General features: G+C 70.9%; 95 protein-coding genes, 1 pseudogene and 2 riboswitches (2 of these 98 only partly in view). Of the genes and pseudogenes, 52 read left to right on the top strand and 44 right to left on the bottom strand.

Features of this window, described 5'->3' with window-relative positions; translation table 11 throughout:
* The 4 genes from IW249_RS22710 to IW249_RS22695 all read left to right on the top strand — a co-directional run.
* Nucleotides 1–894: the 3' portion of an ion transporter gene (locus IW249_RS22710; RefSeq protein WP_196922604.1), read on the top strand. 54 nt of this gene lie to the left of the window's left edge; the window shows 894 of its 948 coding nt (coding positions 55–948); its start codon lies beyond the left edge, outside the window; it ends in the stop codon at nt 892–894.
* A 77-nt stretch (nt 895–971) separates the two neighbouring features.
* On the top strand, nt 972–2,141 hold the full coding sequence (locus IW249_RS22705; protein ID WP_196922603.1) for an acyl-CoA dehydrogenase family protein: 1,170 nt from the start codon (nt 972–974) through the stop codon (nt 2,139–2,141).
* Nucleotides 2,141–2,986 (top strand): phosphate/phosphite/phosphonate ABC transporter substrate-binding protein, encoded by an 846-nt coding sequence (locus tag IW249_RS22700; protein ID WP_196922602.1) that lies wholly within the window; start codon nt 2,141–2,143, stop codon nt 2,984–2,986. The genes IW249_RS22705 and IW249_RS22700 overlap by 1 nt, the downstream gene beginning before the upstream one ends.
* Nucleotides 2,983–4,194, top strand: a complete 1,212-nt coding sequence (locus tag IW249_RS22695; protein WP_196922601.1) for a ferritin-like domain-containing protein — start codon at nt 2,983–2,985, stop codon at nt 4,192–4,194. The genes IW249_RS22700 and IW249_RS22695 overlap by 4 nt, the downstream gene beginning before the upstream one ends.
* 63 nt (nt 4,195–4,257) lie before the next feature.
* On the opposite strand, the gene IW249_RS22690 is transcribed toward IW249_RS22695, so the two are convergent.
* Nucleotides 4,258–4,608 carry a DUF1330 domain-containing protein gene (locus tag IW249_RS22690; protein ID WP_196922600.1) on the bottom strand — a complete coding sequence of 117 codons (351 nt, stop codon included), beginning with the start codon at nt 4,606–4,608 and terminating at the stop codon, nt 4,258–4,260.
* Between the two features lie 123 nt (nt 4,609–4,731).
* Nucleotides 4,732–5,322 carry a TetR/AcrR family transcriptional regulator gene (locus tag IW249_RS34805; RefSeq protein WP_196922599.1) on the bottom strand — a complete coding sequence of 197 codons (591 nt, stop codon included), beginning with the start codon at nt 5,320–5,322 and terminating at the stop codon, nt 4,732–4,734.
* Nucleotides 5,323–5,439: 117 nt separating this feature from the next.
* Here IW249_RS34805 and IW249_RS22680 point away from each other — a divergent pair, with 117 nt between their 5' ends.
* Nucleotides 5,440–5,793: a TraR/DksA family transcriptional regulator gene (locus tag IW249_RS22680; protein WP_196922598.1), complete on the top strand. Its 354-nt coding sequence runs from the start codon at nt 5,440–5,442 to the stop codon at nt 5,791–5,793.
* 34 nt (nt 5,794–5,827) lie between these two features.
* Here IW249_RS22680 and eno read toward each other — a convergent pair whose 3' ends face one another.
* Complete coding sequence (gene eno, locus IW249_RS22675; protein WP_196922597.1) at nt 5,828–7,093, bottom strand: phosphopyruvate hydratase; 1,266 nt, start codon at nt 7,091–7,093, stop codon at nt 5,828–5,830.
* 118 nt (nt 7,094–7,211) lie between these two features.
* Here eno and IW249_RS22670 point away from each other — a divergent pair, with 118 nt between their 5' ends.
* Both IW249_RS22670 and IW249_RS22665 read left to right on the top strand, forming a co-directional pair.
* Nucleotides 7,212–8,102 carry a MerR family transcriptional regulator gene (locus IW249_RS22670; protein ID WP_196922596.1) on the top strand — a complete coding sequence of 297 codons (891 nt, stop codon included), beginning with the start codon at nt 7,212–7,214 and terminating at the stop codon, nt 8,100–8,102.
* 508 nt (nt 8,103–8,610) lie between these two features.
* A complete protein-coding gene (locus IW249_RS22665; protein ID WP_196922595.1) occupies nt 8,611–8,838 on the top strand; it encodes a GntR family transcriptional regulator in 228 nt (75 codons plus the stop codon).
* Between the two features lie 304 nt (nt 8,839–9,142).
* On the opposite strand, the gene IW249_RS22660 is transcribed toward IW249_RS22665, so the two are convergent.
* Together IW249_RS22660 and IW249_RS22655 are read right to left on the bottom strand one after the other, a co-directional pair.
* Nucleotides 9,143–10,138 carry a ribonucleotide-diphosphate reductase subunit beta gene (locus tag IW249_RS22660; RefSeq protein WP_112602787.1) on the bottom strand — a complete coding sequence of 332 codons (996 nt, stop codon included), beginning with the start codon at nt 10,136–10,138 and terminating at the stop codon, nt 9,143–9,145.
* Nucleotides 10,139–10,191: 53 nt separating this feature from the next.
* Nucleotides 10,192–12,510: a ribonucleoside-diphosphate reductase subunit alpha gene (locus tag IW249_RS22655; protein ID WP_231393914.1), complete on the bottom strand. Its 2,319-nt coding sequence runs from the start codon at nt 12,508–12,510 to the stop codon at nt 10,192–10,194.
* Between the two features lie 191 nt (nt 12,511–12,701).
* A riboswitch (cobalamin riboswitch) is annotated at nt 12,702–12,918 on the bottom strand.
* A gap of 433 nt (nt 12,919–13,351) precedes the next feature.
* Between IW249_RS22655 and IW249_RS22650 the strand changes: the two genes are divergently transcribed.
* From IW249_RS22650 to IW249_RS22635, 4 genes and pseudogenes are all read left to right on the top strand, one after another.
* On the top strand, nt 13,352–14,749 hold the full coding sequence (locus IW249_RS22650; protein WP_196922594.1) for an enolase C-terminal domain-like protein: 1,398 nt from the start codon (nt 13,352–13,354) through the stop codon (nt 14,747–14,749).
* A 62-nt stretch (nt 14,750–14,811) separates the two neighbouring features.
* Nucleotides 14,812–15,387 (top strand): annotated as a pseudogene (locus IW249_RS22645) (IS607 family transposase).
* Nucleotides 15,384–16,754, top strand: a complete 1,371-nt coding sequence (gene tnpB, locus IW249_RS22640; RefSeq protein ID WP_196922593.1) for an IS607 family element RNA-guided endonuclease TnpB — start codon at nt 15,384–15,386, stop codon at nt 16,752–16,754. The pseudogene IW249_RS22645 and the gene tnpB overlap by 4 nt, the downstream one beginning before the upstream one ends.
* Nucleotides 16,755–16,777: 23 nt before the next feature.
* The gene (locus IW249_RS22635) at nt 16,778–17,500 is read left to right on the top strand and encodes a FadR/GntR family transcriptional regulator (protein WP_196922592.1); all 723 of its coding nucleotides are present in this window, start codon (nt 16,778–16,780) and stop codon (nt 17,498–17,500) included.
* Nucleotides 17,501–17,509: 9 nt separating this feature from the next.
* Here the strand turns inward: IW249_RS22635 and IW249_RS22630 are convergent, their stop codons facing one another.
* From IW249_RS22630 to IW249_RS22610, 5 genes are all read right to left on the bottom strand, one after another.
* Nucleotides 17,510–18,529 carry an aldo/keto reductase gene (locus tag IW249_RS22630; RefSeq protein WP_307788671.1) on the bottom strand — a complete coding sequence of 340 codons (1,020 nt, stop codon included), beginning with the start codon at nt 18,527–18,529 and terminating at the stop codon, nt 17,510–17,512.
* Nucleotides 18,526–19,344 (bottom strand): ATP-binding cassette domain-containing protein, encoded by an 819-nt coding sequence (locus IW249_RS22625; RefSeq protein ID WP_231392619.1) that lies wholly within the window; start codon nt 19,342–19,344, stop codon nt 18,526–18,528. The genes IW249_RS22630 and IW249_RS22625 overlap by 4 nt, the downstream gene beginning before the upstream one ends.
* The gene (locus IW249_RS22620; RefSeq protein WP_196922591.1) at nt 19,344–20,396 is read right to left on the bottom strand and encodes an ABC transporter substrate-binding protein; all 1,053 of its coding nucleotides are present in this window, start codon (nt 20,394–20,396) and stop codon (nt 19,344–19,346) included. The genes IW249_RS22625 and IW249_RS22620 overlap by 1 nt, the downstream gene beginning before the upstream one ends.
* A gap of 40 nt (nt 20,397–20,436) precedes the next feature.
* Nucleotides 20,437–21,444 (bottom strand): ABC transporter permease, encoded by a 1,008-nt coding sequence (locus IW249_RS22615; RefSeq protein WP_112641328.1) that lies wholly within the window; start codon nt 21,442–21,444, stop codon nt 20,437–20,439.
* Nucleotides 21,445–21,763: 319 nt separating this feature from the next.
* Nucleotides 21,764–22,642 (bottom strand): amidohydrolase family protein, encoded by an 879-nt coding sequence (locus tag IW249_RS22610; protein ID WP_196922590.1) that lies wholly within the window; start codon nt 22,640–22,642, stop codon nt 21,764–21,766.
* A 273-nt stretch (nt 22,643–22,915) separates the two neighbouring features.
* Nucleotides 22,916–23,062, top strand: a riboswitch (cobalamin riboswitch).
* A 35-nt stretch (nt 23,063–23,097) separates the two neighbouring features.
* Between IW249_RS22610 and IW249_RS22605 the strand changes: the two genes are divergently transcribed.
* Genes IW249_RS22605 through IW249_RS22595 form a run of 3 tightly spaced genes read left to right on the top strand, consistent with a single transcriptional unit; the run spans nt 23,098 to nt 24,655 of the window.
* Nucleotides 23,098–23,301, top strand: coding sequence for a CbtB domain-containing protein (locus IW249_RS22605; RefSeq protein WP_124822026.1), 204 nt, complete (start codon nt 23,098–23,100; stop codon nt 23,299–23,301).
* On the top strand, nt 23,292–24,062 hold the full coding sequence (locus IW249_RS22600; RefSeq protein ID WP_196922589.1) for a CbtA family protein: 771 nt from the start codon (nt 23,292–23,294) through the stop codon (nt 24,060–24,062). Before IW249_RS22605 ends, IW249_RS22600 begins: the two co-directional genes overlap by 10 nt.
* Nucleotides 24,059–24,655: a histidine phosphatase family protein gene (locus IW249_RS22595; protein ID WP_196922588.1), complete on the top strand. Its 597-nt coding sequence runs from the start codon at nt 24,059–24,061 to the stop codon at nt 24,653–24,655. Before IW249_RS22600 ends, IW249_RS22595 begins: the two co-directional genes overlap by 4 nt.
* A gap of 77 nt (nt 24,656–24,732) precedes the next feature.
* Here the strand turns inward: IW249_RS22595 and IW249_RS22590 are convergent, their stop codons facing one another.
* Nucleotides 24,733–26,235 (bottom strand): MFS transporter, encoded by a 1,503-nt coding sequence (locus IW249_RS22590; RefSeq protein ID WP_196922587.1) that lies wholly within the window; start codon nt 26,233–26,235, stop codon nt 24,733–24,735.
* Nucleotides 26,236–26,413: 178 nt separating this feature from the next.
* Here IW249_RS22590 and IW249_RS22585 point away from each other — a divergent pair, with 178 nt between their 5' ends.
* Nucleotides 26,414–27,046: a TetR family transcriptional regulator gene (locus IW249_RS22585; RefSeq protein WP_307788670.1), complete on the top strand. Its 633-nt coding sequence runs from the start codon at nt 26,414–26,416 to the stop codon at nt 27,044–27,046.
* A gap of 69 nt (nt 27,047–27,115) precedes the next feature.
* On the opposite strand, the gene IW249_RS22580 is transcribed toward IW249_RS22585, so the two are convergent.
* Complete coding sequence (locus tag IW249_RS22580) at nt 27,116–32,731, bottom strand: GH92 family glycosyl hydrolase (RefSeq protein ID WP_196922586.1); 5,616 nt, start codon at nt 32,729–32,731, stop codon at nt 27,116–27,118.
* A 275-nt stretch (nt 32,732–33,006) separates the two neighbouring features.
* On the bottom strand, nt 33,007–34,086 hold the full coding sequence (locus tag IW249_RS22575) for a glycoside hydrolase family 19 protein (RefSeq protein ID WP_196922585.1): 1,080 nt from the start codon (nt 34,084–34,086) through the stop codon (nt 33,007–33,009).
* Nucleotides 34,087–34,515: 429 nt separating this feature from the next.
* Between IW249_RS22575 and IW249_RS22570 the strand changes: the two genes are divergently transcribed.
* The 7 genes from IW249_RS22570 to IW249_RS22540 all read left to right on the top strand — a co-directional run bounded on the left by IW249_RS22570 (nt 34,516) and on the right by IW249_RS22540 (nt 43,542).
* Nucleotides 34,516–35,538, top strand: coding sequence for a polysaccharide deacetylase family protein (locus tag IW249_RS22570; RefSeq protein ID WP_196922584.1), 1,023 nt, complete (start codon nt 34,516–34,518; stop codon nt 35,536–35,538).
* 97 nt (nt 35,539–35,635) lie between these two features.
* Entirely contained in the window at nt 35,636–36,595 is a 960-nt protein-coding gene (locus IW249_RS22565; protein ID WP_196922583.1) for an acetamidase/formamidase family protein, read from the top strand.
* A gap of 62 nt (nt 36,596–36,657) precedes the next feature.
* Nucleotides 36,658–38,076, top strand: a complete 1,419-nt coding sequence (locus IW249_RS22560) for a WGR domain-containing protein (protein WP_196922582.1) — start codon at nt 36,658–36,660, stop codon at nt 38,074–38,076.
* Between the two features lie 71 nt (nt 38,077–38,147).
* A complete protein-coding gene (locus IW249_RS22555; RefSeq protein WP_196922581.1) occupies nt 38,148–39,251 on the top strand; it encodes an endonuclease domain-containing protein in 1,104 nt (367 codons plus the stop codon).
* Nucleotides 39,248–39,961, top strand: coding sequence for a hypothetical protein (locus IW249_RS22550; RefSeq protein WP_196922580.1), 714 nt, complete (start codon nt 39,248–39,250; stop codon nt 39,959–39,961). The genes IW249_RS22555 and IW249_RS22550 overlap by 4 nt, the downstream gene beginning before the upstream one ends.
* Entirely contained in the window at nt 39,958–43,200 is a 3,243-nt protein-coding gene (locus IW249_RS22545; protein WP_196922579.1) for an ATP-binding protein, read from the top strand. The genes IW249_RS22550 and IW249_RS22545 overlap by 4 nt, the downstream gene beginning before the upstream one ends.
* Before the next feature lie 9 nt (nt 43,201–43,209).
* Nucleotides 43,210–43,542, top strand: coding sequence for a putative quinol monooxygenase (locus IW249_RS22540; RefSeq protein ID WP_196922578.1), 333 nt, complete (start codon nt 43,210–43,212; stop codon nt 43,540–43,542).
* 57 nt (nt 43,543–43,599) lie between these two features.
* Here the strand turns inward: IW249_RS22540 and pdxY are convergent, their stop codons facing one another.
* The 3 genes from pdxY to IW249_RS22525 all read right to left on the bottom strand — a co-directional run bounded on the left by pdxY (nt 43,600) and on the right by IW249_RS22525 (nt 46,566).
* On the bottom strand, nt 43,600–44,451 hold the full coding sequence (gene pdxY, locus IW249_RS22535; RefSeq protein WP_196922577.1) for a pyridoxal kinase PdxY: 852 nt from the start codon (nt 44,449–44,451) through the stop codon (nt 43,600–43,602).
* Between the two features lie 152 nt (nt 44,452–44,603).
* Complete coding sequence (locus tag IW249_RS22530) at nt 44,604–45,398, bottom strand: S1 family peptidase (protein WP_196922576.1); 795 nt, start codon at nt 45,396–45,398, stop codon at nt 44,604–44,606.
* A gap of 151 nt (nt 45,399–45,549) precedes the next feature.
* On the bottom strand, nt 45,550–46,566 hold the full coding sequence (locus IW249_RS22525; RefSeq protein WP_196922575.1) for a LacI family DNA-binding transcriptional regulator: 1,017 nt from the start codon (nt 46,564–46,566) through the stop codon (nt 45,550–45,552).
* A 257-nt stretch (nt 46,567–46,823) separates the two neighbouring features.
* On the opposite strand from IW249_RS22525, the gene IW249_RS22520 reads away from it, so the two are divergent.
* The 12 genes from IW249_RS22520 to IW249_RS22465 all read left to right on the top strand — a co-directional run bounded on the left by IW249_RS22520 (nt 46,824) and on the right by IW249_RS22465 (nt 61,118).
* The gene (locus tag IW249_RS22520) at nt 46,824–49,172 is read left to right on the top strand and encodes an AbfB domain-containing protein (protein ID WP_196922574.1); all 2,349 of its coding nucleotides are present in this window, start codon (nt 46,824–46,826) and stop codon (nt 49,170–49,172) included.
* Between the two features lie 509 nt (nt 49,173–49,681).
* Entirely contained in the window at nt 49,682–50,974 is a 1,293-nt protein-coding gene (locus IW249_RS22515) for a cytochrome P450 (RefSeq protein WP_196922573.1), read from the top strand.
* Between the two features lie 252 nt (nt 50,975–51,226).
* Nucleotides 51,227–51,709 (top strand): helix-turn-helix transcriptional regulator, encoded by a 483-nt coding sequence (locus IW249_RS22510; protein ID WP_196922572.1) that lies wholly within the window; start codon nt 51,227–51,229, stop codon nt 51,707–51,709.
* Nucleotides 51,710–51,962: 253 nt separating this feature from the next.
* Nucleotides 51,963–54,380 carry a sensor histidine kinase gene (locus IW249_RS22505; protein ID WP_196922571.1) on the top strand — a complete coding sequence of 806 codons (2,418 nt, stop codon included), beginning with the start codon at nt 51,963–51,965 and terminating at the stop codon, nt 54,378–54,380.
* Between the two features lie 16 nt (nt 54,381–54,396).
* Nucleotides 54,397–54,801 (top strand): roadblock/LC7 domain-containing protein, encoded by a 405-nt coding sequence (locus IW249_RS22500; RefSeq protein ID WP_030490280.1) that lies wholly within the window; start codon nt 54,397–54,399, stop codon nt 54,799–54,801.
* 53 nt (nt 54,802–54,854) lie between these two features.
* A complete protein-coding gene (locus IW249_RS22495; RefSeq protein ID WP_196922570.1) occupies nt 54,855–56,048 on the top strand; it encodes an ABC transporter substrate-binding protein in 1,194 nt (397 codons plus the stop codon).
* Nucleotides 56,045–56,941 carry a branched-chain amino acid ABC transporter permease gene (locus IW249_RS22490; protein WP_196922569.1) on the top strand — a complete coding sequence of 299 codons (897 nt, stop codon included), beginning with the start codon at nt 56,045–56,047 and terminating at the stop codon, nt 56,939–56,941. The genes IW249_RS22495 and IW249_RS22490 overlap by 4 nt, the downstream gene beginning before the upstream one ends.
* Nucleotides 56,938–57,957, top strand: a complete 1,020-nt coding sequence (locus tag IW249_RS22485; RefSeq protein WP_196922568.1) for a branched-chain amino acid ABC transporter permease — start codon at nt 56,938–56,940, stop codon at nt 57,955–57,957. Before IW249_RS22490 ends, IW249_RS22485 begins: the two co-directional genes overlap by 4 nt.
* The gene (locus IW249_RS22480) at nt 57,954–58,697 is read left to right on the top strand and encodes an ABC transporter ATP-binding protein (protein ID WP_196922567.1); all 744 of its coding nucleotides are present in this window, start codon (nt 57,954–57,956) and stop codon (nt 58,695–58,697) included. The genes IW249_RS22485 and IW249_RS22480 overlap by 4 nt, the downstream gene beginning before the upstream one ends.
* The gene (locus IW249_RS22475) at nt 58,697–59,467 is read left to right on the top strand and encodes an ABC transporter ATP-binding protein (protein ID WP_196922566.1); all 771 of its coding nucleotides are present in this window, start codon (nt 58,697–58,699) and stop codon (nt 59,465–59,467) included. The genes IW249_RS22480 and IW249_RS22475 overlap by 1 nt, the downstream gene beginning before the upstream one ends.
* A 32-nt stretch (nt 59,468–59,499) precedes the next feature.
* Nucleotides 59,500–60,303 carry a class I SAM-dependent methyltransferase gene (locus tag IW249_RS22470; RefSeq protein WP_196922565.1) on the top strand — a complete coding sequence of 268 codons (804 nt, stop codon included), beginning with the start codon at nt 59,500–59,502 and terminating at the stop codon, nt 60,301–60,303.
* Nucleotides 60,304–60,653: 350 nt separating this feature from the next.
* The gene (locus IW249_RS22465) at nt 60,654–61,118 is read left to right on the top strand and encodes a GNAT family N-acetyltransferase (protein ID WP_196922564.1); all 465 of its coding nucleotides are present in this window, start codon (nt 60,654–60,656) and stop codon (nt 61,116–61,118) included.
* Nucleotides 61,119–61,213: 95 nt separating this feature from the next.
* On the opposite strand, the gene IW249_RS22460 is transcribed toward IW249_RS22465, so the two are convergent.
* The 3 genes from IW249_RS22460 to IW249_RS22450 all read right to left on the bottom strand — a co-directional run bounded on the left by IW249_RS22460 (nt 61,214) and on the right by IW249_RS22450 (nt 64,158).
* The gene (locus IW249_RS22460; RefSeq protein ID WP_196922563.1) at nt 61,214–62,155 is read right to left on the bottom strand and encodes a hypothetical protein; all 942 of its coding nucleotides are present in this window, start codon (nt 62,153–62,155) and stop codon (nt 61,214–61,216) included.
* Nucleotides 62,156–62,690: 535 nt separating this feature from the next.
* Nucleotides 62,691–63,296 carry a dihydrofolate reductase family protein gene (locus tag IW249_RS22455; RefSeq protein ID WP_196922562.1) on the bottom strand — a complete coding sequence of 202 codons (606 nt, stop codon included), beginning with the start codon at nt 63,294–63,296 and terminating at the stop codon, nt 62,691–62,693.
* A gap of 85 nt (nt 63,297–63,381) precedes the next feature.
* The gene (locus IW249_RS22450; RefSeq protein WP_196922561.1) at nt 63,382–64,158 is read right to left on the bottom strand and encodes a class I SAM-dependent methyltransferase; all 777 of its coding nucleotides are present in this window, start codon (nt 64,156–64,158) and stop codon (nt 63,382–63,384) included.
* A gap of 206 nt (nt 64,159–64,364) precedes the next feature.
* On the opposite strand from IW249_RS22450, the gene IW249_RS35060 reads away from it, so the two are divergent.
* The 3 genes from IW249_RS35060 to IW249_RS22435 all read left to right on the top strand — a co-directional run bounded on the left by IW249_RS35060 (nt 64,365) and on the right by IW249_RS22435 (nt 67,168).
* On the top strand, nt 64,365–65,246 hold the full coding sequence (locus tag IW249_RS35060) for a helix-turn-helix domain-containing protein (RefSeq protein WP_196922560.1): 882 nt from the start codon (nt 64,365–64,367) through the stop codon (nt 65,244–65,246).
* 117 nt (nt 65,247–65,363) lie between these two features.
* Nucleotides 65,364–66,344, top strand: a complete 981-nt coding sequence (locus tag IW249_RS22440) for an ATP-binding cassette domain-containing protein (RefSeq protein WP_196922559.1) — start codon at nt 65,364–65,366, stop codon at nt 66,342–66,344.
* Nucleotides 66,341–67,168, top strand: coding sequence for an ABC transporter permease (locus IW249_RS22435; protein WP_196922558.1), 828 nt, complete (start codon nt 66,341–66,343; stop codon nt 67,166–67,168). Before IW249_RS22440 ends, IW249_RS22435 begins: the two co-directional genes overlap by 4 nt.
* On the opposite strand, the gene IW249_RS22430 is transcribed toward IW249_RS22435, so the two are convergent.
* Nucleotides 67,169–70,348: an ATP-binding protein gene (locus tag IW249_RS22430; protein WP_196922557.1), complete on the bottom strand. Its 3,180-nt coding sequence runs from the start codon at nt 70,346–70,348 to the stop codon at nt 67,169–67,171.
* A gap of 113 nt (nt 70,349–70,461) precedes the next feature.
* Here IW249_RS22430 and IW249_RS22425 point away from each other — a divergent pair, with 113 nt between their 5' ends.
* The 6 genes from IW249_RS22425 (at nt 70,462) to IW249_RS22400 (ending at nt 77,491) form a co-directional block, all read left to right on the top strand.
* Nucleotides 70,462–71,295 carry an ABC transporter ATP-binding protein gene (locus tag IW249_RS22425; protein WP_196922556.1) on the top strand — a complete coding sequence of 278 codons (834 nt, stop codon included), beginning with the start codon at nt 70,462–70,464 and terminating at the stop codon, nt 71,293–71,295.
* Between the two features lie 32 nt (nt 71,296–71,327).
* On the top strand, nt 71,328–72,311 hold the full coding sequence (locus tag IW249_RS22420; protein ID WP_196922555.1) for an ABC transporter substrate-binding protein: 984 nt from the start codon (nt 71,328–71,330) through the stop codon (nt 72,309–72,311).
* Nucleotides 72,312–72,316: 5 nt separating this feature from the next.
* Nucleotides 72,317–74,416, top strand: a complete 2,100-nt coding sequence (locus IW249_RS22415) for an iron ABC transporter permease (protein WP_196924909.1) — start codon at nt 72,317–72,319, stop codon at nt 74,414–74,416.
* 27 nt (nt 74,417–74,443) lie between these two features.
* Nucleotides 74,444–75,349 carry a siderophore-interacting protein gene (locus tag IW249_RS22410; protein WP_196922554.1) on the top strand — a complete coding sequence of 302 codons (906 nt, stop codon included), beginning with the start codon at nt 74,444–74,446 and terminating at the stop codon, nt 75,347–75,349.
* Between the two features lie 132 nt (nt 75,350–75,481).
* On the top strand, nt 75,482–76,942 hold the full coding sequence (locus tag IW249_RS22405; RefSeq protein WP_196922553.1) for an SDR family NAD(P)-dependent oxidoreductase: 1,461 nt from the start codon (nt 75,482–75,484) through the stop codon (nt 76,940–76,942).
* Between the two features lie 72 nt (nt 76,943–77,014).
* Nucleotides 77,015–77,491 (top strand): heme-degrading domain-containing protein, encoded by a 477-nt coding sequence (locus tag IW249_RS22400; RefSeq protein WP_196922552.1) that lies wholly within the window; start codon nt 77,015–77,017, stop codon nt 77,489–77,491.
* Nucleotides 77,492–77,536: 45 nt separating this feature from the next.
* Here IW249_RS22400 and IW249_RS22395 read toward each other — a convergent pair whose 3' ends face one another.
* On the bottom strand, nt 77,537–78,913 hold the full coding sequence (locus IW249_RS22395) for an FAD-dependent oxidoreductase (protein ID WP_196922551.1): 1,377 nt from the start codon (nt 78,911–78,913) through the stop codon (nt 77,537–77,539).
* 237 nt (nt 78,914–79,150) lie between these two features.
* Here IW249_RS22395 and IW249_RS22390 point away from each other — a divergent pair, with 237 nt between their 5' ends.
* Nucleotides 79,151–80,536, top strand: a complete 1,386-nt coding sequence (locus tag IW249_RS22390; RefSeq protein ID WP_196922550.1) for a serine hydrolase domain-containing protein — start codon at nt 79,151–79,153, stop codon at nt 80,534–80,536.
* Between the two features lie 85 nt (nt 80,537–80,621).
* Nucleotides 80,622–81,950: an alpha/beta hydrolase gene (locus tag IW249_RS22385; protein WP_196922549.1), complete on the top strand. Its 1,329-nt coding sequence runs from the start codon at nt 80,622–80,624 to the stop codon at nt 81,948–81,950.
* A gap of 94 nt (nt 81,951–82,044) precedes the next feature.
* Here IW249_RS22385 and IW249_RS22380 read toward each other — a convergent pair whose 3' ends face one another.
* A complete protein-coding gene (locus tag IW249_RS22380; protein WP_196922548.1) occupies nt 82,045–83,265 on the bottom strand; it encodes an MFS transporter in 1,221 nt (406 codons plus the stop codon).
* A 41-nt stretch (nt 83,266–83,306) separates the two neighbouring features.
* Between IW249_RS22380 and IW249_RS22375 the strand changes: the two genes are divergently transcribed.
* Nucleotides 83,307–84,401: an ROK family transcriptional regulator gene (locus IW249_RS22375; RefSeq protein WP_196922547.1), complete on the top strand. Its 1,095-nt coding sequence runs from the start codon at nt 83,307–83,309 to the stop codon at nt 84,399–84,401.
* An 18-nt stretch (nt 84,402–84,419) separates the two neighbouring features.
* On the opposite strand, the gene IW249_RS22370 is transcribed toward IW249_RS22375, so the two are convergent.
* The 3 genes from IW249_RS22370 to IW249_RS22360 form a co-directional block, all read right to left on the bottom strand.
* The gene (locus IW249_RS22370; protein WP_196922546.1) at nt 84,420–84,803 is read right to left on the bottom strand and encodes a MerR family transcriptional regulator; all 384 of its coding nucleotides are present in this window, start codon (nt 84,801–84,803) and stop codon (nt 84,420–84,422) included.
* Nucleotides 84,804–84,914: 111 nt separating this feature from the next.
* Entirely contained in the window at nt 84,915–85,367 is a 453-nt protein-coding gene (locus IW249_RS22365) for an Rv0361 family membrane protein (protein WP_196922545.1), read from the bottom strand.
* Nucleotides 85,368–85,424: 57 nt separating this feature from the next.
* The gene (locus tag IW249_RS22360) at nt 85,425–86,675 is read right to left on the bottom strand and encodes a L,D-transpeptidase (RefSeq protein ID WP_196922544.1); all 1,251 of its coding nucleotides are present in this window, start codon (nt 86,673–86,675) and stop codon (nt 85,425–85,427) included.
* 176 nt (nt 86,676–86,851) lie between these two features.
* Here IW249_RS22360 and IW249_RS22355 point away from each other — a divergent pair, with 176 nt between their 5' ends.
* Both IW249_RS22355 and IW249_RS22350 read left to right on the top strand, forming a co-directional pair.
* A complete protein-coding gene (locus IW249_RS22355; RefSeq protein WP_196922543.1) occupies nt 86,852–87,412 on the top strand; it encodes a hypothetical protein in 561 nt (186 codons plus the stop codon).
* A gap of 231 nt (nt 87,413–87,643) precedes the next feature.
* On the top strand, nt 87,644–88,780 hold the full coding sequence (locus tag IW249_RS22350) for a DUF1996 domain-containing protein (RefSeq protein ID WP_196922542.1): 1,137 nt from the start codon (nt 87,644–87,646) through the stop codon (nt 88,778–88,780).
* 116 nt (nt 88,781–88,896) lie between these two features.
* Here IW249_RS22350 and IW249_RS34800 read toward each other — a convergent pair whose 3' ends face one another.
* The 11 genes from IW249_RS34800 to IW249_RS22300 all read right to left on the bottom strand — a co-directional run bounded on the left by IW249_RS34800 (nt 88,897) and on the right by IW249_RS22300 (nt 102,588).
* Nucleotides 88,897–89,028, bottom strand: coding sequence for a hypothetical protein (locus tag IW249_RS34800; protein ID WP_269215329.1), 132 nt, complete (start codon nt 89,026–89,028; stop codon nt 88,897–88,899).
* A 43-nt stretch (nt 89,029–89,071) separates the two neighbouring features.
* Nucleotides 89,072–89,824: a hypothetical protein gene (locus IW249_RS22345; protein ID WP_231392617.1), complete on the bottom strand. Its 753-nt coding sequence runs from the start codon at nt 89,822–89,824 to the stop codon at nt 89,072–89,074.
* Between the two features lie 614 nt (nt 89,825–90,438).
* The gene (locus tag IW249_RS22340; protein ID WP_196922541.1) at nt 90,439–91,416 is read right to left on the bottom strand and encodes a hypothetical protein; all 978 of its coding nucleotides are present in this window, start codon (nt 91,414–91,416) and stop codon (nt 90,439–90,441) included.
* 32 nt (nt 91,417–91,448) lie between these two features.
* Nucleotides 91,449–92,978, bottom strand: coding sequence for an OmpL47-type beta-barrel domain-containing protein (locus IW249_RS22335; protein ID WP_196922540.1), 1,530 nt, complete (start codon nt 92,976–92,978; stop codon nt 91,449–91,451).
* An 8-nt stretch (nt 92,979–92,986) separates the two neighbouring features.
* Entirely contained in the window at nt 92,987–96,931 is a 3,945-nt protein-coding gene (locus IW249_RS22330) for a ThuA domain-containing protein (RefSeq protein ID WP_196922539.1), read from the bottom strand.
* Nucleotides 96,932–96,954: 23 nt separating this feature from the next.
* The gene (locus IW249_RS22325) at nt 96,955–97,959 is read right to left on the bottom strand and encodes a multicopper oxidase domain-containing protein (protein WP_196922538.1); all 1,005 of its coding nucleotides are present in this window, start codon (nt 97,957–97,959) and stop codon (nt 96,955–96,957) included.
* Nucleotides 97,960–98,256: 297 nt separating this feature from the next.
* Nucleotides 98,257–99,096 (bottom strand): amino acid ABC transporter ATP-binding protein, encoded by an 840-nt coding sequence (locus IW249_RS22320; protein ID WP_196922537.1) that lies wholly within the window; start codon nt 99,094–99,096, stop codon nt 98,257–98,259.
* A 5-nt stretch (nt 99,097–99,101) separates the two neighbouring features.
* Entirely contained in the window at nt 99,102–99,896 is a 795-nt protein-coding gene (locus IW249_RS22315) for an amino acid ABC transporter permease (RefSeq protein ID WP_091406922.1), read from the bottom strand.
* Nucleotides 99,897–100,020: 124 nt separating this feature from the next.
* Nucleotides 100,021–100,839 (bottom strand): basic amino acid ABC transporter substrate-binding protein, encoded by an 819-nt coding sequence (locus IW249_RS22310; protein WP_196922536.1) that lies wholly within the window; start codon nt 100,837–100,839, stop codon nt 100,021–100,023.
* A 177-nt stretch (nt 100,840–101,016) separates the two neighbouring features.
* Nucleotides 101,017–101,694, bottom strand: coding sequence for a hypothetical protein (locus IW249_RS22305; RefSeq protein WP_196922535.1), 678 nt, complete (start codon nt 101,692–101,694; stop codon nt 101,017–101,019).
* A gap of 126 nt (nt 101,695–101,820) precedes the next feature.
* A complete protein-coding gene (locus IW249_RS22300) occupies nt 101,821–102,588 on the bottom strand; it encodes an SDR family NAD(P)-dependent oxidoreductase (RefSeq protein ID WP_231392616.1) in 768 nt (255 codons plus the stop codon).
* Between the two features lie 108 nt (nt 102,589–102,696).
* On the opposite strand from IW249_RS22300, the gene IW249_RS22295 reads away from it, so the two are divergent.
* On the top strand, nt 102,697–103,296 hold the full coding sequence (locus IW249_RS22295) for a TetR/AcrR family transcriptional regulator (protein WP_196922534.1): 600 nt from the start codon (nt 102,697–102,699) through the stop codon (nt 103,294–103,296).
* A gap of 28 nt (nt 103,297–103,324) precedes the next feature.
* On the opposite strand, the gene IW249_RS22290 is transcribed toward IW249_RS22295, so the two are convergent.
* From IW249_RS22290 to IW249_RS22280, 3 genes are read right to left on the bottom strand one after another with little or no spacing between them, the layout of a single operon-like run.
* The gene (locus IW249_RS22290) at nt 103,325–104,236 is read right to left on the bottom strand and encodes a sulfotransferase family protein (RefSeq protein ID WP_196922533.1); all 912 of its coding nucleotides are present in this window, start codon (nt 104,234–104,236) and stop codon (nt 103,325–103,327) included.
* A gap of 3 nt (nt 104,237–104,239) precedes the next feature.
* The gene (locus tag IW249_RS22285) at nt 104,240–105,259 is read right to left on the bottom strand and encodes a sulfotransferase (protein WP_196922532.1); all 1,020 of its coding nucleotides are present in this window, start codon (nt 105,257–105,259) and stop codon (nt 104,240–104,242) included.
* The gene (locus IW249_RS22280) at nt 105,256–106,539 is read right to left on the bottom strand and encodes a glycosyltransferase family 4 protein (protein WP_196922531.1); all 1,284 of its coding nucleotides are present in this window, start codon (nt 106,537–106,539) and stop codon (nt 105,256–105,258) included. The genes IW249_RS22285 and IW249_RS22280 overlap by 4 nt, the downstream gene beginning before the upstream one ends.
* Before the next feature lie 259 nt (nt 106,540–106,798).
* On the opposite strand from IW249_RS22280, the gene IW249_RS22275 reads away from it, so the two are divergent.
* From IW249_RS22275 to IW249_RS22265, 3 genes are read left to right on the top strand one after another with little or no spacing between them, the layout of a single operon-like run.
* Complete coding sequence (locus tag IW249_RS22275; protein WP_196922530.1) at nt 106,799–107,761, top strand: sulfotransferase family protein; 963 nt, start codon at nt 106,799–106,801, stop codon at nt 107,759–107,761.
* Entirely contained in the window at nt 107,754–108,533 is a 780-nt protein-coding gene (locus tag IW249_RS22270) for a sulfotransferase family protein (protein ID WP_196922529.1), read from the top strand. Before IW249_RS22275 ends, IW249_RS22270 begins: the two co-directional genes overlap by 8 nt.
* Nucleotides 108,530–110,002 (top strand): hypothetical protein, encoded by a 1,473-nt coding sequence (locus IW249_RS22265; RefSeq protein WP_196922528.1) that lies wholly within the window; start codon nt 108,530–108,532, stop codon nt 110,000–110,002. Before IW249_RS22270 ends, IW249_RS22265 begins: the two co-directional genes overlap by 4 nt.
* A 32-nt stretch (nt 110,003–110,034) precedes the next feature.
* Here IW249_RS22265 and IW249_RS22260 read toward each other — a convergent pair whose 3' ends face one another.
* The 5 genes from IW249_RS22260 to IW249_RS22240 all read right to left on the bottom strand — a co-directional run.
* The gene (locus IW249_RS22260) at nt 110,035–110,886 is read right to left on the bottom strand and encodes a sulfotransferase family protein (RefSeq protein WP_196922527.1); all 852 of its coding nucleotides are present in this window, start codon (nt 110,884–110,886) and stop codon (nt 110,035–110,037) included.
* Nucleotides 110,883–112,448: an oligosaccharide flippase family protein gene (locus tag IW249_RS22255; RefSeq protein ID WP_196922526.1), complete on the bottom strand. Its 1,566-nt coding sequence runs from the start codon at nt 112,446–112,448 to the stop codon at nt 110,883–110,885. The genes IW249_RS22260 and IW249_RS22255 overlap by 4 nt, the downstream gene beginning before the upstream one ends.
* Before the next feature lie 22 nt (nt 112,449–112,470).
* The gene (locus IW249_RS22250) at nt 112,471–113,478 is read right to left on the bottom strand and encodes a Wzz/FepE/Etk N-terminal domain-containing protein (RefSeq protein ID WP_196922525.1); all 1,008 of its coding nucleotides are present in this window, start codon (nt 113,476–113,478) and stop codon (nt 112,471–112,473) included.
* 24 nt (nt 113,479–113,502) lie between these two features.
* Nucleotides 113,503–114,960: an O-antigen ligase family protein gene (locus IW249_RS35055; RefSeq protein WP_196922524.1), complete on the bottom strand. Its 1,458-nt coding sequence runs from the start codon at nt 114,958–114,960 to the stop codon at nt 113,503–113,505.
* Nucleotides 114,961–115,140: 180 nt separating this feature from the next.
* Nucleotides 115,141–115,343 carry the 3' portion of a glycosyltransferase family 4 protein gene (locus IW249_RS22240; protein WP_196922523.1) on the bottom strand. It continues 1,090 nt past the right edge of the window, so 203 of the gene's 1,293 nt are visible here — the last part of the coding sequence; the start codon falls outside the window, past its right edge; the stop codon is at nt 115,141–115,143.

The raw sequence follows: 115,343 nt of genomic DNA, 5'->3' as shown, positions 1-115,343 counted from the left end.
CACCGCTCAGGATGGACCGACCGATGCGACAGGCTCGCCCGGTCCCGCCCCTTCGAGATCGCCATCGTCGTGGTCATCCTCGCCAACGGCATCGTTCTCGGCCTGGAGACGTACGACGACCTGAGCCCGGCGGGCACCGCGCTGCACGGGCTGGAACTGTTCTTCCGGGCCGTCTTCGTCGTCGAGATCGCCATCCGGCTGGCCGCCTACGGCAGACGCCCACAGGACTTCTTCCGGCACGGCTGGAACGTCTTCGACTTCGTGGTGATCGCGGCGATCTTCATCCCGGGCCTGCACGGCGACCCGGCACTGCTGCGGGTCGTGCGGGTCGCCCGCATGGTCCGCCTGGTGCGGTTCTCGCCGGGTCTGCGGACCATCGTCTCCGCGCTGTGGCGCAGCCTGCCCGGTGTCACCGGGTTCCTCGCCCTGGCCGTGGTGACGCTCTACGTGTACGGCATGGCCGGCTGGCTGATCTTCGGCAACAGGTACCCGGAGGAGTACGGCGACATCGGCCGGTCGCTGCTGACGTTGTTCGTCCTGCTGTCGCTGGAGACGCTGCCGGACCTCATCGAGCAGGGCATGGCGATCTCACCGTGGACGCTGCTCTACTACGTCAGCTACGTGGTCATCACCGTCAACCTGCTGCTCAACATCCTCATCGCGGTCATCGTGAACTCCATGGAGGAGGCCCGCCGGTTGGAGATGACCGAGCGCCTGGCCCCCGGGTACGACGAGGACGGCGACGGCGTGCCGGACGAGGTGGACCGGATCGCGCTCACCCAACGGTTGGACGACCTGCGGGCGGTCATCACCGAGTTGGAACGGGAACTGCGCATCGACCGGGACGACGGGCACGGCCGACCCCACCGGGACCACGCCCGCGTCAGACGGTAATCCGACGCTCGCGCTGCGTCTTCGGGTTCGGATAGTGTCGACGGCGGTCCCATCGGCCTCCCTGAAGGGGTAACGGCATGACGACCAGTGTCGACAATGCCCAGACCGCCACCGATCCCGCGGACACACTGGGCACGGTTATCGACGACGTGATCCGCCCGCAGGCGCCGATCGTCGACCGGGACGGGGCCTTCCCCCGTCCGGGCGTCGACGCTCTCGCCGCGGCCGGCCTGCTCGGCCTGGCCTCCTCGACCGAGGTCGGTGGCGGCGGCCACGGCATACGAGCGGTCGCCGAGGTCATCGAGCGGCTGGCCGCCGAGTGCGGGTCCACCGCGATGGTGGTGCTCATGCACTACGCGGCGACCGCCGTCATCGAGGCGCACGGCCCGCGCGACGTCCGCGCGGCCATCGCCGCCGGAGATCACCTCACCACGTTGGCGTTCTCCGAGTACGGCTCGCGCAGCCACTTCTGGTCACCGACCGGCACCGCGGCGGCCGCCGACGCCGACACCGTCCGCCTCGATGCCCGTAAGAGCTGGGTCACCTCGGCCGGCGAGGCCAACAGCTACGTCTGGTCGAGCCTTCCGCTGACCCGCGACGCCGGCGCGATGACGCTGTGGCTGGTGCCGGCCGACAGCGCCGGCCTGAGCGTTACCGGCGACTTCGACGGGCTGGGCCTGCGCGGCAACGGCTCCCGCCCGATGACCGCCGACGGGCTCCACGTTCCGGCGGCGGCGAGGATGGCTGCCGACGGGGCGGGGCTGGACACCGCGCTCGGCGCGGTCCTGCCCTGGTTCCTGGTGCTCAACGCCGCTTTCTGCCTCGGTCTCGCCGACAGCGCGGTGGCCGAGGCCGGCCGACATCTCACCAGGACCACGCTCGCGCACACCGGTGCCGCCCTGCGCGACGCGCCCGTCACCCGACGCGACCTCGCCCGGCTGATGATCCGCACCGACGCGCTGCGCGCCTTCCTGGGCGACACGCTCACCGCACTGGAGACCGGCCGCGACGACGCCATGTTGCGGGTGCTCCAGGTCAAGGCGCTCGCCGGCGAGACCGTCGCCGACGTGACCGATGGCGCGATGCAGCTCTGCGGCGGCAGCGCCTTCCGCAAGGAGTTGGGCCTTGAGCGCCGTTTCCGGGACGCCCGCGCGGCCCGGGTGATGGCACCGACAACCGACGCGTTGCACGACTTCGTCGGTCGGGTCGCCACCGGGCTGCCGCTGCTCGACGAGGCCAACCGCTGATGCCCGCGCCAACCGTTCTGCTGGGCGCGGTCGCGTACGACCCCAAGGTGGTGACCATCTGGGAGGGGTTCCGTGCCTGGCTGCGCGGGCGGGGCCTGGACTTCGACTTCGTCCTCTACTCGCACTACGAGCGACAGGTCGAGGATCTCGTCGCCGGGCGGATCGACGCGGCCTGGAACTCTCCCCTGGCCTGGCTGCGGGCCGAGCGGCTGGCGGCCGCCAACGGCACGACAGTGCGTGCGCTCGCCATGCGCGACACCGACCAGGACCTCACCTCGGTCGTGGTGGTTCGCGCGGACTCGCCGGTGCGCCAGGTCGCGGACCTCGCCGGACGGGTGGTCGCCGTCGGGGCGATCGACAGTCCACAGGCGACGTTGATTCCGTTGGGTCACCTCGCGGCGGCCGGGGTCACTGTCGACGTACGCCGGTTCGACGTGGGTGTCGGCCTGCACGGCGACCACATCGGCGGCGAGCGCGACGCGGCCCGCGCCCTGGTGGCCGGGGAGGTCGACGCCGCCTGCATGATCGACGCCAACCATCTGGCGTTCGTCCAGGAGGGCACGTTACCGCCCGAGGGCACCCGCATCGTGGCGCAGACCGCACGCTACGACCACTGCAACATGACGGTCCGCGCACCGGAGTCCGACGGGGTCCGGCTTTTCGGCAAACTGCTGCTCGGCATGTCGTACGCCGATCCGCAGGTGCGCCCGCTGCTCGACCTGGAGGGGCTGACGGCCTGGCGGGAGGGCCGCACCACCGGCTATGACGCCCTCGCCGACGCGGTCGACGCCAACGGCTTCTACTCCCCCGACGGGCGGGTGACGGCCCCGGACTACCGGCCGTGAGCACGGCACCGGTCCCCGAGGTCGACCTCGGCGATCTGGGTTTCGGCCGGGGCGCGCACCTGCTCGTGCAACGCGCCCTGGCCGGGCTGCCGCCCGGCGGCCGGTTGGCGGTCACCGGCCGCGACCCGGCGCTGCGCGTACACCTTCCTGCCTGGTGTCGTGGTCGGGGCCATCGGGTCGAATGGCCGGATCGGGGCGACGGGAGCGACCTCGTCGCGGTCGTGGTGCGGGGTTCGGCGGACGACGACCGCTGGTTCGGCGCCGAGCGGGCCGGACCGGCCCTGCCGTCGGCGCTCAGCAGCCGCCCACCGGCGCGGTGGGGGCTCGGCGCCCGGGGCGCGCTCCTCGAAGCCGGTGGTCCCGAGGCCCGCTTCGACCTGGACGACCGCGACCTGGTCTGGGCCGACATCGCCCCCCACCTGTACGCGCAGGCCGCCGCCCGACAGTGGGACCCGCAGACCGCGGTGCCGTGGGACGACCCGTTCGCGCTGCCGGCCGACGTCGAGGCCGCGGTGGTGCAGGTGATGACCTACCTGGTCGAGAACGAGCAGGCCGCCCTCGTCGTACCGGCCCGGTTAGTGGGGCGCATCCATCCGCACTTTCGGGAGGTGGTGCAGCTCCTCGCCGTGCAGATGGCCGACGAGGCCCGGCACATGGAGGTCTTCAGCCGGCGGGCGCTGCTGCGGGGCGCCGAGATGGGCACGTCATCCGCCGGCGGCCGGCAGTCGCTGTTCACGCTCGTCGCGGAGTCGGACTTCGCGTTGGCGTCGTTCCTGCTCTCCGTGCTCGGCGAGGGCAGTTTCGTCGACCTGCTCTCGTTCCTGCACGAGAACGCCCCGGACCCGGTGACCCGCCGGATCTGTTGGCTCGCCATGCAGGACGAGCGCCGGCACGTGGTGTTCGGCATGGCACACCTGGAGCATCAGGCGCAGCTGGATCCGCTGCTGCGGGACCGGCTGCGGGCGGCCATCCACCGCCGCCACGACGCGCTGGCCGACACGGCAGGGCTCAACGCTGACGTCTTCGACGCACTGGTGGTGCTCGCTGCGGGTGGTTGGCATCCGGACGACGTGTCCGCCGGCTTCGGCCGGGTGCAGGCCCTGCAACACGCGATGGATCAGGGCCGTCAACGCCGACTCGTGCGCCTGGGTTTCCGGGCCGACGAGGCGGCGGCGCTCTCCGCCCTGCACACCCGCAACTTCATGTAGCCGATCCCCGCGCACGGCTCGGCGTGCGCGGGGATCGCGGTACGGCAGGTCAGCGATCGCTGGTCACTGGCCGAGGAGGGTCCGGATCTGACGCGCGTAGCCGGCCACCGTGAAGTCCGGGCCGACCGAGTCCACCAGGACCAGGTCGTTGATGGTGTGATCGACGCGCAGCGACAGGATGGCCTGGTACTCGGGCGAGTTGTACCAGGTCTTGGCGGTTTCCGCGTCCGGGAACTCGATCAGCACGACCGAACCGGGCCAGCTGCCCTCGAGGACCTGCACCTCGGCATCCAGGACGAGCCACTTGGCGCCGTACGCCTCGGTGGTGGCCTGCACCTGCTCCAGGTAACGCAGGGACTCCTCGGTCGGCACACCGCCGGGGATACGCAGGTGGTTGATCAGGTAGGTGCTCATGTCTCACTCCTCAGTGCGGGGTGCTGCTTCCCGGTCGAAGGCGTACGACCGGTCGTCTTGGATTGGGTAAACGTCGCGCCGAATGGGACGACGCGGACAGTCACCGCTGGGATCGGACGCGGATCAGGTGAGGATCCGGCCCGTGGTGATCGTGAAGAACTCCTGGAGAGCAGCCGGGTCACCGGATGCCTTCGCCCGTGCTGCCGCGCCCTCGTAACTGGAGACGATGAAGCCGGCGAGATCGATGGCCGGTTCGTCGCCGTGCAGTTCACCGGCGGCCCGCGCCTGCTCGATCGCCGTGGCGAGCGCGGCTACCCAGCGGCCGAAGCCGGCGTCGACGGCGTTTCGCAGAACGTCGCTGTGTGCCGGGATCTCGGTGGCGAAGTTGCCGAGCAGGCATCCCCGGTCACCCATGGTGTCGCCGAGGCCGGTGATGTATCTCAGATGACCCGTGATCCGCTCCAGCGGCGTGCCGCCCTGCTTCTCGTCGAGCATCTCCAGCCCCATCGCCGCGGAGTATCTCGCCACCGAGTCGAGGGCGAGGTCTTCCTTGCTGGCGAAGTGGTTGTAGAAGGTGCCCTTGGGCGCCCCGGCGGCGGCGACGATGTCCTGGACGCTCGTGCCGTTGTAGCCGCGCAGGTGGAACAGGTCCAGCGCCGCGTCGGACAACCGTTGCCGGGTCCCGGCGGAGGCTGGCGACTTCGGTCGTGGCATTTCGTGGCACTCCTCTCGCCCGGGTTCCGGCTGACTGACAGACACCACGATATGACCGGTCGTCTCGGAATGCCAGTGATGTGACCGCTGTCATCCCCCAGGTACTGTGGAACGGCCATGAACAGGGATTCCAGCGCGGTCCGCGAGGAGTTGCTGCGGCTGCGCGAACAGACCGAGGCTCAGGCCACCGCCCTGGACGGCGACCTGCGGAGCCTCTTCGAGGCGTCCCGGTCGTCAAACGCCGATGACGAACACGACCCCGAGGGCAGCACCATCGCCTTCGAACGCGCGCAGCTCACCGCCGTCCTGGACGCCACCCGCCGACGCCTGGCCGAGCTGGACGTCGCGCTGCGACGGGTCGACGACGGCAGCTACGGCGTGTGCGAACGGTGCTCCCGTCCGATTCCCGCCGAGCGGCTCGTCGCCCGCCCGTCCGCGCGTACCTGCGTGGCCTGCGCCAGCCGACGGTGACGGTGCCGACCGGCCGAGGCGGTGGTCCGGCGCCTCAGCGGCTCGGAGCGTAGATGGCACGCTCGCCGAGCTCCTCCTCGATGCGGATGAGCTGGTTGTACTTCGCCGTGCGGTCGGAGCGCGACAGCGAGCCGGTCTTGATCTGCCCGCAGCCGACGCCCACCGCCAGGTCGGCGATGGTGGTGTCCTCGGTCTCCCCGGATCGGTGCGACATCACCACCCGGTACCCGGCCTTGTGGGCGGCGTCCACCGTCGCCAGGGTCTCGGTGAGCGTGCCGATCTGGTTGACCTTGACCAGGATCGCGTTGGCGTAACCACCGTCGATCCCATCGCGCAGCCGGTCGACGTCGGTGCAGAAGACGTCGTCGCCGACCAGCTGCACGCGCTCCCCGGCCACCTCCGTCAGCCGCTTCCAGCCGGCGATGTCGTCCTCGGCCATCGGGTCCTCGATCGAGCTGATCGGGTACCGGGAGACCAGGTCGAGCAGGTAGTCGACGTGCTCCTCGACGGTGCGCCGGCGTCCCTCGCCGACGTAGTCGTAGACGCCGTCACGGAAGAACTCCGAGCTGGCCGGGTCGAGGCAGATCCGCACGTCGACGCCGGGCTGGTAACCGGTGTCCTCGATGGCGCGCAGCACGAACCGCAGTGCCTCGTCGGCGTCCGTGACGTTCGGCGCGAAGCCGCCCTCGTCACCGACGTTGGTGCTGTGCCCGGCCGCGGCCAGGGAGGCCTTCAGGGTGTGGAAGACCTCCGAGCCCATCCGGACCGCCTCGGCGAAGGTCTGCGCGCCGACCGGGGCGATCATGAACTCCTGGAAGTCGAGCGGGTTGTCGGCGTGCGCGCCACCGTTGATGATGTTCATCATCGGCACCGGGAGCAGGCGGGCGCCGACGCCACCGACGTAGCGGTACAGAGGCTGCCGGTGGGCCAGCGCCGCCGCTTTCGCGGTCGCCAGGGACACCGCCAGGATCGCGTTGGCACCCAGTCGACCCTTGTCCTTGGAAGCGTCGAGGTCGATCATCGTCTCGTCGATGAGGGCCTGGTCCTCCGCGTCGAGCCCGAGCACCGCGTCGGCGATCTCGCCGTTGACCGCGCCGACGGCCCTGCCGACCCCCTTGCCGTGGAAACGCGTCCGGTCCCCGTCGCGCAGCTCGACCGCCTCGTTCGCCCCCGTCGACGCTCCGGACGGCACGGCCGCCCGACCGGTCGACCCGTCGGCGAGGACCACGTCGGCCTCCACTGTCGGGTTGCCCCTGCTGTCGAGGATCTGCCGAGCCCGTACCCGACTGATTGCCGTCATCACACACTCCCTGCTCAAGCTGCCTGTTCGCAGCCAGACTGGCAGGAAACGGCGGCTCTGACACCGCGACGATGGACACGTTGACCCGTACCCCGGGGTGCGGGTTTAGGGTCGCGGGATGCGGGTGGGTGAGTTGGCACGACGGACCGGCACCACGGTCCGGGCCTTGCGGTACTACGAGTCGGCCGGCCTGGTCGTGCCCCGGCGGCTGAGCAACGGCTACCGCGAGTACGACGCGATCGCGGTGCGGCTGGTGGCGCAGATCCGCGAGCTGATGGCGCTCGGCCTCACCGTCGAGGAGACCCGCCCGTTCGTCGAGTCGATCGCCGATGGTTCCGACGACACCGACGTGTGCGCGGCAGCGGTGGCCACCTACCGCAGCACCATCACCAACCTCCAGGAACGGATCGGCAAGTTGACCGCCCAGCGGGACGCGCTGGACGCGCGCCTGGACGCCGCCGCGACCCAGGTCGTACCCGGCAGTCCCGCCGAAGGCGCCGACCCCACCGCGCTGGTCGGCGTCAGACTGCCATCGCTGTCCTTCTACGGCACCGACGGCCGCCCGGTCGATCTCGGTGCGCTCGGCCCCGGGCGCAGCGTCATCTTCGTCTACCCGCTGACCGGACGGCCGGGCGTCGACCTGCCCAACGGGCTGCTGGAGGTCCATGGCGCCCGGGGCAGCACCGAGCAGGCCGCCTGGTTCCGCGACCACCACGCGGAACTCCGCGCGGCCGGCGCCGCCCGGGTGTACGGCCTGTCCGCGCAGTCGACCGGGTACCAGCGTGAACTCGCCCACCGGCTGCGGCTGCCCTACCCGCTGATTCCCGATCCGAGGCTGACCCTGGCCGACGCGCTGCGGCTGCCGACCCGCACCGCGGGCGACATGACGCTCTACGAGCGGCTGACCCTGGTCGTCGCCGACGGGGCTGTCGAACACGTCTTCCACCCGATCCCGGACCCGGCGTCGCACCCCCTGCACGTGATGCGGTGGCTCACCAAGCGACGTTAGGCCCCCGGATCGGTCGCCGCCTAGAAGTCGTCGTCGAACTCGCCGCACTGCTCAGCGTCCATCGTTACTTCTGCAACATGATCGATGCGGCGTCCGCCACGACACCCAACGACCAATCGAGCTGACGGCATTCGCTCTGACTCGTGCACTCAAGGCAGCCGCCTGAACGCCACGGCTGGTCAAGTGCCCGAGTCCAATGAGCATCAAGCGTCCGCATCGCGGCGAACAGTTCGTCTGCCCGACTTACCGGTTCATCGATCGGCACGGCGGCACCCTCCCGCGTTCACGACGTTGGCCCCACCTGGGGGCAGCGACCATCTGCCGTGCTCCCCCAGGTGGGTGTGCGGCCGAGAACCCAGGAGTTTGCCGAAACCAGGGAACCCGACCAAGCTGCAACCTATTCCAACTTGTAGGAGCAGGTCAAGGTGCTTCGTGGAACTTGTTGGATCAGGTCTCCTCGTGATCAGATTGGGCTGCCGAAACCAGGGAACCCTACGGAGATCGACCCATGCCGACCGAGCGAGTGGACTACCGGCGGATCGCCAACGAGATCGCGGGAAAAATCAAGTCGGGTGAGCTTGCTCCGGGCGAGAAACTCTCGTCCACCCGTGAGCTGGCCGAGCAGTACGGCGTGCACATCTCCACCATCAACCGGGTCATGACGATTCTCAAAGACCGCGAGTTGGTCGAGGGCCAGCCAGGCAAAGGTGTCTACGTCGCAGAAGCCCAGAGCTGATCGCCCCGCTTCCTTCGATCAATTGATGGGAAGCAGCAAGGCACCGTCGCTTTTAGACGGAGTGGCTGTTCGCCAACCCCGCACCGCCTCGTCGATCATGGAGTTGTGGTGGGCGACAAAGTGCCTGCGCAATACCAAATCAGGCACCACAATTCCATGATCGACGAGACCGGACCGTCCCTTCTCCGCGATCTTGCACTTCCTGTCGCGACATAAATAGCATTGCGCACATATCGGCAACGGAAAGTGCAAGATCGGCGGAGGCGGGTCGTTCCTCATGGCAACCCGTGGCCGAGGTCGCCGCCTAGAAGTCGTCGTCGAAGGCGACGGTGCCGGTCACCCCGACCTGGTACGCCGACACCCGCCTCTCGAAGAAGTTGGACAGCTCCTGCACGTCCTGCAACTCCATGAAGCCGAACGGGTTGCTCGACCCGTAGTGCGGCGCGATGCCGAGCTGGGCGAGGCGGCGGTCGGCGACGTGCTGGAGGTACTCCCGCATGTCGGCCAACGTCAGACCGGGCACGCCGTGACCCAACAGGTCCTCGGCGAACTGCACCTCACACTCGACCGCCTCGGTGAGCATTCGGCGGACCTGGTCGGCCAGGTCGTCGTCGAACAGGTCCGGCTCCTCGGCGCGGACGGTGTCGACGACGTCGAACGCGAACGCCATGTGCATGGACTCGTCGCGGAACACCCAGTTGGTGCCGGAGGCGAGGCCGTGCAGCAGGCCGCGGGAGCGCAGGAAGTAGACGTACGCGAACGCGCCGTAGAAGAACAACCCCTCGATGCAGGCGGCGAAGCAGATCAGGTTGAGCAGGAACGTCCGCCGGTCCTCGCGGGACCGCAGCTCGCGCAGGTCGTTCAGCGAGTCGATCCACCGGAAGCAGAACTCGGCCTTACGACGGATCGAGGGGATGTTCTCGATGGCGGCGAAGGCCTCGAAGCGCTCGGTCTCGTCGGGCACGTACGTGTCGAGCAGGTTGAGATAGAACTGGACGTGCACGGCCTCCTCGAACAGCTGCCGGGACAGGTAGAGGCGACCCTCGGGGCTGTTGACGTGCTGGTAGAGGTTGAGCACCAGGTTGTTGGCGACGATCGTGTCGCCGGTGGCGAAGAACGCCACCAGGCGGCTGACCAGGTGCCGTTCGGCCGGTGACAGCTTGTCCAGGTCGGCGAGGTCGGCGTGCAGGTCGACCTCCTCGACCGTCCAGGTGTTGCGGATGGCGTCGCGGAACCGGTCGAAGAAGTGCGGGTAGCGCATCGGGCGGAGAGTGAGGTCCATCCCGGGGTCGAGCAGCATGTGCGTGGTCCTCGTGTCGGTGGTGCCGGGGTCGGTGGTGGCGTCGGCGGCGGTCACTGGCAGGCCTCGCACGACTCGGGGTTCTCCAGCGAGCAGGCCAGCGCCTCCGCGTCGACGGCGACGGGTGCGACAGCGCTGACGGTGGCCTGCTGGATGCGCGTGGCGGGACGCGACCGCAGGTAGTAGGTGGTCTTCAGCCCGGCCTTCCAGGCGTACAGGTACATCGAGGAGAGCTTGCCGATGGTCGGTGCGGCCAGGAACAGGTTCAGCGACTGGGACTGGTCGATGAACGGGGCGCGGGCGGCGGCCAGGTCGATCAGCGCCCGCTGCGGCAGCTCCCACGCGGTGCGGAACAGCTCCCGTACGCCGGCCGGCAGCTCGGCGATGTCCTGCACCGACCCCTCCGCCCGCTTGATCGCCGACCGGATCCGCTCGGTCCACAGACCGCGGGCCTTGAGTTCGCGTACCAGCGCGGTGTTGACCTGGAGGAACTCCCCCGACAGGGTCTCGCGCTTGAACAGGTTCGACACCTGCGGCTCGATGCACTCGTAGCACCCGGCGATCGAGGCGATGGTCGCTGTCGGCGCGACCGCCACCAGCAACGAGTTGCGCAGCCCGTACGCCTCGACCCGCTCGCGCAGCGCGTCCCACCGCGCGGTCTGCGTACCCTCGACGCCCCACAGGTCGGGCTGGAGCTGGCCCCGCGCGGCCCGGGTCTGCGGGTACGCCGGATGCGCGCCGAAGTCGCGGGCAAGGTCGGCGGAGGTCTCCAGCGCGGTCAGGTACAGCTCCTCGCTGATCAGGGTGGACAGCTCCCGCGCGGCCGGCGAGTCGAACGGCAGCCGCAGCGCGAAGAAGACGTCCTGGAGGCCCATCAGCCCGAGCCCGACCGGCCGCCAGCGCGGGTTGCTCGCCGCCGCCTGCGCGGTCGGGTAGTAGTTGATGTCGATGACCCGGTCGAGGAAGGTCACCGCGGTCCGCACCGTGGCGCGCAGCCGCTCCCAGTCGATGCCGCCGTCGGTGAGGTGGGCGGCGAGATTCACCGAACCGAGGTTGCACACGGCCGTCTCGGCGTCGCTGGACACCTCGACGATCTCGGTGCAGAGGTTGGACAGGTGCACGACGTTGCCCGGCTCGGCGGTCTGGTTGCAGAGGCGGTTGGCGGCGTCCTTGAAGGTCATCCACCCGTTGCCGGTCTGGGCGAGGGTCCGCATCATCTTCCCGTACAGCTCCCGTGCCGGGACCTGCCGCACGTAGCGGCCCTGCGCCTCGGCCTGCCGGTACGCGGCGTCGAACCGCTCCCCCCACAGGTCGGGCAGCTCGGGCACCTCGTGCGGGTCGAACAGCGACCACAGCTCGTCGGCCTCGACCCGGCGCATGAACTCGTCCGGAATCCAGTTGGCCAGGTTGAGGTTGTGGGTGCGCCGGGCGTCCTCGCCGGTGTTGTCGCGGAGTTGCAGGAACTCCTCGATGTCCGGGTGCCACGGCTCCAGGTAGACGCAGGCCGCGCCCTTGCGCCGGCCACCCTGGTTGACCGCGGCGACGCTCGCGTCCAGCGTGCGCAGCCACGGCACGATCCCGTTGGACTGCCCGTTCGTGCCCCGGATCAGCGCGCCCCGGGAGCGGACCCGGGAGTACGCGATGCCGATGCCACCGGCGAACTTGGACAGGTTGGCGACCTGGGCGTACCGCTGGTAGATCGAGTCCAGCTCGTCGAGCGGGGAGTCGACGAGGTAGCAGGAGGACATCTGGGTGTGCCGGGTGCCGGAGTTGAACAAGGTCGGTGAGCTGGGCAGGTAGGCCAGGCTGGACATCAGCCGGTAGAAGCCGACCGCCTCGTCCGCCGTCCGGGACAGCCCGCAGGCCACCCGCAGCAGCCAGTACTGCGGGGTCTCCAGCACCAGTCGGCTGGTGGGGTGGCGCAGCAGGTAGCGGTCGTACACAGTGCGCAGGCCGAAGTACTCGAACCGGCGGTCGCCGTCCGGGTCGATGGCGTGGTCGAGGGTCGCGGCGTGTGCGGCGACGAACGCTGCGGTGTCGTCACCGATCAGGCCCTCGACGTGGCCGACCCGGATCGCCGCGCTGAACGAGGTGATGCCCTGCCGACGCACCTCCTTGTCGACGTAGCCGGCCAGCAGCCGCGCGGCGAGGCGCGAGTACTGCGGCTCCTCACCGATCATCTCGGCGGCGGTCTGGATGGACAGCCGGTCCAGTTCGGCAGTGGTCGCGCCGTCGTAGAGGCCACTGATGGTGCGGGTGGCCACCCGCATCGGGTCGACGTCGGTCAGGTCGTCGGCCCACCGCTCGACCGCTCGGACGATCCTGTTCACGTCCACGGGTTCGGTGCCGCCGTCGCGCTTGCGGACCTGCATCGGCGTGCGCCGCGCTGTCGCGTCGCCGCTGGCCGAGACTACCTCGGTGACTGTCACCACTCGCTCCTCGGAGTTCGAGACCTGGTGGCCCGGACGCGAGGGGACAGACACCGGCGGACGCCACGCCAGCCCGGCGTGGGTCAGGTGGCGTCAGCCGTCCCACGCGGCCTCGGACCGCCGCCCACCCGGTGCGGGTACGCGGCGCGCTGGCAGGTCTTCGGACTCGCGGGCACGACCGGTGTCGCCGGTCTCCTACTGGCCGTCGCTTCCCAGGCCGATTGGTGGCCCAGTGCTGTTGACGGCGGTCGTTCCCACTCACCGCTGCGGGACAGTCCCGGATTTCCACCGGGTTCCCTGTTGCCTCGACCGCACCGGATGAGCGGCCGAACCAGCTGCGCTCGACACCATATATAGGGACGCTGCGGTTGTCACACCCCACATGTCGGTCTCGGGCGTGTCGGCGGCTGCTCGGTGACCACTGTCACCGGCCCGGTCGACCGCGTCACGCCGACCGTCGCCAGGCGCCGGAGACGGGGCCCGCCGTGCTGCTGCCGACAATCGACAAAGATTTGACGTATCGAGGCATCGGTGCCGCACGGCACGCTCATTTGTCGCCGTCGATGCGCCCGAAGTGGGGGTGAACATCCAATCTCCCTGAACCGCCGCCCTCGCCGAAGTGAGCCGTCAACCGGCACGATGGACGGTAAGGCGGGTTGCCGCGATCGGGCCAAACATCATATGTCTGGGGGCCTGCGGTGATCGACATCGTTGACGGGCCGGAGCAGCCGTCCGTATACTCCCAGTGATCATCTGATCTTTAGCCTAGCCGGGCGAGGAGCGCATGCCGCAGATCACTGCCGTCACCGTCGAAGACGTCCGCTTCCCCACCTCCCTGACCGCTGACGGGTCAGACGCCATGAACAAGGACGGCGACTACTCGGCGGCCTACGTCGTCCTGCACACCGACGGCGTCGACGGGGTGGGCGCGCCGCTCGCGGGGCACGGCCTGACCTTCACCATCGGCCGAGGCAACGACATCGTCGCGGCGGCGGCTGTCCACCAGGCGCAGCTCCTCGTGGGCCTGGACGTGGCGACGATGGCAGCGGACATGGGCGCGGTCTACCGCCTCCTCACCTCCGACTCGCAGCTGCGGTGGCTCGGTCCGGAGAAGGGCGTCGTCCACCTGTCCCTGGCGGCCGTGCTGAACGCCTCGTGGGACCTGGTCGCCCGGCTCGCCGACAAGCCGCTGTGGCGGCTGCTCGTCGACATGTCCCCCGAGCAACTCGTCGACATCGCGGACCTGCGCTACCTGTCCGACGCGCTGACCCGCGACGAGGCCCTGGCCATCCTGCGGGCCAAGGAGGGCACGAAGGCCGCCCGCCTCGCCGAGCTCGACAGGACCGGCTACCCCGCCTACACCACATCGGCGGGCTGGCTCGGCTACGGCGACGACAAACTGCGCCGACTGTGCCAGGAGGCGGTGGACACCGGCTACGGCTACGTCAAGCTCAAGGTGGGCGCCAACCTCGACGACGACATCCGCCGGTGCTCGATCGCGCGGGAGATCCTCGGGCCGGATCGCCACCTCATGATCGACGCCAACCAGGTGTGGGACGTCGGCCAGGCCATCGACTGGGTCACCGCCCTCGCCCAGTTCACACCACTGTGGATCGAGGAGCCGACCAGCCCCGACGACATCCTGGGCCACGCGGCCGTCCGCCGCGCCGTCGCTCCGATCGGCGTCGCCACCGGCGAGCACTGCCACAACCGGGTGATGTTCAAGCAGCTGTTCCAAGCCGAGGCCATCGACTTCTGCCAACTGGACACCGGCCGGTTGGCCAGCATCAACGAGATCGTCGCCGTGCTGCTGCTCGCCGCGAAGTTCGACGTGCCGGTGTGCCCACACGCCGGCGGCGTGGGGCTGTGCGAGATGGTCCAACACGTGTCGGTGCTCGACTACGTCGCGATCTCGGGGGACCTCACCGACCGGGTCACCGAGTTCGTCGACCACCTGCACGAGCACTTCACCGATCCGTGCATCATCCGGGACACCGGCTCCGGCAGCGGATACGTCCTGCCCAGCCAGCCCGGCTACTCCACCCGGATGCGTCAGGAGTCGGTCGCGCTCTACCGCTTTCCCGACGGCCACTACTGGGCGGCGACAGACCCGACTACCGTGTCATCTCCGGAGGCGGCGTACGTGATCGCGGGTGGGAAGGCCACCCCCGCCGGCCGCTAGGAGGAAGCAACTGCTAGCGCGCTGACGATTAGGAGTGTTCAGGATTTGTCTAAAGTGGCGGTGTGAACTTGAAGGAGTGGGCGGCGGCTACCGGTATCTCGTACGCGACCGCGCGGCGGGTACGGGTCGGGAACGTTGCCCGTTCCTTCCGACCGGCTCGGCCGGCTCATCATGGTCGGTGAGCCATTGACCGGTGCGGCGCCGGACGCTGGGCAGGTTGCGGTGTACGCCCGAGTGTCCTCGGCCGATCAGGAGCCGGACCTGGACCGGCAAGTCGCCCGGGTGACTTTGTGGGCTACCGGTCAGCGCTTTGCCGTCGATCGTTTGGTCACCGAGGTCGGTTCAGCGCTCAACGGGCACTGCGAAAGTTCGTCCTCTTGTTGCGCGACCCGGCTGTGTCGACCATTGTGGTCGAGCACCGGGATCGGTTCGCCGGGTTCGGAGCCGAGTACGTTGAGGCTTTGCTGTCCGCGCAGGGCCGCCAGCTGTTGGTCGTGGGCCCGGCCGAGGTCAACGACGACCTGGGGTGTGACGTGTCTGAGGTCCTGACGTCGCTGTGTGCCCCCTTGTACGGCCGTCGCGCCGGCGCGGGCCGTGTCCGCCGCAGGGTTGGGGCGGTTACCAGGGACCTGACGTGAAGACGATCCAGGCGTACCGGTTTGCCCTCGACCTGACTCCGGGTCAGGAACGCGCCGTGAATGCGCACGTCGGGGCTGCGCGGGTGGCGCACAACTGGGCGCTCGCCCGGGTCAGGGCGGTCATGGACCAGCGCGCGGCGGAGCGCTCGTATGGGGTGCCGGATGAGTTGCTGACGCCGTCGTTGCCGTGGTCGCTCGCCGGGCTGCGCAAGGCGTGGAACGCTGCGAAGGCTGATGCGGCGCCATGGTGGGGTGAGGTGTCGAAAGAGGCGTTCAACACCGGCCTGGACGCTCTCGCCCGCGGCCTGAAGAGCTGGGCTGACTCCCGCAGCGGCGGGCGGGCCGGCAGGCGGGTTGGTTTCCCCCGCTTCAAGTCCCGCCGCCATGGCACACCGTCGGTGCGGTTCACCACCGGCGCGATCCGGGTCGAGCCCGACCGTAGGCACGTGGTGCTGCCGAGGCTGGGTCGGTTGAAGCTGCACGAATCCGCCCGTAAGCTCGCCCGCCGTGTCGAGGGCGGAACCGCGCGGATCATGTCCGCGACCGTGCGCCGCGACGGCGGACGGTGGCATGTCTCGTTCACCGTCGCGGTGCAGCGGACTGAACGGCAACCAGCCCAGCCCGCTTCGGTGGTGGGTGTGGATCTCGGGATCACCCATCTTGCGGTGCTTTCCACCGGTGAGCGGGTCGACAACCCGCGCCACCTCGTCGCCTCGCAGGCCCGGCTGCGGGCGTTGGGTCGGGTGTTGTCGCGGAAGTCCGGCCCCGACCGGAGCACCGGCTGTCGCCCGTCGAACCGTTGGCGACGCGCTTCGGACCGGCTTGGTCGTGCGCATGCGCGAGTCGCGAACCTGCGCCGCGACGGGCTGCACAAGCTCACCACGAGGCTGGCACGCGAACACGGCAGCATCGTTGTCGAAGATCTGAACGTCGTGGGCATGCTGCGCAACCGGCGGCTGGCCCGGCACATTGCTGATGCCGGGTTCGCCGAGATCCGCCGTCAGTTGGCATACAAGACCAGGTGGAACGGCGGCCGGTTGCTCGTGGCCGACCGCTGGTATCCGTCCTCGAAAACCTGCTCGGGTTGCGGCGCGGTGAAAGCCAAGCTCGCCCTGCACGAGCGTGAGTACGACTGTGAGGCGTGCGGATTGGTCATCGACCGTGACCGCAACGCCGCACTCAACCTGGCCGCCCTGGCGGCTGAGTTCACCACCGCCGGGAGTGGCTCGGTGGCAGCACGTGGAGCCAACCAGAAGACCCTCGCACGAGGGCAGGTGGCTGTGAAGCGTGAACCCGGCACGGCATCCGCCGGCAAGACCGGGACCGTCCCCACCGCAAGGCGGAGCGACCAATCATGCGCTCACTAAAGCGCACCGAAAGGTAACGGATCATGTCTCGCACTGACGAAGTGGTCAACGGCATCAAGCGGATGATCCTCGAAGGGCAGTTCAGGCCCGGTGACCGGTTGCCCATCGAGAAGGACCTCGCCGAGCAGCTCGGTGTCTCGCGGGGCTCGCTGCGCGAGGGGATGTCGGCGCTGTCGATCCTCGGCATCGTCAACATCCGCCAGGGCGACGGCACCTACGTCACCAACCTCGACGCGCCACAACTGCTGGCCCCGATGGGTTTCGTGGTCGACTTCCAGGGTCAGGGCGACCCCCGGCACATCCACACCGTTCGCCGGCTGCTGGAGTGCGAGGCCGCCTGCCTGGCGGCGACCAGGATCACCGACGAGGCGCTGGCCCAGGCGGGTGACCTGCTCGACGAGGCGGCCCGGCTGATCGGCCAGTCGCCGCCGGACCACGAGCGGATCATGGAGATCGACATCGCCTTTCACCGGATCATCGCGGTGCACGCCGAGAATCCGGTGCTCGTCGGCCTGATCGAAGCGTTCGCCGGGCGCACCATCCGCGGGCGGCTCTGGCGGAGTCTGCACGAGGAGGGGGCGGACCTGCGGACCCATGACGAACACGTGGCGATCCTGAAGGCGCTGGTGGCACGCGACCCGGAGCGGGCGCGTACCCGGATGGCCAACCACCTGATCGGCGTGGAGGAGTCGTTGCAGGGGTTGCCCGACGACGCCGACGCGAGCATCGAGACGACCCGGTCCTGACGGCCGGCCTCACGACTGCACGTCGAGCAGCCCTTCGTCGTACAACGCCGCCCAGAGCTGATCCGGGACGTCGACGTCGGATCGGCGCAGGGTCTCGGTCGCCTGGGCCTCGTCCCGTATGCCGACCACCGTCGAGACCACGGCCGGGTGACGACGGACGAACGCCAACGCCGCCTGGGGCAGCGTGACGCCGTACGTCTGACAGACCCGCGCTATCCGGCGGGCCTGGTCGATCACCTCGGCCGGCGCCTGCCGGTAGTCGTAGACGGCGTCGGTCGTCGGCACGTCCCGGGCCAGCAGCCCGGAGTTGTAGACCCCGGCGATCACCACGCCGACGCGGCGGGCCTGCGCGACGGGCAGCAGGTCGGTCAACGCGCCCTGCTCCAGCAGGGTGTACCGGCCGGCGCACATCACCACGTCCACGTCGGTCTCCGCCACGAAGCGGGCCAGCATCGCCGACTGGTTCATCCCCGCGCCGACGGCGCCGATCACGCCCTGCTCCCGCAGCTCCACCAACGCCGGGATCGCCTCGTACGCGGCCTGCTCCCAGTGCTCGTCCGGGTCGTGCAGATACACCACGTCGATCCGGTCCAGGCCGGTGCGCCGAAGGCTCGCCTCCAGCGAACGGCGTACGCCGTCGCGGCTGAAGTCCCAGACCCGGCGATGGTCGGCGGGAACGTCGAACCCCTCCGGGTCACGCTGGTGCGCCGTCTCCGGCGACGGCACGAGCAGCCGGCCGACCTTCGTCGAGACCACGTACTCGCCGCGTGGGCGGGAGCGTAGGGCCGCGCCCAGCCGTCGTTCGGACAGGCCCAGCCCGTAGTGCGGTGCCGTGTCGAAGTATCGGATGCCACCTGCCCACGCGGTGTCCACAGCGGCGGCGAACTGCTCGTCGGACGTCGCCCGGTAGAGATTGCCGCCCTGCGAGGCACCGAAGCCCAGTGGGCTCAGCCGCAGCGGCGACCGGTCGGCGTTCGCGGTCGCCCGACGGGCGGGATCGCGGGCGCCCCGCTGGACGACCGACGTCACCGCTCGTCCCGATCCGCGCTGGTGCTGCCGGTCATCGCCGCGACCAGGTCGTCGGTGGTGACCTCGTCGGCACGGAGTTGGGCTGCTCGTCGACCGAGGCGCAGCACCTCGACCCGGTCGGCGATCTCGAGCACCTGCGGCATGTTGTGGCTCACCAGTACCACCGACATGCCGGCGTCACGGGCACGCCGCACGACGTCGAGCACCCGCCCGGTCTGGACGACGCCCAGCGCCGCGGTGGGCTCGTCGAGGATGACCACGTTTGTCGCCCAGATGATGGCGCGGGCCACCGCGACGCACTGTCGTTGCCCGCCGGAGAGCATCGCGATCGGCGTGGTGACCCGGGGGATCCGTACGCCCAGTTCGTCGAGGGCGGCGGCGGCGCCGTGGCGCATGGCGCGCTTGTCCAACAGTCCGAGCCGGCCGAGTGGTCCGGAGCGCAGGATCTCCCGGCCGAGATAGAGGTTGGCGGCCACGCTGAGGTCGTCGGCGACGGCGAGGTCCTGGTAGACGGTCTCCACCCCGGCCTGTCGGGCATCGACCGGGGTGGAGAACTGGACCGGACGGCCGCCGACCCGGATCTCGCCCTCGTCCGGCGGATGCACACCGGACAGAGTCTTGATCAGGGTGCTCTTGCCGGCGCCGTTGTCGCCGATCAGCGCGACGACCTCGCCGCGGCGGACCGTGAAGTCGGCACCACGCAACGCCTCGACGTGCCCGAACCGCTTGACGATGCCGCGGGCTTCGAGGACCGGCGGTTCCGTCTCGGTGGGTTGCTGATCGCTGTCGGCGGTGGCCGTGGGAATGCCGCCCATCACTGCACCGGTGGGTTGGCGCAGCTGGGCTCGAGCACCGCCTTGATCTCCGCCGAGTCGATGTTCTCCTTGGTGACGAACGTGACGCCGGTGTCGGCCGATGCCAGCGGAGCCTTGTCCCGGAGGTGCTTGACCATCTTGTCGACGCCGAAGTAGCCCATCTTGAACGGGTTCTGCACGACCAGCGCGGAGATCTGGCCGTTGCGCACCCCGGCGATCTCGTCCGGGGCGGCGTCCCAGCCGATGATGACCACCTTGCCGGACTTGCCGGCCGCCTGGATGGCCTGCGCCGCGCCGAGCACGCTCGGCTCGTTGGCCGCGAAGACGCCGGCGAGCTTGGGGTTGGCGGTGAGGATGTTCTCGGTGACGCGGCGGGCCTCGTTGACGTCACTGCGGCTCGGCTGCTGGCCGACCAGCTTCAGGTTGGGGTACTGGGCGAGGCCGGCCTTGAAGCCGTCGACCCGCTCGGTGTTGGTCTGCGATCCGGGCTGGAACTCGACGAGTGCCACCTCGTGGTTGCCGGGGCCGAGTTCGGTGGCGAGCAGCTTCGCCGCCTCGGTTGCCGACGCACGGTTGTCGGTGGCGAAGAGGGGCACCGCAGACGGCTGCGGGTCGGTGCCAGAGTCGATCATGGCGACCGGGATGTTGGCGCTGAGCGCCTTGTCGGTGGCGGGTGCCAGCGCGCTGGAGTCGGTCGCCGCGTAGACGATGCCGTCGACCTTCTTGGTGACGAAGTTTTGGATCAGGTTGACCTGGCCCTCGACGTCGGTCTCGGTGGTCACCCCGTCCCACTGGACGGTGACGTCCCCCGCGCGCTGCGCGGCGCACTCCGCGCCCGCCTTGACGGTGTTCCAGTAGTCGGCCCCGACCGCCTTGGGTACGACGGCGAGCTTCAGCGGGCCGCTCGCGTCCTTGGTCGCGCCGTCGCCGCCGTCTCGGACCTCGACCCCGCCGCAGGCGCTGAGCAGAGCGGTCGCCGCGGCCGCGGCCAGGATCGCCTGCGCGCGCAGGAGTCGTCCTCGCGTCCGCCGGCTGGTGGTGGTGTGTGCCATGGTGTGTGTCCTTCCTCGTTCGGACTCTCGGAATGGCATGTCAACCCCGTGATTCCAGCCGCCGGCGGCGGTACTGGTCGAAGTAGACGGCGGCCCAGATGATCACGCCGACGATCACCTGCTGGTAGTGGATGCTGATGTCGAGCAGGACGGCGCCGTTGCGGACCAGGGCGATGAGGAACGCGCCGATGATGGTCCCGACGATCCGGCCCTGCCCGCCGAACAGGCTGGCACCGCCGATGACCGCGGCGGCGATGACGTCGAGCTCCAGCGAGATGCCGTAGTTGGGCTGGCCGGAGTTGACCCGGGACGCGGCGATCATGCCGCCGAGCCCGACCAGCACGCCGGCCAGCACGTACACCCCGGTCAGGTGCCGTCCCACCCGGATGCCGGAGCGGCGGGCGGCCTCCAGATTGGAGCCCATCGCGTAGGTGTACTGCCCGAATCGTGTCTGGGAGAGCAGGAACGCGACCCCGACGGCGACCAGGACGGTGATCACCACGGCGAACGGGATGCCGAGGATCTGCCCGTTGCCGAGTAGTTGGAAGGATCGGGGCAGGCCGTAGACGCCGACCGCTCCGGTGATGATGAAGACGAGGCCGCGGCCCACCGACATCGTTCCCAGCGTCGCGATGAACGGTGGAATCCGGGCCACTGTCACCAGCAACCCGTTCAACAGCCCGGCCAGCGCGCCGACGCCGATCGCGACCGCCGTCGCCGCCCAGATCGAGAAGCCGAGGTCGCGCACGACCATCGCGCCCAGCACGCCGGCGAGCGCGGCGACCGACCCGACGGACAGGTCGATGCCCTTCGTGATGATGACCATCGTCTGGGCCGTGGCGATGATCGCGATCACCGCCGTCTGGGCGCCGATGTTGAAGAGGTTGTCCGCTGTCAGGAAGTAGGGACTCGCGAAGGTCAGGGCGATGAACAGGACGACCAGGGCGGTCGCGGCGGTGAACTCGGAGACGGCGTGGGAGATCCGTTCCCGGAACCAGTCGCTGAGTTCGCCGCGCTGCGTGCCGGCGGTTGCCTCGGCGCTACTCATCGTCGGACCTGACCTCCCCAAGCGCGGCGCCGGCGTCCGACGGGGACCCGCCGACGAGCCGTACGCCTGTGAGCGACCGACCCCGCTCGGATGGCAGTGCGGCCAGGTGCCCACACAACCGTGGAGATAGGTCGGATGTTTCCCACGATCAGGCGTTACCTTGCCACGCATTCACGTATGTTGCCAAGGTCTTGCGGGCATGTTTTGCCATCGTTACCTGCACCGTCGAACGCATTCGTCCGACCAAACAACATCGACCGCCGCCCCTAGCATGTTATCGATAACATGCTATGTCCCCAGCTCGGAAGCCGCTGCCGCGTCAGGACGGGGCCAACTGGTACACCCGACCGGCGGTCTGGCTCCAGATCGCCGCCCGCTCGTCCTCGGACAGCGGATCCAGCAGGTCACCGAGGACCGAGACCCAGCGGGCGTACGAGGTGGCCAGCAGGCAGACCGGCCAGTCCGAGCCGAACATCAGCCGATCCGGCCCGAACACGTCGAGGGCGTGCTCGACAGCGGGCCGCAGGTCGGCCGTCGTCCAGGACGCGGCGTCCACCTCGGTCACCAGGCCGGAGAGCTTCGCCGTCGTGTTGGGCTCGGCCGCGAGCGCCCGCAGATCGCGGTGCCAGTCACCGAGATCGGCGTGCCCGAGCGGGGGCTTGCCGAGGTGGTCGAGGACGAACCGCACCTGGGGCAGGTCGCGGACGAGCCGGGTGGCGGCGGGCAGCTGACGATGACGCACCAGGAGGTCGAAGGCGAGGCCGGCGGCACCGACCGCGGCGATGCTCCGCCGCACGTCCGGACGGTCCAGATAGGTCGGATCAGGCTCGGACTGGACCAGGTGGCGGATCCCGACCAGCCGTTCGCCGCCGCGCACCTTCCGTAGCCGGTCGAGGCGGCGGCCGACGTCGGTGGCGGTGAGGTCGACCCAGCCGACGACCCCGGCGACGAGTGGGTCGTCGGCAGCGATGCCGAGCAGCTCGGGCGTCTCGGACCGGACGGCGACGGACTGCACGACCACGGTCCGGGTGACCCCGGCGGCCCGGGTCGCCGGGGCGAGCTCGACCGGCGTGAAGTCGTCGTCGATCGCTGCCATGGTGTGCGGATCGATCCAGGGCTGTGGGTGCCGCGCCCGAACCCAGAGGTGATGGTGCGCGTCGACGATGCCCGGTCGTCGCGCGACCTCGCCGGTCGTCACCGGACCCGTCCTGCTGTTTGTTCGTCCACCCCGCACCCCGCCCCGCCGCTGATCGAACCCCCCGGGTCGACCCGGAGCCACAGAGCCGATCTGGCAGGTTGACCATGTTAGCGGTAACAGAGTGTTCACGAGTCGCGGAACGCGCGCCACTGCCGGCTTCCGGCATTGTCGCCTTTTGGTCTGACGAATCCGCCGGCACCCTGCGGCCCGGTCGGCTCGTGGACCGATCGGTGGGGCCGCGTTCGGTGCGCGGGGTCCGGGTTGACCGCCTGAGGCGGCACCGATACCGTCGACCCACTATCTGCGGCGACGCGAGGGAAGCCGGTGTGAATCCGGCGCGGTCGCGCCACTGTGAGCGGTTCCCCAACCACAACCGGGGTGCCGCGAGCCAGGACGCTCGGTCGTCCGCAGCCTTGCGATGGGGACGCGTCATCCCTGGGGAGGTTCGTGTATTCATGTCTAGCTCCGCTTCCAGCCAGCCGGTGGTGCACCCCGCTGGCAGTGCCCGTCTCCTGTGGACGGCTCTCGCGACCGTTGCCGTGCTCACCCTGCTGGCGTACCTCGTCGCCTTCGACCAGGGGGCGGTGTCGCGCAGTGGGATGTACCTTCACGAACTGATGCACGACGGCCGGCACCTGCTGGGCGTCCCGTGCCACTGAACACCACCACCGCTCCCCCGTTCCTCGCCGTCCTCGTCCGCGGGCTGCTCGCCGGCCTGATCGCCGGCCTGCTGGCCGGGGCGTTCGCGTACGTCGCCGGCGAACCGCACGTCGAGGCGGCCATCGCCATCGAGGAGGCGGCGACGCACGCCGAGCCCGCCGCTGGTGCGCACGATCACGAGGACGCCCTGGTCGGCCGGACGGGTCAGCGCGGCGGCCTGTTCCTGGCCACCGGCCTGTTCGGGGCCGCGATGGGTGGCCTGCTGGCCACGGCGTACGTCCTGCTGTCCCGGCGGCGGCGCGGCGACGACGACGGGCGGTCGGGCCTGCTGCTGGCCGGCGCGGCGCTGCTCGGCGCGGTGATCGTGCCGTTCCTCAAGTACCCGGCGAACCCGCCGGCGGTCGGCGACCCGGCCACCATCGACCAGCGGACCGTCACCTACCTGTTGATGGTGGTGCTCGGGCTGGTGGCCGTGTGGGCCGGCTCGCTGGGCTACCGGTCGGTCGGCGCCCAGGCGCCGCCGTGGCTGCGCGCCGCCGCGGCCGTGGGCGGGTTCCTCCTGGTCACGGCAGTGTCGTACGTGGTGATGCCGTCCTTCCAGGAGGTTCCGGCGGACTTCCCCGCCACGCTGCTGTGGGACTTCCGGCTGGCCTCGCTCGGCACCCAGGTGGTGCTCTGGACCGGCATCGGCCTGCTGTTCGCGGCCCTGATGCACCACGAGCGGCGTCGCCGGGCCGCCACCGCACTACCGGGCACGTGACCGGCACCAGCCTCCGGCTGGTCGCCCACGGTCACACCGCGGCTCTGCGCCGGGCACGCTTCGGCGGGACCGACGACGGCCTGGACGAGGGTGGCCTGCGTGCCGCCCTCGCCCAGGCCCACACCGATCCGGACCGACGTGGGCACCTCGGCGTGCACGACACCTGCCTGTCCAGTCCAGCGGCGGCGGCCCGGCAGACCGCCGACACCTTCGGCCTGCTGCCGACGATCGAGACGGCGTTGGCCGACTGTGACTACGGCGGCTGGTCCGGACTGTCGCTTGAGGAGGTCGCCGGCGCGCAACCGCAGGCGCTACACGACTGGCTGTCCGCACCGGACTCCGCGCCACACGGCGGCGAGTCCGTCACGGCCGTGCGGGATCGGGTCGGTGGCTGGCTGGACGAGCAGCTCGGCGCCGGTCGACGCATCATCGCGGTCACCCACCCACTGGTGATCCGGGTCGCGGTCGTGCACGCCCTGGGGCTGCCGACGGCGACGTACCGGCAGTTGGATGTGGAGCCCCTGGCCGTCGTCCGGCTCACCAGTCAGGGCACGCGCTGGCAGCTTCGACTGGGCGCGCCGCGAGCAGGATGAGGTCACGCCAACGGCGCGGGCCGCGCCCACCAGGAGTGGCCACGGCCCGCGCGGTCAGGCGACCGTCAGTCGGCTGCTCAGTGGTGCCGGTGGGGCAGGTGCAGTTCGACCGGCTCGGGCGGGAGGTCGTCGACGCCGACGGCGACCGCCTGCTCGTGGCGGCGACGCGCCGAGGGCAGGGCGAGTGCCGCGAAGACGGCCAGGACCGCGACGCCCGCGCACACCCAGAAGCCGGCGGTGAACGCCGCGTCGGTGGGCAGCCCCTGCGGGGTGCTGTTCGACGTGATGACGGCCGCCACGACCGCCGCGCCGATGCTGCTGCCGATGGTCCGCGCGATGGTGTTGACGCCGCTCGCCTCGCCGGTCTGTCCGGCCGGGACGCTCTCGATGATGGCGTTGGACATCGCCGCGAATGCCAGGCCGATGCCGGCACCGGTGAGCACCCCGGAGAGCAGCACCTGCCAGGTCGCGCCGTGTGCGAGTGCCGGCAGCGCGAATGCGACGACGACCGCGACAGTGCCGAGGAACATCGGAACCTTGGGACCGAAGCGCCGGTCCAGCAGACCCGCGAGGGGACCGAAGACCACCATCATCAGGACGGTGGGCAGCAGGAACAGGCCCGCCTGGGACACCGTCTTGCCGAACCCGTACCCGGTGGCGGCGGGAAGTTGAAGCAGGGTCGGTACGAGCACGAACGTCCCGAACATCGCGAAACCGAGGATCAGGGCGACGAGGTCGGTGGCCCAGACACCGCGAATCCGCATCAGCCGCATGTCGATGAGCGGCTCGCGCACCCGAAGCTCGACCCGGACGAACACGATCATCGCGACCACACCGAGCAGGAACAGGCCGAGTGTCTTCGGCTCGGTCCAGCCCCAGCCCTGCCCCTTGCTCACGGCCAGCAGCAACGAGACCAGCGAGACCGACAGGATGGCCGCGCCGAGCATGTCGAGCCGCCCGGGCGTGCGGACCCGCGACTCGGGCATCCCGAAGATGGCTCCGAGCAGCGCGACGACGACGAGGACCAGCGGCAGCCAGAACAGCCAGTGCCACGACAGGTGCTCCACGATCGGGCCGGCGGCCACGATGCCGACGCCAGCGCCGACACCGAAGATCGCCGACAGCAGGCCGACGGTGACGCCGACCTTCTCCCGGGGCAGTTGGTCGCGGACGATGCCGATCGACAGCGGCAGGATCGCTCCGGCGGCGCCCTGTAGTGCCCGCGCGACGATCAGCACGGTCAGGTTGGGAGCCAGGGCAGCGAGCAGGGTGCCCGCGGCGAGGGCCGCGAGGACACCGATGAGGACCCGACGCTTGCCGACCATGTCACCGAGACGTCCGAGAATGGGCGTCAGCACCGAGGCGGCCAACAGGTACGCCGTGAGCACCCAGCTGATGTCTCCGGTCGAGACGCCCAGGTCCCTTCCGATGGTCGAGAGCGCCGGCGCCACCAGCGACTGGAGCACCGCGAACGCCAGGCCGCCCAGCGACAGGTACAGCACCAGGAGGGTGCTGTTGGCGCGCGGGGCCACGCTGGGCGCGGAGCCGAGGTGTGTCGACTCCTCGATGGTGTGGGTCATGAGATCCCCGAACTCGATGTAAACGTTTGCTGACTTAGCCAGTATGCGCAGCCCGGGCCTCAAGTCAACAGTCGTTTACGTCACCCTCGGGTGGCACCGGACCTTGCGATCGCCGGAAAGTCAACATATGTTTACTTGCTGGGCCCGCACTGAGCCAGAGCGATAGGAAGGACGCGTCGTGACAGCAGAACCGCCGGTCCCCGCGACCAGTAACACCGTCGGCGAACCGGCCCAGCGGCGCCGTCGGGACGCGGCCGAGACCCGGCAGTTGCTGCTCGACGCCGCTCGCCAACGCTTCGCCCGGGACGGCTACGCGGCCACCACCGTCCGGGACATCGCCGACGACGCGGGCGTCAACGTGGCGCTCATCAGCCGTTACTTCACGTCCAAGGAGGGCCTGTTCGAGGCGTGCCTGCGGGCGGCCGGCGACGAACTGCGCCGAACCACCGGACAGACGCCGGCCGACCGGGTGCCCGAGGCGATCGCCCGGCACATCGCCGACCTCGGCGCGGCGGGCCTGTCGAGCCAACTGTCACTGCTGTTGCGATCATCCGGGGACGCGGGGGCCGACGAGATCCGGCGCGGCGTGCTGGTCCGTTCCAGCGAACAACTGGCGGCGGCTCGCGGGTGGCGTCCCGGCGAACCGGGCAGCGAACAGCTCCTGCTCCGGGCCCAGATGGCCCTCGCCGCCGGCATCGGAGTCGCGGTGCTGCGGTCGTCGATCCGGCTGGAACCGCTGAGTTCCGCCACCGAACAGGACCTGGTCGGGCCCCTGCGCGACCTGGTCGACGCGCTGCTGCCACCTCGCTGATCCCATGCGGCGTGGGGCGGGCCGTGATCACGGCCCGCCCCACGCGGCTGCATTCTCTCCGGCTGGGTGCTAGCCGGTGACGGTGAACGGTCGGGACACCTTCGTCGCCGACGTGGCGCCGTTCAGCGTGACGCTCGTCGCGCCCGCCTTCGCCGCACCCGGAACGCTGACCGTCGCGCCGGAGATGACGCCGTCGGCGTTCGCGCGCACGGTGCTGACCGCGAGGCCGGTCCCGAACGTGATCGTGACCGCCTCGTTCGCGGCGAACCCGGAACCGTCGAGCATGATCGACGTGCCGCGCGGCCCCGAGCTGGTCAGCAGCGCCACCCGCGGCTGGTAGGTCCGTGCCTCCGGCTCCCCGGTCACCTGGACGGTGGCCGTGGCCGGCGTACGCGAGGACGCGCCCGTCGCGGTGACGGCGTACCGGCCGGGTTGCGCGTCACCGGAGGTCGGCACCGAGGTGCGGACCGTTCCCGTCGCGGAGGCCGCGACCTTCATGGTCCGGCCCGGGTCGGTGCCGACGCTGACCGTCACCTGCTCGCCGGCGGCGAAGCCGCTGCCGCTGACGGTGATCGCGCCACCGGTGGTGACGGTGCCGGACGCGGACAGCGCGATCGCCGGCTGCGATCCGCCCCGGGCCACCGTCACGGTGAAGGACCCGGTGCTGCTCGACAGGCTGTCCCACGCGGTGACGCGCACCGTGTACGTGCCCTCCCGCGAGTAGGTGTGCTGGCCGCTCATCGCGCCGGACGCGCCGATCGTGACGTCGGCCGGAACCGTGCCGTCGCCCCACTGGACCCGGGCGCGGTAGCCCGTCGTACCGGGAACGCCGCCGGTCACCGTGCCGAGGTTCGCCGCGAGGGCCTGCCCGGCGGTGGCCGTCTGGTCCTTCGGGGCGACGGTCGCCAGCGCCGGGGCGGGCGTGCCGTCGTTGGCCACGGCGAACACGTGGATCCGACCCGCCGAGCGAGGGTCACCGGTCTGCGTCGGTAGGGTCACCGACACCAGCGTCTTGCCCGCCGGGATCTGGTACGGCGCGGTGGCGAAGAGGAACGGCTGGGCGCCGTCGCGGCTCGTGCCCTGCAGCCGGTACGCCGTCCGGGTGACGACGATGTTGCCGTAGGACGGGGTGCCGTTGGCGTTGCCGCCCAGCGTCCAGTCGCTCAACTGGATCGGAATGCTGGCCGTGCTGCCGTCGCTGAACGTCGCCGTGCCGGTGGTGCTCTGGTTGCCCTGCGTTCCGGCGCCGATGAACGAGATGCTCTTCGCGTCCTGCGGAAGGTCGAGGACGACTGTCGCCCCGTTGCCGGTGGCGTTGTCCGGCTGCCCGGCCGGGATCACCGGCAGGGTGAACCGCAGCGCCGTTCCGGGAACCTGCTGCGGCTGGCCCTGGGTGGCACCGCCCGCCGCCAGGGCGGCCCGCGAGTACGCCCACGACTTGGCGTCGCAGTCTGCCGCGAGGACCCCTTCGTCGCCGACGCAGACGCTGTCGAACGCGGCGGTGAGACCGGAGGCCGGGGCGTACGCCACCTCGACGCCGACCGTCGCGGAGCTCTGGCTCTCGCCGTCGGTCACCGTGACGTTCGCCTGGTGGTAGCCGGGCGTGGTGTAGGTGTGCGACCCACCGATGCGGTAGACGGCCCGTGAGCTCAACGTCACGGTGCCCGCGGTGACCGGCGTGCCGTCACCCCAGTCGATGGTGACCTGATAGCCGCTGGCGTCGCCGCCGGTGACGGTGCCCAGCGGCACCGAGACGGGCACACCGGTGGTGGCGTGCACGCCGTCCGCCGCGGTGACGGTGATGTCGCCGCCGCCGAGGTCGAGGTCGCCCCCGGCGAGCAGCTCGACCTCGGCGAGGTTGGTCTGCGCGGCGCCGACGGTCTTGGTGACGGCGAGGCGGAACTGCTGGAACCGTCCCGGCTTGTCGATCGAGTACGGGCGGGTCTGGTTGCGCCACGGGAACACCTGGCCGGTGCGGGAGTCCACAGTGGTCCAGGTGAGGCCGTCGTTGGAGCCCTGCAGGCGCCAGTCCGCCGGATCGCCGGCGCCCGCCCCGGACGTGACGGTGTAGTACTTCGGCTTCTGCTTGCCACCACGGAAGGCCCAGGTGATCTGCGGGGTCGCCGAGGTGAAGGTCAGCTGCGTGGTCGACGAGTCGTCGAACAGCTTCGACGCGTCCTGACCGCCGGTCGCGGTCGCGGTACCGAGACCGGGGCCGGTGACGTCCTGCAACGGCTTCGGCGCCTCGTCACCCTTGGTCAGCGACGGCGGCGCGTCGTTCTTGCCGGTGCCCCACGACGACGGCCGGGAGCCCATCTGGAAGTCGATGGTGCCGCCCTTGGCGAGCGTCGCCACGTCCACTGACAGGCCGCGCTGCTTCTTGCCGTTGACCTTGACGTCCTGTACGTAGATGTTCGCCGCGCTGTTGTTCGGCGCGTTGACGACGATGTCGCCGCTGCTGCGGCGCACTGTCATCCGGGTGAACTGCGGCGAGCCGATCGCCCACTCGGACGACCCGGCCTGCAACGGGTAGATGCCCAGCGAGCTGAGGATGTACCAGGACGACATCTCGCCGTTGTCCTCGTCGCCCAGGTAGCCCTGGCCGATCTCACTGCCGACGTAGAGACGGCGCAGGATCTCCCGTACCGTCTCCTGGGTCCTGGCCGGTGCGCCGGCGACGTTGTACATGTACGGGATGTGGTGCGACGGCTGGTTGCTCATGCCGAGCTGACCCATCCGCACCGCGCGCGCTTCGAGCATCTCGTGGATGACCCCGCCGTACCCACCGGGGCGGTCGGCGTTCTCCGGGGTGGCGAAGAACGCGTCGAGCTTGTCCCGCAGCGCCTTCTGCCCGCCGTACAGGTTGGTCAGGCCCTGGCCGTCCTGCTGGGCGGTGAACGCGAAGTTCCACCCGTTGGTCTCGGTGTAGACGCCACCCCAGTCCAGCGGGTCACCGGCGAGGAAGTTGCCGGCGGCGTCGCGGCCCTGGAAGAGCTTCGTCTTCGGGTCGAAGAGGTGGACGTAGTTGCGGGCCCGCTCCAGGAAGTACCGGGACTCCTCCTTGAGCCGGGCGCGCTCCGACTTGGGCGTGGCCGGGTCCTTGGCGAGCGCCGCACCCATGTTGCCGATGCCGAAGTCGTTGATGTAGCCCTCCAGCGCCCAGGACACCGACTCCCCCGTGGACGTCGGCGTGTAGCCGAGGAACAGGGAGCTCTCGATGCCCTTGCGCCCGACCGCGCTGCGCCCGGACGCGACGGTGGCGTCCTTGACGGCCGCGTCGTATGCCGCGAGCGGGTCGGGCAGCTTGACCCCGGTGAGGTACGCCTGGGCGAGCGCCACGTTCGCGCTGGTGCCGGTCATCAGGTCGGCGTATCCCGGTGACGACCAGCGGGCGATCCAGCCGCCGTCGCGGTAGTGCTGGACGAACCCGTCGGAGATCTTGGCGGCGATGTCCGGGTACAGCAGCGCGTAGGCGGGCCACACGGTGCGGTAGGTGTCCCAGAAGCCGTTGTTGACGTAGATCTGCCCGTCGACGACCTTCGCGCCGGTCCGGGTGGGGGTCGACGCGCCGGTCGGCGCGGACACCGGGCTCGCGTACTGCCAGCGCGGCGCGGCGGCGGTGCCGGTGTTCTCCGACTGCGAGTTCGGGTAGAGGTTCAGCCGGTACAGGTTCGAGTACATGGTGACCAGCTGCGACTCGCTGGCGCCCCGCACCTCGACCCGGCCGAGCCGGTCCTTCCACGCGGCCGTCGCGGCGGCGTGGATCTGGTCGAAGCTCTTGCCGGTGACCTCCAGGTCGAGGTTGCGGCGCGCCTGGTCGACGGAGAGGAACGACGTCGCGAGACGCATCGTCACCTCCCGCGACGCGGAGATGTCGAAGGTGGCCGAGGTCGCGGCGGACGCCGTCGGCGGGCGGTCGAAGGCGCCGGAGACGAACATCCGGCTACGACCGGCCGACAGGCCGCTTCCGTTGTCGACCCAACCGGTGAACGTGCCGTCCGTGCCGATGGTGAACGTGCCGTTGTGGAAGACCAGGCTTCCGGTCGCCTGCCCGGTGGGGAAGGTGAACCGCATGATCCCGGCGTGGTCGGTGGGCGACATCTCCGCGACCAGGCCGTTCTGGAGCGTGACCCGGTAGAGGTCCGGCTGTGCCGTCTCGTCGTCGTGGCTGAAGGCGAGCGCACGGCCGGCGGGCTGACCGGTGAGCGGTCCGCCGCCGACGACCGGCATGACGGACATCTGGTTGCGGTCACCCATCCAGGGGCTCGGCTCGTGGGAGATCGCGAGGCCCTGGAGCATGGGCAGGTTGGCCTCGTTGTTGATCCGGTGGTACTCGTACTCCCACGAGTCGGAGGTCGCGTCGGTCACCGGGGTGAAGAAGTTGAACCCGTTGGGCAGTGCGGTGATCGGCAGGTTGTTGCCGCGCGAGAAGCCGCCCGTCGAGTTGGTGCCCCGTCGGGTGTCGACGTAGTTGGTCAGCTTCGAGCCGTCGATCGACGCCGGCGCGGCCGTCAGCTCGATGTCGTCGAGCCAACCCTGGAACCGGGTCTCCCCGGTGGCCTGCGGATTGTCGTACGCGAGCAGGATGCGGTCGATCGTCTTGCCGCGCGCGACGGTGCCGAGGTCGGCCTGCACCAGGTTCCACTGGTCGGCGAAGAGCACCTTCGAGGCGCCCTGACCGGTGCCGGTGAGCGGGTAGCCGTGCTGGTCGGCGGGCGAGCGACCACTCAGGTAACTGCCGTCGGTGAAGTGCAGGTCGACGGCGGCGTAGGTGGACGGGTACCGGCCGTCCCCGTTGGTGAACTCGGGGAAGATCTTGTACGACAGGCGGGTCTTCGGCCCGACCGGGATGGTGACGTCGAAGAGCTTGTTTGTCGCGTACGCCCGGCCGTTGCCCTCGGCGCCGCCGGAGTAGCGCAGCGCGGCCAGTCCGGTGAACCCGACGTCCGGCTTCGTGGTGTAGCCGCCGTTCGGGCCGGCGGTCGTCACGCTGACCATGGGGGTGGCCGGCGGGCGGACGTCCGAGCCATCGCTGATGTTCCAGTCGGCGAGCTGCAGGAGCGAGTCACCGGAGTTCGCCGTGACGTTGAGCCGGTAGAAGCCGTAGGCGTTCGGGTTGGTGAAGCTGTACGTCCTGGTGGCGAAGCGCCCGCTGAACTTCTCGCCGGCGCGCTTGTCCAGGTCGGTCCAGGTGTTGCCGTCGTTCGACCCCTGGATGACGAAGTCCTTGGGGTCCCGGGTCGGTGCGTCGTTGGCCGCGGTCAGCGAGTAGCGCACCACAGTCGCCGGCTTGGCGAGCTGGTAGGTCACCCAGCCGGTGGACGCGAACACGAGCCACTTGGTCGACGGGTCGTCGTCAGTGAGGTTCGCGGCGACCTCGCGCGGTTGGTTCTCGTCGCTCGCGGTCACGGCGCTGACCTGGCCGAGCAGGCTGCCGGGCAGCGTGGTGACAGTGCCGCTCAGGTTGGCCTGGACCGGCTTTCCGTTCGCGCCGACCTCCACGGTGCTAGTGGTGGCCTGCGGGTCGGCGGGTTCGAACGAGGAGCTGAAGTTGCCGGGCGTCGCGGGGGTGGGGGCGGCGTTCGCCAGGGGCGCGGCGACGAGCAGGCCCAGCGGTAGCAGGACGGCTGTTGTCGCCGCGATCAGGCGGGGAGAGAGGGGACGCGCAAGGGGGGTGTGCGACATGGGGGACGGAGCCTTTCGACTCGAACCGGGTCGAGTAGGTCGAACGTCTGGGCAGTGTGGAGCGGGTGGTGGGTCGGGCCCTGACATCGTTGTCATGAGAGTTCGTGAGCAACGGGAGCCGGGGCGGGTGGACTGCCGCTGATAGTTCCGGGCGCAGCGCGGCCGTGTCAACGGGTTGACCGCGCCGAAACGGCCGCGGCCCCCACCGGGGCCCGGCCGCCGATCAGCCGGGCCTCGACTCCGTCCGGCGACGAACGCCGAGGCCCGGCCACGGATCAGCAGTAGAGGTTGGCTCCGGCGGACACGCCGAGGATGCCGACGAACTGCTGGTACCTGGTGACGCGGCTCTGCACCTGGGCGGGGTTTCCGCCGTTGCACTCGATCGAGCCGTTGATGCTGCGGATCGTCTGACCGAACCCGGCGCCGTTGACCATCGCATTGTGGGCGGTCATGGTGCCCGGCCCGTTCTGGGTCATCCAGTACCAGATACCGGTCTTCCAGGCCACCGAGGCGTCGGTCTGCACCAGCCACGGGTTGGTCAACAGCGGCAGGTTGAGGGCGTTGCCCGCGGCGTTGTAGTTGAAGTTCCAACTGAGCTGGATCGGCCCTCGCCCGTAGTAGGCGGCCTGCCCGGCGGGGCAGCCGTACGGCTGGCCGTAGTCGCAGTAGTGCGGGTAGTTCGCGGTGTTCTGCTCGACCACGTGCACGAGCCCGCCGGTCTCGTGGTAGACGTTCGCCAGGAAGGCCGCGGCCTCCTGCCGCTGGACCGTGGCACTGCCGGTGCGCGCGAACGCCGGGTAGGCGCTGAGGGCGGCGACGAGGCCGGAGTACGTGTAGAAGGAGTTCCGACCCGGGAACATCTGGTTGAACTGGGCCTCGGTGACCACGAAGCCGCCCGGGTTGGTGGGCGGCGGGCTGGTCGGTGGCTGACCGCCACAGGTGTAGGGCTCCCAGTACCAGGTGCTCACGACGGGGTCGTACCCCGGATTGTCGTGCTCGGCGATGTAGTAGGAACCGTTCGTGTACCTGACGATCGCCCCGGCGGCGTACCAGGTCCCGGCGGCCCAGTTCGGGTACGTGCAGGTCCCCCCGGTGGGCGGTGTGGTGCCCCCACCGCACGCGCCGAGGTCCTCCCAGACGCCGGTCGTGCCCGGCGGCGCCTCGTTCTGGGTCCACCACTTCGCCCGGTAGTTGCGGCCGTTGTGGGAGACCTGGGCGTCTCCCCAGTAGACGGCCGAGGCCTGCCACGATGCTGAGCAGGCCGCCGCCGACGCGGCGGTGGCCGGGATGACCGCCACCAGCCCACCGGCGACGATCAGTGCCGCCAGCGCGACCAGCGCGCGCAGTCTCGTCATGTGATCACTTCCCTCCTGGGACCTCACTGGCCGAACCCGAGTCGGATATCGACCGCAGTGACTGTAACATCTTCTGTTCACAATCTTTACTATTCCGTGCGGCCGCGCGACGATCGGCCCGGCGGCGGGCGGTCGATAATTCCGGCAGCTTTCCGGATCATGTCGAGTGCATACGCATCGATGTTCATGATCGAGACCCGCAGGTAGGCAGGAGTACCTGGCCAGACCCCGATCGGTTCTCTGCGTTGTTCCGAAGACGTTCCGGAACTTGTTGACGTGTTGGAATTCTCGCTGTAATACTCCGATCCACGGAGGTCAATGCAATCGGCTTCGTTGCGGTTTCGGCTCCACCTACCCACTCATCCACACCTGTCCGGACTGTGCTGCCCACACCGAGGGCGCGTCCGGGCCTGCGCGAAGGGGCACCAGATGAGCAGGCTCTTTCCCCGCACCGCCCTGTGGTCGAGGCGGTTGCGCGCGGCGCTCGCCGTCCTGGCCACCGCCGTCGCCATGTGCGGCGTCGTCCTCGCGGCCACCTCCACCCCGTCGAGCGCCGCCACCTGCAACGGCTATGTCGGCCTCACCTTCGACGACGGTCCGACCGGCAGTACCAGCGCGCTGCTGAACGTGCTGCGCACCAACGGCGTACGCGCCACCATGTTCAACGTCGGGCAGAACGTCCAGAACAACCGGTCGGCCGCGCAGGCCCAGGTGGCGGCCGGCATGTGGGTCGCCAACCACAGCTGGAACCACGCCCACATGACCTCCATGAGCCAGGCCCAGATGCAGTCGGACCTCTCCCAGACCAGCTCGGCGATCCAGTCGGCGACCGGCAGCCGGCCGGTGCTGTTCCGGCCGCCCTACGGCGAGACCAACTCCACGTTGCAGTCCGTCGCCTCGTCGCTGGGCATGCGCCAGGTGATCTGGGACGTGGACTCCCAGGACTGGAACGGCGCCAGCGTCAGCCAGATCGTGGCCAACGCGAGCCGACTCCAGGCCGGTCAGGTCATCCTGATGCACGACGGGATCCAGAACACCCGTGACGCGATCCCCCAGATCATGGCCAACCTGACCAGCCGCAACCTGTGCCCCGGCATGATCTCGCCGTCCACCGGCCGCGCCGTCGCGCCCGACGGCACGACCCCGCCGCCCACCACCACCCCGCCGCCCGCCGGCGGCACCTGCACCGCCACCGCGACGACCCCCAACGTCTGGGGCGACCGGTACAACACGTCGGTGACGGTCAGCGGCGCCAGCACGTGGACCGTGGTCGTGGCCATCACCTCGCCGCAGCGGGTCACCACCATCTGGAACGGCACCGCCACCTGGGACAGCAGCGGCACCGTCATGACCATGCGGTCCAACGGCAGCGGCAACACCTTCGGCTTCACCACGATGACCAACGGCAACAGCAGCGCCCGCCCACAGATCCGTTCCTGCACCTCGGGTTGACATCGCCCGGGTCGAGTCGTGCGCGGTGGGTGCGCCCGGCACCCACCGCGCACCGGGGCGACCCGCCGCGCGGACCAGCTGCCACTAGCCTGCACGGATGCGACACACCCTCATCCCGGGGGATGACAGCCTGCACGGTCACTTCTCCCCCGATTTCCCGCCGGTGCTCACCATCGACCCCGGCGACACCGTCACCTATCGCACCCTGGACTGCTGGTGGTCCTCCGGCCCGTACCCGGGCGGACCGAACCGGGACCGGCCCCGGGTCGCGCAGCACCGGCCCGACCACGGGCACGCGCTGATCGGTCCGGTCGCGGTCCGCGGTGCGCGCGCCGGCCAGACCCTCGCGGTACGCATCGACGCGGTCGTCCCGGCCAAATGGGGAACCACAGTGGCCGGCGGCTGGCCGAGCGGGTTCAACAAGCGCTACGGCGTGCAGGACCAACCGGTGGTGCACGCCTGGACGCTGGACCCGGTGACGATGACCGGCCGCAACCAGCATGGTCACGCGGTCGCGCTGCGGCCCTTCATGGGAGTGCTCGGCATGCCACCCGCGGAGCCGGGGCTTCACTCGACGATCCCACCGCGCCCCTGGGGCGGCAATCTGGACTGCCGGGACCTCACCGCCGGCAGCACCCTCCTGCTGCCGATCCCGGTCGACGAGGCGCTGTTCTCCGTCGGGGACGGGCACGCCGCGCAGGGTGACGGCGAGGTCGGCGGCACCGCGATCGAGTGTCCGATGGACGAGGTGACGTTGACCTTCGACGTGCGCGACGACTTCCCGGTCACCGGCCCGGTGGCCCGTACCCCCGACGCCTGGCTGACGCTGGGTGTCGGTGCGTCCCTCGACGACGCCACGTTCGCCGCCCTGGACTCGATGCTGACGCTGATGCAGCGGCTGCACTCCGTCAGCCGCGCGGACGCGGTGGCGCTGGCCAGCATCGCTGTCGACGTGCGGGTGACACAGATCGTCAACCAGACCGTCGGCGCGCACGCGGTGCTCCGCGACGACGCGCTGCGCTGGCCGGACGCCGGTTCTGTCGGGGGGCGCCGTTAGCGTGTGGTCACTGTCGCCGCGCCGGCCGGATCGCGCCGCTCGCTGACCCTCGGAGGCCCCCCATGTCCCAGGAGACGACCTACCTCGAACTGTCCGAAGTGGACGGTGCGCACAAGTTCTACGAGGTCATCGTCGACAACGCCACGCTGACGGTGCGCTACGGCCGGATCGGCGACCAGGGTCAGGTCAAGGCGAGTGCCTATCCGGACAACGCCCGGGCCCGGGCCGCCGCGGCGAAGAAGATCGGAGAGAAGGTCCGCAAGGGCTACGCGCCGGCGGTCCCCGGCGTCCGCCAGAAGCGCACAGTGTCGCGGCGGCAGATCGTGAGCACCCGCTCCACCGCCCACACCGCCCCGGTGCTCTGGCGCTACGACTCCGGCGCTCCCGCCTTCGGCATCTTCGTCGACGGGCGGCACTGCATGGTCGGCAACGAGCACGGAGTCATCACCACGCTCGACCACGACGCCCAGGTGCGCAGCCAGGTCCGCCTTCCCGACGGGGTCAAGTGCATCGTCGCGGACGACGCCTGGATCTACGCCGGCTGCGACGACGGCAACGTCTACGACCTGTCCGGCAAGGTGCCCCGCGTGGCGTACGCGATCGCCCCGGAGATCGACATCTACTGGCTGGACATTCACGACGGCGTCCTCGGCGTCTCCGACGCCGACGGCGGGATCACCGCCGTCGACCACGAGGACGAGTTCCTGTGGCGTCGCCCCGGGCGGGGGCGTTCGGCCTGGATGGTGCGGTGCGACGACGACGCCATCTACCACGGCCACTCGCAGGGCGTGACCGGCTACGAGTGGCGGACCGGCAGCGAGCTGTGGCACACCACTACCGGTTCGGTGCTCTTCGGCTGGCAGGAGCACGGCAGTGTGTTCGCCGGGACGAGCACCCGCGAGGTGGTGCGGCTGTCCAAGGCGGGTCGGCTCGAAGGCACCTACCGCTGCGACGCCCCGGTCTTCTCCTGCGCCACCGCCGAGGGCGGCCGGTACGTCTTCGCCGGTGACAGCCAGTCCTCGATCTACTGCTTCGACGCGGCGGGCACCCGCCTGTGGAAGCTCGGCACCGGCTGCGGCTCGGCGTACTCCATGCAGTACCACGACGACCGGCTCTACGTCGTCACCACCGGCGGCCACCTGGCCTGCATCGACGCCAGCGAGCCGGCGATCCGCGCGGCGCAGGCCGGCGACGTTCCCCAGGTACGCGACATCAAGGCTCCCCGCCAGGCGCCCCAGCCGGTGCAACCGACGATCGTCGAGGTGACCAGCGAATCGGGCGCGGGCATTGTCGTGCAGTGCCTGGACGATCGGGGGCGGTTGCGGGTTCAGGTGCTCTCCGACGGTTACCGGCGCGACTGGTCGGTGCAGTTCCCCAAGGGCATTCGCGAGCCGGGCGCCCGTTACCTGGTGGCCGAGGTGCGCGAGTCCAGCCGCGGTGGTTACTACCGCGCGTACGGCGACATCCGCCGGCTGCGCTGAGCGGCGGCGACCGCACCACCTCATAACGGAGGGGTCCCCGGTCGCGCCCGCCCGTGTCGTAGGGTGCCGCCATGGCGCACCCCGTCCGGGCCAACGGCGACGCCAACGGGGCCTGGTGGGCCGCCCCGCCGACGCGACGGGTGAGTCACCTGCCGGGTGTCGACCCGGAGTTGCTGCGGGTGGCCCTCGACCCGTTGCCACCGGCAGCGCCCGCGATCGTGCACTACCGGCCCACTGTGACAGGTCCTCTCGGCGACCTCGTGGACACACTGCTCGACCAACTGGACACCGCGGCCCTCGCGATGTTCCCCCGCTGGCTGACCGGGGCCGACCGTTTCGACAGCGAGGGCACGCTCGGCATGGCGGCGGTGCGGGCCCTCGCAGCCCGTACCGCCGCCCGCTCCCGGCACTTCGGCCCGTTCCTGGCCGACCTGGCCGAGCGTGGGCTGCGCGGCCCGCTCCGCCCCGCCGGCCGGTCCCGCTTCGCCCCGGGGGTACGCGCCGCCGGGCTCGCCCGGGTGATCGCCGAGGCGTACGACCGGGAGAGTTGCGTACTCGTCGTGGCAGTGCCCGACCTGGACGCCGACGCCGAACGGACGCTGGTGGCCGCCGCCGAGTGGCTCGTGCGGCACGGCGGCTTCACTGTGTGGTTGGCCGGCGGGCCGCTGCGCCACGCCGACCGGGTGCGCTCGGTGCCGGTGCCGCTGCCGGCCCGATTCGCCGGGCTGGCCAGCACGATCGAACGGATTCCGACCACCGCCGCCGAGCCGGGCTCGACGGTGCTGGCCTGGCCGCCGATCGCGGGCGTGCCCCGCGGTGACAGCGCCGCCGAGCAGGCGTTGGAACGCGCGCTCGCGCCGCACGACTGGGCGCGCGGCCGGCGGTGGAACCAGACCTACGAGTGGCACGTCCTGGGCGCCGCGTACCGACTGGATCTGTTTTGGCCCACGGAGGGTCTTGCGGTCGAGGTGGACGGCCCGGAGCATCGTGGGCGAATCGCTTTCGCCAACGATCGGCGGAGAGACGTGCAGCTGCAACTCCTCGGGCTGGACGTGCTCCGCTTCACCAACGAGCAGGTGCTCACCGACGTGCCGGCGGTGGTCGACGGGATCCGTCGGCTGCTGGCCCGGCGACGCGCGGGCGGCACGTACCCCCACGGAGATGAGACATCATGACGAGCCCGGCGGACGTCCCGCACCTGACGCCGAACCAGATCAACGCCCTCGTGGTGCTGATGGTCGAGGCGCGCCGACTCACCAACGTCGAGCTGAAGGAGCTGGCCGGCTTCACGCTGACCGGCAAGGACAACACGAAGCTCGTCGACCTGGGCCTGGTCGACACCGATCGGACGCACCGGCCGTTCGCCCACGAGCTGACCGACGAGGGCTGGCGGGTGGCACGTCGGCTGCACACTGCCGCACCGCCGAGGCCGGGCGGCTCGACGACCCGGTCGCTGTTCGTCGTGTTGTCCAACCTGCACCGTTCGCTGGACCGGCTCCGGGTCAGCCACGGCGACTTCTTCAAGCAGACCGAGGCGACGGCCCCGACGGACGGCGAGCCTCGGCGCGAGGCACCGGCACCCACGGCGGCAGCACCCGCAGCGGCGGCACCCGTGTCCGCGGCGGAGGTGGAGGCGCTGGTTCGTTCGGCGTACCGGGAGCTGGCCATCGCGCCGGGGGCCTGGGTCGGCCTCGCCGACGTCCGGGACCGGCTCGCCGACACCGACCGGGCCGCACTCGACGCGGCGTTGCGGGCGATGGTCGGCCGGGAGGACGTCCGCATCATCCCGGTGGCCAACACCAAGTCGCTGACCGCACGGGACCGGGCCGCGGCCGTCCGCATCGGGAACGAGGACAACCACGCCCTGGCGATCGGCCCGGCATGATCTCGGACGACCAGCGGACCGCGCTGGAAGCGGTCAGTCTCAACCCGGCGGTCACCCCGGACGACGTCTGGCGACCCAGCCCACACAACGTGCCGGAGCTGCACGAGAAGGTGGCCGCGGAGATCCTGCGCGGGGTGGCGCGGGCCCGCACCGACGACACGAGCATGCCGCTCGGCGTGGCCATGCAGGGCCGCGCGGGCGCCGGCAAGACGCACCTGCTCGGGGCGGTCCGCGAACAGATCCAGCGCGACGGCGGCTACTTCTTCCTGGTCGACATGGTCAGTGGCAAGACGTTCTGGGAGAGCGTCGCCCTGGCCCTGGTGGAGGGAATGGGCCGCCCGCACGTCGGCTGGGGCACCCAGCTGAAGACCTTTTTGCGTCGACTCACCACCCAGCTCGGCCTGCCGCTGGAGGTCCGCGACGCGGTCGCCGGCGCCCGACCGGTGACCCGCGCGCAGCTCGACACCTTCATCTGGGCGCTGCGCGAGCGCGATCGGGAGGTCGGACGGGACGCCCAGGACACCGCTCGGGCGCTCGTCCTGCACGGCGCCGTCGACTTCGAGGCACAGGACGTCGGCTACGCCCACCTGATCTCCGAACCGGGTGACCCGGCCGCGCGGGCGGCGTGGGGGTTGAGCGCCGCGATCCGCACCCCGCAGCAGGTCGTGCAGGACACCTCCCGGTTGATGGCGCTGGCCCTGGACCCCACCGTCATCGCCGTGGACCAGCTCGACACGCTGTTCGCCCAGACCAGCACCTCACTGCTCAACCAACATCAGGGGCTGGAGGACGCCCAGGCAAAGGTGCTCGGCCCGATCGCCGACGGCCTGCTCAAGCTCCGCGACATCACCCGCCGCACGCTTGTCGTCGTCTCGTGCCTGCCGGACACCTGGGTGCTGATGACCCGCGCGGCACCCACCCCGGTCGCCGACCGCTTCCGTACGTCGACCCTGCCGGACCGGATCCCCACCCCGGAGATCGGGCAGGCGATCGTGGCGAAGCGCCTCTCCGCCGCGTTCGCGGGAATGTTCTTCGGGCCACCGCACCCCACCTGGCCGATCGCCCCCGCCGCCTTCACCGACGCGCCCACCCTGACGCCACGCGCCCTGCTCCGCCGGGTGGACCGCCACATCGCCTGGTGCCGTGATCGCGATGAGGTGGTCGAACTCGACCGGCTCATCGACGGCGCCGAGTCGACGCCGACGGTGGGCACCGTCCGTGGCGCTTCCGCCGACCCGGCGACGGACGAGCGCCGCCTGCACGAGTTGGACGCGCGCTTCGCCGACCTGGTCGAGGCCGCGGACGTGTCGGCCGCCGTCGACCCGGCGGGCGAGGACGAGCACATGCCGCGGCTGCTCGCCGCCGGCCTGGCCGCGTGGATCGCCGAGCAGGCGCCGACCGGGGCCACCTACAAGTACGATCCGCCGCCCGGGCGCAAGCCCGCGCTGCACGGGCGGCTGATCGAGGTGCTCGACGAGGCCACCGAGAACGAGGCGCACTGGTGTTTCCGGGCGATCGCGCACTCGAATGCCGTCGCCGTCACCGCCCGGGTCAAGGCCGCGTGCACCCTCGCCGGGTTGGACCGGGACCTGCCGCAACGGCGGCTGATCCTGCTGCGCAACGGGCCGTGGCCGACCGGGAAGCGTACGACCGAGGTGTTGACCGGATTCGACGCTGCCGGCGGCCTGCGGTGCGCCGTGTCGGAGGCGGACCTGCGGGTCTTCGCGGCGCTGGGGGTGATGGCGGCCGAGCCGTCCACGGCGTTGCAGGAGTGGCTGGTGGCCCGCCGCCCGGCCAGCGGAACCGACCTGTTCCGCGCGGTCCTGCCCGGGCCCGACGGCACGCGCGGGGATGCCCCGCCACCGACGCCCGACGACGACGAGCCACCGTCGGGCGCCCCCGAGTCCGACCCGGCAACCGCGCCGGCCGTCTACGTCCCAGCTGGCGCGTCGACCGGTGCGGCCGCCATACCCGCCGACCCCACCGACCTCGTGGTCGCCGAGGGCGGTCGGGTCGTCGGGCTGGGGCGGACCGTCGACGGCAATCACCCGTTCACGGTTCCCCTGGAGTCGCTGCGCCGCCACGCCGTGGTGTTCGCCGGGTCCGGCTCGGGCAAGACAGTACTCATCCGCCGGCTGGTCGAGGAGTGCGCCCGCGAGGGGGTCTCGGCGATCGTGCTCGATCCCAACAACGACCTCGCCCGGCTCGGCGACGCGTGGCCCGAGCCGCCGAGCGGCTGGGGTCCCGGCGACGCCGAACGCGCCGCCGACTACCTCGACCACACCGAGGTGGTGGTGTGGACGCCCCGGGTCACCGCCGGTCGGCCGCTGAGCTTCCAGCCGCTACCCGACTTCACCTCCCTGCGGGACTGGCCCGACGAGTTCGACCAGGCCGTCCGCTCCGCCGTGGAGGCGCTCGCGCCCCGGGCCGGTGTCGACCGGTCGAGCAGGCTCGCCCAGCAGGGCAAGGCCGTCCTCACCGAGGCCCTCCAGGCGTACGCGCGAAGCGGGATGGTGGGCCTGCCCGGCTTCACCGAGTTCCTCACCGACCTGCCCGAGGGGGTCAGTCGGCTGGCCCGCGCCGGGAAGCTCGCCGAGGAGTTGGCCGAGGCGCTCAAGGCGGCGATGGTGACCGACCCGCTCTTCGGCGGGGTCGGCGCGCCGGCCGACCCGGGGCTGCTGCTGACGCCGTCGGCGGGGCGGCGGGCCCGGGTGTCGGTGATCAGCTTCGTCGGCCTCACCTCCGACCAGGAGCGGCAGAGCTTCGTCAACCAGTTGCAGATGGCGCTCTTCGCGTGGATCAAGCGGCACCCCGCCGGTGACCGACCGCTGGGCGGGCTGTTCGTGATGGACGAGGCGCAGACGCTCGCGCCCTCGACCGGCACCACGGCCTGCACCGCCAGTTCGATCGCGCTGGCCTCGCAGGCCCGCAAGTACGGGCTCGGCCTGGTCTTCGCCACCCAGGCGCCCAAGGGGTTGCACAACCAGATCTCCGGCAACGCGACGACGCAGTTCTTCGGGCTGCTCAACGCGCCGGCGCAGATCGACGCGGCCCGGCAACTCGCCGAGGCCAAGGGCGGCCGGCTACCGGACATCGGCCTGCTCAACAGCGGTGAGTTCTACGCCGCCGGGGAGGGGTTCTCGTTCGTGAAGGTCCGCACCCCGCTGTGCCTGACGCACCACCCGAAGGCGCCATTGACGCCCGAGGAGGTCGTCACCCGCGCCCGCCCGGCTGGGTAGCCTGGTGCCATGATCTTCATTACCGCGAAGTTCCGGGTCCGGGCCGAGCACGCCGACCGGTGGCCGCAGATCGCCGCCGAGTTCACCGAGGCGACCCGGGCGGAGCCGGGCTGCCTGTGGTTCGACTGGTCCCGCAGCCTTGACGATCCGACCGAGTACGTGCTGGTCGAGGCGTTCCGCGACGACCAGGCGGGCGCGGCCCACGTCCAGTCCGACCACTTCCGCAGGGCCCAGGAGACCCTGCCGCCACACCTGGCCGAGACGCCGCGGATCGTGAACGCCACAGTGCCGCAGGAGGACTGGTCGCTGCTCGGCGAGATGGCCGTTCCCGAGGGCCGCTGACCACCGCCGCTCCGCGACCGCCGTCAGCGCAGCCGTTCCGCGGTCCGCGGCCCGCCGTCAGCGCAGGCGGCGGGCGGTGAAACGAGTCGGCGGGTCGGCGATGACGTCCTGCGCCGCGATCAGCTGGATCTCCCGGGTGCCCGCCGCGAGAGTGGCCTCGAGCACGGCGTAGACCGAGGCGATGGTGCGTTCCAGCGCGGTCGCGGGTGAGCCGGTCGTCCACAGGTGCGCCAGGTACAGCGCGGCGGTGACGTCGCCCCCACCGTTCGGGTTGATCGGCAGCAGCGGCGTGGTCACCGCCCAGGCGCCCTCGTCGGAGACCGCCACCACCTCCAGCGAGTCCGGCGGCAGGTCGCCGTGGAGCACGCTGGTCACCAGGACGTGCCGTGGCCCTGTCGCGCGCACCACGTCGACCGCGTCGAGCACCTCGGCCAGCGAGTTCGTCGTACGGCCGGCGAGGAAGTCCAGCTCGAAGTGGTTCGGCGTGATGATGTCCGCGCGGGGCACCACGGTGTCCCGCAGGTACTCCGGAATTCCCGGCCGGACGAACATGCCCCGACCGGCGTCGCCCATCACCGGGTCGCAGCAGTACACCGCGGCCGGGTTGGTCGCCTTCACCGTTGCCACCGCGTCCAGGATCACCGCGCCCATGGCCGGGTCGCCCTGGTAGCCGGAGAGCACGGCGTCGGCGGTGCCGAGGACACCGCGGTCCTGGATGCCCGCGATCACCTCCGCCACGTCCGCCGCCGGGAGCAGCGGGCCCCGCCACGCGCCGTACCCGGTGTGGTTGGAGAAGTGCACAGTCAGGACCGGCCAGACCTCGTGCCCGAGGCGTTGCAGCGGAAAGGCCGCCGCCGAGTTGCCGACGTGACCGTAGGCGACCGACGACTGGATGGACAGGATCTTCACCGGCCCATCATCGCCGCTGCGGCCGGCGCCGCCGGGACGGCCCGCCGTTTCTGTCGGGTGGCCCACTCGCCGCCCACCCGCCGCCCACCCGGCGGACGGCACGGACGGGCGGCCCGGACCGTGTCGTCCGGGCCGCCCGAGCTGTCGTACGGTCAGCCGCCGAGGCTCGCCGCGGCCGAGGCGATCGACGAGGCGAAGTAGCTCACCTGGGTGTAGACACCCGGGTAGTTGGGCCGGGCGCAGCCGTTGCCCCAGCTGACGATGCCGACCTGGATCCAGGCGTTGCTGGCGTCGCGGCGGAACATCGGGCCACCCGAGTCACCCTGGCAGGTGTCGGTGCCGCCGCTGGCGTAGCCGGCGCAGATCTCCTGGGCGGGGATGAGGTCCCCGCCGTAGTTGGCGTTGCAGGTGGAGTCGCTGACGAACGGCACGTTCGCCTTGAGCAGGTACCGCTGCTGGCCGCCGCCCTCGCGCGCGGCGCCCCAACCGGCCACGGTGAAGGTGCCGCTGTCGTACGCGGTCGTGCTGGCGATCGGCAGCGTGCTCAGCCCGGTGACGGGGCTGGCCAGCCGGATCAGCGCCCAGTCCCGGCCGGCGCCGTTGTAGCCGGGAGCACGGTAGACGTAGTTGGACCGGACGGTGATCCGGCTGGACGACTGGAGGTCGACCGTCCCGAGCGTCGCGGTGATGCTGGTGTTGGTGCCGGTCGAGCCCACGCAGTGCGCGGCGGTGAGCACCAGCCGGGGGCTGTACAGCGCCCCGCCGCAGCCCATCGAGAGACGCACCATGAACGGGAACTCGCCCTGAGCGGCGCGGGTGCCGCCGACGACGTTCGGCGTCACGGGGCTGTCGGCCGCGGCGGCCGGCGTGGTGAGGGTGAGGCTGGCCGCGGTCACCGCGGTCAACGCGGTGGCCAGCAGGCCAGTGAGGGTACGCCAGCGAACCATGCATTCCTCCGCATCAGGGTGGCACGCCTCGTGAGCGCACCGCAGTCGAGATAGCGGTCATCATATTGAGGTTCGTGGATCTAGCGGGTCATCCTCTCTGGGTCGTACCACCGGCGTTATGGATCTCGCCCGGTGTGCGGGCGACCGGTGGTCAGGCCGCTGGCGTGCCGGTGCTCTGCCGGCGCAGAAGCCGGAACGGTGTCTGCACGGTGAGCGGCCCGGCGACCTCCGTGCCCTCGATGCGAGCGACGAGGCGGCGCACCGCGAGACGGCCGATCTCCCGCTTGTCCGGGGCGATCGTGGTGAGGGTCGGGGCGGTGAACCGCCCTTCCTCGATGTCGTCGATCCCCACCACAGCGACGTCCTCGGGCACCCGGTGACCGGCCTCGGCCAGCGCCCGCAGCGCGCCGATGGCGACCAGGTCGTTGTATCCGAAGACCGCGTCCGGCGGGTCACCGAGGGCGAGCAGGTCACGCATGGCCCGCATGCCGTCGAGCCGACCGAACGCGTCGGTGCGGGCGACCAACCGTGGTCGGTACGGCAGGCCGGCGGCCGCCAGGGCCTCCCGGTAACCCCGGACCCGCAGGTGGGCCGACTGCCGGTCACCGCCCGGCGTGGCGCCGATGAACGCTATCCGGCGACGACCGATCGCCACGAGGTGCCGGATAGCGGCGTGGCTGGCGGCCACGTTGTCGATGGCGATGTGGTCATGCGGCACGTCGTAGACCCCCTCGCCGATCAACACGAGCGGGCTGCCGGCCGTCCGGGCCAGCACCTCCTCCCGACCGATGCGCACCGGGCTGAGGATCAGGCCGTCGATGATCCGCTGCCGGGAGCCGTCGAGGAGCGCCAGCTCCGCCTCCCGGTCCGCTGCGGTGTTCTCCATGACGAGCGTGTAGCCGAGCGCGGCGGCCTCGGAGATGGCGATCTCGGCGAGTTCGGCGAAGTAGGGGTTGGTCAGTTCCGGGATGGCCAGGGCGATCAGGCCGGTACGGCCCCGGCGGAGGTGCCGGGCGCCGAGATTCGGGCTGTAGCCGAGTTCGTCGATCGCCTGCTGCACCCGCTGTCGGGTCCGCTCCCCCACCGGCCGGTACCCGTTCACCACGTTCGAGACCGTGGCCAGCGAGACGCCGGCGCGCTGGGCGATGTCCTTCAGGTTGACGCCCATCCCCAACCTTTCGCGAGTTCGAGCGGGCCGGCCGACCGGGCATTGACGAAGAGGCATTGACGGGACACCCGGCGCGGCTCTATAACGTTAAACAGGTGACGATGGATGTCAATATATCGGCCACCGTTGCCCTGTGGAGATCCCACCGACATCCGTCGCTGACGCCCGTCCCCCGTCAATGACCACCCGATGCCCACCACCCACGCGCTTCGGGCCTGGCTGCACCGCCCGCGGCGACTCGTCCCCCCGGAGACGGCATGACACGTCACGTCCCCATCCGCCCCGCCCTGCCACTGCTGCTCGCCATCGCCCTGGTCGCCGGCGTGCTCGCCGCGCCCGCCGCGTACGCCGCGCCGGCCAAGACACCGCCACTGACCACTCCCTGGACCAGCCAGGCCCTGACCGGCACACCACTGCCCGAGTACCCGCGGCCCCAGATGACGCGGTCGGACTGGCTCAACCTCAACGGCGAGTGGCAGCTACGCCAGTCGACGACCGACGACGCCCCACAGTTCGGCACCAACCTGCCCGAGCGGGTCAACGTGCCCTTCCCGGTGGAGAGCGCCCTGTCCGGCATCCAACGGGCCGCCAACGACAACCGCAACTACCTCTTCTACCGACGCACCGTCACCATCCCGGCGAACTGGTCGGGTCGGCGGACCCTGCTGCACTTCGGCGCCGTCGACTGGCAGAGCACCGTCTGGGTCAACGGTGCGCGGGTCGGCGCGCACACCGGCGGCTACGACGCCTTCACCTTCGACGTGACCCCCCAGCTCACCACCGGGACGAACGAGATCGTCGTCAAGGTCTGGGATCCCACGGACACCCGGCAGAACGGCAGCCTGCCCGCCATCGGCAAACAGACCAAGACGCCCAGCGGGATCTTCTACACCCCCAGCTCCGGCATCTGGCAGACGGTGTGGTTGGAGCCGGTGCCCGCCGCCTCGATCAGCAGCGTGGACCTCTACCCGAACCTGAGCAACAACACAGTGCGGGTCCGGGTCTTCACCCGAGGCGACGTGAGCGGGCACAGCGTGCTCGCCGAGGCGCTGAACGGCGCCACAGTGGTCGGCTCGGCCACCGGCGGCTTCACCGACTTCAGCGTGCCGGTGCCCAACGCCCGCCGCTGGTCACCCGACGACCCGTTCCTCTACAACCTCCGGGTCTCGCTGCGCGGCGCCACCGGTGCCACAGTGGACCGGACCACGCACTACTTCGGCATGCGGGAGATCACCACCGGCCTGGTCAACGGGGTGCTGCGCCCCAAGCTCAACGGCCAGTTCGTGTTCCAGGTCGGCACCCTCGACCAGGGTTTCTGGCCGGACGGGCTCTACACCGCGCCGACCGACGCCGCCCTCGCCTTCGACCTGCAGAAGCACAAGGACCTGGGCTTCAACATGGTGCGCAAGCACATCAAGGTCGAGCCGCAGCGCTGGTTCTACCACGCCGACCGGCTCGGCCTGCTGGTCTGGCAGGACATCCCGTCGCTGACCGCGCAGGACGTCGACCCCACCGACGCCCAGCAGGCGCAGTTCGAGGCGGAGGCGCGCGAGATCGTCAACGAGCACCGCAGCTCACCCGCCGTGATCGCGTACACGCCCTACAACGAGGGCTGGGGCGAGCGGTCCCTGGCCGACACCCGGCGGGTCGCGCAGAACATCAAGAACCAGGACCCGACCCGTCTGGTCAACCCGCACAGCGGTCACAACTGCTGCCAGTCCCTCGGCAACCCCGGCAACGGCGACATCGACGACTGGCACGTCTACCTCGGACCCGACTCCCCCGTGCCGTCGAGCAGCCGGATCGCTGTGCTCGGTGAGTTCGGCGGCCTGGGCCTGCACACGCCGGGCCACGAGTACAGCCCGAACGGCAGCTTCTTCGCGTACGAGTGGCAGACCAGTTCGAACGCCCTCACCGACCGGTACGTGGGGCTGGTGCAGGGCACCCAGAACCTGATGCTCGGCAAGGGGCTCAGTGCCTCGATCTACACCGAGATCACCGACCTGGAGGGAGAGCTGAACGGGTTCCTCACCTACGACCGGCAGGTGATCAAGATGGACCAGGCACGGGTGCGCGCCGCCAACACCGCCCTGATCAACGCCTCGAAGACCATCGGCAGTTCGACGCCCGTCGCCCTACCGGTCAACACCCGCCGGTCGTTGCAGGTGACCACGCCCGGCTTCACCAACCGCTACCTACGCCACCAGGACAGCCTGGCCTACACGGAGGTGGTCGACGCCGCGAGCTCCAGCCTGCTCAAGGCCGACGCCACGTACACCATCCGGCCCGGCCTGGCCGGCACCGGTTGCCACTCGTTCGAGTCGGTCAACTTTCCCGGGCAGTACCTGCGCCACCAGAACTCCCGGGTCCGCAACTCGCCCGACGACGGCTCCGCACTGCTGCGCGCCGATGCCACCTGGTGCGCCCGTACCGGGCTGACCGGCACCGGCGTGTCGCTGGAGTCGTACAACTTCCGGGGTAAGTACCTGCGGCACTACAACGCGGAGGTCTGGCTCAGCAACGGCACCGGCGGCGACGCGTACAACACTCCGACGTCGTGGACCGCCGACAGCACCTGGGGCATCGCCACACCGTGGGCGCCCTGACCGCTGCGCGCTGACCCGGTTCAGCACGCACGACGCCGCGCGGGGGTTCCGGCCTCGGCCTGAACCCCCGCGTGTTGGGTGGACGTGGTCGCGGGGCCGGCCCCTCCCGTCGGGGCCGGCCTTTCGTCTGCGCCGACGCCTTGCGCAACAGGTCCAGCAGCCACGCCGTGAGCCGCGCCGCGGTCGGTGGCCGGACTCCGGCGTCACCCGTCGTCTCGGAGGTCGTTTCCCCGGTCATGAGGGAAATCGGCGAGCTGATTGCACGCTCCGGTTGGGTCGACTGCACGGCAAGGACCGCGCCGCAACTTGCATCTGGCCAGGTTCACTCAGCTGTTGCAACACGCAATTAAGCCGACCAATAAATAGACGAGCACCAATCTTGACTTGTGCGGCCGGCCAGCGCACCGTAAAGAGCCAGAGGCAGATGCGCGCCATTATCGGCCCGGCTGGAGTGGATCGCCAAATGGGGGCGCTGCCGGTTTCGCGCCGCGTGCATCAGGAGGCTTTCCATGCGGTTCAATCCGTTCGCCGGTGTCTATCTCACCGATCCGGCAAGCATGTGGCGGCGCATTCTCGACGATCCCGACGGGGTGCACTACGCCGAGGATCTGGGCCTGTGGTTGGTCAGCCGGCACGCACTCGTCCGGCGGGCCCTCGCCGACGCCACGACATTCGCCAACGCCCTCACCCTCGCCCCGGTCTACGAGGTGTGTCCAGCGGCGCTGAACGTGATCATGCAGATCGACGCGCCGCCCACGACGGCCGCCGCGGACCCGCCGACGCACCCGCGGACCCGCCGGGCCCTACGGGCGACCTTCGCGAACACCGCCGAGCGGGTCGAGGCTGAGTACGGGGCGATCATCCGGCGCCGGGTCGACCAGCTGGTGTCCCGCCTCGCCGCCAGCCAGGGCGACCAGGTCGACCTGATCCCGGAGTTCGCCACCGAACTTCCCCTGCTCGTGGTCCTGGACATCCTCGGGGTGCCGGACGCCGACATCGGCCGGATCCGGAGCTGGGCGGACGGCCAGATCGCCCTCATCTGGGGGCAGCCGGACCCGGCCGAGCAGGTACGCCTGGCGCAGGGCCTGCTGGAGTTCTGGCACTACTGCGAAGACCTGGTCCGCCAGCGGGTGGACAGTGGACATCGGGGCGACGACTTCATCAGCCGCGCCCTGACCTACCGGGACGACGACGACACAGTGCTGACGGTGCCCGAGGTGGCGAGCCTCGCCTTCAATCTCCTGGTCGCGGGCCACGAGACCACCGCCGGGTTGCTCGCGCACGCCCTCGACCAGGCCCTGTCCGCTCCCCAGCGCTGGTCGGCGATCACCGCGGACCCGGGGCTCGTCCCCGCCTTCGTGAGCGAGACGCTCCGGTTCGCGCCCGCCATCGACGGCTGGCTCCGGGTGACCACCCGAGATGTCACAGTGGGGGCGGTGACGATCCCCGCCGGGGCCCGTTGCCTGCTGTTGATCGGAGCGGCGAACCGGGACCCCGCGGCGTTCCACGACCCGGACCGGTTCGACCCCCACCGGGCCGATGTGGGCAACCATGTGTCGTTCGGCCACGGTCCACATTTCTGTATCGGTGCGGGATTGGCGCGACTTGAGGCCGGAATCGCTCTCCGCCGGCTCGCCGAAGCCATTCCCGGGCTACGGCTGTCACCCGAGCAGCACCGTTCGTACAAACCCAATCTCGCGTTTCGTGCCCACCGCACACTGCTCGCGATAGTCGACGTCCCGACGCCCGCAGACATGCCCGCGGCACGGGACGGGGCGACGGCCGAAGTGCACGCCGCCTGAGAGGGCGCGAGCGCCAGCGGTGCTGACCTGCTGACGGGGTGGGGCGGCATGGCCTCCTCCAACCGGCGCACCGGGGCGCCGGCACCGGGGCTGGGGCAGTACCTTTCCCGCTTTTCCCGACGATCCATACCGGTGAACGTCTTCACACCCATCGCGTCCTGGGTTAAGAATTGCCCTCTGTGAATGTTCAGCTCATCGGCCAATCTCGATCTGGTGTCCGCCGCTGAATGTCCGTTCCACGAAGGTGAGCGCATGGAGCACAAGTCCCCGTCGAGCTCGGCTCACTCTGCGGCCAGTCAGCGGTTCCGATGGGAGTTGCGCAACTGCCGCGTCCAACGGGGCCTCACCCAACGAGCCCTGGCGGATCTGGTGCGGTTCAGCCGGGAGACGGTCGCGGCGGTCGAATCGGGTCGCCGGTTCGGCAGTCACGAGTTCGCGCTGCGCTGCGACGACGTACTCGGCACCGGCGGTCGGCTGGCCGCGCTGTGGCCGCAGGTCGCGGCCGAGCAGTTGGCGGCCGACGGTCGCCGCGGCCCCCGCGCGCCGGAACCGGCTCGACCAGATCGGCGGGTGCCGCGTCAGCGAGGTCAGCGTGACGCGCGCGACCCGGGTGCCGTGGTGGACGCGATCGACGAGCTGCGGGAACTGATCGGCCAGGTGCTCAACGGCCAGCCCGAACCGGATGACGCGGAGCGGCGGCACCCACCGGCCGGGCCCGTCGACCACCAGCGCTGACGCGACGAATCCGGTACGACCTCGGGGCGTCACCGGTCGCTGACGTTGGGTACAGATGCTGGTACGGGCAGTTTGTACCACGGCCAGGTCTGGTCTAGGAGCGCCGCTTCCGGCCGAATGGGACTTGCATTCGGCAACGTGCGTATAGACCGTCATCGACGAGTCGTGGGAGTCAATCTTGGCGTCGAGCACCCGGTCCCACGCGGCCAGACCCTACCCGACCCGCCGACGCGGTTGGAAGATCGCCGGCCGGATGCGCCTCATCGTCGCGGCCCCGCTCGTCGCCGTGATCGGCTTCGCCGGTCTCGCGCTGACCGAGAGCGCACGCCAGGCAGCCCGTGCCAGCGACCTGCGGACCCTGGCGCAGGTCGGTGCCGAGGCCGGCGACCTGGCCTACCGGCTGCAACGCGAACGCATCGCCGCCGCCGACCTGCTCACCTATGCCCGCCCGGAGCAGCAGGACGCCTTCAGCGCGGAGATGGCCGCCACCGATGACGCCGTCGCCCGCTACCGCGGGCAGCGTGACCGGCTGCCCACCGACAACGGCACCAACGCGGCTCTGCTGCGGCGCATCGACGCGGCGCTGGACGGCCTCGCCCCGCTGCGCACCCAGGTGCGCACCGCCACGCACGCATCGGTGTCGGCGATGACCTTCAGTTACCGCATCGCGATAGCCGACCTCATCAACGTCCGGGAGACCGTTTCACACGGCGTGGTGGACGCCCAGCTCGCCGACGGGATCCGGGCCTCGGCGGCGCTGTCGAAGACGGCCGAGGCCATCGGTCAGCAGCAGGTGGCCGTGCTGCGCGCCGTCGCGGGCGGAGAGCTGACCCCGGCCATGCAGCAGGACATCACCGCGGCCCGCACCAGCTACACCGAGTCGAGCCTGTCGTTCCTGGCCCTGGCCCCACCGGAGTGGAGCGTCTGGTGGGAGCAGGCCGGCACCGGCAAGGAGGCGCTCACCCTGCAACGGATGCAGGACGAGGTGTCCCGGGCCCAGCCGGGGTCGCAGCTGCAACTGGAGACCGGCGCCTGGGTGTCCACCACCCAGACGCGCGCCGCCCGCCTGGCCGACCTGCGCGCCCGGGTCGACGGCGCGGTCCGCGACGACGTTCGGGCCGCGCACGCCGACCAGCGCCGCCGGGCCGTGGCCGAGGCCGCCGCCGTCCTCCTGGCCCTGATCCTGACCGCGTTGGTGACCTGGGCCGTCGCGCGGCAGATCACCCGGCGGCTGCGCCGGCTACGGGACGCGGCCAACGCCGTGGCCTTCGAGCAACTCCCCGCCGTGGTGGCCCAGCTGCAACAGCCCGGCAGCGCCACCGTCGACCCCCAGAAGCTGGCCCGGCAGCAGTCCAGTGCCGCCCTCGAACCGTCCAGCGACGACGAGATCGGCGAACTGGGCCAGGCGTTCAGCGCCGTGCACCAGGCCGCCGTGCGGACCGCCGCCGAACAGGCCGTCATGCGCGCCAACACCGCCGACATCTTCATCCACCTGAGCCGCCGCGAACAGCGACTGGTCGACGCCGTCCTGGCCCAGGTCGACCTGGTCGAGCGGGACGAGACCGACCCCGACCGGCTCGACCAGCTGTACACGCTGGACAACCTGGCGACCCGGATGGGCCGGATCAACGCCAGCCTGCTGGTGCTCGGCGGCGTCGGCGTGGGTCGCGTACGCCAGCGCGACGTTCCGCTGCAACAGGTGCTCCAGGCGGCGCTGTCGCAGATCGAGCACTACGCGCGAGTCCGGCTCGGCATGATCGACGGGGATGTCGCAGTGGCCGCCAAGACCGTCGACGAGGTCGTGCACCTGCTCGCCGAACTCATGGACAACGCCACCACGTACTCACCGCCGGGCAGCGAGACCTGGGTGAGCGGCCGCAGCCTGGGTGACCGCGTCATCGTCCAGATCAGCGACGAGGGTGTGGGGCTGTCCGGGCAGCGGATGCAGCAACTCAACGAGCTGCTGGCCCACCCGCCGGCGATCGACGTGGCCGCCGTACGGGCGATGGGGCTGGTCGTCGTGGGCCAGCTCGCGGCCCGGCTGGGCGCCACCGTCCAACTGCGACGCGGCCCCCGACGCGGCATCCTCGCCGAGGCGACACTGCCCGCGGCGATCATCCGGTCCCTGCCACCGGAGGAGTACCTGCTCGCACCCGGCCGGCTGTCGCGGCGGGCAGCGCGCACGGGCAGCCCTCCGCCGCCGTACCAGCCGCGCCCCGAACCCACCGCCGGACGCCTCGCGGCCGAACGGACCCTGCCGGCGGCACCGGTCTTCCGACCGGCTCCCCCACCCCCGGACCGGGGTGACGCGCCCACCGAGGAGCTCCTCATCTTCGAACAGGTCAACCACTGGTTCCAGAGCGACGTCGTCGACAGCCACAACGGCCAGAACGGCCACAACGGCCACAACGGCCAGGAGTGGTCCAGCCCCGCCGACGACGCCTGGCGTACGGCCGCCCAGGCGCACACCCCCGAGGTCACCACGACCACCAACTCCGGCCTGCCCAAACGGCAGCCGCAACGGCACCTCGTGCCCGGCGGTGTGACAGTGCCCCAGCAGCAGCAACGGTCCGAGTACCGCGACCCGGCGCAGGTGGCGACGGCGATGGCCGCGTACGCGCGGGGTGTGGCGAACCGACGGCGCACCCCGATCAACCTCGGCAACAAATGACGCGACAGGAGAGCACGTGACCGACCAACAGGATCTCGGCTGGCTGCTGGACAACTTCGCCGCGCGCGCAACCGAGGTCAGCCACGCCATCGCCATTTCCAGCGACGGCCTGATGGTGGCCGCCACCCGCGACCTGCCACCGGACCGGGCCGACCAGTTGGCCGCCACGGGTAGCGGGCTGGTCAGCCTGCTGCGGGGTGCGGCGGCCTTCTTCGACGCCGGCGCAGTGATCTCCAACGTCACGCAGCTCGAGGGCGGTTTCATGTTCTCGATGGCCTTCAACGACGGCGCCTCGCTGCTGGTACTCGCCGCGCCCGAGTGCGACGTGGGCAAGGTCTCCTACGAGATGACCGAGCTGGCCAACCGGATCGGGGACGCGCTGACCCCCGCTGCCCGAGCGGCGCTCGCCCGCAGCCGCTGACCACCCCGGCGCCCCCACGCCGGACACCCCTTCCCCTTCCTCTGGAGTCAGACATGCCCCTCACCACGCCTTGGCGAAGCCGTGCCCTCACCGCCGCGCTGCTCGCGGCCGTGCTGACCACCAGCACGGCCTGCGGCGACGACGCTCCGGGCACCAGCGCCGGCGGCTCGATAAAGATCGGCCTGCTGGCGTCGCTGTCCGGGACGTACCAGGCGGTCGGTACGGAGATCCGCGACGGCTTCCAGCTCTACCTGGACACCCACGACGGCAAGTTGGGCGGCCGGCAGGTCGACCTGATCGTCGCCGACGAGGGCAACGGCGCCCAGACCGCGGTCCCGGCGGCGACCAAGCTGCTCAAGCAGGACCGGGTGTCCGCGCTCACCGGCATCGTCGGTGGTGGCTCGGTCGCCGGCGTCACCCCGGTGCTCAACGAGACCAAGGTGCCACTGGTCGGCTCCAACGGCCGGCCGGAGCTCAAGGACGTCTCCCGGGTCTGGCACACCTCGTACCTCTCCGACGAGCCCGGGGCGGCGATCGCCCAGCACGTCCGCGACAACGTGAAGGGCTCCGTGTACGCGATCGGCCCGGACTACCAGGGCGGATGGGACGAGCTGCGCGGTTTCACCGACGCGTTCGGGAAGATCGGCGGGAAGCTCGCGAACGCCGACGGCAAGACGACCTTCACGCCGTTCCCGGCCACCACGAACTTCCTCCCGTACTTCGCCCGCATCAAGGCCTCCGGCGCGGCGGCCGTCTACACCTTCTACGCCGGCAGCGCCGCCGTCGACTTCGTCAAGCAGTACGCGCAGTCCGAGATCAAGGACATCCCGCTGTACGCGGCCGGCTTCCTCACCGAGGGCGGCGTGCTCAACGCGCAGGGCGAGGCGGCCCGGGACATCTACTCGGTGCTCAACTACTCGTCCGACCTCGACAACGCGGAGAACCGCGCCTTCGTGGCCGCGTGGAAGGCGAAGCACGACGGTTCGCCGACGACCTACGCGCTCGCCTCGTACGACGCGGCTGCGGTGCTGGACCGGGCGATCGGCGCCGCCGGAAGCAACCCGACCCCCGAGGCGATCAACACGGCCATCGGCCAACTCGGCCAGATCGCCAGCCCGCGCGGCACCTGGCAGTTCTCCACCGCCACGCACTCCCCGGTGCAGAAGTGGTACCTGCGGCAGGTCCGCCAGGACGGCCGGGCGCTGTCCAACACCGTCGTGGGCGACCTCGCGACCGTCGGCCGGTGACAGCGGTGGCGGCCGGCATGAACCGGATCGACCCGTACCTGATCCCGGCGTTGGACGGAGTCGCCTACGGGCTGCTGGTGTTCGTCGCCGCGTCGGGCCTGGTCTTCTGTTTCGGCGTCGCCAACATCCTCAACCTGGCGCACGGCCTGCTCTACGCGATCGGCGGGTACACCGCGGCGGCGCTGCTCGACGGCGGCTGGGCGAGCCTGGCGTTGGCCCTCGCCGTCGGTGTGCTGGCCGCCGCAGCGGTCGGGGTGCTCCTGGCCGGCCTGCTCACACCGGTCGCCGCCGGCAACCACCTGAGTCAGGCGCTGCTGACGTTCGGGGTGGCACTGGCCGGCGGCAGCCTGCTCGTCGCCGGCTTCGGGCCAGACAACCCGCAGGTCCAGGTGCCAGCAGCCCTGGAGGGGTCGGTGATGGTCGCCGGTCACCGCTACGCCGCGTACCGGTTGGTGTTCATCGTCGTCGCGGCGGTGCTCGCCGCCGCCCTCTATCTGGTGGTGCGACGCACCAGGGCCGGGATGCTGGTCCGGGCGGCCGTCGACGACCCGGAGATGGTCGCCTGTCTGGGCGTGAGTCCGGCATGGATCCGGGCCGGTGTGCTCGCCGCCGCCGGCGCGCTGGCCGGTGCGGCCGGTGTCCTGGGGGCGCCCATCATCGGCCCCGGCACGGGCACCGCCGACACGGTGCTGCTGCTCTCCCTGGTGGTGGTCGTTCTCGGTGGTCTCGGGTCGATGGCGGGCACCCTGCTGGCCGCGCTCGCGATCGGCGAGATCCAGACGTTGGGAGTGGCGCTGCTGCCGTCCGCCGCGCCGTTTCTGCTGTTCGCCGCCATGGCGGCCGTGCTGGCCGTGCGGGCGCGTGGCCTGACCGGCAGGTGGAGGGCGGCATGAGGGGCGAGGTGATCCGGCGGGCGCGGGGTGGCATCGCGGCGCTCGTCCTGGTCGGCCTGGTCGTGGCGCCCTGGGTTGTCGACGACTACACCACGGCGATCCTCGCCCGGACGCTGGCGCTGGCCCTGGTCGGGGTGAGCGTGGCGCTGCTCACCGGCGTCGCCGGCATGCCCACCCTCGGGCAGACCGCACCGTACGCGGCGGGCGCCTACGCCTGCGCCGTAATCGGCAGCCGGGTCTCCGACGTCGGCGTGGTGCAGCTCGCCGTCGCGGCGGCCGCCGGGGCACTGCTGGCCGCGCTCACCGTGCCGCTCGTCGTGCACGCCCGAGGGGTGATCGTCCTGATGATCACCCTGGCCATCGGCGAACTCGTCGTCGTCGTCCTCGGACGGTGGCGATCGGTGACCGGTGGCACGGACGGGCTGGCCGGCATCCCCGCGGTCCGCCCGTTCTGGGGGCTCCCGGCGCTGGCCAGCGACCAGGCCCGGTACCTGTACGCCCTGGTCGTGGTGGCCACGCTTGTCGGCGCGGTGCTGGTGCTGCTGCGTACCCGGGCCGGGCTGGTGCTGCGGGCCGGCCGCGACGACGAGACGCGGCTGCGGGCCAGTGGCCACCGGGTGGCGGTGCACCTGTCCGGCGCGCACATCGCCGCCGGGGCGATAGCCGGTGCCGCCGGCTCGCTCCTGGTCGTCGCCCAGCAGTACATCTCCCCCGCCGATTTCGGCTTCGACACGTCCGCGCTGCTGCTGCTCGGCGTCGTCATCGGTGGCACCGCTTCGATCGGCGGTGCCCTGGTGGGCGCGGCGCTGGTCATCGCCGTCCGCGACTGGCTGTTCGGGGTGCTGCCCGGCCACGCGCCACTGGTGCTGGGCGCGCTGTTCGTGGCGACGGTCTACCTGCTGCCCACCGGAGTCAACCGGGCCCGGGGCAGGGTGCGCCCGTCGGGCGCCCCGGACCACCAGCCGGACCCGCCCGCCATTCAGGAGCAGGCCACGGTCGGGGAGCTGCGCCGATGACCGGTCTGCTCGACGCCCAGGAGGTCAGCGTGCGGTACGGCTCGCTCGCCGCGCTCGACGGCGTGAACCTGTGCATCCACGACGGTCAGCGGCACGCGCTGATCGGCCCGAACGGGGCCGGCAAGACGACACTGCTCAACGTGCTCGGCGGGTCCACGAAACCGCAGCGCGGCACCGTGCGGTTCGACGGACGGGACATCGGTCGGCTCGCCCCGGCGGCCCGGGCGCGGCGGGGCATCAACCGCATCCACCAACGACCTGCGGTCTTTCCGACCCTCACCGCGACGGAGAACGTCGTGGTGGCCGCGCTGCCACGGGTCATCCCACGCCGCCCGTGGTGGCCGGGCGGACGCCGGCGCGCCGCGCAGCACCTGGCCGGTCCACTGCTGGACCAGATGGGGCTCACCGCCGTCGCGGCGGTGCCCGCCGGGCACCTCGCGCACGGGCAACGACGCCAGTTGGAGATCGCGATGGCCCTGGCGGGTCGCCCCCGCCTGCTGCTCCTCGACGAACCGGCGGCCGGGTTGTCCGCCATCGAGGTCGGCCGGCTGGTCGAGCTGCTCCAGGCGCTGCCCCGGGCCGTCGCCGTGTTGCTTGTCGAACATCGACTGGACCTGGTGTACGCCCTCTCCGACACGGTCACGGTGCTGCGCGACGGTCAGACACTGGCCGCTGGCACACCGGACGAGATCCGAACCTCGCCGCTGGTGCGGCAGGCCTACGCCGACGGGGTGGCCTGATGCTCACAGTGGATCGTCTCTGCGCCGGCTACGCCGGGGGAATCGTCCTGCACGAGGTCAACCTTCGGGTACGTCCCGGCAGCATCCAGGCAGTGGTGGGCCGAAACGGTGCGGGCAAGAGCACGCTCGTGCACACCATCGCCGGGCTGGTCCGGGCGTCCAGCGGTCGCATCGAGATCGGCGGCGTGCACGTCGCCGGCCGGCAACCGCATCGCATCGCCCAGTCCGGCGTCGGTCTCGTCCCGCAGGGCCGACGGGTCTTCTCCCGGCTGACAGTGGCCGAGCACCTGCACCTGGCCGCCGCGCCGTGGCGGGCCCGCACCTCCGGCGGTGAGGGCTGGACCGTCGCCCGCACCCTGGAACTGCTGCCGAGGCTGGCGGTGCGACTGCGACACCGCGGCTGCGAACTCTCCGGCGGGGAGCAGCAGATGCTGGCGATAGCCCGTGCCCTGCTCGGCCAACCCCGGGTGCTGCTGCTCGACGAACCGTGTGAGGGCCTCTCGCCCGACCTGGCGGCGCGGGTCCGCGAACTCGTCAACGGTCTCGCCGCCGACGGCCTGACCGTGCTGCTCGTGGAGCAGCAACTCCAGCACGCCATCGAGGTCGCCGACCGGGTGGCGGTGCTGGAGTACGGCCGGGTGGTCTACGACCGACCGACCGCGGAGGCCCGCCGTGATCCGGCCCCACTGGCGGCGATGCTGAGCGTCGCCGCCGCCGTGCCGCCCCCGCCCAACCGACCGACCCCTCGGCTCTGGGCCGACACCCCGTAGTCACCCGACCCTTCTCGGAGAGGTAGACACCGATGGCAACCGCGACGAGCGATGACACGTACACGTTCGACAACGGCGCACCGGACGCCGTTCCCCAGATGCACGCGCTGGAGTCCTTCCTGGATCCGATCACCACGCGTCGGCTGGCCGGCCCGGTGCTGCGACCGGGCACGAGCTGCTGGGAGGTCGGGGCCGGTGGCGGCTCGATGGCCCGGCGGATGGCCCGCGCGGTCGGCGACGACGGTCAGGTGCTAGCCACCGACATCGACCCCACACACCTGGTGGCCGAGGGCAACCTGCACGTACGCCAGCACGACGTGCGCACCGAACCGCCACCCGGGGACGCGTTCGACCTGATCCACGCCCGGCTGGTCCTGCTGCACCTCCCCGATCGACGACGGGTCCTGCGTACCCTCACCGGCGCGCTGGCACCAGGCGGGTGGCTGGTCGTCGAGGAGTTCGACTGCACCGCGCCACAGCGGGTGTTGACCGCGCCGACCGACGACGCCGCGAAGCTCTTCGCGCAGGTCATGGACGCCATGATGGGTGTCCTGGAGGACCACGGCGCCGACCTGGGCTGGGCGCAGGACGTGCACACCGAGATGGCCCTCGCCGGTCTGACCGACCTGGACACCATCACCCACTCGCAGAGCTGGGCCGGCGGGACGACCGGAACATCGCTCTACGAGACCAACTCCCGCCAGTTGGAACCGGACCTGCTGGCCGCCGGGCTGTCGCCCCAGCAACTGAACGCCTTCCGGCTGCTGCTCCGCGACCCCGGGTTCGCCGTCATGTCGTACCACTTCGTCTCCACGCGGGGCCGCCTACCGAGCTGAGCAGGTGGACCACCGCGCGGAGCGCGGTCACGCCGTCCGTACCTCTCCCGCCGCAGCACCTCCCCCCGCTGCGCTCCGGACAGCTCTACGACGGCGTCGACCGCACCGGCCGGGCTCCCCGCAAGGGAGCCCGGCCGGCCCGCGCCCGCGCCCGCGCCCGCGCCCGCCGATCTTGCAGTTTCGGTTGCCGATACGAGTGGAATGGTCCCTATGTCGGGGCAGAAAGTGCAAGATCGCGGCACGCAGGCGGGCTTTTATCGCCCACCACAACTCCATGATCGACGAGGTGACGTGGGGTTGATGGACAACTACTCCACCTGACGCGATGGTGTTGCTGTCAGACTGCCCGGGTGATCGTCAGACTTGCCGAAGAGCGGGACTTCAACGGCTTCCTTGGTCTGGCGGCCGAGGTCGAGTGCTGGTTCGGCCCAATGGTCGAGGATCGTGGCTTCCATGACGCGGTGCGCAAGCACATTCGTCGGTCCACAGCGATCGTTGCTGTCTCCTCCGGGTCCGATCTCCTGGGTGGGTTGTTGTTCACGGCGAAGGTTCCGACCCACCACGTCCACTGGCTTGTCGTTGCTGAGCAGTCACGGGGAAAGGGTGTTGGTCGTGCACTGATGACAGCGGCGATGCGCAGGTTTGTACCCGGCTTAGGTTCCGTCGAAGTGGTCACCTTCGGTGCCGATCACCCGGGCGCCTGCGTCAGCGGTGCGCGTGCCTTCTACGAACGCCTTGGTTTCACCCCTGCCGAGGCCGTCGATCCCGGTCCGGAGGGCGGTTCCCGGCAGGTCTTTCGCCTGGCCGTCGCCTGATCCATCCGACGGCGGTCTAGACAACGAAGCTGTTCAGGAGGATCTGACCGGGGCCTGGAAGAGACGATGCGGGCACCACCGAGGCAGGCCCTGGCTCAGCGCGGAGTGGTCTCCTGGTGGGCCAGGACAATCAGGTCGTCGGGGTGGGCCGACAGCGGCGCCGTCGCCCCGTCGAGCCACACGAGATAGCCCACCGGCGGACCTGACCGACCCCACCGGGCACCGATGATCGTGGCCGACCCCGCGTGGTGCGGCTGCCTGAGCAGGCGTACCCGGGTGCCCGGCGCGTGTCCGTCGTCGGCGACGATGAGCAACGCGTCGAGGATCTGCCGGGCACCGGCAACGGGCAGCCCCGGAACGTACGGCTCGCCCGCGGACCCGAGACGCGGCGTCATCATCGTGCTCAACAGCGCGGTCTGCCGGATCGCCTCCTGGCGGACCTGCCCGTCCACGCTACGTTCGACAGTGGTCAGCGCCTGCTGGATGCGCGACCAGAGGGCCAGTGGCTCCTGGTCGAGCAGGCGGCGGGCCTCGCGGTCGATGTCGGCGCAGGCCGTGTCGAGCGCGGTGTCCTCGCCGAGTTCCGCGATCCAGGCGAGGTCCCCCACCTCGGGCAGCAACCCTGGCGACTCGGCCACGATCACGATGTACAGCATCGCGAGCAGTTCCTCGCGGCCCTCGCCGTGATAGAGCGAGCCCACCCCGCTGCCGGTACGCCCACGGCTGGGCGGGAACCGCTCGACGAGGTGCCGCGCGCGGCCATGCGGCAGGACCGCGGCCCGCCTGGTGTCCGCCACCCGCTCCTCGAACGACCGTCGCTCACGGCGTTCGACGAGCAGTTGGCGGTGCGGGTCGAACCCGATCGGATAGATCGTCCGCCCGTACCTGGAGAGGGTTTCGCCGGGCCGAAGGCCGACCGACTCGAGCTGCCGGGCGGCCTCCGAGTAGGCGACGCCAGCCCGGGCTGCATGTTCACGGATGGCGCGCTTGCGGGCGCGTCCCGGAGCCGGGGTCCGCCGGGGGATGGGATCAGACATGACGCCTCCGGTGCAGCCCCACGCACTCCACCGAACGGGCGGCGTGACCGGCACGCCAGGAGTCGACGGATCGGCGCGGAGTCGGAGACTCTTGGCCCCAGGCATGTGGTCGGGCGTGGGCCACCACATCGGGCACTGGCAGGCGCTCTGCCGTGGCCAGCATATCGTGACGCCGACCGTCGGAACCCGTGCCCTATACAGCTCGTCAGTCAAGGTACTCTTCGGACTAATTGATGATCACTCACGCCTTCCATCCGTTGAAAGGTCAGCGCTTGACCGTGCTGTTTTCGCAGCGCAAGCGCACTGGGCTGTTCTTCGTGTGCGAGGTCGAGGGGGGTGACGGGTCACCGTGGCTCAGGAGTGGACCGACCGCGGCGTGCCCGCCTCAGCTGGTCGCCTAGCGGTGGATGGCTTGACGGCGGCGCGGTCACTCGTCGACGCCATCGACCCCAGCGGAGCGCGGCCCAGCGGTCGATGCAGCAGCCGGGCCCACGAATAGTCAGCTCTGACGGACTGCGGCACCCCTTGTCGTGTTTCAGGTGGTGGCGTACTGCGGGCGCCCGGCGGGTCGGTAGACCTGGAGCGTTATGCCCTTCGGGAAGACTTGCGAGTCGACCAGGTCCAGTGCGATGTCTGGGCCGGTGTCGGGGAACATGCGCATGCCTTGGCCGACGACCACCGGGACGATGAGCAGGTTCATCTCATCGACGAGGTCGTTTTCGAGCAGCCACCGGGTCAGGATGGCGCTGCCGTGCACCTGCAGCTCACCCGCCGGCTTGGCTTTCAGCTCGCGGATGGCCGCCGCGGGGTCACCGGAGAGGGCGGTCGTGTTCGCCCATTGCGGGTCGGTGAGCGTGGTCGATGCGACGTATTTGGGCTTGGTGTTCAAGGCACCGACGATGGGGTTTTCCAGGTCTTCCCTCACGCCCCAGTAGCCGGCGAACAGTTCGTAGGTCCGCCGACCGAACAGGAACGCGTCAGCGCGCTGGTAGGTCTGGTCGACGAACGTCATGGCCTCGTTGTCGAAAAGCGGCCGGGCCCATCCGCCGCGCTCCATTCCAGGGTCGAGGATCGGATGCCGCCCGCCGTTTGCCTGCATCACGCCGTCGACAGACACCTGCGTGGTGGTCGTCAGTTTCATGATCGTGGTTCCCTTCTCGTTGGTTGGTCGTCCTTCGTGGGGTCGTCATTCGGCAGGGCCGGACCGCCCACGCCGAACCCGCGGGTCATCGCGCCCGCTGCGCGAGATAGCAGCGGAAGACGAGGCCCAGGCGGATGGTCCCGTCGGCCCGTGATCGCGGCGCGAAGAAGGACCCCAGCGCCGCTTCCACGGCCGCGCGGCCGGAGTGGCGGACCGCCGCGGTGACTGGGCCGGCCGGCATCTGGGCGGCGATCGCCTCGTTCTGGTCGTTGAATTCGATGTCGAACGCAATGTCGGTCGACGTGACGGATGCGAACCCGGCGTCGAGCAGGGCGCTGCGAGCCGCGTCCGCGTCGGCGAGGTCGAGGGTGCTGCGGTCGGGCACTTCGTCGTGCGGAGCCAGTGGATTGATCAGCGCTGCGCTTTCGGCCTGTTCGGGACCGACGCCTACGGTTACGACGGCACAGCCTGCGGGGGCGGTCACGCGCGTGATCTCGGCGAGCGCGTGGCGGGGGTCGGCGGCGTAGAGCACCGAGTTGAACGCGGTGACGATATCGAAGCCGCTGTCGCTGAACGGTATGTGCTCCATGTCGTCGACGACGTAGCGGGCCGCCGGGCGCCGGCGGCGTGCGTACTCGACGAGTCCCGGGGCCGCGTCCAGCCCGACGACGTCAGCGCCGCGCTGGGCGGCAAGCTCCGCGAACAGGCCCGAGCCGCAGCCAACGTCGAGGAGCCGCGTGCCGGGGCGAAGGTGAAGGCGTTCGAGCACACGCACGTACAGCGGCCGGATGCGGCCCTCCGCGGTCTGCGCCCAGCCCTGCGGATCGCTGCTCCAGAGCCGGCCTTGGCTGGTCGCGTTCACCGTGCGCTCGCACGGGCCGGGCCCTGGCGTCGATCTTGGGGTGGTTGAGCGGGGCCCGGTCGGCGGTCGGGTGTCGGCGGCCCCGTCAAACAGAAGGTCGTGAAGTCGAACATGGCCAAACCGTACGGCCGGATTCGCTCCGCGCTCTTGAACAAACCGGGCGTCCTTCTCGCGGCCGACCAACCCGCGCGCGACATACTGGTCACGTGACCAGCGACCCGTTCTCCGCCCCCGCCGCGGGCGGGCAGAGCTACGTCGAGCGCTCGCCCGCTCCGGCGTTGCGCGAGCTCGTCTCGTCGGTCTGGGTGCAGCAGGTCGGGCGCGACGCCGCGCCGTACGTCCACCGGCGCATCCCCAGCGGCGCTGTCGAACTCGTATGCAGGGTTGGCGCGGCCCCGCAGGTGATCGGCCCGCTTACCGAGCCGCTGGTCGAGGTACTTCAGCCGGGCACCACGATTCTCGGCGTGCGCTTCGTGCCAGGCGCCTTCCCGATGGTCGCGGGACAGCCCACGTCCGAGGTCGTCGGACTCACACTGGACGCCGAACAGCTGTGGGGCCGCTCTGCCGCCGCACTCGGCGACGTGGTCGGCACGGCGGCCTCGCTCCAGGAAGCGCTCGCCGCCGTGCAGCTCTACGTGCAGGAGCGCGCCAGCGCCGGCCAGCCCGCAGACTCGCTCGTGTCCGAGGCGGTGCGCGGTCTCATGCCGTGGCGCACGGTCGACGTGACGTCGCTGAGGGCGTCTCTGCACATCTCCGAGACGCAGCTGCGGCGCCGCTGCCGGACGGCGATCGGGCTCGCGCCGAAGTCGCTGCACCGGATACTGCGCTTTCAGGGCTTCCTCGCGCTCGTCCAGCAGGCGATCGCCCAGGGCCTCGCGGCGACGGACGACGGGCTCGGGCTGCTCGCCCTCCGCGCCGGCTACGCGGACCAGCCTCACCTCACACGCGAGTGCGTCCGGCTCACCGGCGTCTCGCCGCACGTGTTCATCGCCGAGACACAACAGACCTGCGCCTCCGGGCACGATCACTCGGCGTCGTTCGCGCCCGTGCTGCGCGCCGAGACCGAAACACGACCCACCCGGGCATAGCACAGCGCCCGTCGGTGTGGATGTGCGTGCCTCCTCGGCGGCTCCGATGTCAGCCCGTGTCGGTCGGTGTCGGTGCCGTGTCGGGGCGGTGTCAGCCGGCCCGCGCAGACTCGGCGCATGACAGCTGACCTGGTGATCGAGGCCGAGGGCCTCGTGAAGACATTCGGGAAGACGAGGGCGCTGCAGGGCGTGGACCTCGCCGTACCCCGCGGGACGGTGCTCGGGGTGCTCGGCCCCAACGGCGCCGGTAAGACCACCGCCGTCCGCATCCTCTCCACCCTGCTCACCCCGGACGGCGGAACCGCCCGAATCAGCGGTTTCGACGTGGTACGGGACGCCGAGCGCGTTCGGCAGAGCATCGGCCTCACCGGCCAGTACGCCTCGGTCGACGAGGACCTGACCGGGCGGCAGAACCTGGAGCTGTTCGGCACCCTGCTGGAGCTGGGACGCACCGGGGCCCGGCGGCGGGCCGCCGAACTGCTCGACTGGTTCGACCTGACCGATGCCGCGAACCGGCCGGCGAAGACCTACTCCGGCGGCATGCGGCGGCGGCTGGACCTGGCCGCCAGCCTGGTCGGCTCCCCCGACGTGATCTTCCTGGACGAGCCGACGACCGGGCTCGACCCGGCCAAGCGCGAGGACATGTGGGACGTGGTCCGGTCGCTGGTCAACAACGGCTCGACGGTGCTGCTCACCACCCAGTACCTGGAGGAGGCCGACGCGCTCGCCGACGCGATCACGGTGATCGACCACGGTCGGGTCATCGCCCACGACACCCCCGAGGGGCTCAAGCGGGTGGTCGGCGGGCAGACCCTGGAGGTCCGCCCGTCCGACCCGGCGCAGCTGCCCCGCACCGCGGAGATCCTGACCCAGGTCGGCTCCGGCGCGCAGGCCGACGAGATCCGCAAGGGAGTGCTCGCGGTGCCGGTCACCGACGACGCGGCCCTGACCGAGAGCGTCGCGCGGTTCGCCGCTGCCGGCATCGCGGTCACCGAACTCTCCCTGCACCTGCCGAGCCTCGACGAGGTGTTCTTCACTCTCACCGGGCGTACGGCGTCCGAAGACGACACCACCCGCCCCATGGAGGTCGCGGTATGAGCACTCTGACCGACACAGCGCCCCCGAGAAGCCGCGCGCTGTCGAACTCCGCGCCGAACCCTCGGCCGTTCCGGCTGGTCCGGCACTCGTTGGCGCTCGCGAAGCGCAGCCTCATCAAGACCTGGCGTACGCCCGAGGCGCTCATCGACGTCACCCTGCAACCGGTGCTGTTCCTCATCATCTTCGTGTACGTCTTCGGCGGCGCCGTCGCCGGCTCGACCCACGACTACCTGCAGTTCCTGCTGCCCGGCATCCTGGCGCAGACGATCGCGACGGGCGCCATCGCGATCGGTGTCAACCTCAACACCGACATCGCCAAGGGCATCTTCGACCGGTTCCGGTCGTTGCCGATCCCCCGCTCCGCACCACTGGTCGGCGCGGTCCTCGGCGACGTCGTCCGGTACGTGATCGTCACGGTGTCGACCCTGGCGATCGGCTACGTGATGGGTTTCCGGATCGACACCGACCCGTTCCGGGCGATCGCCGGGTGTCTGCTCGCGGTGCTGTTCGCGCTCTGCCTGAGCTGGCTGCCGGTGCTCGTGTCGATGAAGGTGCGCACCGCCGGCGCCGTGCAGGGTGTGATGTTCGCGCTGATCATGCCGCTGAGCTTCGCGTCCAACGTGTTCGTCGGTGCCGACACCCTGCCGGGCTGGATGCAGGCGTTCGTGGACGTCAACCCGATGACCCACCTGGTGGCATCGGTGCGCGGGCTGTTCCTCGGCACCCCGCTGGGCAACCACGTCTGGTGGACGCTCGCCTGGTGCGCCGGCTTCGTGGTGCTGTTCATGCCGCTGGCGCTGCGCGCGTACCGCAAGAAGGTCTAGTCAGGCGAGCAGGTCGTCCATCAGCTCGCGGATCCGGCTGATGGCTGCGGCGGGCGGCCGCTCGCGCCACACGGTCAGCAACGGCTCACGCTCTTCCTCGTCCCCGAGGATGGCGTTGAGCCGTTCGCTGCTCCCGGTGGGGAAGAACATCTCGATGTGGGTGCCGATCCGCTTCGCGAGTACGGACAGTTCGCGGGCGGTGTCGGCGTCACCCCGGTACGCCGCGAGTTCCGCTCCGCCCGACGCCCACGCCCCGATCACCGGCAGGTCCCGTGAGGTCAGCGCGTCGTCGCGGGTGAGCGACAGCATCGCGGCGGCCTGGACGGCGACGTCGTTTCCCGGCACCGGCCGAGCCTGGGCCACCCGCAGGCAGAGGACCGCCGCCGCGGCGCGGAGCATCACGCGCGGCTGTGGCTGCGGCCCGGCCCAGCCGGCGAGGATTCGGGTCATCTCGTCGATGTGGGCGAGCGCCTCGTCGTAGCGCCCGCGCTGCCAGGCGAGGTGCGCCAGGCCGAGCAGTGCCTGCGCGGCGTCCATCTGCTCGGCCTGACCCGGTCTGGCCGTCTCGCCCAGTCGCCGCTCCGCGTCCGCGTCGCCGGTGAGTGCGAGCTGCACGTCCAGCCGGAGTCGGATCGACCGCGCGTCCTGCACGGCGCCGACCAGTTCCATGTGTTTCACGCTGCGCGTCAGCCACTCGGCCGACCGGGCATCTGCGCCCGGGACCAGGAACTGCCCGACGGCACCTGCCGCCATCGCCATGCCCCAGTGGTCGCCGACAACCTCGAAGCGGTGGTACGCCTGCTCGGCGTCACTGATCGACGTCTCCGGCTGGCCGCCGTTCTCCCGTACCGCCGCGCGGGCGAACAGCCCGAGCCCTTGCACGTACGGGTCGGGGTGTGCGACCAACTCGGTGGCGCTCTTCAAGCTCTGCTCCAGATCGGACGCGTCGAAGCCGGGCAACGCCGACGCGAGAGCGGTCAGCCGGGGCGACACCTCGGCGGGCCGTTCGGCCTGGAGCGTCCGCAGGGCCCGGCGGGCGAGCACGGCGGGCCGCAGGTCGGCGCTGATGCCCGCGTTCACGCTGATCACCACACACGTCCAGGCGAGTCGGTCGGCGTTGGGCAGCGGCCGGCCGCTGGCCGTACCGCGCAGGATCGCCGACCGCAGCCGTCGCTGCGGCTCGTCGATGTGCAGCAGCCCGCGCGCCCAGGCGAGGACCTCGAGGTGCAGGCCCCGCACCGACCAGAGGTGGAACAGCGCGGTGGCGACGTCGACGGCGGCCGGCTCGTCGTCCGCTGCCATCGCCCATCGCAGGCCCGCGACCAGGTTGTCCTGCTCGGCGGCGCAACGGTGCAGCGCCTCCACCTGGCCGGGGCCGATGAAGCGGCCGGCCAGTGCGACGGCCTGCTCCCGCGCCCAGCCGACCAGGCCGGTCATGGCCTGGTCCCGGTCACCGGCCGCGTCCAGCCGGGCCTCGCCGTACTCACGGACCGTTTCAAGCATGCGGTACCGCGGCGGACCATCGCCCTCGACCAGGGTCAACAGGGACTGTTCGACGAGGGTCGCCAGGCCGCGACGTACGTCCGGAGCCTGCGCGACGGCGGCGGCGAGGTCCGCGGTGAACGGCGCGGGGATGACCGCGACCCGCTGGAGCAGATCGCGGTCGGCCTCGGCGAGCAGTTCCCTGCTCCAGTCGACGAGCGCCCACAGGCTGGCGTGCCGTTCGGGCAGGCCGCGCAGGGCGTCGTCGAGCAGCGCGAACCGGTCGGTCAGCCCGGCGAGCACGTCGTCGATCGGCATGTGCCGCAGTCGCGCGGCGGCCAGTTCGAGGGCCAACGGCAGGTTGTCGAGCCGGTGGCACAGGACGAGCGCCCGCTCGGTGTCCCAGGTCGGTACGGCGCCACCGGCCCGTGCCCGGGACTCGACCAGCGCGAGCGCGTCGGCGTCCGGCAACGCGGTCAGCCGGTGCACCAGCTCGCCGACCAGGCCCAGTGGGGCGCGGCTCGTCGCGAGCACCGCGACCTCCGGCGACGCCGCCGCGACCAGGTCCGCGACGACGACGGCCACCGCGTCGAGCACGTGCTCGCAGTTGTCCAGCACCACCAGCCCGTCGAGGTCCGGCGCGACGGCGCGCAGCCGCTCCTCGGGGCTGAGGACCCGCCGTTCCAGACCCAGGTTGCCGCCGGTCGCCGTGGTGTCGGCACCGCCGAGCGCGGCGAGCACAGTGGGCAGCACCTCGTCGGGCGAGCGCAGGCCAGCGAGTTCGATCACGCGTACCGCCCGCCCGGCCGCCGCCGTGCGCCTCGCCACCTCGGCGGCGAGCCGGGTCTTGCCCGCCCCGCCGGTCGCCACGATCGTCACGACGGGTGTCTCGGTGAGCGCGCCGGTGATGGCCTCGACGTCCCGCTCCCGCCCGACGAGGGCGGCCATGGCACGACGCCACGCGGCGGGCAGCGTGATCCGCGCCGGTTGCCGGGGCGGCGTCGCCATGGGCGGAGCGGTGAGTTCGCCGCGCAGCAACGCCAGGTGGACGTCCGTGATCACGGGCGACGGGTCGGTGCCGTACCGGTCGGCCAGGTCGGCGCGCAACCGCTCGACCACCTCCAGCGCCTCCGCCTCCCGCCCCTGGGCGGCCAGCACCCTGACGAGCAGGGCGGCGGACGGCTCGTCCGGCGGCGTACGTGCGATGAGCCGGCCCAGGTCGACCTCGTCGAACGGGCCCACGCCGGCGAGTGCCGCCTGCGCGCGTAGCGCGGCGACGTCCGCGAACAGCCGGGTGTCCTCGGCGCTGACCAGCTCCGGCACCTCGGGGAACAGGGCCCGCGCCTGATCGGCCAGGCCGCGGGCGGCACGACTGTCACCGCACCTGAGCACGGTGCGCGCCTGGTCGACGAGGGCGCGCGCCTCGACCGCGTCGACGGCGATCTCCTCGGCGGGCAGCCGGTATCCGCCCGGCACCGCGACCACTGGCAACCCGAGACGGCGCACCCGGGACACGAGCGCCTGGACCGCGCCGGTCGCGTCGTCGGGTGGCGCGCCGTCCCAGACGGCGTCCACGAGCAGGTTCACGGAGACCGCCCGCCCCCGCGCGTCGACGAGCGCGCGGAGCACCGCCGCCAACCGTTCACCCCGAACGGGCTGGCCGTCGACGGCGAGTGGGCCGAGGGTGGTGATCTGCACGGACCCAGCATCCCTCACGCACGCACGGGCCCGACGACCACCGGTCCGCCAGGCTGGTCACGGGCCCGCGGCCTACTTGACAGGCCTTGATCGGGTTAGGTTAGCCTAACCTCATGCAGAGCGAGTTGGCGTCGGTCAACGGGGAGCGCAGCCTGTCCGGCGTCGACCTCCGTCTGGGTTATCACGGTGTGCCGGTGGTGCACGGTGCGGTGATCAACCTCCGTGCGGGTGCCGTCACGGCACTGGTGGGGCCCAACGGCAGCGGCAAGTCCACGCTGCTGCGGGCCCTGGCCCGACTGCACCCGATCGAGGCCGGAACCGTGCACCTCGCCGACGGCGTCACGGCCGCCGGCCTCCCGGCCCGGGAGTTCGCCCGGCGGGTCACACTGCTCGCCCAGAGCCGGCCGGTACCCAGCGGGGTCACCGTCCGCGACGTCGTCGGCTACGGTCGCCACCCCTACCGGGGGCGCTGGCGTACTGAGGACCCGGACGGTCCCGCCGCCATCGCCCGCGCCATGGACGTCACCGGCGTCGCCGCGATGGCCGATCGTCCCGTCGACGAACTCTCCGGGGGCGAGTTGCAGCGGGTCTGGTTGGCCACCTGCCTCGCCCAGGACACTCCGGTCCTGCTCCTCGACGAGCCCACCACGTTTCTCGACCTGCGCTACCAGGTGGAGATCCTCGACCTGGTCCGTGACCTCGCGGACGATCACGGCGTCGCCGTCGGCGTCGTGCTGCACGACCTCAACCAGGCAGCCGCCGTGGCGGACGAGGTGGTCCTGTTGCACCAGGGCCGGGTCCGCGCCACCGGCACCCCGGCAACCGTGTTCACCGAGAACGCCCTCACCGAGACCTACGGGATCCGCATCGAGGTGACCACCGATCCGGTCAGCGGACTGGTCACCACCCGCCCCGTCGGGCGGCACCAGATCCGCGCCCTGGTCTGAACACCCCTCATCCACAGCAGAGAAAGACCGTCATGACCCGTACCCGTTTCACAGCCCTCCTCGCCGTCGTGGCCGCGCTGACGCTCAGCGCCTGCGGCACCACCGAGAACGCCGCCTCCCCCGAGACCTCCGCCTCGGCGGCCAGCGGTCCGGTCACCCTCACCGACAGCCGGGGCAAGGAGATCACCCTCAAGGCACCGGCGACCAAGGTCGTCGGGCTGGAGTGGGGCGAGGTCGAGATGCTGGTCAGCCTCGGCGTCATGCCCGTCGGTGTCGCCGACCCCAAGGGCTACGGCACCTGGGTCACCTCCGCGAAGCTCGACCCGGGCGTCAAGGACGTCGGCACCCGTGGCGAGCCCAGCGTCGACTCGATCGTCGCCCTCCAGCCCGACCTCGTCGTGATGGAGGACGACCGGGGCGCCAACATGGTCAGTCAGCTGGAGAAGTTCGTGCCCGTCGTGGTCGCCAAGGGCAGTGACGCCACCGACAACCTCGGCCGGATGCGCAACGACCTCAACATGATCGCGAAGGCGGTCGGCAAGACCACCGAGGCGGAGAAGCTGCTCGCCGACTTCGACGCGGCCATCGCCGACGGCAAGAAGAAGATCGCCGACGCGGGTGCCGCCGGCCGGCCGTTCGCCATCGCCGACGGCTGGAAGGAAGGCAGCACCGTCAGCATCCGGATGTTCGGCAAGGGCGCGCTGGTGTCCCAGATCGGCATCCAGCTCGGCCTGACCAACGCCTGGACCGGCAAGACCGATGAGGCGTGGGGCCTCGGCCAGACCGACGTCGAGGGCATGACGGTCCTCAAGGATCCGAACATGCACCTCTTCTACAACGCCTCCGACGGCGACGACGTGTTCGCCGACGGTCTCGCCGGCAACGCCATCTGGAAGTCGCTGCCCTTCGTGCGGCAGGGCAACCTGCACAAGATGCCCAACGGCATCTGGACCTTCGGCGGGCCGCTCTCCGGCAAGCAGTACATCGACGAACTCGTCAAGACGTACACGGTGTGAGCGTGCTGAACGCACCCCCACGCCCGGAGCCGGCCACCCGGCCGGCTCCGGGCGGACGCCCGGCCGCGCCCCGCGTCGCCGGTGTCTTCGTCGCCGCGATCCTGCTGCTGCTCGTGGTCGGCGCGGTACACCTCACCCAGGGCACCTCGAACGTCGGCGCCCTCGACCTGCTGCGGCTCGCCACCGGCGCCGACGACGAGGCGGCCCGCGTCCTGATCGCGTCCCGGCTGCCCCGACTGCTCGCCGGGTTGGCCATCGGCGTCGCGCTCGGGTTCGCCGGAGCGGCGTTGCAGTCGATCGCCCGCAACCCGCTCGCCTCCCCCGACACCCTCGCGGTCAACGCGGGAGCCCACCTGGCCATCGTCGCGGTCGCCGCGTTCGGCGTCTCGCTGCCCGCGCTGCCCGCCGGCGGCCTCGCCTTCTGCGGCGGGCTGGCCGCCGCCGGCCTGGTGATGGCGATGTCCTCCGGCGGGCAGGCCGGCACCACCCGGCTGATCCTCGCCGGCTCGGCAACCGCGCTGGCGCTCGGGTCGGTGACAACACTGCTGCTGCTCCTGTTCGAGCAGGCCACCATCGGGCTGTTCGCCTGGGGGAACGGCTCGCTGGTGCAGAGCGACCTGACCGCCCTGACCCAACTCGCTCCGGTGATCGTCGGCGCCGCCGTCGTGCTCGTGCTGCTCGGGCACCGCCTCGACATTCTCGCCCTCGGCGACGACACCGCCACGGTGCTCGGCCTCGACGTACGACGCACCCGGCTCACCGTCATGGTGCTGGCCGTGCTGCTCTCCGCCGCGGCCGTCACCCTCACCGGCCCGGTCGGCTTCGTCGGCCTGTGCGCCCCGGTGATCGTCCGGCTGCTCGCCCCCGTGGTGCCGCGGGTGCACCGGCACCGCGTCCTGCTGCCGTTGTCCGGCATCGCCGGGGTCATCATCGTGCTCGGCTCCGACGTCCTGCTGAGGGCCGTGATGGGCGGGCAGGCCGGCGTCGACATCCCCACCGGCGTGGTCACCACGCTGTTCGGCGCGGCGATCCTCATCTGGCTGGCCCGCCGACACCGAGACGCGGGCCCCACCCGTCGTCCGCCCGGCGGTCACGCGGCCGTCCGCTCCGCCGCCTTCCACCGCGGCGTCGTCGCCGTCACCGCCGTCCTGACCGTCTGCGCCGTGACGGTCGGCATGTTGGCCGGTGACACCTGGGTGCTGCTCGGTGACGTCGTCAACTGGGTCAACGGCAGCACCGGGCCGGCGTACACCTTCGTGCTGGACCAGCGGTGGCCGCGCGTCGCCGCGGCGGTCCTGGCCGGCGCGGCGCTCGCGGTCGCCGGCACCACAGTGCAGGCGGTCTGCCGCAATCCGCTGGCCGAACCCGGCATCCTCGGTATCACCGCCGGCGCCGGGCTCGGCGCCGTCTCGCTGCTCACCTTCGTGCCGCTGGCCGGGGTGTGGGCCGTCTCCGGCGTCGCCGGGCTCGGCGCGATGCTGGCGTTCGCCCTGGTCTACGGCCTGGCCTGGCGCGGCGGACTGAGCTCCGACCGACTGGTGCTGATCGGTTTCGGCGCCTGGCAGGGCGGCATGGCGGTCATCACCTACCTGGTCGTCGCCTTCGACCCGTGGAACACCGGGAAGGCGCTGACCTGGCTGTCCGGCTCCACCTACGGTCGGATGCCCACCCAGGTGCTGCCGGTGCTGATCGCCCTGCTGGTGCTCACCCCGGCCGTGGTCGCCGCCCGCCGGGAACTCGACCTGATGTCGCTGGACGACGACACCCCCCGGGTGCTCGGCGTCCGCCTGGAACGCACCCGGTTGATCGCGCTGGGCGCGGCGGCGCTGCTCACCTCCACCGCCGTCTCGGCCGTCGGGGTCATCGGCTTCGTCGGCCTGGTCGCCCCGCACGCCGCGCGGGCGCTGGTCGGCGGGCGGCACTCCCGGGTGCTCCCGGTGGCCGCCCTGCTCGGCGCTGCGCTGGTCAGCATCGCCGACACCCTCGGCCGGACGGTCATCGCTCCGGCCCAGATCCCCGCCGGCCTGGTCACCGCCATGATCGGTACCCCGTACTTCGTCTGGTTGCTGTGGCGGTCCCGCGCCGTGGCGAGCACCACCCGGTAGACGCCGGCCCGAGTCGAGAGAGGCACCATGACCGAGACCCTGCCCATCGCCCCGTGGCGCGTGTTCGCCGTCACCGTCCGCGCGGTACGCCGACTCAGCCCGTCCTTCACCCGGGTGACCTTCACCGGGGCGGACCTGGACCGCTTCGCCGACAACGGTTACGACCAGCGGATCAAACTGGCGCTGCCGCTGCCCGGTCAGCGCGCGGCGACCCTGCCGGACGGCGCGGACTGGTACGCGACGTGGCGCTCCCTGCCGGAGCACCAGCGCAACCCGATCCGTACCTACACCGTGCGGGCGGTCCGACCGCACCTGGCCGAGGTCGACGTCGACCTGGTGCTGCACGGCGACAGTGGTCCGGCGACGCGCTGGGCTCGGCGGACCGGCGTCGGCGACGAGATCGCCCTGGTCGGGCCGGACGCCGGCTTCGACGGCAACCACGGCGGGGTCGAGTTTCGACAGTCCACGGGCGCCCCTCTGCTGCTGGCCGGGGACGAGACCGCCGTGCCGGCGATCAGCGGCATCTGTGAGCGGCTACCCCTCGACGCCCGGGGCATCGTCGTGTTGGAGGTGCCCGACGCCGCCGACGTGTTGCCGCTGGTGACGCCCCCCGGCGTCGGGGTTCGCTGGCTGGCCCGGGGCACCGACGGTCACGGCAGCCGACTGGTGCCCGCCGTCGTCGCCGCGGCCGGGGAGCTGCTGGCCCCCGGCGCGCCGACCGCCGCCCAGCCCGTGCCGGACGTGGACGTGGACACCGAGATCCTCTGGGAGGTGCCCGAGGTGGTGGCCTCGGCGCCGCTCTACGCGTGGCTGGCCGGGGAGGCCGGCGTCATCCGTCACCTGCGCCGGCACCTGGTCGCCGAGCGGGGTCTGGACCGGCGGGCGGTGGCCTTCATGGGCTACTGGCGTCTCGGCCAGGCCGACGCGGACTGACGGCGCCGCGAAACGCGCCACCCCGGGCAGGCCGCAAGGTGCGTCGGAGCCCGTGGGGCGCGTACCGTTTCGGGTCGGACTTGGGGCGGGCCGGCTGGAGCCGGCACGGGATACGGGACGAGACAACGACGCATGACGGTGGACAACATTACCGAAAACGGTCAAGAGGGTATTGACCGAAGCCGGCTGGAGGCCTGCCTCAGCGTCTTCGAGGCGTTGGAGGCGCTGCCCTCCGACCACCCCGACGTGGTGCGGGTGCAGCGGGCCACCGCCCGGCTCTACAAGGTGATCAAGCAGCGGCGGCGGGAGGAGCGGCGGGACGCCATCCTCGCCGCCGACCGGGCCGTGACGGAGGCCACCGCCACCGGCGCTCCGGGGCGGATCGACGACGAGACGCAGGGCATTCCACTCGCGTCGTCAGTCGCTGGCGAGACGGCGGGCTTCCTACACAACCCCCGCGGTTGCTACGTCTGCAAGCAGCGCTACCGCGAGGTGGACGCCTTCTACCACCAGCTCTGCCCGTCCTGCGCCGCGCTCAACCGGGAGCGCCGCGACGCCCGTACCGACCTGACCGGTCGACGTGCGCTGCTGACCGGGGGCCGGGCCAAGATCGGCATGTACATCGCGCTGCGGCTGCTGCGCGACGGCGCGCACACGACCGTGACGACGCGGTTCCCGCACGACGCGGTCCGCAGGTTCGCCGCGATGCCCGACAGCGCGGACTGGCTGCACCGGCTGCGTATCGTCGGAATCGACCTGCGCGACCCCGCCCAGGTGATCGCCCTCGCCGACGACGTCAGCAGCCAGGGCCCGCTCGACATCCTGATCAACAACGCGGCGCAGACCGTCCGCCGATCCCCCGGGGCGTACGCGCAGCTCATCGCCGCGGAGGCCGCGGCCCTGCCGGACGGCCCGCTACCGGAGCTGATCACGTTCGCCAAGCCGGACGGGCAGGGTGGCCCGGTGGGCAGCCTGACCGCCGGACCACAGTCGACGGCGCTCACCCCGCACGCGCTCACCGCGCTGGCACTCACCAGCGGCTCGGCGTCGCCGGAACGGATCGCGGCGTCCACGGCCATCGACGCCGGCGGGCTCGTGCCCGACCTCGACTCGGTCAACAGCTGGGTGCAGCGGGTCCAGGAGGTGGACCCGGTCGAGCTGCTCGAAGTGCAGCTGTGCAACGTCACCGCGCCGTTCGTGCTGGTCAGCCGATTGCGCCCGGTGATGGCCGCCGCGTCGGCCCGCCGCAAGTACGTGGTGAACGTGTCGGCGATGGAGGGCCAGTTCGGCCGCGGTTACAAGGGGCCGGGGCACCCGCACACCAACATGGCCAAGGCTGCGCTGAACATGCTGACGCGCACCAGCGCCGAGGAGATGTTGACCGACGGCATCCTGATGACCAGCGTCGACACCGGCTGGATCACCGACGAGCGTCCGCACCCGACGAAGATGCGGCTGGCCGACGAGGGCTTCCACGCCCCCCTGGACCTGGTCGACGGCGCGGCCCGGGTGTACGACCCGATCGTCCGCGGCGAGCAGGGCGAGGACCTGTACGGCTGTTTCCTGAAGGACTACGCGCCCTGCGCCTGGTGATCGCCCCGCACAAGGCGGATGACCGCCCCCGCACAAGGCGGATGACCGACCCGCACCATGAGGAGAAGAAACATGTCAGCTGACCGTGAATCGTGGCCGACGCTCGACGAGCTGCTGCGCGAGGAGGACGAGCTGGAGCTCGCGGGCCTGTCCGAGACCGACGCGTACGAGCTGGGGATGCGCGCCGTCGCCGCGGCGACCGAGCAGCAGCTGCCGGTCTCGGTGGGGGTGTGGCGGGCCGGACGGCAGCTGTTCCACTGTGGCCTGCCGGGCTCGACGGCGGACAACGACGCGTGGCTGCGCCGCAAGGGGCGGGTGGTGATGCGCTTCGAGCACTCCTCGCTCTACATGGCGCGGCTGTGCCAGGACAAGCAGGTGACGCTGGCCGAGCGGTTCGGGCTGCCGGCCTCGCGGTACGCGGCGGCCGGGGGCGCGGTGCCCCTGCGCGTGCGCGGCACCGGTGTGGTGGGCTGGGTCGGCGTCTCCGGGCTGCCGCAGCTGGACGACCACCGCTTCGTGGTCGACATCCTCCGCAAGCTGCCCCGCTAGTGTGCGGTCCCGGCGGCCTCGCGACGAGGCCGCCGGGTCAGCCGCTCAGCGTGCGCGCCGATTGGCGCGCAGGGCTCCCAGGAGCACGCCGGGTCGGGCCAGCGAGCTCGGGTGCTCGCGCATGGAGACCACGTCGTTGAACCGCCGCGCGGTCGTCACATCCGTGACGGTCGCCGCGATGATCTGCCCACTGGCCCATCTGGAGAGCCGGTAGCCGCGCGGGTAGGGCCCGTCGACGTGCGGCAACGCCAGATCCGCCGAGGTCGACAGCGACCAGGCGGCGTCGACCACCACCTTCTGGAGCGCGAGGTAGTGGCGCGCGGGCGCCCGCAGATCCGGACCGGACCGGAGGTACGTCGACAGGCAGGCCGCGTGCAGGGCCGCCGCCGTCATGCCCTGCCCGTACACCGGGTTGAACGACGCGACGGCGTCGCCGACGCTGATCAGGCCGGCCGGTAACCGCTTGAGCGCGTGGAAGTCCCGTCGCCGGCTGTCGGCGTGGTGGTAGGTCTGGACGTCACCGATCATCTCCTGGTCGGCGACCTCGCCGAACTCCGGTGGGAACTGCTCCCGCAGGCGCCGGACGAAGTCGTCGGCGGTGCGCCCCGGGCGGTCCTTGCCGTAACCGGCCATCATGGCCATCCACCGGCCGTCCTCGATGGCGAAGAACGCGGCCCCGGCCACGTCGACCGCCGCCCTGGCGGTGTTCAGTGCGAGCACGACCGTCGAGGCCGGGGTGACCTCCGGGCGACGGAACAGGGCGGTCGCGTAGTTGAGGTGCACTGTCATCCGCCGGGTGACGGGCCGGTCCCAGTCGGCCTGCTCCAGCCAGTCCGACAGTTTGCTGGACCGCCCCATGGCGTCCACCACGAGGTCGGCCCGCTCGACACCGGGCACCCCGCCGACCTCACAGCGGACCCCGCTGACCGCGGTGCCGTCGAACACGAGGCCGGTGGCGCGGGCGGTGATCGTCTTGACGTTGGGCAGCCGCAGCACCTGCTGACGGATCAGGCCCTCCAGCAGCGGCCGACTGCCCGCCAGACTGTCGGCGTCGTCGGGGACGACGACCTTCAGACGCCCGTCGAGGTAGTTGCGCCGGGCCGTGGGCGGCGCCTCGATCGCGCCGCGCGCCAGTGCCTCGTCGCGGAATCCGGGGAACAGCCGCTCCAACTGGAAGAGGCCGCCGGGCAGCAGCGCGTGCAGCTGGGTTCCCTGGGGTACGCCGGGGCGCGCGCCGGTCACCTGCGGGTCGTCCCGGTCGATGATGACGACGGTGTCGGCGTAATCGGACAGCACCCGGGCGGCCAGCAGACCGGCGACGCTGCCGCCGACCACGACGGCCGTTCCGATCGTCGGGGACGGCTGGTCAGGGGGTCGAGCCGCGTTCAGCTCTGCGAAGACCCGGGATGGGGAGAGGGACATCGTGCTCTCCAAGGGGGTAACGAGGTTTGTGCCCTCCACGGTTACTGTCCGCGACCGTTCGCGGGCAGACCGGTGGACGGGTCGTTCGACGTAATGCCCGCCGATCGTCGCACAACCGCCCGAACGGCAACCGGCTGTGTCTGCCAGATGACCGTCTGTTGACTGATGGGCTGGAGAGGTTCGACGTTCGGACGGGTGAGGTGGCGCGCCCGAGAGCCTACTGTCACGATCTCCGGCATGCCCGTTGCGCGTCGTACTCTGCTCGGGGCCGGCCTGGCCGCCGCGACCTCCGCCCTCACCGGCTGCGGCGACAACGGCGCGTCGGGCCCCGGTTCGGCCGGTCCCGGCGACGCGGTGACCGGGACGGACGCCGCCGGGAACCGGGTCGGGTTCGGTTCGGCGGGAGACCTCAGGTCACCGTCCGCCGTACCGGGCGCGCCGGTCCCCCCGAGCGGCGGCACCCCACCAGCGGGCCAGGCTCCCTACGCGCAGGACGTGACCGCCCTGCTCCGGCGACACCTGCCAGCCACACCGCAGACGTTTCAGCACAAGGGTTTCCCCGGTGCGGTCGCCCTCGTCCTGGTGGACGGCCAGACGACTGTGCACACCGCAGTCGGCGAGGCGCTGCGCTACGGCGCGGGCCCGAAGTTGTTGACGGCGAGCCAGCGCGTAGCGATGCGCCCGGACTCCATCTTCGACCTCGCCTCGGTCACCAAGGTCTACACGGCCATCCTGCTGTTGCAGCAGGTCGACAAGGGGCAGGTCGACCTCGGCGCTCCGGTGCGTGACTACCTGCCCGCCTTCACCGGCGCGGGCAAGGAGCAGATCACTGTCGAGATGCTGCTCACCCACACCAGCGGCCTCCCCGTCGGCGCCAAGGTCACCGGCCTGCCCGACAACGCGGCCCGGTGGAACGCCGTGCTCACCACGCCGCTGGTCTCCGGCGCGGTGCCGGGCACCACGTTCCGCTATTCCAGCGTCGGGCTCATGGTCGCCGGCAAGATCGTTGAGAAGGTCACCGGCCAGCGGCTGGACCAGGCACTCCGGACCAACCTCACCAGCCCGCTCGGCCTGCGCGACACCGGCTTCAACGCCAGCAGCTGGATGTCCACCACCTCGAAGGCCAACCGACTGGTCGCCACCGACGCCCGCTCGTCCCGGGGCCTGCTGCGGGGCACCGTCCACGACGACGTCGCCAACCACCTCGGCGGCATCGCTGGCCACGCCGGCATCTTCGCCTCCGCGGCCGATCTCGCGGCCATCGGTCAGCTGCTCCTCGACGAGGGCACCTACCAGGGCAAGCGGATCCTGGCCGCGGCGACCGTGCGGCGGATGCTCAGCAACCACAACGCCGGCAAACCCGCCATCGACCCCGAGCGACCCAACCGGACCTCGGCGCACGGCCTCGGGGTCGTCCTCAACCAGAGCTGGTTCATGGGGAGGCTCGCCTCGGCCCGGACCTTCGGCCACACCGGGTTCGCCGGCCCCTCGCTGCTGGTCGCGCCGGACCGCAAACTCGTCCTGGCACTGCTCACCAACCGCGCGCATCCCAACTGGAGCTGGTCGAACCCGGACCCGGTCCGCGCCGCCGTCGGCGACCTGCTCGCCACGAAGGTCAGCTGACCGGAAGGTGTGGACCATCGCGCCGCACCCTGACACGATACTTGCGCTAGTAGTGCAAATACTTCGTCGTCCAGGTGGAGGATCGATGCACACATCTCGCCGGAGACTGCTCTCCGTGCTGGCCGGGGTCGCCCTCGCGGCCAGCCTGTCCGCCGTCGCCGTCCCGCGCGCCGCCGAAGCCGTCGCCCCACCGACGTACCGTCCAGTGATCTTCGTGCATGGCAGCGCCGGATCGGCGGCGCAGTTCGAGTCCCAGGCCAAACGACTCGCCAGCAACGGGTACCCGATCGACATCATCGAAGCTCACGAGTACGACTCCCCGAACATCGCGGCGATCCTGCCCCAGGTGTTCGCGGGGCTCGACGCACGGATCTCCCGCCTGCTGGCGGCCACCGGCGCGGACCGGGTGGACCTGCTCGCGCACTCGCTGGGCACCTTCGTCACGCAGGGCTACCTCAACAGTTCTCCGGAGCGTGCCGCCCGGGTCGCGCACTACGTCAACCTGGACGGACGCACCGCGACCTCCCCGCCCGGTGGTGTTCCCACGCTCGCGATCTGGGGCGAGGGCGACAGGGCCCGCACCGTCGTCGGCGCGACGAACGTGCACCTACCGGACCAGTCGCACACCCAGACCGTGTCGTCGGCCGAGTCGTTCGGCGAGATCTTCGGCTTCCTCCGGGGCCGCGCTCCCCACACGACGCGGATCGTGCCGCAACTCTTCGGCACCGCCCGGGTCTCGGGCCGCGCCGTGCTCTTCCCGAGCAACGTCGGTGTCACCGGTGCGACCCTCGAGGTCTACATGGTCAACCCACTCACCGGCGGCCGGCTGTCACACCGGCCCACGCATCGGTTGTCGCTGGGTGGCGACGGCTCGTTCGGCCCTCTCCCGGTGCTCGCCACGGCCCGCTACGAGTTCGCCCTCGTGCGCCCCGGCGCCGCGACGCACCACTTCTACGTCCAGCCGTTCCTCCGCTCTGATTCGTTCCTGCGCCTGGCGACCAGCGAGCCGGGCGAGGGCCTCAGCGCCCTGGTCGACACCAGCGACCGGCACACGGCGCTCACGATCCAACGCCAGAAGGAGTGGTGGGGCGACCAGGGTGACGCCGGCGACCACCTCTCGATCAACGGCAGGGATGTCCTGAACGCGGCGAACACACCGCGCGCCAAGAGGACGATCGGCATCTTCGCCTTCGACGACGGCAGCGATGGCGTCACGGACCTGACGAGCCCGTTGCCGGAGTTCTTCAGCCAGACCTTCATCACCGGCATGGACGTCTTCATCCCGGCGACACCGGCACACCTCGGCCTGGTCCGGATCACCGTGGGCCAACGCGGAGGCGGCTACGAGGTGATCAACGTGCCGAACTGGAGATCGAGCACCGACCGGGTGACGGTCAGCGTCGACGACTTCTGACCGCGTCTCGCGGGCGGCCCGGCCCGGGGTCGAGACGGTGGCCGGGACCGCTCGCGCGCTCGTCAGACCGTGGCCGGGACCGCCCGCACAGTCGTCAGACGGTGGCCGGGACCCGTTCGCGCGTTCGTCGACCGACGGCGAAGCTGACCAGTCCCAGGATCAACCCGACGATCGCCAGCACGACGCCCACCCGGGCCGGCGCGAGGTAACCGAGGCCGGCGGCGATGGCGACGCTGCCCAGCGCGGCGCCCAGGCTGTTCGCGATGTTCATGGCCGACTGGTTGAGCGCCGCGCCCATCAGCTGCGCTCCCGGGGCGACGGTGATCAGGCGCGCCTGGAGCACCGGACCGAGATAGAGGCTTGTCGCACCGACCAGGAACGCGCCCACGAACAGGCCGACGCGGGACGACGCCACGAGGCTGAACACGGCGATGCTCACGATCATCGCCACGAAGCCGATGACCATGCTCCGCTGGAGGTCACGGTCCGCCAGCCAGCCACCCAGGGCGTTACCGACTGTCATTCCGAGACCCACAGCGACCAACGCCCACGGCACGGTCGCGGCGGAGAGACCGGTGACGTCGGTGGTGACCGGAGCGATGTAGGTGTTCACCGCGAAGAAGCCGGCGAAACCGACCGCGCCGGTGGCGGCGACCAGCCAGACCTGCGAGGTCCGCAGCGCCCGCAACTCGGTGGCTGGCGAGCCGTCGACCGCCGCGGCGACCTCCGGCACGACGGCCAGCACCGCCAGCAGGGTGAGCACGAAGAAGCCGGCGATGACCAGGTACGCGACCCGCCAGTCGGCGGCCTGCCCGAGCCGCGTGATGAGGGGTACGCCGACCAGGTTGCTCACTGTCAGGCCGCCCAACACAGTGGCGAAACCACGGGCCTCGTTACCGGGACCCATCAGGGTCGCCGCGAGCAGACCGGCCGCACCGAAGTACGCGCCGTGCGGCAGCGCCGCCGCGAACCGGGCCACCAGCACCAGATCGAAGGTGGGGGCGATCGCGGATGCGACAGTGCCGACGGCGAACAGCACGAGCAACCCGAGGACGAGCTTCTTGCGGGGCAGGCGCGCGCTCAACGCGGCGATCAGCGGCGCGCCGACGACCACGCCGAGCGCGTACGCGGTGATCATCCAGCCCGCCCGGGCGACGGCGTCCGACGATGACTGCGCGTACTCGTGCGGGAGCAGACCACGAGCGATGTCGGGCAGCAGGCCCATCGCCACGAACTCGGTCAGGCCGACCGCGACGCCGCCCAGTGCCAGGGCGGCCAGCGCCGCCAACCGTCGACCTCTACTCAACTCGATCACCGAAAAAATTTAGCAACAGCGTTGCGTAATAGAGTGGTGAGATGACTCGCGTCACTGCCGACGTCACCTTCCTGCGCGGCTACAACCAGGCGCTGGTGATGGCGGTGGGACGCACCGCTCGCACGTTCGAGCGGGCGACAGTGGTCGAGGCCACCGGCCTGACCCCACAGGCGGTCTCCAAGGTCATCTCCCGGCTGACCGCCGACGGCCTGATCCGCCCCGCCGGCGTCCGGCGTCCGGGCATCGGCAAGCCCGCTGTCGTCTACGAACTCGTCCCGGACAGCCGGTACGCGATCGGCGCCCACGTGGCCCGGCGCACGCTGCGGCTCGTCCTGGTCGACCTGGCCGGCACCGTGCACCACTCGACGGTCAGCCCGCTGCCGCCGGACTTCACCCCGGAGCAGCTCCTCGACGCCCTGAACGTCGGCATCGACACGATGGCCGGCATCGGCGACCTGCGGAGCCGGCTCACCGGGCTGGGCATCGGCATGATCGGCCCACTCGACCACGCCAACGGCGTGGTCCGGGACGCTCACGGCCTGCGGCACTGGCACGACGTACCGCTGCGCGAGCTCGCCGAGAAGCACCTCGGCCTCCCCGTCCACCTGGACAAGGACGTCACCGCGGGGATCACGGCGGAGGCCTGGCGGCACGGCGCGACGTTCCGCGACGCGGCCCTCATCATGGTCGAGTCCGGCATCGGCGGAGGCTTCTGGCTGGGCGGCGCGGCCCACCGGGGGGCGCACACCAACGCGGGCGAGTTCGGCCACACTGTCGTCGACCTGACCGGGCCCCGGTGCGTCTGCGGCCGGCACGGGTGCCTGGAGATCGTGCACCACCACGCCGCCGAGGCCGGGGACATCGCCCACGCCGCCCGGGTGCTGGCCGTAGGCGTCGTCAACCTGCTCCAGACCCTCGACCTCGCCCACGTGGTGCTGGCGGGCGCGGACCTCCTCCGGCACCCGCAGACCTATCTCGCGGCGGTCACCGAGGCCGTCGGGGCGGACGCGCGACGCGCGGACTGGCTCAGCACGAGGGTGGCCCTGTCCAGCCTCGGCGCGGACGTGATCGCCGCGGGCGCCGCCATGCAGGTCCTCGACCAGCACTACGGCATTCCCGAGCTGGCCCCGATCTGACAGTGACTTGCCGCGTCGCTACGCCACCGTGGCGTCGGTGTCGGTCCGGGTGCAACCGCTGGCCGGGCTCTCGCTGAGCGCTATGACCGCGTCGAGCCGCTCGCGCGCCTGCCGGAGTTGGGTGATCTGCCGATCGATGCGGTCGCGTTCGGCGCGGAGCATGGCCCGGGACTGCGGTGTGTTGACCTTCGCGTCGACGCAGGGCAGCAGGTCCAGGATGGTTCGGCTGGACAGGCCGGCGGCGTACAGCATCTGGATCAGATACACCCGGTCGATCGCGTCGTCGAGGTAGTGACGCTGGCCGCCACTGCTCCGTGCGGCGGCCAGCAGGCCCTGCTCCTCGTAGTAGCGCAGGGCGCGCACCGACACCCCGGTCTTCGCGGCGAGTTCCCCGATCCGCATCGACCCCTCCCCCAAACCGGTGACGCCAGCCACACAGCCTTCTCCCTAACGTGCACGTCAGGTTTTACCGTAGCTCGTATACCGACTTCCAGGCGGCGACGGCGCGGTGACTCACTGGCAGACACGCCACTCGCCGTCCTCCTTGACCAGCGCCACCCCCTGGGTGAACGTCGCACCGGTGGCCTCCTGGACCGCCTCGACCTGGACGGTCCCGGTGACCCGCCCGTTGTAGTTGTTGACGTTCACGCCGGTGATCTCGTAACTGCTGACCTTCAACTGCGCGCTCTGGATCCGGGTGAAGTCCTCCTGCGGCATCGTGTCGCGCACCCTGTCGCACAGCCGCTGGTACGCGCCCGCGTAGTTGCCGGCCTGCACGTCGTCGAGGTAGGCCGTCGCGGCCACCCGGACCGGTTCGACGGTGTCCTTGACCGAGCGGTAGAGCCAGAGGCCGACGCAGGTGCCGATCACGCAGCACAAAGCCAGCAGGGCGCCGACGACGATCAGGACCGTCCGAAGCGTCCGGTTGGGCCTCGGGTCGGAAACCATCATCGGCTCGTACGTCATGGCCCGGAGGGTAGGGCCGCCGGGCAAGCGGTGAGAGCCCGCCGGGCGGCCGGTGGTTCAGCCGCCGGAGGCGGGCGGCGACGGCGTCGGCGTGCCACCGGCGACCGCCCGCGCCGGCGGCGCCGACGCCGGGGCCGGTCGAAGATCCGCGGGTACGGGCAGTGCGCTGCCCTTGACGAACTGGCCCCAACTGGTGTTCCAGGCCGTCCAGCCGTTGCCCGGCTGGAGCCGGACCTCGGTGCCGGTGAAGGTGACCAGGTCGCCGACCTGGGTGACGCCCATCAGCCAGTCGGCGTTGGCCGCCGAGATGTTCGTGCAGCCGTGTGAGACGTTGCGGTGTCCCTGATCGGACACCGACCAGGGTGCCCCGTGGATGAACTCGCCGCCCCAGGTGAGCCGTTGCGCGTCCTTGACGTTCACCACGTAGCCGCCGTTCGGCTCGCCGCGCGTGTCGAACGTGGTGCGCTGGTGCTTCTCCATGATCACCATCTTGCCGCTGGACGTGGGGGTGCTGCGCTTGCCGAGGCTGACCGGGATCCTGCGGATCAGCCTGCCGTCCCGTAGCACGCGCATCTGCTTGGTGGCGTTGTCGACCTCGAGCGCCACCTGCCGTCCGATCCGGGACGTCGCGGCGCGGTCGGCGTCACCGATGTGGTTCCTGCCGATCGGCAGACCCTCCAGGCCGGCCCGGACACTGATGGTCGTGCCCGGCCGCCAGAAGTCGGGAGCCCGGTAGTAGACCTGGCTGCCGTCGTCCACCCAGGACCAGACGCCCGGCTGGGCCGGCTTCGTGGTGACGAACAACCGACGCTGCACGTCGGCACGGGCCGCCCTGGCGATGGGCGGATCGAAGCCGATGGTCACCGGCATGGCCGTGCCGTACGTCCGCTTGTCGGCGAAGTAGAGGGTGCTGGTCACCTGCGGCTTCGTCGACGTGGCCGCGGTGGTGAAGGTGGTGGTGCGGGTGGTGGTCCGCCCGGAGTCGGCGGTGGCGGTCACGGCCGCGGTGTAGGTGCGCCGCGGCCGCAACGGAGCGGTCGGCACCCAGGCCGAGCCGTCCTCGCGTGGCTCCGCCCGGACCAGCGTGCCGGTGTCGTCGACGAGGCGCACCGCGGTGATCTTCCCGCCCCTGACGAGCGGAACCACCTCGGCGCTGAGCGGCACGTTCCGGGAGAGGTCGACGGGCGTAAGGGTCAGTTCGGGCGAGGGCACCGCCCGCTCGGCCTGACGCACGGTGGCCTTCCGCTCGGTGGTGCAACCACCGAGGACCAGCGGTGTCGCCGCGACGGTCACCGCCACGAGCGCCATGCGCCTTCGTAAACCCATCGAACGTCCCCCGGCTTCCGTGTGCTCCGTGGCGGCAATTCTCTCCGCGTCGGCGGTGCCCCGCGCTGTTTCCGGCAATCACGCAGCGAAGGGGGGAGCCCTTCGGCGCGACACGCGTCGGTGGCATCTCCCTTTCGTGATCCTCGGGGCATCGAAGCGTGATGCCGACATGGAACGCTGCCGACATGGGCAAAAGACGACGTCCACTGATTCTGTTGGCACTTCCCCTCCTCCTTACCGCCTGCACCCCGCCGGATGAGCCGCTGGTCGCTCTCGCCGTCCAGGACGGCCGGCCGGTCGGCGTGCTGGTGACGTGCGACGACGATTTCGCGCAGCTCGGCGTTTTCGAAAACGACCACCCGGACGAGCCGGGCCAGCGACCACTGATCAAGTGGGACGTCAGCGGCCAACCCACGACCGAGGTCGTGGAAGTCACCCTGTTCGGTCAACCACCGGAGGGCTGGGAAGTCGATGAGCCGGTCGACTTCCCAGGGCCTGAACCAGGCGTGGAGGTGGACGTCCAGTTGCTCACCGAACTTCGCCCCGGAGTCACGTACAGCCTCGACGGGTCAAGTCGCCGTAAGGCCATCTCGGTGGACTTCACCCTCGCGGACCTGCCGCGCATCGGCCCGGACCAGGTCCTGGCGCCGCGCGGACATGACGATACGAAGGTCGTGTCCCGGGAGACCTTCCTGCGCAAGGCACGCGACAAGTGCTGAGCGGGACGGCGGTCGGGGGCACCCGGCAGAAAGGCAGAGTGCCGCCACAGTCGCTGATTACGGTTTTTGGAAAAAAATCAGAGAATTGAGATTGAGCCGACATCGCGGCGACTGCGCAAAGCTGACCGGGCAATCGCTGAGCGATATTTAAGGGAGAATTAATCGTTTCACCTGGAAACGAGCAGGGGGCCGACTCGTATTCTTCGTGCTCGGAAGAAAGGTGCTCCCCCGTTGATAAAACTTCGATCCACCCCTCGACACCGTCGTTCCGTCACCGCCCTGCTGCTGGTGAGCGTGGCGCTCGCCGGCGGATGCAAGGAGGCGCCGGGCACTCCCGGCGGGTCCGGCCCGTCCAGCGACACCGGCATCGGCTCGTCCAGCCCGGACGCGCCGACGGCCACCGCCGCGGGCGACCCGTCGGGAACGCCGAGCGCCCCGGGCACCTCGGCCACCCCGTCCGGCCCGGGTAAGCCGGGAACCCCGGCGACCAGCGCCGCCCCGCCCACCGCATCCGGTGGCTGGATCACGATCGACGCTGCCGCGCAGGCCTCCGCGACGAAGGCGTTCTTCGCGCGCAAGCCCAAGCCGGTGACCGGCAACCCCGTCAAGGTGCCCGAATTCAACGTCGGCTGTACGACCAGCCACCACAACAGCGACGACCCGATCGTGCTGCCCAAGCTGGTGGGTGGCTCGCACAACCACACGTTCTGGGGCAACAGGTCGACCGACGCCAACTCGACAGCCGAATCGCTGCGGGCGTCGAAGGCGACCACCTGCAACTCGCCGGACGACCAGTCCGCCTACTGGGTGCCGACGATGTACCAGAACGGCAAGGTCGTGGACCCGAAGGAGGTGACCGTCTACTACGGTTCCCGGCTGAAGGACCCGAGCAGGACCCAGCCGTTCCCGTTCGGCCTGCGGATGATCACCGGTAACGCCAAGAACCAGGTCGACACCCCGGACAAGCAGGGCAACCACTTCTGGTGCGCCGGCATCGGCGGCGAGGTCGGCCGCAGCGCTGACAAGACCTTCCCGGTCTGCGCGAAGACCGCGAACATCGTCCGGCAGATCACCTTCCCGGACTGCTGGGACGGCAGGCACCTGGACAGCCCCGACCACAAGGCGCACATGGCCAACGGGGACCACACCGGGGCGTGCCCGAAGAGCCACCCGGTGCCCGTCCCGTCGGTGTCCTTCGTGATCTCGTATCCGTTGAGCGCGAACACGGACGGCATCACCCTCGCCTCCGGCACGTCGTTCTCCATGCACGCGGACTTCTTCAACGCGTGGAAGGACGAGGCGCTCGCGGCCCGGGTGCGCAACTGCCTCGACCAGGGCGTGAAGTGCAACTCGGCCGGTAACTTCTGAGCTGACCGGCCGCCGAGTCGTCGCGGATCGGCGAGGTCTCCGGTGGATGGTTCGGCCCCAGGCCAACCCGACGCCGGAGACCTCGCGCCAGCCGACCTGCTCTCCGAGCAGGTCGATCATGCGGAGCGATGGGTGCCCTGGGTCCGGGAGACCGTCTGGGTGGGCGTGAGTGCCGGGAGCATGGTGATGACACCCCGGATCGCCGCCGCCACCAGGTCGAACCGATGTCGCAGACGATTCAGCTTCACAGCGTCCCCACACCACCTCGGCCAGCGCGGCTCCGGCCGGCCTCTACCGCGGTGGCGAGACGTACAGCCCGGTCCTGCACCCAGTCTCGCCGGGTTGCAGCCAGGTGGGGTCGTACCCGGGTGATTCGACTGCTCCGGAGGAAGTCCGGATCAGGAGGAGACATTCCCGCTCGGCGGGTACGCCCACCGCGGCGACGAGTACGCCCTTGTGGGTGACCGTGTCGACGGTGATGTGTTTCGCGGGAAACGCCGCCCGCACGACGCCAGCGAGGGTGCCAGGCGTGGCGGTGCGCAGCGCCACGCTGAGCCGGTCGCGTGCGTCCGGAGGCAGCGCCGGGATCGGCCCCACGCTGGGCACCGGCAGAGTGGCCACCGACGGGCAGATTATCTCCTGGTACGGCGTGTGGCGCTGGAGTTCGAGCCGGTAGCGGTAGCACCGCGTGGCCTGGCCGGCGGAGTTGCCCAGGTCTCCGAAGGTGGCCCCGTAATCCTCGGCGACCGTGACCACGATCCGTACGTCGATGACGGCCTGCTCGTTGACGCCGGTGCTTCCCGACCAGGCGAGTGGTTCCCGTCGGATGGTCGAGTTGGTGCCCTCCACCGTCTCGGGGACGTGGATCGCGGCGAGCCACTCGGCGTCCCGGACCCGGTCGCGGGTGAGATCGTCATCGAGGCGTTTCGCCTCTGCAGCCGCGAGTGACCGCGCCATTGTGTCGCCGTCGCGCTGTTCCGCGCACCCGCCGAGCAGCAGACACAGCACCAGGGGCACCACGCTGATCCGGCGACTAAGAGCCATGGCGTCGAGCATTCCGGCCGGCGGTAGTGGCGGGATGAGTGCGCGTACTCAATCTGGTGTCCCGTGTGACAGCATCGACAGTGCTGTCCGTTGTCGGGAGGAGTCGATGCCTGAGGGGCACCTCAGCGTCGTCGATGCGCCGGGTCGATCGGGAGCACGCGCAGCCGCTGGACGTCGAGGCGCTCGCCCCGGGAGGTTGTTCGTCTCCCAGTGCAAAGGATGTCGATCACTCGCCCTGGTTGCCACTGCCGTCTCAATCGCGGCCCAGCAGGGAGCCTCGTCTGCAACGTCGACCATGAGTTCCCCTGCCATAGCGTCGCTACCTCGATTACCTGGAGTAGCCAGGCTAGATCAGCTGTCAAGCATGTGGCGGGACGGATCCGTCAAGCACGTGGTGGGACAGATGAGCAGCAGTGTGTCCGAGGAGTTCATGGGCATCCCGGCCCACCCTCTGCTGCTGTCCGGTGTCGGCGCCTGCGTGCGACAGATTGGCTGGTCAACTCCACGTCGATCGGGCGCAGCGCCACCCGAGCGCGACTCGCGGCGGTCCGGCCCGGTACGGCGGCGGTGGCCGGTCACCCCGAGGGGTGACCGGCCACCGCCGCGTCGATCGGTCAGAGCCGGGCGGCGCCCGCCTCGGTGGCCTCCTGCACCGCCGAGGTACGGCGGACCTCGGCCCGCTGGTCACCGGCGTCCTCCCGGTCCGGGCCGGCCACCCGGGCCGACCGGTTGGTGGTCGCCGCGGCCTGGTCACCGGTCACCCCGCCACGGATCCGGTTGTTCGCGGCCACTTGGGCGGCCGGGTCGTTGGACGTCACCGCCAACTGGCCGTTGATGATGTTGTCGTCGACGGTGACGCCACCGGTGGTGCTGGTGATGCTCACGTCCCCGCCCCAGTAGCCGCCGGAGGCGCAGCTGTCGAGGGTGCCGTTCGGGCCGAGCTGCACACCACCCAGGTTGCCGGCGAAGGTGGCCCGGCCCTGGACCGCACTGCCACACACCACACTGCCGGTGGCGCTGTTGAGCACCGACAGCGTGCCGTCCACGAACGAGTCGTGCAGGTCGGTGTAGTAGGTGCCGGTGCTGCTGAGGTTGCGCTGCACCTGGGTGCCGTTGTCGAGCCGGACCTCACCGGCACCGACGTTGACGTGCCCGGCGACCGTCGACGCCTCGGCGAAGAGGAAACTGTCGATGGTGGTGGCGCCCTTCGGCCGTACGGTCACGGTGCCGGTGCGGGCGTCCTTCAGGAAGATCCCGTACCCACCGGCCGCGAGCACCAGTTGGCCGTCGACTGTCGTCTCGGTCGCGTCGAGGTACCCGTCGGCGGCGACGCGCACCTCACCGCTGATCCGGCCGCCGGTCACCACCAGGTTGCCGCCGGCCGCGACGGTGACGTTGCCGGTGATCGTGGTGCCGGTCAGCGCGCAGGACTCTCCGGCGGGCACGAGCAGGTCGTTGGGCACTGTCACCGCGCCGCCGGTGCCGATGCAGTGGGTGACCAGGTCGGCGTGTGCGGTGGGCGCCACGGCCAGCACCGAGGCCGCGATGACGGCGCTCACGGTGGCCAGCTTGGCGACGGTACGTCCGGGCATCGTGGTACTCCCTGTCGGTGAGGTTCGAGGACTCATGCGCCGACGTCCGATCGGGCCGCGGCCCGGACGATGGCGCCCTGCTGCCGCCGGTCGAGCGTGCCGCCGGTCACGAGCGCGGCGGTGACCGCCTCGACGTGCCGGACGAATGCGGCGTGACCGGGGTAGTCGGCGTGTTCGTCAATCAGATCGTTGATGGTGCAGCCGTCGCCGGTGTCCACGTTGGCCACACCGCTGTCGTTGCCGTCGATGACCACTGTGGCCCGGGTGTCCGAGTCGGGGCAGCTGTCGGTGGCGTCGGTCACCACTGTGAACGTCGTCGACTGCTCGGTGGAGGAGTTCCCCGCCGTGTCGGTCGCCCGGTACCGCACTGTGTGCGCGCCGGGTGCGCGGACGGCGACCGGCGCGGTGTACGCCGTCCAGGCACCGGTGTCGAGCGTGTACTCGATCTTCGCCACGCCCGACTCGGCGTCGGTGGCCGTCACTGTCACTGTCGCGCCGCCGACGTACCCGCCGTCGTCGTTCCGGTCACCGGCCACCGTGGCGGCGACAGTGGGCGGGGTGGTGTCCTCGGCCTGCGGCTCGACGACGGTGAAGTGCGACATCTGCTCCGCCGACGTGTTACCGGCGGCGTCGGTCGCCCGGTAGTGCAGCATGTGCATCCCGGCCGCGTTCACCACGACCGGGTTCGTGTACGCGGCGAAGGCCGCCCCGTCCAACGCGTACTCGATGGTCGCGACGCCGGATCCGCTGTCGGTGGCGGTCACCGTGGCGGTGGCCGTACCGATGTAGTTGCCGTCGTCGTCGCGGTCGCCGGCCAGCGCGACCGCGACCACCGGCGCGGTGGTGTCCTCCTCCCCCGGCTCGACGATCCGGAACGCCACCGAGCCGACGGCGCTGGTGTTGCCGGCCTGGTCGGTGGCCCGGAACTGCACCGCGTGGTCGCCGATCGCGGTCACCCGCACCGGTTCGGTGTACGGCAGGAAGCTGGTGTCGTCGACCTGGTACTCGACGGTCTGTACCCCCGAGTCGGCGTCGGTGGCCGTCACTGTCACAGTGGCCGCGCCGACGTAGTTGCCGTCCGGGTCCTGGTCACCGGAGACCGCGGCGGTCACTGTCGGCGCGGTGGTGTCGCCGCCCCCGCCGCCGTCGGTGACCACCAGCTCACCAACCATCGCGCTGTGGCCCGGGATCGAGCAGAAGTACCGGTACCGGCCCGGGGTCAGCGTCACTGTCGCCTGGTGGCGGCCGTCGTTGGCGTCGAACGGGCTGGCCAGGATGTTGACCGTGACGTCGTGGTTGTAGCCCTCGGTGCTGGTGTCGAAGGTCAGCGTGTGCGGCATCCCGGTGGTGTTGCCGGTGGCCGCGCTGTTCTCCCAGATGATCGTGGTCGCTCCGGCCACCGCTGTGGTGGGCGCGGACTTGTAGCGGGTGATGCTGTCGTCGGCGGTCCAGGTCAACACCTGGTCGGCGGCGACTCGCGGGGCGGCGGAGGCGGGCGCCACTGCCAACGGGATCACCGTGAGCAGGAGCGCCGCCAGCGCGGCCGTCAGTCGTCGGGTCATCGTCACTCCTAGAGTTCCCGCACGCGGATGTTGCGGAACTCGGTCAGGTCGTTGTCACCGTGGTTCTGCAGGCCGATGAAGCCGCGCAGGAACTGCCGCAGGTCGGTCGGCGGGTCGCCGGCGCGCGACGACTGCTTGCCGGGCGTGTTGTCGAACTCGTTGATCACCACGCCGTTGCGGATCATCGTGTAGTGCTGCCCGACGGCGCGGATCTCGTAGTCGTTCCACTCGTTCTTCGGCGTCACGCCGGCCTGGGCGAGCGGCACCGGGTCGAAGTTGTAGACCGAGCCGGTCTTCTGCGGCTCGCCGGTGTCCCCGTCGTAGATCTGGATCTCGTGTCCGCAGTAGATCGCCATCCAGGCCGCCGAGGTCCGCGCCGACCCGACAGTGCCGCAGCTGCCCGATGGACGCTGGTCGAGGGGGGTTCGCAGGTCGGGGAACCGGATGAAGACTCCGGTGTTGGCCCGGCCGGTGCCCGGCGCGATGTCCTTGAATTGCACCTTCAGCGAGAAGTCGCCCAGTTCCTTGGTGTGCCAGAGCATGCCCAGGCCACCACTGGAGCGCAGCGACCCGTCCGGCTGGATGGTGAACTGCCCCGACGGCGCCTGCTGCCAACCGCGCAGCGACTCGGCGGTGCCGTCGAAGAGCGGCTCGTACCCGGTGTGGCCGTCCCGGCCGATCTCGGACGCGGCGGCCAGGCGGGTGAGGGTGCCCGCTTCGCGGCTGTTGAGCAGGTCGTCGTCCTGCAAGGTGCGGGCCACCGCGGTCACGTGTCGGACGAAACCGTTGTGGTCGGCCCAGGTGCTCTCGTCGTCGATCAGGTCGTTGGCAGTGCAGCCCTGCCCGACAGGGCGACTGGGCACCCCGGTGTCGGTGTCGCCGAGCCACACCGTCGACCGGTCGTCGGGCACCGCGCAGCCCACCGTCACAGTGGTCTGCACCGTCGCCGTCTCACCGTCGGCGTACGTGACGGTGAGTTTTGCGGTGTAGGTGCCGACAGTGGCGTACGTGTGCCTCGGGTCCGCCTCGGTCGAGGTGGCGCCGTCGCCGAACTCCCAGCGGTGGCTGACGCCGCCGGAGCGGGAACCCGTGAAGGCGATGGTGAGCGGCTTGTTCTGCACGGCGGTCGAGGTCGCGGCCGGTGCCGGGGTGGGCGCTCCGCCGGTGTAGGTGATCCGGATCAGCTTCTGGTTCGCGTGCAGGCTGAAGAACCCGCCGCCGTAGTCGAGCAGGTAGAGCGCGCCGTCCGGGCCGAACTTCGCGTCCATCCAGCTCTGCAACTTGGTGTCGCCGTTCCCGCCCGGGATGATGGCCCGCAGCGACTCGGCGTACACCGGTGGGGCGGCCTGCGGCACGCCGGCCGGGTCGACGGTGACCGCGACCCGGTTGGCGGCGTTCGACTGGTCGCCGATGAACCACTTGCCGTCCCAGTGCTCCGGCCACGCCACCCCACTGGCGGTGTCGACGAGGCTCCGGTGGTACGTCGGGCCGGACATGATGGCCTGCCCGCCGCCGCGCAGGTACGGCTGCGTGTAGGTGGCGTCGGCCGCGACGTAGGTCGGCAGGCCGCTGCCGTCGGTCCGCTTCGGGAACACCGGGCCGCCGCCGTCGGGCGAGTACCAGATCATGTTGTCCCGGGCCGCCGGGATGTCCTCGAGTCCGGTGTTGCGGGGCGAGGTGTTCTTCAGGTTGTCGCAGTCGTACCAGCCGGTCAGCACCGTCGCGTCGGTGTTGCTGCGGTCACGGTACGGCTGCCGGTTGCCCATGCAGTACGGCCAGCCCTGGTTACCGGCGGAGGTGATGATGGTGGCCGTCTCGTACTTCGCCGGGCCCAGGGTGGGGCTGGGCGACGAGGCGTCCGGGCCGACCCAGCCGGCGGTCAACCACTGGTGCACCGGGTCGATCTGGAGGCGGGCGATGTTGCGCACGCCCATCACGTAGATCTCCGGCCGGGTCTTCTCGGTGCCCGGTGGGAACAGGTTGCCCTCCGGGATGGTGTACGTGCCGTCCGCCTCCGGGTGGATCCGGATGATCTTGCCGGCGAGGTCGTTGGTGTTACCCGATGTGCGGCGGGCGTCCTGGAAAGAGATCCCCTGGTACTCCTGGGTCCAGTTGTTGCCGGCGTAGCCCTGCGACCCCTCGGAGGAGTTGTTGTCGCCGGAACCGACGTAGAGGTTGCCCTTGGCGTCGAACGCCATGCCGCCACCGGCGTGGCAGCAGCTGTGGATCTGCACCGGGAACTGCAACAGGTCCTTGCGGGTCGCCTGGTCGATGGTCTGCGCCTGCCGGTCGTAGGTGAACCGGGAGACGGTCCGCTGACCGACCCGCTTCACCCGGTCGACCGAGTCGTGCGGCATCCAGTAGACGTAGAGCCAGCCGTTCTCGGCGAACTTCGGGTCGGGCACGATCCCGAGCAGGCCCTCCTCGTTCTTCACCAGCTCGGAGCCGCTGCCCCGGTTGCCCATCACCTCCAAAGTGGTGAGCAGCTTGACCTGCTTGGTACGCGGGTCCCAGGAGTGGATGGTGCCGCAGCCCAGGCCGACGTTCGGGTTGGTCCAGTCCGCGATCGGGCCGCTCGGGCAGGCCGCCTTGCCGACGTAGAAGACAGTGCCGTCCGGCGCGATGGTGAGCCCGTGCGGCTCGCCCATCTGGTCCAGCTGCCCGGTCTGGTTGGCGGCGGTGAGTCGCTCCACCTTGTAGTTCGCGGCGATGGTGGCCTGGCAGTCGCCGCGTACCCGACCGGTGGTCCAGTTGAGGGCTCCGGCGAGGTGGGTGCGGAACGCCTCCTCACCGTAGCTGCCCTCGGTGTGGCCCATGCCGGTGTAGAACGACCGGCCGCCGTCGTAGTCCCGGCACCAGGACACCGGGTGGAAGGCGCCGTTGGCGCTGGCCCCCGGGTTGTAGTGCCGCTCCTCGACCTGGGCGAGCGTGTGCACGGTGCCGATCGGGTTGGGGTCCCAGTTCTCCCACCGGTCGGACCTGGTGATGGTCATCGGCAGCGACGCGGTGGCCGGGTGCTTGCGGTCCAGGATGTTCACCACCGCGCGGTTCACTGCGGGCGGCTCCGGGGCGGTGGTGGTGCCGGTGAAGAGGCGCAGGTCGGCGAGTTGCAGCAGCGGCTCACCGCTGTTCGCTGTGACGTTCAGCCGGTAGCGCGAGAACTCCTGCGGCGTGGCGATGTCGAACCGCCGGGTCTGGTACCGGTCCGGGAAGGTCTGCCCGGTGCGGCGGTCCAGGTCGGTCCAGCTCTGACCGTCGGTGGAGCCCTGCAGGGTCCAGTCCTTCGGGTCCCGGCCGGCCGAGTCGTTTGCCGACGTGAGCGCGTACCCGGTGATCCGCTTCGGCGCGCTCAACTCGTACGCCACCCACGCGGTCGGGGTACGGACCAGCCATTTCGTGTTGGCGTCGCCGTCGGTCAGCTTCTCCTTTGTCTCGTTGGGCGGGTTCTCGCCGCTGGCGGTGACCCGGGCCACCGGCTCGGCGACCGGAATGGCGCCGGCCGGGCGGGTGCCGATCAGACCGGTGAACCAGGTGGAGTCGACCTGGGCGCGGGCGGCGTCGGCGATGCCGACGAAACCGCCGCCGGCCTTGACGTAGCTCTGTAGCGCCGACTCCTGGTCGCGGTTCAGCGCGGCGCCCGTCGCGGAGAGAAAGACCACGCTGCGGTACGCGGACAGCCCGGCCGCGGTGAAGGTACCCGGGTCGGTGGTGGCCGTGACATCGATGTCATGGACGGCACCAAGTTGTTTGATGGTGTCCACCGCGCGAGAGACCGGGTCCTGTTGTTCGGCCACCGGGCCGTGGAACACCAGGACCGCGGTCCGCTGCGGCTGGGCCGCCTGCGGGGCGACAGCTGTTCGCGGTGCGGCCGCAGCCGCAGCCGCCGTCGTCGCCGGGATCAGTGTCGCGAAGGCCGCTACCGCGGCGAGGGTTCGTCGTAACTTTCGGGTCATGCCCGTCCCCACTTTCGGTTCGGTCAGCTTCCGTGCGTGTGGGTGTGGCCCTGGAACCGGTGGATCGCCTCCTCGGCGCCCGGCGGCATGCTGCCGTCGGCGTTGCGCACCAGGAAGATCCCGGCCATGCCGCCGTCGGAGTGCGTCTGCACGTGGCAGTGGTACATCCACGCGCCGGGTCCGACGCCCTCCCCGGCCAGCACCTGGAAACCGAACGAGCTGCCGGGGTTGAGGTCCTTGTTGTCGACCACCAGGCTCGGGTCGGCCGGCCCCTCCAACATTCCGGTGCGGTTGTCCGCCCAGCGGTGCGCGTGCAGGTGGAAGGTGTGGAACAGGTTGCCGTGGCCGATGGCGATCCACTCGACGCGCTCGCCCAGGTTCGCCTCGAACATCGGCGTCGCCGGGGCCATCTTGTTGTTGATCATCATGTCGTGGAACACGGCCGTGAACTGCTTCGACGGCAGGATGTCGCCGCGCCGCCGGACGATCAGCGCGCCGTACAGTCCCTTCGCGACACCGCCGGTGCCGTGGTCGGTGCCCATCGCGTGATCGTGGTAGTGCCAGTAGCCGGCGCTGCCCGGCATGTACCGCCGACCCGCCGCGGCCACCATCTCGTGGGAGCGCCAGACGTACGTCCGTGTCTCACCGGGATTGTTGAACGAGGCGTTGAACGGGCTGCCGTCGGACTCGGTGCTGTAGTCCACCCCGTGCGGATGGATGGACAGCCGCTGGTCGGTGGTGTTGACCAGGGTGATCTCCAGGGTGTCACCCTCGTACATCTCCAGGATCGGGCCCGGGACGGTGGCCTGGCCGGGCGCCAGGCCGTACCCGAACAGATTGCCGGGCAACTGCTCGGCGTAGATGGTGATCTTCTTGGTGACACCGGCGGCGGCCCGGGCAGGGCTGCCGCCGAACGCGGTGCCGATCGTTGGGGCGGACGCGCCCAACGCCCCGGCGGCGAGCGCGCCGGTGGCGATCAGCGATCTGCGGGACAGGTGGCGGTGAGGGCCACCAGCGTGATCGTCCATGGGTCTCCGTTCCCGACCGGGCGAAGACGCGACGAGGGCAGGGTGCATCGACCGCCGAGCGCGGGGGCGGTGGCACGACTGAGGGTGAGGCTCGTCGCGGGCTTTGCTCGGAAGACTCAGAACTTTCGATGGATGACAGCAACTTATGTAATCCATCGACGAAAGTACAGCTCTGATTGCAAAAAGATTACCTTGACATCACGACGTCCGTCGATTGACATAGTCCTGACACACAAACAGCCGCCGGGCTGCCGTCGATGCGGCAACCCGGCGGGTAGGACGTACGGGAGCTGTGAGTCAGAGCTGGTGGCGGTCGTCTGCCGGCAGGGCGGCGGCCGCTGGCGGCTCCGGCGACTGGTCGGGCCCACCGAGCTGTGCGACGTGGGTCGGGTCGAGGACCCGGGACAGGAACGCACGGGTCCGTTCGTGCTTCGGCGCGCCCAGCACCTCCTGCGGCGGCCCCTGCTCGACCACCACGCCACCATCCATGAACACGACCCGGTCGGCGACGTCGCGGGCGAACGCCATCTCGTGGGTGACCACCATCATCGTCATGCCGTCCTCGGCCAGCTTGCGCATGACGGTCAGCACGTCGCCGACGAGCTCCGGGTCGAGCGCGGAGGTCGGCTCGTCGAAGAGCATCAACTTCGGCTCCATCGACAGCGACCGGGCGATCGCCGCCCGCTGCTGCTGCCCACCGGAGAGCTGCGCCGGGAAGGCGTCGGCCTTGTCGGTCAGCCCGACGCGCTCCAGGTTGGCCCGCGCGATCCGCTCGGCCTCGGCCCGACCTCGCCGGAGCACCCGCCGCTGGGCGATCGTGAGGTTGTTCAGGACGGTCAGGTGCGGAAACAGATTGAACGACTGGAACACCATGCCGATGCCCCTGCGGACCGCGTCGATCTCGACGTCCGGGTCGGTCATCTCGACCCCGTTCACCCAGATCTTGCCGGCCGTCGGCTCCTCCAGCAGGTCGACGCAGCGCAGCAGGGTCGACTTGCCGGAGCCGGACGGACCGATGACGCAGACCACCTCGCCCTGGCCGACCTCGAAGTCGATGCCCTTGAGCACCTTGAGCGGGCCGAAGGACTTGTGCAGGTCGCGGATCTCCACGGCGGGGCGGGATGGGGTGGTCGTCATCGAGGTCACCGAGCCTTGGCGTAGCGGAGTTCGAGGCGTCGTACCACCTGCGACAGCGGCAGGGTGATCACCAGGTAGGCCAGGCCGGCCACCAGCAGCGGGGTCGCGTTCACCCGGTCGTTGAGCATGTCCCGACCGAACTTGGTGATCTCGATGGTCTGCGCCGTCACCCCGAGCACGTACGCCAGCGACGAGTCCTTGGTGAGCAGGATGAGCTCGTTCGTCAGCGGTGGGATCACGATCCGGAACGCCTGCGGAATGACGATCGTGCGCATGGCGGTGAAGTGCGACATGCCGAGGGTCCGCGCCGCCTCCATCTGCCCCTTCGGCACGGCCTGGATGCCGGCCCGGATCGTCTCCGCCATGTACGCGGCGGCGGTCAACCCGAGGCCGATCGCGATGGAACCGAACACCCCACCCGGAATCTCGCGCTCCGGGAAGGCGATCGGGATGCCGTACCCGACGAGGAAGAGCACCAGCAGCGCGGGCAGACCCCGGAACAGCTCGATGTACGCCGTCGCCACCCACCGGTACGGCGCCACCCGGGACAGTCGCATCAACGCCAGGATGGTGCCGAACACGAGGCCGAAGGCGAACGCGCCGAGCGTGTAGAGGATGGTGTTGCGCAGCGCGACGGTGATGATCGTCGGGAACATCGACTTGATGATGTCGACGCGGAAGAACGCGTCGGCCAACCTGTCCCAGTCGGCGGCGACGAGCACCGTCGCGATGATGGCGATGAAGACCAGGTACTGGAGCCCGAGGGACAGCCGCTCCCGCTGGCGGCGTCGCAGCTTCACGTTTGCTCGTTGCCTTCCCGGAGGTTGCCGACACGGAGGGCGCGCGGGGCGCACGCCCTCCGGTACTGCGCGATGCTCAGGCGCTCGGCCGCTATGCGGCTCAGGCGCTCCGCCGCTATGCGGCTCAGGCGCTCGGCCGCTTGCCGATCCACTTCTCGTAGATCGTGTTGTACGTGCCGTCCTGCTTGGCCTTGGCCAGCACCTCGTTGATCTTCTTGAGCAGCTCCGGGTTGGCGTCCTTCTTCACGGGGAAGCCGTACTGCTCGCCGGTGTCGAACTCGGCGGCCACCTCGAACCCGCCCGGGTTCTTCTTCAGGTACTCGGTCCAGACCGGCAGGTCGTTGATGGCGGCCTCGACCTGGCCGTTGGCGACGGCCTGCTGGAGGGCGGCGAGGTCCTCGAACTCGACGAGCTTCAGGCCCTTCTCCGCCTCGAGCTTCTTGGCGTAGTCACGACCCGTGGTGGCCGCCTGGACGCCGAGCTTCCTGCCCCTGAGGTCGTCGAGCGACTTGTACGGCTTGCCGGTCTTCACCAGCATCGCCTGGGTGGCGTCGAAGTAGGGATCGGAGAAGTCGATCACCTTCCGCCGCTCGTCGGTGATGGTCATGCCGGCGGCAGCCGCGTCGCACTTGCCGGTGTTGAGGTCCTGGCCGGACTTGATCCCCTCGAACGGGGTGTCGATGATCGTCTGCTCGACGCCGAGCTCCTTGGCGACCAGGTCCATGATCTCGACGTCGAAGCCGGTCACCTTGCCGCTGGCGTCCTTGGACTGGAACGGCGGGTACGGCAGGTGGGTGCAGACGGTCAGCTTGCCCGCCGCGACCAGCTTGACGCCGCTCGCCTGGACCTCGCTGTCGTCCTTCTTCGCGCAACCCGCGGTCAGCGCGAGGGCGGCGACGGCCACGACGAGACCGGCCTGACGGACGGCGCTTGGGAACCTCACGGCTGTGTCCCTCCGATGCGGCTTCCAATACACGGAAAGCCAATCTGGTTCATAGACTTTGCGATAAGCGACCGTACCCGATTCGGCGCGTCGCCCCCAGATCAAGGCGCGAGCGCTCGGCCGACGCGGCACGTCGTGCGCCGCCGGCAAACCCGACAGTTACCCCCGCAAAGTGCTTCAGCCACCGGTTCCCTCGGCCGCCCCGTCCGGGGTGAGGGCCCCCTCGTGGGAATCTGTGTCCAGGAACACGTGCTGGTGACCATGGCCGGCGTCCACGCTGATCTGGTCGAGCTGGGTCGCCGCTACCGACCAGATCGTCGCGGCCTCGGCGGCCTGCCGCGCGGTGACGTCCAGCAGGGCCGCACGTTGCGCGGCCGGAACACCGGCGGCCAGCGCGTAGGCGTCGACGGCCAGCGACGCCTGCTGGACCGCTCCGCGCAACCCCCCGCGCGCCACGTTGGTCGCGGTGGTCCCCGACGGCGGGTCGGCGAACGGCTCGGCCGCCTGGCGCATGACCTCCTGCCACTGGCGTGCCTTCGCCGGATCCGGCGCACGTCCACCGGTCGTCTCCATCTTGATGCCGGTCAGGACCGGGGCGACCTGGTCGCGGACCCGTCGGGCCGTCTCGATCAGCTCCATGATCTGCTGGGCGTCCCGCTTCGCCTCGGCCTCCTTGAGGCTCGCGATGGTCGCCTCGGTGGCGTCTGGACGGCCCACCTGGTAGCCGATCAACCCGCCGAGGAGCGCGGTGACCAGTGCGATCACGCCTGCGACGGCCGCGAAGCGCACTGTGCGCTGACGCCGCACGTCGGCCTTGTCCAGCTGGTAGGAGGGTCGGCCGGTACGGCGCGCCATCGCATCTCCTCACATCGATGGTGTGGGGCCAAAGATTAGCCGCCCCTCGTGACGTCCGTCGATAGCCAGGCCGGTACGCGCAACGGAACGGTCGTGCCGGCAGGATCCGCGCTAGCCGGGCCCGCCTCAGAGCGCGGTGCCGCCCGAAGCGTCGATGACCTGACCGGTCACCCAGCGCCCCTCGTCGGAGGCGAGGAAAGCGATGATGCTGGCCACGTCGTCCGTCTCGCCGAGCCGGCCGAGGGCGACACGTGCCGTCTGCTGCGCCGCGAGTTCCGGATTGTCGACAAGGTACTGGCTGTTCCGGGTCATGACGATGCCGGGTGACACCGAGTTGACGGTGATCCCGCGGGGGCCCAAATCCAGCGCCATGTCGTAGCTGAACCAGTTCAGCGCCGCCTTGCTGACGCCGTAGGCCAGCAGATCCGGGCTTCCGACTCTGGCCGCGGTGCTGGAGACGTTGATGATCCGGCCGCCGTCGCGCAGTCGCGGCAGCGCGAGCTTCGTGATGAAGAACGGCGCCTTGACGTTCACGGCCATCACCTGGTCGAACTCGTCCTCGGGGAGGTCGGCCAGCCGGGCGAAGCTTCCCTTGGCGGCGTTGTGAACGAGGATGTCGATCTTCCCGTCGGGCACGAACTCCCGGCCCGCCTTGTCGAAGGTCTCCCAGAAGTGAGCCGCGTCGCCGGGTGTGCCCAGCTCGGTGTGCACGGCGAACGCACGTCCGCCGTGCTTGCGGATGCGCTCCACCGTGTCGCGGGCCGCCGCCTCGTCGTGGCCGTAGCCGACGGCGACAGTCGCCCCGTCACGGGCGAACCGCTCGACTGTCGCCCGGCCGATCCCGTGACTGCCGCCGGTGACGACGGCCACTCTGTCCTGCAGTGCTCCTGACATGACCGCTCCTTTGTTGAATGATCGCTCAAGAGGAACCGTAGCTCGTTCTTGAGTGATCTACCAACAAGTCTCCGACCCGCTTTTGAGCGATCGCTCTAGAATGGGGGCATGGATACACCAGAGGTACGGCGAGGCCGGCCGCCGACCTTCGACCGGGCGGCGGCGCTGGCGGCCGCCACCCGCCTGTTCTGGGAGAACGGGTACGAGGGGACCTCCATCAGCGACCTGACCCGAGAGATGGGCATCCGGCCCGGAAGCCTCTATGCGGCGTTCGGCGACAAGAGGTCCCTGTTCAACGAGGTCATCGAGGCGTACGGTCGCTCCCCGGCCGGCGAGTTCATCTGGGCCGCCATGGCCAGGGAGCCGACGGCCTTCGATGCTTTCCGCCGCATCCTGCTCGACGCGGCGGCGATGTACACCGACCCCGAGACGCCGGCCGGAAACCTGCTCTGCAGCGCGGCCGCGGCCGACACCGATGTCGCCACCTACATGCGCGACCTGCGCAACGCCAGCGTCAGCACCTTCGAGAAGCGCCTGGCAACCGCCCGGCAAGAGGGCGAACTACCGGCGACAGCCGACCCCCGCAAGCTTGCCGCGTATTTCACGGCCGTCATGCACGGCATGTCCCAGCGCGCCCGGGATGGCGCCACGGCGGCGGAGCTCACCGATACCGCGGAACTGGCCATGGCCACCTGGCCGGCGCGCTGACCGCTGCGGATCGCCCTGGACCGCCGACCTAGACCGGATAGCCCCACTCGGCCAGCGGCTTCTCCAGCACCCGTTCGATCGCGGCGAGCTGCGCCGGGCTGAGTTCGTCCCGGTACGCCTCCGCGCGGCCCATGGTGAAGTCGTACCGGGAGAAGCCTTTCTCGAAGGTGGCCGACCAGCTCAGCCCGAGGAAGTCGAGCATCCGGCCGACCTGCTCGCGCGGCTGCTCGACCAGGTCCTCGTAGCGCACGTCCAACCACTGGCCGGCCGGGTGACGCAACCGGGCCTGCGCGAAGGCGTCCATCAGCATCTTCCAGCCCAGCGCGGCGAGCACCTGGAACGAACGACCGGATTCGACCCACTCCTCCCGCAGGTCGGACGGGAGTGGGCCGTAGATCCAGTTGTCCGGCCCGCGCCACCCGTCCCACCAGCCCATCTGGAGCCACGAGTTGGCCACCGCCCGGCCGTCGCGCACCACGTTGACCACCCGCAGCTCCGGGTACGCGGCGTGCAGCAGGCCGGTCCGCGGCCACCCGGTGACGTGCTGGACCAACTGCTGACAGCCCTGCCGCGCGATCCGCTCGTCGAAGAAGGCCCGCAGCCGCCGGGCCACGAACGGCGTCAGGTCCTCGGCCACCAGGTCCCGGCACGGTCGGGAGAAGCCGGCCAGCACCTGCCGGTCGAGCAGGTGGTACGCCTCCGACGGCGCCACCCGGAGTCGACCCCGCTCCACCAACCGTCGGCTGTGCCGCAGCGAGGTCATTCCCGCCGGGCGCGGTGCCGAGCGCCGGTAGAGCGCGCCGTTGAACCTGCCCTTGGGGTTGAGCCGGGCCAGTTTGTCGTCCAGGCCGGAGACGAAGCCGACCGCGGGATGCCGGGAGAGCACCTCCTGGACCAGTGTCGAACCGCAGCGACCGGTGCCCACCACCAGTGAGAGCATCGTTCAGCCTTCCTGCCGGGTGGCGGGTGACGGGGAGACGGCCGGGTCCGCGGCGAGGCGGGCGGCGGGAGAGGTGGCCGCCGGGCGGCGCAACGGGTAGCCGAACCGGGTCAGGACAACGGCGGTCAGGCCGGTCACCACTGCGTACGCGCGGGTGGGGAGCCCTGTCACCCACTCGGTGTCGGCGACCACGTCGACCAGCCCGGTGCGGTGCCGCGACGGGTTGCCGGCCACCGAGTGGGTGGGGGTGAGCCGTACCGTGGTCGGTGTCGGGAACGGCAGCTTGTCGGGGGTCGCGCCGACGAAACCGGCGATCCGGGCGGTGGTGCCGGGCGGGTCGACGACGAAGTCCTCGTACCGCACCCGCAGGTAGCGGCCGGGCGCACGGCGGCGGTCGCCCCACAGTCGTACCGCCGCGGTGTTCCAGACCAGCCAGAGCAGCGCGGCCTTGCCCACCGGTGGCCGGCTCATCAGCTGGTCGTCGGCGGGCCCGTCCAGGGGGCGCCGGCGACGCCAGGAGTACGCGGTGGCGCGCGGGTCGCGCACCACGTGCAGGACGTACAGGTCGATGCCGGGCAGGCTGCCGAGCAGGGCACCGTACGGAGGCAGCTTGGAGGAGTCGACGATGACACCGTCCGGCCGGCCGGCCAGGGCGTGTTCGGCGATCGAGGCGTAGAGCCGGGCCAGCTGCGTGTCGTCGGGGTGCCCCACGACCGGAGGCTGCCCCCGGCGCTGGCGGCGTAGCAGTGTGGGCAACCCCCGCAGCCGCAGCCGCTGGGCCAACCGAGCCGCGATCCCGGCCGGGTCGGCATCGGTCAGGTCGGCGCGCACCCGGGTCCAGAGCGGGCAGTCGGCCACCGGGGAGCCACAGCCGCACTGCCGGTTCTCCAGGATGCCGCGCCGCCACAGGTACCGCAGCTCGCCCGCCGCGAAGAAGCCCGGCAACTGTCCCAGCACAGTGGTCACCAGCGTGCTGCCACTGCGACCACTGCCGGCGAGGTAGAGCACCCGCACCGGTTTCACCGGGCCGCTCCCCCACCGGCGGCGGCCCGGCCGGCCCGCCGCGGCGACGGCAGCGCCTCGGCGGCCTCCGCGTACAGCCCACGGATCCGGTCCAGGTGCCGGTCCGGGGCGAACTGGGCGGCGATCTTCGCCCGGCCGGCCCGGCCCATCCGGTACGCCCGCTCGGGGTCGGCCAGCAGGTCGTTCAGCGCGTCGCCGAGGGCCGTGGGCTCGTCGGCGGCGACGACGCGGCCGTCCACCTCGGACTCGATCAGCTCGGGAAGCCCGCCCAGGTCGGTGGCGACCACCGGCACACCGCAGGCGAACGCCTCCAGCACCGCCATCGGCTGGTTCTCGTGCCATCGGGACGGGACGGCGACCACCGCCGCCGAGCGGATCAGCTCGTGCAGGCGCTGCTTGTCGAGGCGGCCGTGGAACCGGACCCGGCCGGGCACCCGGCGTGCGGCGAGCGCCTCCAGTTCCGGGCGGGCCGGGCCGTCTCCGGCGACGTCCACGCTGACCCCGTCCGGCAGCGCGGCGGCCGCCTCGATCAGCACGTCGACACCCTTCTCCGGCGCCAGCCGGCCAGCGAAGACGACACCGCCGCCGGGCGTCTGCTTGGCCGCCACACCGGTCAGGTCGACGAAGTGGTTGACCACCCGCAGCCGGTCCGGGTAGACGCCCGCGCGCCGCATCACGTCGGCCAGGAAACCACTCGGGCTGATGAAGAGCCGCACCGGGTCGTACGCGTCGAACTGCCTGTGCAACCAGGACTCGACGGCGAGCAGCCCACTGCGCGACAGCGAACCGTCCTTGCAGCGACGACGGGCCGCCTGCAACGGGCCACCGGTGACGCACGCCTGGCAGGGGCGGCCCCGGTCGAGCAGTTGGTAGCTCGGGCAGGCGAGCTTGTAGTCGTGCATGGTCAGCACGCACGGCACACCGGCCGCGCGGGCTGCGGCGAGCACTGACGGGGAGAGCTGGTGGTAGATGTTGTGCAGGTGCAGCACGTCCGGCCGAAAGTCGTCGATCACCCGGGCCAGCCCGCGGCGGCTCGTCGGTGACCACAGCATCCGGCCGACGGCCACCGCGCGGGGCCGTAGCCCGCTCGGCGCCGGCTCCAACTCCACTTCGGACGGAAACCGCGCGGCGTACGGCAGCGGTGACTCGTTCTCCGGGTGGCTCATCCCGAAGTAGGCGACAGTGTCACCCGCGGCCCGTTGCAGGTCGGCGAGATCGAGCAGATACCCCTCGGCGCCGCCACGGCGGTAGAGGAACTTGTTCACATGCAGCACGCGCATCGACTCGGCCTGCTCACGTCGATCGGGCGAACCGGGCCCGGAGGTGGTGACCGGGGTCTGCCCGCCCCGGCCAGGGCCCACGGTATGCAGGGCGGGTCGGCGAGTCCAGCTCACGTTTGGCATGTGGCTGAACGGGTGATCTTCGTCTGCCCGTGCGGTCCGCAGCCTGGCCTCCCGCCATGATCTCCCGATAGCCTGGCTGCCGCCGGTCGCACCCGCTGTGGTGTCGGGCCGGGCCGGTGCCCGACGAGGAGGACCCGTGGCAGCCGACGACGAGGTCTCCGCGCTCGCGTACACCGCCCGGCGGGTCCGGCGGCATCTGCGCTGGGCGCGTACCGAGGGGATCGGACGGCTGATCGAGGAGGACCGCCTCAACCCGGTCGACCGGATCGGCACGGCAGTGGCGAAGCGACGCTGGCGACGACGGGCCGGGCGCGCACCCGGCTCGGCGATGCCCGTCTACCTTGTCGGCCTGCAACGCTCCGGCACGAACATGCTGGTCCGGGGCCTGGACACCGCCCCCGAGGTCGAGGTCCGCAACGAGAACGACAGCACCCTCTTCCACCGCTTCCAACTGCGCCCGGACCCGGTGCTGACCGCCACCCTGCACCGCAGCCGACACGCGTACGTCCTGGTCAAGCCGCTCTGCGAGAGCCACCGCGTGGACGAGCTGCTGGCCCTGCCGGGGCTGACGCCCGGGCGAGCGCTCTGGGTCTACCGCGACGTCGACGACCGGGCCCGTTCCGAGGTCGCCAAGTTCGGTGACGCCAACCTGCGGGCCCTGCGGGCGATCGCCGACGGCAGCATCGGCCGCCGGTGGCAGGGGCAGCGGCTCGACGCCGACACCGTCGAGCTGATCCGGGCCCACGACCCGCAACTGTTGGACCCGCACAGCGGCGCGGCGCTGTTCTGGTACGTCCGCAACTCGCTCGTCTTCCAACTCGGCCTCGACCAGCGGGCCGACGTGCTGCTCTGCCGCTACGACAGCCTGGTCGCGGAGCCCGCCGCGCAGGTGCGGCGGCTCTGTGACTTCCTCGACTTCCCCTACCACCCCCGGCTGCACGCACACATCGCCCCACGCGGGTCGCACGGCGCGACGGGTGACCGGCGGCTACCTGTCGACCCGCGCGTCCGGGCCCTCTGCGACGAGCTGACCGACCGGCTCGACCGCGCCGCGGCCGACGCTCGATCCGAGACGACGAAGGCGGTCGACAGTGGCTGACACCGGAACCCGTACCGCGCCGATCTTCCTGGTCGGGTGCCAACGGTCGGGCACCACGATGGTGCGCCTCGTCCTCGACTCGCACTCGCGGATCAGCTGCGGCCCGGAGACCCGGTTCCTGCCCGACCTACGACGGATCGTCGGCCGGGACTGGGAACGACTGGCCCGCTTCGGTTTTCCGCGCGAGGACTGGCTACGCCGGATCCGGGACTTCTTCGGCGGCGTGCACGCCGACTACGCCGCCGCGCGGGGCAAGACCCGGTGGGCCGACAAGACCCCGCTGTACGCGATGTCGCTCGATTTCGTCACCGAGGTCTTCCCGGACGCCCAGATCGTGCACCTCATCCGGGACGGACGCGACGTGGTGGTCTCGCACCGCAAACGCTTCGGCTACTGGTCCGCTGTGAAGTGCGTGGTGAAGTGGCCGCGCTACATCCGCACAGCGCGGGCGGTCGGTGCCACCCTGCCTGCGGACCGCTACTACGAGCTGCGGTACGAGCAGGCGGTCAGCGAACCGGAGAAGACGATGCGGGGCCTCTTCGAGTTCCTCGGCGAGCCCTGGGAGGACGGCATCCTCGACTACGACAGCAAGCAGCACGACGTGGCCCAGAAGTACACCACCGAGGCGGAGCGGCGGCGGGCGGCGGCGAGCGTCACCGCGCCGATCTACGGCTCCCGGGTGGGCAGCCACCGCCGCGAGCTCGACCCGTTCCTCCGCCTGCTGGTCTGGGTCTTCTCCGGTCCGACCCTGCGCGCTCTGGGCTACCGGTGACCCGCCCGGGCCGGCTGCGTGCGGTCGCCGCCGCCGTCGCCGCCACGCTCCTGTTCACCGCCGGCTGCACCGCTGGCGACGACGATCCGCCACCGGCCGCCACCCCCTCCGCGACGGCGGCACCCTCGGCCACCAGCACCGTCGGCGGGGTGAGCAACCCGTTCGGCGCGCACTGGGACTGGTCGCGGTACCAGCAGTTCGGGCCGTACCTGCGCCGGCTCGCCGGTTCCGCCACGTACGAGGAGATCTCCTGGTGCGAGATCGAACGGACCTCGGGGCAGGCGGACTGGGCCGGGCTGGACGAGATCGCCTCGCGCAGCAGGGAGCTGGGCATCACAGTGCACCTGAAGATCCGCACCGGTGTGTGCTGGGCGACCGGTGGCACCGCCCGCCACACCCGGGGCGCGGCGAACAAGACCGAGTCGGCGATGCCCACCGACCTCGGCGCGTACCAGCGGTTCGTCCGCTCGGTGGTGCAGCGCTACGGCCCGTACGGGGTGCGGGAGTACGCCATCGAGAACGAGGTCAACGCGCCGAGCTACTGGGCCGGCAGCCCCGAGGATTACGCGCGGCTGGTCCGGGCCGCCGCCGAGACGATCCGCGCGACCGACCCGAAGGCGCGGGTGGTCGACTCCGGCATCAGCAGCGTCGCGTACGGCATGGGTGTCGCCGACCGGCTGCTACGCGCCGGTCGGGTGCCCGATGCCGTCGCCGCCTACCAGGCGTACTTCCAACGCCGGGTCGGCACCCGTGGGCAGCAGATCCCGGCGGTGACCGGGGAGGCGCAGCTGCGCCGGGCGCTCGGCACCGAAACCAACAGCCGCAGCCTACGTTTCCTGGCGGTGACCGAGTCGCTGCTGACCGATCGCACAGTCGACGTCCGGCAGGTGCACTTCTACGAGCACTTCAGCGGGGTGGCCCCGCTGCTGGACTACCTGCGCGCCACCACACCGCCGGGTACCCCGATCCAGGCGTGGGAGGTCGGGCAGTTCTGGCGCGACGGCGAGGGTGACCCGACCAGCCGGGCGGCCGAGATGGTCAAGACGGTCACCCTGCTGGCCGCCGGCGGGATCGGCGAGATCAGTTGGTTGCCGTTGGCGTACAACCCGAACAACGCGGCCGGAAGCGAGGTCCGCTACGGCCTGCTCGACCCGGACGGCACCGAACGGGAGGCCGGCCGGATGTTGGCGGCCCTGGCCGACGCGGCCCGGGGCGCCACAGTCACACCGCTGCCCGCATCGGTGGCCGGCCGGCTGAACGGGGTCGCGTTCGTCAGGGGTGGATCGAGCACGCTGGTGCTCTGGTCGGCGGCGGACACGCCGGTGACAGTGCCGGCGGCGCCGGGCGGGCGGACCGGGGCGGTGGGTTCCCCGCTGGGCGCGGCCGGTGGCGGCACCACAGTGACCGACGTCCCCGTCCTGGTCCGCGCCGACCAGCCGGTGGAGCGGATCCTCGCCACCGTCCGGTAGGGCCTGACCGCCAACGCGACCACCAGCGTGCGCTAGCCGGGCCAGGGTTCGGGCCAGTCGAGCAGGGCGGCCAGGCGGGCGTTGTGCGGCGCGAAGTGCTCGCCCAGCCGGTCGCGCAGGGCCGGGGTCAGCTCGGAGACGCCCGGGTCGACGCGACGGGTGTGCCGGGTGAACGCCTCCGGGGTGAAGGCCGGCAGGCCGAGGAAGCGCAGGATGTCGGCGTACGTGCCGGCCGGGTCGGCGTGCAGGTCCTCGGTCCGTGCGACGTGGATCCGCTCACGCGGGACCGCCGCGAACCACAGGTGCAGTTGCTCGGCGTAGCGGCCCCGGGCCGCGTACGAATAGTTGCGCAACGCCCGGTGCGCGGCGGGGTTGTCCGGGCCGCCCCGCGTCGCCCGCGCCAGCCGCTCCTCCTCGGCGTCGAGCGCGTCGGCGAAGGACAGCGGCTCGACGCCGTACGAGCGGGTGTGCAGGTAGTGGGAGTAGGCCCGTTGCACCGGGTCGCGCAGCAGTGCGACGAAGCGGCCCTCCGGCAGGGTCGCCGCGACCCGGGCCGGCACGCTCGGGTGGAACAGGTAGTAGGGGCTCGCCTCGAACGTGCGCTCGCCCGGGGCGAGGTGCGGAAAGTGTCCCCGGTACCACCGCTCCCCCCGACCGTGGTGGACGCTGAAGTACTGCAACTCCTTGCCGCTGGCCACCCGGACCCGGGGATGCGCAGCGAGGTGGTGGTACAGCGACGTGGTGCCGCAGCGCTGTCCCCCGATCACCAGGAAGTCGGGCAGCGGACCGGGCTCTCCCGGTCGCGCCGCGCGCCCCCAGGCCCGCGCCGCGCGTACCCCCCGGCGCAGCCGGTCGGTGACCTGACGCCGCGCGCCGCCGGTCACGAGCGGACCTCGGCGGGGGTGGGGTTGGCGGCGCGACGTCGACCACCTCGGCGGGTCACCGAGCGCAACACCATGACGTCCTCCCGGCTGAGCCCGAGGGCGAGCACCGCAGCGAGGTACGCCACCCCGATCGCGGCCAGGCCGATGGTGAGCTGCGGGACGAAACCATCGACCAGCCAGCGCACACCGAACCCGACGCCCATCGCTACCAACGCGGCGACCAGACCCTTGACCATGCCCGCCGTCACCGGCACGGTGTGCACCTGCGCGCGCACCTGCCAGACCCGGGCGATGTTCACCGCCGCCAGCGAGACCGCCCAGGCCACCGCCGCGCCGAGGATGCCGTACGCCGGGATGAGCCACAGGTTGAGCAGGACGTTGAGCAGCAGGGCGGCCAGGTTGTCCACCATGTTCACCGAGACCCGGCCGGACATGTTCAGCAGCGTTCCGCAGGGCCCGGTGGCGGCGTTGACGAGCTGGCCGAGCGCCAGCACGACAGTCACCGCCGCGCCGCCGGCCAGACCCGGCCCGCCGACCAGCCGCAACAGCTGCTCCGGGAAGACCAGCAACGCCACGAAGGCCGGCAGCGACAGTCGGAGCACCCAGCCGGTGGCGACCCGGTAGATCCGGCGTACCTCGTCCAGTCGGCCCTGGTGGTAGAGGTGCGCCAGGTGCGGACCGAACGAGGCGTTTACCGGTGCCAGCACGAACACCGCGATCGTGACCAGCCGGGTCGCCACGTGGTAGACGCCGATCGCGTCGGGACCGTAGTCGAAGAAGCCGAGCAGCAGCGCGTCCACCCAGATCAGCCCGGTGGACGACAACGAGGAGACCCAGCTGACCGTGGAGAACCGGAACAGCTCGCCGGGCCGGTACGCGGGCCGGGCGGCGGGCACCCGGCGCACCATCCGGGCGAGCGCCACGAGGGCGAGCCCGGCCGCGCTCCAACTCGCCACCACCAGCGCCCAGAACGCGCCGGTCAGGCCCGCCCCGAGGGCGAGCGCCAGCGCGGTGAGCACCAGCCGGGCGACCGGCTCGTAGACCTGGCCGATGAGCGCGTAGGCCCGTTGCGTGCGCCATCCCCGGGTGGCCGCGAGCGCTGCCTCGCAGACGGTCGAGGCGGGCAGGCAGAGCGCCACCAGCCGCAGGCCGGTGGTGAGCTGCGGGTCGTGCAGGGCGTCGGCGAGCCACGGCGCGCCGACCGCCAGACCGAGGGCGATCACAGTGGACGCCACTGCCGAGATGCCGATCCCGAGCCGGATCGCGCCCCGGAGGGCGGCCGGCTCGTCGTCGGCGAGATGCACCGCCACGAACCGGGTCAGCCCGGCCCGGAAGCCGGAGAGCGAGAGCAGTCCCAGCAGCGACAGCACGGCGTACACCTGGGCGTACCGGCCGAGTTCGCGTACCCCCAGGGCCCGGGCCAGCAACAGCATGACCAGGAAGAGCGCCACCTGGCTGAGCACGGCGCTGCCCAGGTTCAGCACACCACCGCGGGCCATGCCGCGTACCTGCTGGTCGCCGGCCTCCGGCGTGGCCGGCGGCCGGCCGGTCACCGCACCCATCCGGCGGCCCGTTCTCCGACGGTCACGGTCGTGCCGCGGTCACGGTCTCCGCCGGCACCGAGGGGGCCGCGGTGGTCGCCGCCGCCGGGCGGGCCGCGGAACGACCCCGGGAGAGCAGTTCGAGTACGCCCACCAGCAGCACGCCGAGCAGCAGACCGGCGCCGCCCACCGGCAGGGCGGTGCGCACCAGCTCCGTCATCCGGCTCACCTCGTGCGCCTCGCCGATGCTTGTCACCTGCTTCGGGTCGGCGGCCTGGGCCTGCGCCCGCGCCGCCTGCAACCCCTCCCGCGCCTGGGACAGGGCGTTTGTCGCCGCGTCCCGTTGGGCGAGCAGGGCCTGGTAGTCGGGGAGCTTCGGCCCCAACTGGTCGAGCTTCCTCTGCGCGGCGGTGATCGCGGCGGTCGCCGCGTCGACACCTCGGCTGTTGCCGACCGCCTGCATGGAGAGCTGCTGCTGGCGCAGGCTGGTCAACTCGCCCAGCGTCGCCTGGTAGATCCGGTCCGGCTGGGAGACCTTGTTGGTCTTCTCCCACTCGCCGATCGCCCTGGTCGCCGCTGTGACGTCGGCGTTTGCCGCCTCGACCTCGCCGGTGGCGATGCCGACCTGGGAGGAGAAGAGGAAGGCCAGCGCCCGGGTGGTGGTCGCGGTCAGCACCGGTGCGACGGTCGCCCGGTCACCGGCGGTGTACGTCACCTCCAGCTGGCTGCTCGCGCCGACCTGGGTGACGGCGAGCCCGTCGCGCAGCCGCTCCGGCGGCACCCCGGTGTCACCTGCCACGTCGGCGAGGACGCGGGGTGAGGTCACCGCCGCGCCGAACGCCGCGACGAACTGGTTCGCTGCCTGCGTACCGGTGTACTGCGTTCCGGCCGCACCGCCCACCAGCGCCGGCGCCGCCACGTACGCGGTCCCGCTGAACTGCTGTGGCGCGGACAGGACGATGGCTGCCGCGGCGCCGGTGGCGAGCACCGGCACGCCCACGAGTACCCAGAGGCGCCGCCGGGCGACCCGCAGGTAGTCGACGATCTCCACTTTTTCCCCAATGCTGTCGTTCAGTCAAACCGGGACGGACATGCCTCGTGGCTGCTCGCCGGTCAGGTTCGGAGCCGGTTGGCGGGCGATCACGCTGGCCGCCGCGGCGAACGCGACGAAGTACCAGAGGGTGACCACGTTGGAAATGACGTTGGAGGCGGCGCTGACGGCCACGAACGCGGCGGCGCAGCCGGTGAACCCGACGGCGACGCCACGCTCGAAACTGCCCGGATGCGCGCGCCGCAGCGCGTTCCGCGCGGTGCGCAGGAAAGCGAACAGCATCAGCAGGTACGCCCCGAGGCCGAGCAGCCCGGTCTCCACGTACGCCCGCAGAAAGTCGTTGTGCGGCTTCTTCGCCTCGTCGGTCTCGCGCTGGGTCATGTTCGGTCCGATGCCGGTCACCGGGTTCCGGTCGGCGAGCGTGACGATCTCGGTCCAGTAGCCGACCCGCCACGCCAGGGTGTTTCCGGTCGGGTCTCCGCCGACCGCGCGCGACGTGCCGAGTTGGGCGAAGCGTTCGCCGACGGCGGGCACCAGTGCCACCCCGGCGACCGCCACCACGCAGAGGGTGACCAGCATCCGCTTGCTGCGGTGCAGCGCCGCTACGACCACCAGGCCGATGGCCGCGCCGAGCAGGGCGCTGCGGGTGTTGGTGAGCAGCAGGAACAGCAGCGAGAGTGCGAGCAGCACACCGAGGGACACCCTCAGGCGACGATCCAGGAAGCGGTACACCGCGAACCCGAAGATCACCATGAACATCAGGTAGCGGCCGAACGTGGTCGACTGGCTGAACGTGCCGCTGATGCGGGTGAAGTCGCCCTTCACCTCGGCCGGCGGGTTGCCGAGCAGCGACAGGACGGCGGTGTAGCCCAGCGCCAGCACCAGCGAGGCGTAGCAGGCGAGCAGGACCCGACGGATCGCCGCGGTGTCCGGCATGAGCTGTTCGAGCACCACGAACATCACCACCACGGTGAGGATCCGTAATGCCTCCAACAGGCTGTTCGCCGGCCGACTGGCACCGAGGGCGCTGACCACGCTGCTGGCCCCGACGAGCAGCATGGCCCAGCTGAGCGGGGAACCGCGCAGCCGCCCGTGCCGGCGCAGCTGTGCGGCCAGCCAGAGCCCGGCGGCGAGGAGGAACAACACCGCGAGCAGTGTGGAGGGGTCCACCGCCCGGGCCGTTCCGGCGGAGTCGGCCTGGCCGGCGCTCGGGCCGGTCAGCTTGAACAGGTCGACGCAGGAACGCACCGCGAGCATCAGCAGCACGTACCCGGCGAACCGGGTCAGCGCGAGGACGGCCACCGCGATCCCCGCGACCGCCGCGAGCGGCAGCACCATGCCGCGACGGTCACCGGCCGCCATGGAGACACCGGCGATCACCGCCACGACCGCGGCGGCCAGCGCCGCGCCGCCGGTGAGGAGGCGGGTCGGGTCGAGCCGCCTGGTCAGGAGCGGAGTGACCTGCTGCGTGTGTTGTTCCACTGATCCCACTGAACTGAATCGGCGCTGCTCGGCCGCTGCCGGGCGCGGCCCACCGATGTCCTCCCGGCACAAGATCGGTTCAATCTAGCCCTGTCACCCCGACGGCAGAAGGGGCCGTTGCACCGACGGCTCCGTCCTCCTGAGGGCTGATCCGGGGTCTTCCCGGCGAACGTCGCCCGGTCAGTGGGCGGCTCCCACGGGTCGTGCCCTGGCCCGCCTGCCCGGCTCCTGGGCCAGCCGGAGATAGAGCCGCTCCAACTCGCGGGCGGCCGTGTCCCAGCTGTACCTGCCGGTGATCCGCTCGCCCAGCGCCACGGCGCCGGCCCGTTCAGCCGGCAGGTCGGCGAGCAGCGATGTCAGCACCCGGACCAGGTCGTCCTCGT

This window comes from Micromonospora vinacea (assembly GCF_015751785.1).
Classification (GTDB): Bacteria; Actinomycetota; Actinomycetes; order Mycobacteriales; family Micromonosporaceae; genus Micromonospora; species Micromonospora vinacea.
Note: the sequence above shows the minus strand (reverse complement) of the source record. Positions and strands in the feature narration are given on the sequence as shown.

Coding starts and splice junctions, on each gene's coding strand:
- IW249_RS22705 (WP_196922603.1), top strand. CDS start 972: ATGACGACCAGTGTCGACAATGCCCAGACCGCCACCGATCCCGCGGAC.
- IW249_RS22700 (WP_196922602.1), top strand. CDS start 2,141: ATGCCCGCGCCAACCGTTCTGCTGGGCGCGGTCGCGTACGACCCCAAG.
- IW249_RS22690 (WP_196922600.1), bottom strand. CDS start 4,608: ATGAGCACCTACCTGATCAACCACCTGCGTATCCCCGGCGGTGTGCCG.
- IW249_RS34805 (WP_196922599.1), bottom strand. CDS start 5,322: ATGCCACGACCGAAGTCGCCAGCCTCCGCCGGGACCCGGCAACGGTTG.
- IW249_RS22680 (WP_196922598.1), top strand. CDS start 5,440: ATGAACAGGGATTCCAGCGCGGTCCGCGAGGAGTTGCTGCGGCTGCGC.
- eno (WP_196922597.1), bottom strand. CDS start 7,093: ATGACGGCAATCAGTCGGGTACGGGCTCGGCAGATCCTCGACAGCAGG.
- IW249_RS22670 (WP_196922596.1), top strand. CDS start 7,212: ATGCGGGTGGGTGAGTTGGCACGACGGACCGGCACCACGGTCCGGGCC.
- IW249_RS22665 (WP_196922595.1), top strand. CDS start 8,611: ATGCCGACCGAGCGAGTGGACTACCGGCGGATCGCCAACGAGATCGCG.
- IW249_RS22660 (WP_112602787.1), bottom strand. CDS start 10,138: ATGCTGCTCGACCCCGGGATGGACCTCACTCTCCGCCCGATGCGCTAC.
- IW249_RS22655 (WP_231393914.1), bottom strand. CDS start 12,510: ATGCAGGTCCGCAAGCGCGACGGCGGCACCGAACCCGTGGACGTGAAC.
- IW249_RS22650 (WP_196922594.1), top strand. CDS start 13,352: ATGCCGCAGATCACTGCCGTCACCGTCGAAGACGTCCGCTTCCCCACC.
- IW249_RS22635 (WP_196922592.1), top strand. CDS start 16,778: ATGTCTCGCACTGACGAAGTGGTCAACGGCATCAAGCGGATGATCCTC.
- IW249_RS22625 (WP_231392619.1), bottom strand. CDS start 19,344: ATGGGCGGCATTCCCACGGCCACCGCCGACAGCGATCAGCAACCCACC.
- IW249_RS22620 (WP_196922591.1), bottom strand. CDS start 20,396: ATGGCACACACCACCACCAGCCGGCGGACGCGAGGACGACTCCTGCGC.
- IW249_RS22615 (WP_112641328.1), bottom strand. CDS start 21,444: ATGAGTAGCGCCGAGGCAACCGCCGGCACGCAGCGCGGCGAACTCAGC.
- IW249_RS22605 (WP_124822026.1), top strand. CDS start 23,098: ATGTCTAGCTCCGCTTCCAGCCAGCCGGTGGTGCACCCCGCTGGCAGT.
- IW249_RS22590 (WP_196922587.1), bottom strand. CDS start 26,235: ATGACCCACACCATCGAGGAGTCGACACACCTCGGCTCCGCGCCCAGC.
- IW249_RS22580 (WP_196922586.1), bottom strand. CDS start 32,731: ATGTCGCACACCCCCCTTGCGCGTCCCCTCTCTCCCCGCCTGATCGCG.
- IW249_RS22575 (WP_196922585.1), bottom strand. CDS start 34,086: ATGACGAGACTGCGCGCGCTGGTCGCGCTGGCGGCACTGATCGTCGCC.
- IW249_RS22570 (WP_196922584.1), top strand. CDS start 34,516: ATGAGCAGGCTCTTTCCCCGCACCGCCCTGTGGTCGAGGCGGTTGCGC.
- IW249_RS22565 (WP_196922583.1), top strand. CDS start 35,636: ATGCGACACACCCTCATCCCGGGGGATGACAGCCTGCACGGTCACTTC.
- IW249_RS22560 (WP_196922582.1), top strand. CDS start 36,658: ATGTCCCAGGAGACGACCTACCTCGAACTGTCCGAAGTGGACGGTGCG.
- IW249_RS22555 (WP_196922581.1), top strand. CDS start 38,148: ATGGCGCACCCCGTCCGGGCCAACGGCGACGCCAACGGGGCCTGGTGG.
- IW249_RS22550 (WP_196922580.1), top strand. CDS start 39,248: ATGACGAGCCCGGCGGACGTCCCGCACCTGACGCCGAACCAGATCAAC.
- IW249_RS22545 (WP_196922579.1), top strand. CDS start 39,958: ATGATCTCGGACGACCAGCGGACCGCGCTGGAAGCGGTCAGTCTCAAC.
- IW249_RS22540 (WP_196922578.1), top strand. CDS start 43,210: ATGATCTTCATTACCGCGAAGTTCCGGGTCCGGGCCGAGCACGCCGAC.
- IW249_RS22530 (WP_196922576.1), bottom strand. CDS start 45,398: ATGGTTCGCTGGCGTACCCTCACTGGCCTGCTGGCCACCGCGTTGACC.
- IW249_RS22525 (WP_196922575.1), bottom strand. CDS start 46,566: ATGGGCGTCAACCTGAAGGACATCGCCCAGCGCGCCGGCGTCTCGCTG.
- IW249_RS22520 (WP_196922574.1), top strand. CDS start 46,824: ATGACACGTCACGTCCCCATCCGCCCCGCCCTGCCACTGCTGCTCGCC.
- IW249_RS22515 (WP_196922573.1), top strand. CDS start 49,682: ATGCGGTTCAATCCGTTCGCCGGTGTCTATCTCACCGATCCGGCAAGC.
- IW249_RS22510 (WP_196922572.1), top strand. CDS start 51,227: ATGGAGCACAAGTCCCCGTCGAGCTCGGCTCACTCTGCGGCCAGTCAG.
- IW249_RS22505 (WP_196922571.1), top strand. CDS start 51,963: ATGCGCCTCATCGTCGCGGCCCCGCTCGTCGCCGTGATCGGCTTCGCC.
- IW249_RS22495 (WP_196922570.1), top strand. CDS start 54,855: ATGCCCCTCACCACGCCTTGGCGAAGCCGTGCCCTCACCGCCGCGCTG.
- IW249_RS22485 (WP_196922568.1), top strand. CDS start 56,938: ATGAGGGGCGAGGTGATCCGGCGGGCGCGGGGTGGCATCGCGGCGCTC.
- IW249_RS22480 (WP_196922567.1), top strand. CDS start 57,954: ATGACCGGTCTGCTCGACGCCCAGGAGGTCAGCGTGCGGTACGGCTCG.
- IW249_RS22475 (WP_196922566.1), top strand. CDS start 58,697: ATGCTCACAGTGGATCGTCTCTGCGCCGGCTACGCCGGGGGAATCGTC.
- IW249_RS22470 (WP_196922565.1), top strand. CDS start 59,500: ATGGCAACCGCGACGAGCGATGACACGTACACGTTCGACAACGGCGCA.
- IW249_RS22460 (WP_196922563.1), bottom strand. CDS start 62,155: ATGTCTGATCCCATCCCCCGGCGGACCCCGGCTCCGGGACGCGCCCGC.
- IW249_RS22455 (WP_196922562.1), bottom strand. CDS start 63,296: ATGAAACTGACGACCACCACGCAGGTGTCTGTCGACGGCGTGATGCAG.
- IW249_RS22440 (WP_196922559.1), top strand. CDS start 65,364: ATGACAGCTGACCTGGTGATCGAGGCCGAGGGCCTCGTGAAGACATTC.
- IW249_RS22435 (WP_196922558.1), top strand. CDS start 66,341: ATGAGCACTCTGACCGACACAGCGCCCCCGAGAAGCCGCGCGCTGTCG.
- IW249_RS22425 (WP_196922556.1), top strand. CDS start 70,462: ATGCAGAGCGAGTTGGCGTCGGTCAACGGGGAGCGCAGCCTGTCCGGC.
- IW249_RS22420 (WP_196922555.1), top strand. CDS start 71,328: ATGACCCGTACCCGTTTCACAGCCCTCCTCGCCGTCGTGGCCGCGCTG.
- IW249_RS22410 (WP_196922554.1), top strand. CDS start 74,444: ATGACCGAGACCCTGCCCATCGCCCCGTGGCGCGTGTTCGCCGTCACC.
- IW249_RS22405 (WP_196922553.1), top strand. CDS start 75,482: ATGACGGTGGACAACATTACCGAAAACGGTCAAGAGGGTATTGACCGA.
- IW249_RS22400 (WP_196922552.1), top strand. CDS start 77,015: ATGTCAGCTGACCGTGAATCGTGGCCGACGCTCGACGAGCTGCTGCGC.
- IW249_RS22395 (WP_196922551.1), bottom strand. CDS start 78,913: ATGTCCCTCTCCCCATCCCGGGTCTTCGCAGAGCTGAACGCGGCTCGA.
- IW249_RS22390 (WP_196922550.1), top strand. CDS start 79,151: ATGCCCGTTGCGCGTCGTACTCTGCTCGGGGCCGGCCTGGCCGCCGCG.
- IW249_RS22385 (WP_196922549.1), top strand. CDS start 80,622: ATGCACACATCTCGCCGGAGACTGCTCTCCGTGCTGGCCGGGGTCGCC.
- IW249_RS22375 (WP_196922547.1), top strand. CDS start 83,307: ATGACTCGCGTCACTGCCGACGTCACCTTCCTGCGCGGCTACAACCAG.
- IW249_RS22370 (WP_196922546.1), bottom strand. CDS start 84,803: ATGCGGATCGGGGAACTCGCCGCGAAGACCGGGGTGTCGGTGCGCGCC.
- IW249_RS22365 (WP_196922545.1), bottom strand. CDS start 85,367: ATGACGTACGAGCCGATGATGGTTTCCGACCCGAGGCCCAACCGGACG.
- IW249_RS22360 (WP_196922544.1), bottom strand. CDS start 86,675: ATGGCGCTCGTGGCGGTGACCGTCGCGGCGACACCGCTGGTCCTCGGT.
- IW249_RS22345 (WP_231392617.1), bottom strand. CDS start 89,824: ATGGCTCTTAGTCGCCGGATCAGCGTGGTGCCCCTGGTGCTGTGTCTG.
- IW249_RS22340 (WP_196922541.1), bottom strand. CDS start 91,416: ATGCCCGGACGTACCGTCGCCAAGCTGGCCACCGTGAGCGCCGTCATC.
- IW249_RS22335 (WP_196922540.1), bottom strand. CDS start 92,978: ATGACCCGACGACTGACGGCCGCGCTGGCGGCGCTCCTGCTCACGGTG.
- IW249_RS22330 (WP_196922539.1), bottom strand. CDS start 96,931: ATGACCCGAAAGTTACGACGAACCCTCGCCGCGGTAGCGGCCTTCGCG.
- IW249_RS22325 (WP_196922538.1), bottom strand. CDS start 97,959: ATGGACGATCACGCTGGTGGCCCTCACCGCCACCTGTCCCGCAGATCG.
- IW249_RS22320 (WP_196922537.1), bottom strand. CDS start 99,096: ATGACGACCACCCCATCCCGCCCCGCCGTGGAGATCCGCGACCTGCAC.
- IW249_RS22305 (WP_196922535.1), bottom strand. CDS start 101,694: ATGGCGCGCCGTACCGGCCGACCCTCCTACCAGCTGGACAAGGCCGAC.
- IW249_RS22300 (WP_231392616.1), bottom strand. CDS start 102,588: ATGTCAGGAGCACTGCAGGACAGAGTGGCCGTCGTCACCGGCGGCAGT.
- IW249_RS22295 (WP_196922534.1), top strand. CDS start 102,697: ATGGATACACCAGAGGTACGGCGAGGCCGGCCGCCGACCTTCGACCGG.
- IW249_RS22290 (WP_196922533.1), bottom strand. CDS start 104,236: ATGCTCTCACTGGTGGTGGGCACCGGTCGCTGCGGTTCGACACTGGTC.
- IW249_RS22280 (WP_196922531.1), bottom strand. CDS start 106,539: ATGCGCGTGCTGCATGTGAACAAGTTCCTCTACCGCCGTGGCGGCGCC.
- IW249_RS22255 (WP_196922526.1), bottom strand. CDS start 112,448: ATGGGTGCGGTGACCGGCCGGCCGCCGGCCACGCCGGAGGCCGGCGAC.